This window comes from Chryseobacterium sp. Leaf201 (assembly GCF_001421435.1).
GTDB lineage: Bacteria > Bacteroidota > Bacteroidia > Flavobacteriales > Weeksellaceae > Chryseobacterium.
Map to the genome: position 1 here is coordinate 57,672 of NZ_LMKA01000057.1, position 115,343 is coordinate 173,014.

Consider the following 115,343-nt stretch of genomic DNA (forward strand, 5'->3'; position numbering starts at 1 on the left):
ACCGTATTTGCACTTACGGCTACTGTTGCCAAAATTCCGGCTAGTAAAATTATTTTTTTCATTGTAATAAATTTTAAAATTAAATTTAAGTTTTGTGTTTAAGCTTTTTGCGCAATTAGTTTCAACACCTCAAAGAAAAACAAAAAATGTGGTATAACAAATATTTTTTATCACATATTATTGAAAAATTTATTATGTTAAACAACATTAATACAGCTAGTTATAATGCTTTATAATATAATAAGTAATAAAAATAAACTGTTTATATTACAAAAAACCATGTAGGAGAATTCTCAATTCCATCTTTTGCTTTTTTTGTCAATAAATTGATCAGATTTCTTTTCAGACCATCTGTAAGAACAGAATTCCAGTGGGTTTTATTCATGTGAAAGACGCCTGTAATCTGCGGATACGGCTCACGGAGATCAGCACTCCAATCAGGACCGATTTCTATATTGAAGGAATGCTGAGTGTGGGTACAAACCCAACGGTAAACGGTGAAAAAACTAACAGTTGAAGTCTGTATCATCAATTTTGACGAAGATAGTTATGGTGAATATACTACTGTCAAGTTAAGGATTTCCTTTATGATGAAATTAAATTTGAAGGACTGGAGAAGCTGATTGAAAGACTGGATGAAAATAAAGATTAACCGAGAATTTTATTTTTTAAGATTTGATTTATTACTCAATAATCAGCTCCAGCGGATTTGCATATTTCTCGTTTTCCTCTCTTTGTTTTTCTCTCTGTCTTAACATTTCCTGTCCTTTTATAATGGTGGTTCCATAACTTGCCAATACTCCGGCTGCATTAGCCGCAGCATTTCTTACCGCTTCTTTCAGTTTCAGTTGCGTCGTTTCTATGGCTCCGGTATATCTTGTTTTCTTAATATTGATTACTTTGCCCTTTAATTGAGAGTTAGGTACGGAGTTTACCAGTTCAAAATCAAAATCTCCTTTATCATCTGTTATTTTAATGATCAATCCGGGTAATCCGCTGAATTTCAACGGACCGTAAGGAAACGGAATTTCGGGGGAATACCATGCAATCCAGTTTCTTCCTTTAAAGGTAACTTCTGCTTTTTTACAAGTAATCGTATTGATTATTTTTGCTTCATCAACAAGTTTCCAGTTCTTGATTACCGGCTCTTTATAAGTAAGTAATGCCATTCCGGCATAGTCGAAATACTCAACCTTATCATTTGACTGGATAATGGTAAAATTAAAATTTGTTTTTGGAATCCCTACTCCTTTTTTCCAGCCAAGCGTTATGCTTCCATCAGGATTATGTGTTGTTGTCCCGGAAACCGCCATCACAGAATCACTTTTTAAGGACACTGTATTAGCAAAAAAGGCACGATTATCAGAAATTTGTAACAAAAATGAATCTTCGCTCCTGTGATCAGTGCGCTTATCAAATTTAGCTTTTACAAAATATATAAATTCACCACGCAAAGAATCATGTTGGTTTGTTTGGGCAGAAGATAAGACAGTAATAAATAAGATTAATAGTTGAAGGAATTTTCCACAGAGATTCATAGACAGTATTTTCATGGTAAAATTGCACTTATAGTGCAATAATTGTCCACTATAAGTGCATAATTTAGATTACTTTTTATGCGTAATTTTGAGTAGGCCCACTGTAGGTTGGTTTAGGACAATAGTTTGCTTCAATTTTATCACGCCACTCACTCGCCTGTTGTGGAGTCCAATCCTGAGTAGTTGTAGCAGTAAAACCACAAGAAGTTTCTGCGAATCATTTTTGTGGTAATTTCCCACCATTTACTATTTTAAGTTCATTTCGTGATAATTTCTTTAAATTTTTTATTGCGTTAAAATTCTTGATTAATAATAGGTTTATGTTAAGCTATTGCGCAATTAGTTTCACACTTCAAAGAAAAACAAAAATGTGGTATGACCAATGTTTTTTATCACATATTATTGAAAAATTTATTATGTTAAACAACATTAATACAGCTAGTTATAATGCTTTACAATACAATAGTAAATAGAAATAAACTGTTTATATTACAAAAAGTTAGGTGTTAGAATTCTCAATTTCCTCTTTTGCTTTTTTGGTCAGTGAATTAAACACCAGTTCATATGACTGGTCAATGAGCTTCAGGATTAGATCCCTTTTCAGTCCATCTGTAAGGACAGAATTCCAATGGGTTTTATTCATATGAAAGGCACCTGTAATCTGCGGATACTGTTCACGGAGCTCAGCACTCCATTCAGGGTCTGTTTTTACATTGATTCCCAAAGGCTGTTTTTCAAGAGCCATCAGCAGGAACATCTTTGTCCCTACTTTCAGGACGAGGGTTTCATTGTCAAACGGAAAACTTTCCGTTACTCCTTTTTTAGCGAGGCAGTAGTCTAAAATTTCGTTGGCATCCATGAATTGATGATAAGTGATTAATGATGACTGATATTAATTTCAAATTTAGTAATTTTAAGAAACAAACATTACCACACAAACAGTATTATATGAAAGCTCTCGTCATCGGTGCTACAGGCGCTACAGGAAAAGATCTGGTTAAACAGCTACTCAACGATCATGACTTTGAACAAGTCGATATTTTTGTAAGAAAACCTGTTGATATTCAGGATCCTAAACTGAATGTGCATGTGGTAAACTTTGACCAGCCTGAAAAATGGAAACATAAAGTAAAAGGTGATGTGGCATTTTCCTGCCTGGGAACCACTCTAAAAGCTGCAGGAGGCAAAGAAGCCCAGAGAAAAGTAGATTTTGATTACCAGTATGAATTTGCAAAAGCAGCCAGAGAGAACCATGTGGATGATTATATCCTGGTTTCGTCATACGGTGCAGATCCGAAATCTAAAATCTTCTATTCTAAAATGAAAGGCGAGCTGGAAGAAGCGGTAAAGCAACTGCATTTTGAAAAAATCACGATTTTTAGGCCTGGGATGCTGGACAGAAAGGATTCTGAACGGACCGGAGAAGTATTGGGAGGAAGAATTATAAAGTTTGCCAATACATTAGGTCTTCTGGAAAGTCAGAAACCGCTCCCGACGGATGTTTTAGCAAAAGCCATGATCAATTCTTCCAAGATTAAAAGCAACGGATATTCGAGTATTGAACTGGGAAATATTTTCGGTTTTGCAGAGAAAAGTAATGATCAACACTAATTTTTTGGCTATTACCACTGATTTTATATTTATCAATAAATGTCTGCAACAAGTAGTTCTATAAAATAAGTTTAAATATACTCTAAAAAAGCAGCTCCACCCAACGTAATATTTTAATATCAAGTTGAGTGGAGCCGTTAATTTTTTTTATGGAAAATCTATTTCAGATACTTTGTTATTGCTTCATCAGTAGGCTTTGTTGTGCTTACGAAAGAATCAATCAGTTTTCCGTTTTCATCAACCAGGAATTTAGTAAAGTTCCACATGATGGTTGAATTTTTCACACCGTTCAGTTCTTTTTCGGTTAGATATTTAAAGATCGGAGCGGTATCACTTCCTTTAACAGAAACTTTTGCAGCCAAAGGAAATGTCACGCCAAAGTTTTTCTGGCAGAATGCACCGATTTCCTTATTGCTTCCCGGCTCCTGGCCTCCGAAATTGTTTGCCGGAAATCCTACCACTATCAGTTTGTCTTTGTACTCCTGAGATACTTTTTCAAGATCAGCATACTGCGGCGTGAAGCCACATTCTGAAGCTGTATTGACGATAAGGATTTTCTTTCCTTTAAAATCTGCAAAATTAATTTCCTTCCCTTCTTCCAGGGCCGGAACTTTATAATCATAGATTGATTTTCCCATTAGTTCTTTGGTTTTGGCTTTAGATGCCTCGCTTTTTTTCTGTGCACAGCTGTTAAAGAATGCAACAAAAGAAAGCAGCATGATGAATAATCTTTTCATAATATTTTTATTTAGTTTAGAATTTAAACGTATTGGAAGGAAATACTTTGTTGATGTCAATCCTATTGATCATCATCACATAATCCCCGTCCTTTTTTGTGCTGGCAGATTCAATCCTGAAAGGCATCGACAGGTTTCCCACTTTTTTATATTCCGAATAATCCAGGGTTTCATCCTTTTTTATTTCCCTTAACAGCATATAGGTTCTGGTATCGAAATAATACATGTTTTTATTGACATTCTTTGTCAGTTCAACTTTATGGCAGTAGATATTCCCGATCTTTTCTTTTCCCAGATATTTTGCTTCAAATCCTTTCTTTTCCCAATCAATAAAATCATTGTCGAAACTTTCAGGTACATATCCTGCATATTCCTGGACTTTGTTATTGGCATAGTTCATCGCATACCCTTTGGATCCGTCATAGCCTTCGATAGCGGTGTCTTTTCCGCTGATGGTAATCACTGTTTTTGTAAGATTCGGACGCTGCTGGTAGATTTTTATCGGGTATTCATCCTTAACCCCTAAAATCACTTTCCCCTGGAGTAATACTGAATTTAATAACTTCCAATTTGTTAATCCTCCAGATAATTCTATATTTTTATCGATGATTTCCTTTGCAGTCTGGGCAAAAGACCATTGGGAAAATACCAGGACGAAAACTAACAGTAATTTCTTCATTCAATTTATTTATAATTTCAAATATAAGCTTTTATTAATGTACCATGTACCTATTAACCGTTTTATCATTGTCGATTACTCGGAAAGTAATTTCCTTGCTTTCTCCAGATCTTCCGGCGTGTCGATCCCTACTCCGATAAAATTGGTTTCTATCATCTTGATTTTCATTCCGTATTCCAGGTAACGGATGCATTCTATTTTTTCTGAAATTTCCAGCGGCTTCATCTCCAGTTTTGAAAACTGAATCAATGCATGCTTTCTAAAAGCGTATACCCCGATGTGCTTAAAATAGCTTACCTCATAAGAAACTTCCCTATGAAAAGGAATCACTGATCGGCTAAAATATAGGGCAAAACCGTTGTTATCCGTAATTACTTTTACATTATTCGGGTTTTCGATTTCTTCTTTTTCCGTGAGCCTGATTTTTAATGAAGCTAAAGAAATTTCCTGATTTTCATCATTATGGAATACTTCGATCAGCTGTTTCAGCGGTTCTAATTTAAGAAACGGCTCATCTCCCTGAACATTGATCACAATATCACAGTCGATATGCTGCACAGCTTCTGCGATTCGGTCGCTTCCCGTTTCATGCTGACCCGTCATGACTGCTTTTCCGCCATTCTTTACAATTTCATTAAAAATAATCTCTGAATCTGTCGCCACAAAAACTTCATCAAATAAACCTGTCTCCAGAACATTCTTATAGGTTGTCGCGATAACGGTTTTTTCTCCAAGCATCTGCATCAACTTTGCCGGAAAACGGCTTGCTTCGTAGCGTGCGGGAATAACTGCGATGATTTTCATATGCTAAGTAGTTATGAGTTATTAATTATGAGTCTTATTATTTGGGTTGATTATTAATCTTTAATATTTCCAGAGCCTGACCTTTAAACTTTCAAATTCTTCCTTTGAAATATAAGAAGTTCCTGAGCATAAGATTTGTTTGGATAAAATGTATTCTCTTTTTCAACACTAAACTTCCTATAAAAACTGACAATATGTATTGCAAATTCAAAGCTCTTTTTCCCGACAATACTTTCACTCATAATTAATAACTTTTAACTTATCTGTTATTTTAAAGCGTTCAAAGCCTCTTCCAGTTTCGGCATCATTGCAGAAATCTCTTCAGTAGCTAAACCTCCGACAGAAGCCCTGAACCAAGGCTCCGACTTTTCTTCCCCAAAAGCGGAGAAAGGAACCAAAGCAACTCCGGCCTCATTAATTAAGTAGAATACCAGATCAGAAGAATTCTCAATCACAGAACCGTCAGGTTTTGTCTTTCCGATATACTCTAATTTAATGGTAAGGTAAAGTGCACCCATGGGTTCAATACTGTCTACAGCAAGCCCTTTTCCTTTCAGATCCTGAATTCCGGCATGGAGAACTTTTAAGCTTTCTTCCAGTTTTCCTTTGAAATCTTCTACAAAAGCATTGACATCATCCGGGTTCTGGTAATATTTTGCGGTTGCCTCCTGTTCCGGTTTAGGCGCCCATGCTCCCACGTGTGTAAGAAGGGCTTTCATTTTATCCATGATGTGGGCCGGACCGAAGCCCCAGCCAACACGCACACCCGTTGCAGCAAGGCATTTTGAAATCCCGTCGATATAAACTGTATACTCCTTCATTTCAGGGAAAAGGGAAACCGGATCCACGTGCTCAGCCCCGAAAGTAAGGTTGGAATAAATCTGGTCATACATCAGGTATAACGGTTTTTCATCTTCGCTTCTCTGTTTGTTCTCCGCTAAAACCAGTTCACAGATTTCTGACAGCTGTTCTTTGGTAAACATAGTCCCGGTCGGGTTCAACGGTGAGCAGAGTGCCAACAGAACTGCTCCGGATAAATGTGGCCTTAAATCATCAGCCGTCGGAAGGAAATTATTTTCAGGGGTTGTTTTTACTTCTACAGCATCAGCGGAAGTAAGGTATGCGTAATGGTTGTTGTTCCATGAAGGGATAGGATAAATCACTTTATCACCTTCGTCTACAATGGTTTTATAAACCGCATAGATCAAAGGCCGTGAACCGGCTGTAATTAAAATATCATTCGCTGAATACTCTAAATTCCATCTTGTTTTAAGGTCTTTTGAAACTTCTGTTCTTAAAGATAAAAGTCCATTAGCCGGCGGATAATTCGTCAGATTATTCTGATACGCTTTCTGAATCTCTTCCTTTAACTTTGCAGGAATAGGATAAATATTAGAATTCAGATCACCGATGGTAAGGTTTGCTATTTCCGCTCCTTTTGCCTTTAAATCATTTACTTCGTTACCAATTTTTACAATTTCAGAACCAATCAGGTTCGCCGCTAATTTTGAAACTTTCACTTTTACTGTTATTTATTGTTACTTTATTATTGTTATAAATTATAAGCTATGAGTTATGAGTTTTTATTCTTTATCGTAATAATTATACTTCTAATCATTTTTAAAATTTCTGTTGCCGGATTTTTCAGGCTTTCAAATTCTTCTTTTGAAATATAGTCTGTTGCAAATAAAAGTTCTAACCAATAAATTGTCTCATCACATTCTTTTTGTGAAATCGATAGTTTATGAATAAAGTCCGGCCTGCTCTGGGCATTTAAAGCTTCACGTATGTTGGCACCTACAGAAGTTCCGGAACGTAAAATCTGTTTAGACATAACAAATTCTTTCTTTTCCGAGCTGAACTTTTTGTAAAAAGAGACAATCTTTACGGCGAATTCAAAACTTTTTTTCCCAACGATGCTTTCACTCATGATTCATGACTCAAAACTTATAACTATAATTTATTTAATTTAATTTTAGGTCGCTTTTTACCTGATTAATTTTCTCTTCTAACGAGATGAGTCTGTCTTTGAAATCTGCTTCTGAAGCAATGGAATCTTTCACGGAAATATAGAACTTGATTTTAGGTTCTGTTCCGGAAGGCCTTACACAGACTTTGGTTCCGTCCTGTGTATAGTAGATGAGTACATTTGATTTCGGAATATCGTTCATCACCAGTCTTTCATTCTTTGAAACCACAAAATTGGTCTGTTCCTTGAAATCCTTTACTTCTTCTACCGGAGAGCCTGCCAACTGTTTCGGAGGGTTTTCGCGGAAGTCTTTCATCATATTCAAAATCTCTTCTGCCCCGTCTTTTCCTTTTCTTACCAGATTTACCAGTCCTTCGTAATACATTCCGGTTTCCTGATAGATCTCAATTAAATACTGATACATGGTTCTTCCGTTGGCTTTGCACCATGCTGCAATTTCGCATGCCAGTACGATGCTTCCGCATGAATCTTTATCACGTACAAAATCCCCGGTCATAAATCCGAAGCTTTCTTCACCGCCGCAGACAAATTTTTCTTTTCCTTCCGCTTCGCGGATCATTTTGCCGATCCATTTGAAACCGGTAAGTCCGGCTTTGCACTGCACGCCGAATTTCTGGGCGATATCAAAGAAAATATCAGAGGTTACAATGGTAGAACCGATGAATTCGCTACCGGTAATCCTTTCCTGCTTTCTCCATTCGTTCAGGATGTAGTAGGTAAGGATTGTATTGCACTGGTTCCCGTTCAGCAGCTGCATTTCGCCATCCAGGTTTCTTACGGCAATTCCCAGTCGGTCACCATCCGGATCTGTCCCGATTACGATATCTGCATTGGTGATTTTCGCAAGGTCCATCGCCATTTCCAATGCTGCCGGTTCTTCAGGGTTCGGAGAATCTACGGTCGGGAAATTTCCGCTTGGGATCATCTGCTCCTTTACGAGATCGATTTTTTTGAATCCTGCTTTCTGTAATGCTTTAGGAACGGTAGTATAGGTGGTTCCGTGGATGGAGGTGAATACGATATTCAGATTTTCCTTTCCCACGTTCTGATAGGTAGAATTTGCGATACAGGCATCAATGTACACATCATCCTGCTCCTCCCCGATCCATTCAATCAGGTTATCGTTTCCGATGAACTTAATTTCATCAAATTTTACCGAAAGTACTTCACTGATGATTGCTTCATCATGCGGCGGAACAATCTGGGCTCCGTCATTCCAGTATACTTTATACCCGTTATATTCCGGCGGGTTATGGGATGCGGTCAGAACAATCCCTCCGTGGCACTGTTTGTCCCTTACGGTAAATGACAGTTCCGGAGTCGGCCTGTGGTCCTTAAACAGCAGAACTTTAATTCCGTTTGCCGTTAAGACATCCGCAACCAGTTTCCCGAATTCCTTTGAATTGTTTCTGACATCATATGCAATGGCTACTTTTATTTCTTCATTGGGAAACTGCCTGATCATGTAATTGGCAAGTCCCTGGGTAGCCTGGCCTAAGGTATATTTATTTAAACGGTTGGTGCCGACACCCATTATTCCCCTCATTCCTCCGGTTCCGAACTCCAGGGCCCTGTAAAAAGAGTCTTCCAGGTCCGGCGAATTGCCTTCAATTAAAAGTTGAACCGCACTTCTTGTTTCGTCATCAAATGATTCATGCAACCAAAGTTTTGCTTTTTCTAATGTTGTCATATTTGTATTTCCTATTTTGTAATTTTATAGTTTGTAAAGTTCCAGCTTTAAGTTTGGTAATTTTTCTTTTAATGAGTTTAATTTCAGCTGCAAATCATTTAATTCAAAAATAGCATTTCCAAAAATTTCGTTGTCTATTTGAAAGCTAATTGTTGTAGATTCTTCGGAAATATCAGTTCCAGAAATTTCTTTAAAAATTATTTTTCCTTTTTCGAAAATAAAATGACCTTTTTGCTTGTTCCAAATTGTCTTTAATTCACATTTTTCTGAGACTGCATTAATTGGTGTCATTCCGACATCACAAAATTCATGTCCCACCTCTAAATGCTTTTTTTCATTACTGCAAGCTCCTATTTTTGTCATAATGCATTCAGCTTTAGTCAAATCCCAAGATTTTTCTAAAGACATTCCGGCATTATATCTTATGTTAAAAGAATTTTCTTTAGCACTAACAATAATTTCGTTGCAATTATCATCAAAATATTCATCAATGGCATGACAAAGAGATCCAAATACAAGAGAATTTAAATTGTTTTCTTTAAAACAATCTTCAAAATACAATTGAGGACGAAGCCTTACATGTTCCATTCCATCAAGACTTTGAATATCACTTTCTTTGTATTTTTTCTCTTCCATTTTAATCTAATTTTTTATTTTCAACACGCGTTTCCTTATCTATTTTAAAAGCACGGATCGGGTCGTTGTAATAAATAAATTTAGCGGTATTCTGAACATGCCCTTTCAATGAATCCAACACATTGACTTCTGCATAGTTTCCGTTTTTAGAATCAATGTTCAGGTTGTCAATTTTCCAGTAAGGAGCAATAAGACTTGCCGTGTCAGAAATTTTAATTAAAACGTCTTTGCTCTGGCCCAGAAAGTTGGCCCGGCTCCGGTTCAGCATTTCAACTTCTGCCCTTCTGGTATTCACTGAACCCATAAATGTAGCATAATTTTTCAGATTAAGCCTAAAATTATCCGTCTTAATTTCGCTTGAGATATTCATTTCCACAGAATCGGCAATGGACACCTGTTCCAGATTGTATTTTGAATAAATCGTTATATTATAAAAGTCTACGCTTTTTGTGCCGCGTTTTTCTTTGATGGAAAGTGTTTTATCACTGACATCAACATCAAGATTGTCCGCTACATTGGGATAGGTTTCTATTTCTACGAAATTTTTGTCTCCCCGGGCATAAAACACCCGGAACTTCCCTTCCAGATCAAGATTTACAAATTCCGGGACTTCCACATCTTTCCGTTCAATGGTTCCTTCCGGGGAAACTTTTCCGCAGGAAATAACCGTCATCAAAAGGAATGTGTACACTATATTTTTCATATTCAGCTTAAAATATTTTATATAAAACCGCAATTATAATAAGGCTTTCCGCTCCCATCAAAACATAAAGAATGAACACCCTCCACAGTAAACCTGCTTTCGAGTATAAATTTTTAAAAGCATTCCAATAAGTAATTGCCGGGAACAGAATAGAAAGACCGAATAAAATTTTGTCAATACCGTTAAATATCTTTGAAACGGGTTTCCACAAACCGATCAGACTTACCATATCGTCCAGCAAAAATAGGATTAAAATTCCTAAGAGGCTAACAGTTCCGATGATAAAATGCTCTGCTATATTCAATTTTATTCTCTTAAAAAGAAAATATGCATGGGCACCCAACATCGGAATAATAACAAATAAAACTGTTTTGGAATATTTTGAAAAAAAGACCCTAATTTCAGAATCAGATGACAATTCTTCTGCAGATGCAAATCTTTCATAAAAATGGAATCCTATGACATTAAAGCCAAAAAGAACCAGCAACAACGAAATAAAATTATTGTATCTGATTCTTTTTCCTGCAATATAATTCATTGCCGTTCTTCCCGGCCTGAACAAAATTTCTTTTAGGGTATGGAAAAACCGGGCTTCTACATGCCAGATAGATCCGAGAATATCATTTCTGATAAGTGACACGGGAGTTATTCTTGCTGTGTCAGATTTCTGTCCGCAATGAGAACAGAACTCACCGGAGACTGAATGACCACAGTTCAGACAACTCTTTTTATTCATTTCAGCCTATATCACTTCATCAATATTATAATTCTTGTGCTCTCTGTTGGTCCTTATGATCATTTCACCCAGGAAACCTGCAATGAAAAGCAATGTCCCCATAATCATCATTGTTAAGGCAATGAAAAACCATGGATTATCGGTAATCAGGTGTCCGTAAATTCCTCTGGCTACATCAATCAGTTTTGAAAGCCCCAGCCATAATGCGGAAAGAAATCCTACGATGAACATGATGGTTCCCACGGCACCGAAGAAATGCATTGGCCGGCCACCGAAACGGCTCACAAACCAAAGGGTTACCAGATCCAGAAAACCGCGGATAAACCGTTCTGTACCGAATTTGGATGTTCCGTAAGGTCTTGCCTGGTGTTTTACTTCTTTTTCCGTGATCCTTCTGAAGCCTGCATTGGCTGCCAGAACCGGAATATACCGGTGCATATCACCGTACACGTCGATGGTTTTTACCACCTGTTTTTTATACGCTTTTAATCCGCAGTTGAAATCATGAAGCTCAACGCCCGAAACTTTTCTTGCTGCGGCATTGAATAATTTTGAAGGAACGTTTTTCGTCATTACATTATCAAAACGCTTCTTTTTCCAGCCGGAAACAATATCGTAATTTTCAAGAACCACCATATTGTACAGTTCAGGGATTTCTTCAGGAAAATCCTGTAAATCAGCATCCATGGTAATGATTACATCGCCTTCCGTTCTTTCAAAAGCGGCATGCAGCGCCTGGGATTTCCCGTAGTTTTTAGAAAATTTAATGGCATGGATCTGAGGATGCTGCACCCTCAGATTTTCAATAATACTCCATGAAAGATCGGTACTTCCATCATCTACAAACCAGATTTCATAGGATAAACTGTTGGTCCGGCAGACGGTATCAATCCTTAAAAAAAGCTCTTCCAGAGAAGCCTCTTCATTCAATAGCGGAATAACTATGGATAAATTCATTTAATCTTAATAAAAATTATTCTTGATTTTCTGTTTCCTGATAGATCGTTCTTGTTCTGAAAAACGCCCCGAAAAACAAAGACAAAACTACGTAAAATATAAGAATTGCTGCAAAATATCCTGAAAAATGACTTACAGTAAGCATATCTTTACCTTTAACGGCTTCAGGGGTAAAACTTTGAAGTCTTTCACTGTATTTCTGGTCCAGTTCATCTATATCTTTCTGGTGTTTCAGGATTTTTCTTGCGGACGTATATTCTTTATCCAGCTCTGCTTTCTGGCGGGTTACATACTGGTAATTCAGCAGTTTTTTCGCATCGGTATCTACAAAATTCAGGTATGCAAACATGCTTAAAACTGAAAGGATGCCTCCAACAAACATCGGAACGAAGGCCCTTTTGAATGCGTCTTTAAAACCAACTACCCGATGATTGTTCCAGTATGATTTTACAGACCAGAAAGCAATACCGGCATACAATACCGGCAACACGAAAGCATTGGCTTTCAGGGAGATGTCAAAATAATTGATTCCCGAGTAAAAAGAATACACTACAAAAAAGACGGTCATTGTAGCGATAAAAAGTATAATTCCTAGTGTTAATGGACTTTTTGTCATATGTAATTTTTTAGAAAAAAGTTGAAAATTTATTCCGTTACCTTTCAGCCGTTTAGCGCTGTTACTGCATTTTTTCGACTATTTTTCTCTGATAATATTTTCAGGTTTATAAAATATTCCTATCTTTGCAACGGCAAGTCCTAAACAACCAGCTCCTGAGAATCCTCCAGGGTGGGAACGCAGCAAAGGTAATTGGTCGTAGCGGTGTGATTTAGGTAGCTTGCCATTTTTTTTGTTTTAAACTGAAGTAAGGTAATTTGAGAATTATCTTTTTTTGTTTTTATATGCTTCAGCATTTTAATTTCAGTTTCCAAATTACCTTCTCCTTTTATTTATTATTTAAAATTCGAATGTTTCGCCCAATGCCGGTAAAACAAGTTCTACATTTTTATCTGCAAAATGCTTCTGTGCTTCTTCATGGCTGATTTCGATCGCCGGAAACGTATCGAAATGACATCCGATTACTTTCGGGGTTTTCAGAAGTTCTGCTGCTGCAAAAGCCGCTTCTTTAGGTCCCATCGTATAGTGGCTGCCTACAGGAAGAATAGAAAGATCCAGATTCCCGTATAATTTCGGGAACAGCTCCATATCCGCCATTACACCTGTATCACCTGCCATATATAAGTTTTTACCTTCAGGCAACCTGAAAACATATCCTACAGGAACGCCTCCGTAGCTTCCGTCCGGGAAAGAACTCGTATGGTGAGCCGGAACCATGGCAATGCTGAGATCATCGATTTTTGCGGATCCGCCTAAGTTTACATCGTCTGTGTTCTTTGCACTTTTAAAATACCCGCAGATTTCAGGGACAGCGATAACGGTAGCTTCAGGATGAAACTGTAATACTTCCTCCACATCTGCAATATGGTCTCCATGTGCGTGCGTAAGCAAAATATAATCGATTTTCTGAGCGGTAATATCAAAGCCCGATTCCGCTTTTTTATAATTGTAAAAAGGGTCGCTTAAAATTGTTTTGTCTTTGTAGGTGAACAAAAAACAGTTTTGTCCTAAAAATTGTATTTTCATTTTAATTTATTTTGAATTAAGAAACAGTTTGAGAATGTATGACAGTCACTCCATTGAAAGAATAAATTTCATACAATGCCCAATTTGTTATAATGATTATTATTATCTGGAAAGCTATTAAAATTAATTTTGGATTTAATTTTTTAATTAAGAGTAAAATTGAAACTGAAAAATTAAGAATTACAAAAACAGTAACTATAAAAGCAGTCAGACTGATGTCTGAAATCAATTCTTTAATACTGCTAAAAGCAACTGTCAGTTCATAAAAAAACACGATTGACAATATAACTGACAAACAGGAAGTTATTTTACAGACTGAAATATTTTTCATTTTACATCAGAAACATTTAACTGAAAAAATTAAGCCCGAAAGCCGTAAGAACAGCCATTACAAAAGTCATGATGCCAACCTGCTTTAAAAACGGATCAAGCTCCCTGGGATTTTTTACAGCCATGATCTGCCTCCGCAGTTTCATTAACGGAAGGAGTAAAATCATAACAATAAAAACATAGTAATTCTGAGTCTGGAAAAATCCGTTAACCCCGAAAAACACCAGCATTAAAATCAACGGAAGCTGCAATAAGACCATTTCGTAGATCATGGCATTTTTGAAACCGATCCTCAGTGCAAGACTGTTTTTCCCTGATAAACGGTCGCTTTCAATGTCTCTCATATTATTCAGGTTCAGGACGGCCATGCTCATCATTCCGATGGCAGTTCCAGGCAGCAGCATATCCCAGCTGAATGTTTTTGTAAAGAGGAAATAACTTCCGCATACTGAAACCAGTCCGAAGAAGATAAAGACAAAAAGATCACCCAATCCCATGTACCCGTAAGGTTTTTTTCCCACCGTATACCCGATTGCCGCCAGGATGCTTGCCACTCCCAATCCGATGAAAATATAAAATTCATTCATATATTCCGGGATGAAAGCAACATACAGAAGTGCCACCGTTGCCGCGAAAGACAAGATGGACAAAAGGATTACGGCACTTTTCATCTGATTTGCCGTAATTCTTCCGGAAGCCACGGCTCTTGATTCTGCCTCTACTGCTCTTTTTGCATCGGTCCCTTTTACCCCGTCTCCGTAATCATTGGCATAGTTTGATAACACCTGATACAGCAGCGTTACTAAAAGTGCGAGAGCAAAAATCTTCCAGTCCCAGGTTCCGCCTTCACCATACAGCCTCCATTTTGCAATGAATGAACCCATGATAATCCCGCTTAACGAAAGCGGTAATGTTCTAAGCCTTGCGGCTTTTATCCAATCTGACATAATAATTTAGATATTAGAAATAAGAAACTAGAAGTTAGATTTTAAACCGCATAGTCTAATATCTAATTTCCAACCTCTAACTTCTTATTTATGAAATCCACTGATCTTTTCCGAAGTCCGGTTTTCTTTTTTCAAGGAATGCATTCCTTCCCTCCTGTGCTTCTTCGGTCATATAAGCCAGACGTGTAGCCTCACCTGCAAAAACCTGCTGTCCCACCATACCGTCATCGGTAAGGTTCATGGCGAATTTCAGCATCCTGATCGAGGTTGGGGATTTGGCCAGAATTTCCTGTGCCCATTCATAAGCGGTATCTTCCAGTTCAGCATGAGGAATTACGGCATTGACCATTCCCATTTCCAAAGCTTCCTGAGCGGAATAGTTTCTCCCTAAAAAGAAAATTTCGCGGGCTTTTTTCTGTCCCACCATTTTGGCAAGGTAAGCAGAGCCGTAACCGCCGTCAAAACTGGTAACATCGGCATCCGTCTGTTTGAAGATCGCATGTTCTTCACTCGCCAGTGTCAGATCGCAAACCACATGAAGGGAGTGGCCTCCGCCTACTGCCCATCCCGGGACTACTGCAATGACCACTTTCGGCATAAAACGGATCAGACGCTGAACTTCGAGGATATTCAGACGGTGCCTGCCGTCTTCCCCTACATATCCCTGGTGCCCTCTCGCTTTCTGGTCTCCGCCGCTGCAGAATGCCCAGCCTCCGTCTTTCGGGCTCGGCCCTTCTCCTGAAAGAAGAACGACACCTATGGAAGGATCTTCTGAAGCATCATAAAAAGCATCGTATAATTCGGAAGTTGTTTTTGGTCTGAAAGCGTTGCGAATTTCCGGTCTGTTGAACGCAATTCTCGCTACACCATTACATTTTTTGTAGGTAATGTCCTGGTATTCCCTGGCGGTTTTCCACTCGATCATTTTTGTAAAAATTTTTCTCAAAGATACGGAATTGCAGAGAATTTCAAGGTTGATTTTCGAGGATAATGTAGGAAATCAACAGTAATTTCAAGACCTGAATATTTTATTTAACAACCCTATTATTATGATCAGAAATTTACAGCCTGCTGTTTTACGAAACACCTGAAAATACCTGATTTTAAATTAGTTATATATTCGATCTTAAGTATCAATTAATGGTTATTTCTGGCCTGGTATTGTTTTTCATTTTAAAAACAGCCAACAAAAAAACCGGAACAAAAATGCTCCGGTTTGTATATTTAATCCTGGTCCCGCCGGATTATTTAGGCTGCTGTGCCTTAAGCTCTGTTTCTTTGGCTTTCATTTCATTATACTTAGCCGTATTCTTGGTGGTGTTGTAAATATCTTTTAACACCTGAACACTATTAATATCGGCAGGTACAGCCTGGTACCATTTTTCAGCATAAGGAGTCGCTTTCATGAACCTTTCCTTTCTGGCTTCAATTAACTTGGTCGCTTCATCCGGCTTCGTTTTTCTTACCGCATTGATATCGGTTACCGCTTTTTCATCGTCCCCGATTACCGTGTACACAAGGTTCTGGTAAGCATTGGAAAAATCAGGTTTAAGCTCAATGGCTTTCTGGAAAGAGGCCACGGCTTCGTTTGCCGTCTCAGGATTTTTACCCTGAAGCACACCTAAATTATACCAGTTGGTGGCATCATTAGGGTTTTTAGCCAGCTGCTCTTTTAAATTCGCCATGAATTTATCTGTATTTCCTGAAGCGTATAACGCTGTTCCCTGGTATTCTTTTAATTTAGCATTGTTCGGGAACTTTGCCAGGCCTTTTTCAATAATCGCCAAAGCTTCGTCATTTTTCTTGGCGTTTAACAATAAGGTTGACATTGTTTCATACAGGTCTGCTTCCACACTTGGAGACTGTTCTGTTTTGAAATCAGAATAATCTTTGGATGAAGATTTTTTCAACAGTTCCCAGGTAGCTTTATCATAGCTTGATACCTGTCCTGTTTTGTTTTCTTTCGCCGTATAGGTAGTTTCCACACCTGTGTAACCCGAGTTGATCAGATCTGAATAGATTTTTGTAGCCTGGTCTATGTCATTTGCCAAAGCATAATTAAGACCTGCGTAATACATATACACTTTATTATCCTGACCACTTGTTTTAAGCAAGTTGTAAACTTCCATAAACTTAGGGGCAGCAGCTGCATAGTTTTTTGCACCATACGCATCCATTGCCGCTTTGTTAGCTTCCTGTAGCTTAGCGTTTGCATCTCCCGCTTTCTGCCCGAAAGCAAAAGCTGATGCTACGATAGCCATACCTAAAATTAGCTTTTTCATAATCACTATTTTATATTAATTGTATACTATTGTTCTTCAGAACCAGAATTCTCATTTCCCTCTGCAGGGTCCTGGCCTTCTTCAGCCTGAGGTATTTCTGCATTGTTTTCAGGGGTTTCAGCCAAAGCTTCTGCTCCTTCTTCGCTTTGTTCAATCACTTCTTCCACCTCTTTGTCCATTTCTACTTTTGCAATGGCTGCAATTTCGTCATTTTTCTTAAGGTTGATCATTTTTACACCCTGTGTATTTCTTCCCATCACCCTCATTTCATCCATATTCATACGGATGGCTACGCCAGATTTGTTGATGATCATCAGTCCGTCTTCGTCCGTTACATTCTGGATGGCGATCAGGTTTCCTGTTTTTTCGGTAATGTTCAGGGTAATTACCCCTTTTCCGCCTCTGTTGGTTTCCCTATAGTCCAGCACAGCAGTTCTTTTTCCGTATCCTTTTTCAGAGATCACAAGAACCGTTTCGTTTTCAAGATCATTAACTACAATCATACCGATGGCTTCATCATTATCATCCATACTGATTCCGCGTACCCCGATAGAGCCTCTTCCCACTTCTCTTACTTTTTCTTCAGGGAAACGGATACATTTACCGTTTTTGGTCGCGATCATAATCTGGGAAGTTCCGTTGGTAAGGTAAGCCCCTAACAACTGGTCATTATCCCTGATTTCAATGGCATTTACCCCGTTGATTCTCGGCCTTGAATAAGCTTCAAGCGAAGTTTTCTTGATGGTACCGTTTTTCGTAACCATCACCACGCTCATCTGGTTGACGTATTCTGAATCTTTCAGGTTATTGGTCCTGATGTATGCTTTAATCTTATCATCCGGCTCAATATTGATCAGGTTCTGGACAGCACGTCCTTTGGATGTTTTGGAACCTTCAGGGATTTCAAATACCCTCAGCCAGTAACACCTTCCTTTTTCCGTAAAGAACAGCATATACTGGTGGTTGGTTGCGGAAACGATATACTCCAGGAAGTCTTCGTCCCTTGTGGTAGCCGCCCTGTTTCCTACGCCGCCTCTGCTCTGTATTTTATATTCTGAAAGTGAAGTTCTTTTGATATAGCCTGCGTGAGAAATGGTAAGAACCACAGATTCATTCGGGATGATGTCCTCAATTGACATTTCACCACCTGAAAAATCGATTTCCGTTCTTCTTTCGTCACCGTATTTTTCTCTTACTTCAACCAGTTCACCTTTAATAATCTCAAATCTTCTCGGCTCATTAACCAGGATATCTTCAAGATCAGCAATTTCCTTCATAATGGTGTCGTACTCATCACGGATCTTGTCAAGCTCCATCCCTGTAAGACGGGCAAGACGCATATCTAGAATAGCCTGCGCCTGGATGTCAGACAGCTCGAATTCTGTAATCAACCCTTCTTTTGCCGCCTGCGGATTCGCGCTGTGACGGATAATAGCAATGGCTTTATCCAATGAGTCCTGCGTTCCGATCACTTTCATGAAACCTTCCAGGATATGCGCTCTTTCTTTAGCTTTTCTGAGTTCGTACTCAGTTCTCCTGATAACGATTTCGTGTCTGTGCTCTACGAAATGATGGATAATGTCTTTCAGGTTCAGCTGTTCCGGTCTTCCATGTACCAAAGCAATGCTGTTGACACTGAAGGAAGTCTGAAGAGAAGTATATTTGTATAATAAGTTTAAGACAACATTAGGAATCGCATCATTTTTAAGTTCATAAACGATACGAAGACCCCGTCTGTCAGATTCGTCTCTGATTTCATAAATCCCCGGAATCTTATCATCTTTTACCAGATCAGCTGTTTTCGAGATCATTTCAGCCTTATTGACCTGATATGGAATTTCGTTGACAATAATAGCATTCCTGTTACCGATTTCTTCAAAAGCCACTTTTGCTCTTAACACGACCCTTCCTCTTCCGGTATGGAACGCATCCCTTACACCGTCATATCCATAGATAATCCCTCCGGTAGGAAAATCCGGAGCAATGATATGCTGCATCAGCTCATCAATGGTGATTTCTCTGTTATCAATGTAGGCACAGATGGCATTAACCGCTTCCGTTAAGTTGTGAGGGGCCATATTCGTGGCCATCCCTACTGCGATACCTGAAGTTCCGTTTACCAGAAGGTTCGGGATTTTTGAAGGCATTACTGTCGGTTCCTGTAAACTGTCGTCGAAGTTATTCTGAAAATCTACCGTTTCCTTGTCCAGATCCGAAAGAATCTCATCAGAGATCTTTTTCAATCTTGCTTCGGTATAACGCATTGCTGCAGGCGGGTCGCCGTCCATTGAACCAAAGTTACCCTGGCCGTCAACCTGGGGATAACGCAGGCTCCAGTCCTGGGCCATTCTTACCATGGCATCATAAACGGAAGAATCTCCATGCGGGTGGTACTTACCCAAAACGTCCCCAACAATTCTCGCGGATTTTAAATATTTCCTATTAGAAAAAACCCCTAATCCATACATACCGTAAAGTACTCTTCTATGAACAGGTTTTAAGCCATCTCTTACATCAGGTAACGCTCTTGACACGATAACTGACATCGAATAATCGATATAAGACGACTTCATTTCATCAACAATGTTGATAGGAATCAGTCTTTCTCCTTCTTTTTGCATAAACAATTTTATTATAATGATAATCAGACCCTTAGCGGTACGTCTGAAAATTATCTTTTTGTATTTTTAATTAACGGGCTAATTTACGAAAAATTTACCGATTTTTACGGTAAATTTTACGCATACAATCTTAAAAATTCATAAAATATGAGCATGTTGAGCATAACCTTCCACTGTACAAAAGAGAATCTTGCGGAATGGGAAATTTACATGAATGAAACGCTCGTTTTAATGGCGGAAAACCTGATGGATGTCAATAAATATATCCTTTCTGAAGTGCACAGTGACTATATTGATGAAGGTAAAAACTATAACCTCCTTCTCCTTTTTGACAATCAGGAAGTAAGGGAAGATTTTGTTAAAAGCGAATTGCAGAATATTTCAGAACGGATTGAAACGAAATTCGGACAGGAAGTGATGATATTCAATACTTTTCTCAATACAAGAACTTCGAGAATGTAACGGCGATAACAGGAAAACATCAGAGATCCTGTATAATTGATCCTTAAAATGCATAAAGCCCGGAATATAATCCGGGCTTTTTAATTCATCTTATCTGCCGTGGTGAGGCGGTTTCGGAGGTCTTGGAGGTGCAGGCGGACGGTGCAGGCATGAAGATACAACGGCAGCCAGAGCCAGGATCATCATTAATTTAGATACTTTTTTCATAATTCCTTTTTTTAATTCAGGGTAAAGTCATCAATACAGATGCCAACTGTATTATCCGGAGTAAAACTTATGGTATTAAAAAGAAGAAGCACCAAAAATTCAGTGCTTCTCATTATCTTTCTCATGTTATCTGTGATGCCCGTGTCCGCGCCCTCTGCCGTGATGGCCTTTGTGTTTGTGATGGCCGTGCCCCCGTTTTTCATATACGTGTATTCTTTTCGCATGCCCGGGCGGCATCCCTCTTCTTCCCGGATGTTGCTGAACAACACATGAAGTCAGCAGCAAAGCTGAAGTCACGATTCCGAATACTGTAATCAGTCCTTTCATTTTTTCACTTTTTCAAATTTCGCAGATAGAGCATCAAGGATAATGCCAGATTATTCAAAAAGCCCTGCTTCAGACTTGGACAAGGAAATAGGATTTCAAAACATTCTACATTCGGAATAAACTACACTAACGGTATTTCTTTTTGTTTTTCCTTTTAATCCTGGAATAATGGGTCTGTTTGCTTTTTTCATCCTGCGATATGACACTGATATTCCCATCCACTTCAAGAATAGACAGCTTTACATGCTCAATTCCGTCAACACCATGTTCCCTGACAGCTTCTTCAAGCTCTCCCATACTGATCTTAACTTTATTCAGTGCATGCTGATCGGCAATTCCGTCCTTCACCAGAATGACAGGGTCATCTTCCAGAAAACTTTCAAATTTCTGACTGGAAAACATCAATCTTTTAACAATAAAATTCGCAACAAAAAGAACAAGGGCAGCAATCAGCCCGCCCTGAAGGGAGGTGTCCTGGCCCACCATTGCATTCTGTACGGCATTGGAAATCAGCAAAAGCAGAACGACATCCCCGGCATTGAGCTGTGAAAGCTGGTTCTTGCCAAAAAGGCGTATGGCGATAACCATGAAAAGGTATACACAGAGCGAGCGGACAACGACATCTAAAATAGGATTCACAATACTTTTATTAGGGGATCAAATGTATTAATTTATATGGTATGCCGGAATATTAAAATTATCTTAAACTAAAAATTTGTAAATTCACAAAACAACCGTTAAATCCGATTATGAAACCATTATTCTTACTGCTGAGCATCTGGCTTATTTTTACAGCATGCAAAAAAACAGAAATCCACGCTGATCAGGATATCACCCAACGCATCAATCAGCTTTACACCACGTACGGTGCATCTGGTGAAGAACTTTATGACAAACCTATTAATGAAGACCTGTTTTCCCCTGAACTGAAAAAGATCCTCCAGGATGCAGTCAGTGTATCCAAAGCAGATATGGAAAGAATTAAAAAAAGCGAATATCCGGACGATAAGCCTATACTGCTGGAAGGTTCTGTTTTTACCAGCCAGTATGAAGGATTTACTTCATATAAGATAAAGAAAATCCGTACAGAAGATCCATCGGACAAGTCGGTAACAGTAGATGTTGAACTTGAAAATGCTGCGTTTTCGCCTAAAACGGTCTGGACGGATCAGGTAAAACTGGTGAAAACTGAAGGTAACTGGAAAGTTGACAATATCAATTTCGGTGACAATCCGGATATAAAAGACCTGAAAACAAGTTTACGGAATTTTGTTTCCGATGCTGAATAGCTGTACAATAAAGCCGCCCCGAATAAACGGAGCGGCTTCATTTTTTAAGGGCATGTACTGATCTGTACGTTGCTGCATACTGTTTTGTTCAGGCGTTCACAATACACACAGTATTGTTTGGGCTGTCCGCCGTACACCGATTTCAGATCTGCTTTGCTGAGTTTTTTTAAATTTTTCATATCGTTTTAATTGTATTGATTGTTCTCTATAAACGCAGCCTTTCAACAGTTATTATATTTCCTGGTTAAAATATTCACGATCCGGTGTTTTAAAATTAAAAGCCACACAGGATTCTGTATGGCTTTTACAATATAAAATATTATGAATTTTTAATTTATCGGTTATAAATTTCCAATGTCACCGGCATTACATAAGTATAAGCCATCATATCAGCAGTTGATGTTTTCTTGCCTGTTTTGTAATAAGAACCCCTCAATACGTTTTCAATTTCTTTGCTCACGTTTTTACAGTCTCCTTTGGAACGGATATTTACAATTTTTCCGTTGGGTGCGATTTCAAATTTTACTTCGGAATTCACAACTCCCTGTTTATAATCCCCACCGGTAAAGTCGAAATTATCAATCAGCATCTCCCTAATCTCCGTAAAGGCATCATTTTTATATAATTTAACTTCCTGGATGGTATTGGCATTTGTATCGGTTGTCTGTGCTTTAACTGTATTAAGAACGGCTATAGACCCGCATACTAAAAGTGAAGCAAAGAATATCTGAATTTTATTTTTCATAACGATTTGATTTTATAGATTGAACTTATTTTATTGTATCTCTTTATCAAAGTTATGAAATAATTCATACTAAATTAATACTCTATTAACATTTGGTTAACATTAAAATGTATAATATTGATTATCAATGATATAAATTTTATAGATGTTGAAAATTTAATATTGCAGAATTAAATTCATGCATGAAAAAGGCTGAATTAATCAAATTCAGCCAGATCTTGTTTTATAATCCTTCAATGATCCGCTTGCTTTCTAACTGCTCAATGATAAATTTTGCATCACCTTCAGTAATTTATTTATTTTCATAAAGCCAGTGGATTCTGCTCATCTGTATATGTATTGGAATCAAATTATCAACCTTATAATAGATTTTAAAAAAATAATTCTTTAATTTCAGCAATAAACAGATCAACCTCAGCCATTTCCTTTTTTGCATAGGAAAAAATAAGCGGTTTTGCAGCTGAAATCGTCTTTGAATTTTCTTTCCTGAATTCCTTATCGCATAATGTTACAATCACCAAAACAGGAAGCATAACAACTGCAAAAACAACCATTCTGGCTGACATAGAGAGGTTATGATTCATCGATGAATATATTGTTAAATAATCAATATATCTATAACTCTATTGCAGTTCCTTCTTCAAAAACTTTCCGGTCAGACTTTTCTTCGACTTTACAATTTCTTCCGGTGTGCCCTGGGCCACGATCTGTCCGCCATGTTTTCCGCCTTCGGGACCAACGTCGATAATATGGTCGGCCAGCTTGATCACATCCATATTATGTTCAATGATGATAAATGAATTTCCCAATTCCACCAGGCGGTTAATGGCATCCATCAGGATTTTAACATCTTCAAAATGCAGTCCGGTTGTCGGCTCATCCAGAATGTATAAGGTATTTCCGGTCTGTCTTTTGGCCAGTTCCGTCGCCAGCTTGATACGCTGGGCTTCTCCTCCGGAAAGCGTGGTCGACTGCTGCCCCATTGTGATGTATCCCAATCCTACATCCTGTAACGTTTTTACCCGTGCAAAAATCCTGGGAATCGGCTGGAAAAAATCTACAGCCTCATCAATCGTCATTTCCAGCACATCGGAAATTGATTTTCCTTTGTAACGGACTTCCAGGGTCTCCCTGTTGAAACGTTTCCCGTTGCACGTTTCGCAATGCACGTATACATCCGGCAAAAAGTTCATTTCAATCACTTTTAAACCGCCGCCCTGACAGGTTTCGCACCTTCCGCCTTTCACGTTGAAAGAGAATCTTCCCGGTTTGTATCCACGGATTTTGCTTTCCGGCAGCTCTGCAAAAAGATTCCGGATATCCGTAAACATTCCCGTGTAGGTGGCAGGGTTTGAACGCGGAGTCCTCCCGATCGGGGTCTGGTCTACGTCTACAATTTTATCAATATGCTCAAGGCCTTCAATTTTCTTGTATGGCAAAGGCTCCTGGACCGCTCTGTAAAAATGCTTATTGAGAATCGGATACAATGTTCCGTTGATCAATGAAGATTTACCGCTTCCGGAAATTCCTGAAACCACGACTAATTTCCCCAAAGGAACATCAAGCGTGACATTCTTAAGGTTGTTTCCGGTAGCTCCTTTCAGGATAATATGCTTTCCGTTTCCGGCACGCCTTTCCGCCGGGATTTCGATTTTCCTTTTTCCGTTGATGTACTGAGCTGTGATGGTATCTGCTTTGATCAGGTCTTTCGGTTTTCCCTGCCAAAGGATTTCACCACCGAATTTTCCGGCTCTCGGCCCGATATCCAGTACCTCATCGGCTTCCATAATCATATCCTTGTCATGCTCCACTACCAGAACGGAATTTCCGATGTCGCGAAGGTTTTTCAAGGAGTTGATCAGCCTTTCATTGTCCCTCTGGTGCAGCCCGATACTCGGTTCATCCAGGATATACAGGACATTAACGAGCTGAGATCCGATCTGTGTTGCCAGACGGATTCTCTGGGATTCCCCTCCGGACAGGGTTCTTGAACTCCGGCTCAGGCTCAGGTAATCCAGGCCGACATCCAGCAAGAACTGAAGGCGGGTTTCGATTTCTTTTAAAATCTCGTGGGCGATGATGGCATTTTTTTCCGAGAATTTACCGCGGACATCCGCCAGCCATTCCTTCAGATCAATTAAGCTCAATCCGTTAACCTCAGCAATATTTTTTCCGTCGATTTTAAAACTTAAGCTTGACGGCTGAAGACGCGTTCCTTTACATTCCGGACAGGTTTCTTCGGTGGTGAAATGCCTTTCCAGTAAAATAGCTTCATAAGATTCCCTTTCTTCAATCAATTCTTCCATGAAAGGAACCAGCCCGTCAAAACTGATCTTAATTTTCTTGGTGATGCCTGCGTACCGTAAGTCTTTATTAAATTCTTTATGGCAGCCGTTGTAGATATAATCCAGTGCTTCTTCCGGAATGTCTTTAAAAGGCGTTGTAAGTCCCAGCCCGAAAATCTCCAGGATGCTTTTAATCTGGGCAAGGATCCATTTGTTGGATTTGATATCTTCCAGAGGCAGTAAGCCTCCCTGATTGACTGACAGCTTCGGATTTTCTACAAAATGATCGGTGTTGATTTTTTTGATCATCCCAAGTCCTTTACAGCTCGGGCAGCTTCCTTTCGGTGAGTTAAACGAGAACGTATTGGGTTCCGGTAAAGCGAGGGAATGCCCGGTCTCGGCATCCATCAGGTTCTTAGAAAAATATTCAATATCCTTACCTCCCAGCTTCTGGATTCCGATAATCCCGTCTCCCATATCCATTGCTGTGCGCAGGGATTTTTCCATTCTGCTTTCAGAAGCGCTTTCACCGATGATCCAGCGGTCAATGACAATATCAATATCGTGGGTTTTATAACGGTCCAGTTTCAGGTCATACTCGATATCCTGCAGTTCACCGTCAATTCTTGCCTGTCCGTAGCCTTTTTTGGCCATCTGTACAAAAAGCTCATGGTAATGCCCTTTTCTGGAACGTACAACCGGTGCCATCAGCATGATTTTTTCACCGCTGTAATTCTGTTTGATGGTTTCCAGGATCTGGTCTTCGGTATAGCTTACCAGCTTCTTCCCTGAAGTCTGAGAATAGGCATCCGAAACCCTTGCATATAAAAGTCTCAGGAAATCATACAGCTCGGTAACGGTTCCTACCGTTGAACGCGGGTTTTTATTGGTGGTCTTCTGCTCAATGGCGATAACAGGGGAAAGCCCTTCTATTTTATCGACATCCGGACGTTCCAGCCCTCCCAGAAACTGCCGCGCATAAGCGGAAAATGTTTCGATATAACGGCGCTGCCCTTCCGCAAAGATCGTGTCAAAAGCCAGTGAGGATTTCCCGCTTCCGGAAAGCCCTGTAATCACAACCAGTTCGTTGCGCGGAATTTTAACGTTGATGTTTTTAAGGTTGTGCTCGCGTGCACCGTAAACTTCTATATATTCTGTTGATTTACTCATAATTTGGTGTGATCCTACATGAAAATCACGCAGTGCAAAATTACGGATTTTTATGGAATTTCCGGTGTTAAAAAATGTTAGAATGCTTACTTAAATACACAGGAATTTATTCTGAATGAATGATCAGTTTAGTATACTTGTATTTTGATTTTGAACAGGCCTGACTTATTCTGAAAAGAAGAAATCGTTTAAAACTCATTTGAATTAGTTTATAAATAATGCCCCACAGATTACACAGATTGTTAAGCTTTAATTTTTACTATCAGAAGTTTAAAATAATCTTTATTTATACAAGCCAGCAATATTTTTCACTGTTACCTTCTTTAAGGCTCACAAATACTTTTATTTAACCATGAAAGCAACGTTTTTGTATGACAAATTACAGACAATCTTTAAATAAATAAAAAACCGATGATATTTCACCGGTTGTGTTTATCATTTTCCGAATTTAAAAATCAGCATCTTCATTGGTGATTTTTACCCGGTATTCTATGCCGTCTATGGCTTTGGAAATAATCTGGTTCCGGAGAATATTGGCCATGTTTTCCCAGTACACCCTTCCGTAAAAAGTATAATTCTGCGGAATGATTTCCACCTCAACGGTCCGGATAAATCCTTCCTTGGGCTTGTTGCTGATCATGGTTCCCCGTTTTACACGCACTTCTTTCAGTTCATCCTTCATTATCATCCTACAGTAATTCTTCACGTCTTCAAGGGAAATAATTTTATCCCTGGTGGTCAGTGCATATTTGTAGGCCTGAATGCTGTCGGTTCCTCTCTGTTCTTCGGCTCCGCCAATCGTTTCGGTAAGAAGGACAAGGGTCTGTGATTTAAGCTGGTTAGACAATTCGGTTCCGGGACGCATGTGGTTGGCTAATTTGCAATGGGTAATCCAGAAGGAAGCATAGGTATGGTCTGTTTTTTCCACCGGCTCCATGATCACGTAATTCAGCTCCTGCTTAACGCTCCTCCTTGCATTATTTACTTTCTGAACCATTGATTTCATCTTATCTGACATTTCGCTTAAAACCCCTTTTACGTTATCCCTGTTCAGCAAGGAGAATGCTGCAATTTCATCCCTTGTCAGCTCAAGCACATTGGCAATCATATCTACCGCATTCCTGTTGGTGAAACGCTCCATACCTCCTTTTCTTACCGTATAAAGGCCTTTTTTCAGGTCATCGGTCGGCGTAAAAGGAATTTCCGTATATTTTCTCCCTTCGCCGTCCTGAACTTCGTCAACATATAAAAAATGTTCGCCTTCATCGGTTACCAAAGGAATATTGTTCCCCATAATGTCAAGGCTGTACTCTGTTTTTTTCCAGCCCCGGTTGTAAATCGGGAATGCATTCAGCACAAAAGAAAAGTTATCTAAAATTTCAGAGGAAAACTGTGGCGGAAAATCGAAGGTCAGCCACAAATAGCGTTTGCCATCAATATATTTCGTGATCTCTTCTTTATAATCTACAAAAGCCAGGTTTTGCGGAAGCTTTCCGGGTTCTGAAAACAGTCGGTCAGACAGTCCTGTAATTTCTATAAACTTATGGCGGTAAATGCTTTTCACATCTTCAATAAGCTTGGTCCGGATAGACTGTTCATGGAACATCTGTTCATATCCGTCCGGCTGGTTACCGGTAAGATAAGTCAGGCCCTCCCTTACAAATAACGGATTTCCGTTGCTCGAAACCGTAATATACGGCAGCAGTTTATAGGTAAAATCAAGGTGCTCAAACGCAGGATTGGAGCAGTAAATGCTTACATATTTGGGAAACGTTTCATTGGAATATTTCGTAACATCAATCCCGATGGTTACTTTCCTGTAATCCTCCGGCCTTCCCTGAAATCTTGCAATCGGGATTTTATTCAGCCGCTCGTCTATGCTGTAGCAGGTGTTCCCGACAAACATAATGGCAGTCTGTACTTTATTGATTTTAACATTACCTGCCGGCGTAAAGGGGATATTGATCTGTTTGTCAGATTCTGCTTTAACGGTGGAAGTCATCTGCTTTCTGAAGAAAAACTCTGTGTGTTCAAGCAGGACTTCTGATGATTCATAAGGCTGTGTGAAAGCAACGGCATGTGCGGGAACGGGATGGGTATAAATAGAAGGGGTAAGTAATTTCGCCAGTTTTTCTAAAATTCTGGCATTTACCGTCTGTATTTCGTTGTTCGCTTTAAAAACTTCAGTGCTGAAGGCATCAATCAGCAGTTTTACAAAAGGATCCAGAGACTGCGGGCTTTTCAGTCCCCACACTTTGGTCGCGTTCTGAAGCATTCTCGCTTTTACGGATTCTTTGGAATAGATATTCTGGTCTAAATTCATAATTCTGGTTACCGTTTATAATCTTTTAGTCAATCGACATCGGGCTCAAAAACAGTTCTGTGGAAAAGCTGAAACGCTCTCCCGTTGCTTCCATTTTTGCATTGATGGCTATTTTTACTTTTTTCTTGATTTCTGTATGTTCTTTGGTATCGTAGCTGTGTTCAACAATTTGCAGATGGGCATCGATCTGGGGCTGAACAATTCTCTGTTCATATTCCTGGATCTGCCTTTTTAAGCTTTTAATGAATACATTTTCCCATACCGCACTGGTGACTCCGTTATCAAATTCCAGGTTCCAGACATCATTGCCGTAGTTTTCATCATACCTGTTCTCCCCTTTTTTTGTGGTAATCAGCAGCATGATGTTGTGGGCAATGCTTTCACCCATGTCACAGGTGTCAATGCTTCCACCTTCCGTCATAAGGGTTGACGGCACAAAAGGCATTCTGTAATTCGGTGTATCCATGATTCGGCTTCTTTATGGTTTATTCTGTCATTTGCACGTATGCGAAAGAAATACCAATTTAAACATTTTTCACGAGATACAGTACAAGATGATCTTTTTTAAATTGCCCTGTAAAATCCGGGGTTTCAAACTTTGTTTGAAACCCCGGACTGAAAACTTAAATTATTTTTAAGGCTTCTAATTATTGAAGCTGTTTTTATTTTTTAATAAACTGATAAACCTTATCATCCAGTTTCAGCAGGTAGGAGCCTGCCGGAATATCCTGAACCGGAATACTTTTTTTGTTTCTGAATGGCCGGCTTTCACGGTAGATCAGCTTTCCGGAAAAATCCAGGATCTGTGCAGATTGTATATGGTCAATCTTTCCGGTAACGAAAATATGGTCATGGACAGGATTCGGGTATAGCCTGAAATCATTTCCTGATAAATTTACTTCGCCGGCAGAAAGTGTTCCCAGATTCTGGCAGTAATTGCTTGCATAAGCATCCCATTCACTGATGTTGAATGTTGCTGACGGCTGATTAACCGCCGTTTTCCTGTACAGGGAAACATTGCCCAGGACCGAAGAATTATTTACACCTACTGTTCCAAGAGCATCAACCGAAGTACCTTTATACCTCAGCTCCAGGTACTGGCTTCCCGAATAGGTCATCTGCGGAGCCGCCGTCACGAACCTGGACTGATCAATGGTGTAGCAGGAGAAATTTGAATTGGGATTCAGCACAACAAATGTTTCATTGTTCTGGACAATACCTTCCAGTTCATAAGGAGCCGGAAAATAATAATTACTTCCGCTCGGCAGCTGGATAGACAACCTGTAGTCGTTTAAATTTACAGGATGCCCTGTCTTATTGGTAATTTCCAGGGCTTTATTGTCTACCGTTCCTTCAAGGTATTTGGATATAAATAAATCCCTGGCATATACATCCGTTGCTAAAGTGGTGGCAGAAACAGTATTGCTGTCCGGAGACAGGAGATATCCGTTATCATAAGCCTTTACCGTAAAGGTATATGTTGTAGAAGACGTTAAATGATCAATAGTTATTGATGAGTTTTTTGTTGAGGCTATTAAAGTTCCATTCTGATAAATCTTATACCCGATAACATCACTGCTTGTGCCTGGTGCCCAGCTTAATGTGGTAAAATATGCACTGTTCTGGGTAACTGTAAGGTTAGACGGAGCCTGTGGCGCTGCTGTATCAGGAGTTTGTCCCCAGATGGCATTTGCCCATGACGGATTGTCAATAAACGGGTTCCTGTTTTTCTGCAGTGCGTACACCGCATTATTCCTGTCGATTTCCCTCTGCGAAACCGGGTCCTGCTGGTGCCACTGCAGAAGCATGGCCATATATGCCGGATCATAAGCCCGTTCTTCCGTTCCATCCAGCGGATTGGTATCAGAAGCGGGATTTGCATTGTTGTTAAAATTAAAAGTGCCTAGCTTTCCTTCATACCGTACGGCAAAGTACAACAGGCTTCTGGCTATATCGCCTTTAAACTCATTAATCGGTTCATAAACACGTCCTGTATACGCCGATCCCGGAATGGCACAATTCCCGATCCTTGAAGAATTGGTAAACGTATAATAAATGGTAGACCCTACGATTCCGTACGGGTAATTGCTCCTTAACTGGTTAATCCTTGCATCGGTAGGCACCACGTAAAACAGATCTGAATACATCGGGTAATTGCTGTAGAAAGTACTCTGAGGCATCATGTGTTCCCGGTTCCAGCCCAATCCTTCCGCTCCGGCACTCCCGATGATATTGGCACTCGTATATTCATAAGCATCTGCCCCCGTTGGAATTTCAGAATAGATATCCAGGAAAAAAGTGGTATTCGTGGCATCATGGTCATAATACCGGTCAAGATCCGTCTGGTTGTAATAGTTGTTCAGATCACCATAATGCCAGTTGACGTTCTTTGCGGAAATAATATCGTGAAGTTTTGATTTTAATGAATATCCCGTGAGCCCTGCAGCCCCGGAATAATATCCTGCCGGCGCCTGAGCGGCAAAACATGAGGAGATAAAAAGTATAGGAAGTAGAATTTTTTTCATGCTTTAAAATTAAAAGGCTAAAATAGTTAATTAATCAACTCGGATTTCCGAAATTTTTATTAAAAGATTATTAATTTTAAGAACATAAAAAGTTGAGTATTAAAATTTTGGACATTAAATTTTATGGCCCGAATAATTTTTTTGGGCGTTCCGTCAATTTGGTTATCTTTGGGAATTAACTATTATCTATATGAATACAGAGACTATTGACAACATTAAAATGATAGCTGAAACAGCAAGGGAATTTGCTGAAAAGAATATCAGGCCTAATATTATGGAGTGGGATGAAAGTCAGACTTTCCCTAAAGATTTATTTCATGAATTAGGAGAAATGGGTTTCATGGGAATTGTTATCCCTGAGCAATACGGAGGTTCTGGTCTTGGTTATCATGAATATGTTACGATCCTGGATGAGATCTCTCAGGTAGATCCTTCAATCGGGCTTTCTGTAGCGGCACACAATTCACTTTGTACCAACCATATTTATGAATTCGGGAATGAAGAGCAGAGAAAAAAATGGCTTCCTCAGCTGGCGTCCGGTAAAGTAATCGGAGCATGGGGGCTTACGGAGCACAATACCGGTTCTGATTCCGGAGGAATGTCTACCACTGCCGTAAAGGATGGCGACGGATGGATCATTAACGGAGCCAAAAACTTCATTACCCACGCGATCTCAGGAGATATTGCCGTAGTTATGACAAGAACCGGTGAAATCGGAGCCAAGAATAACTCAACAGCTTTTGTTTTAGAAAAAGGGATGCCAGGTTTTTCTTCCGGTAAAAAAGAAAATAAACTGGGAATGAGGGCTTCGGAAACTGCAGAACTGATTTTTGACAATGTACGAGTTCCGGATGCTTACCGTTTAGGAGAAGTGGGAGAAGGTTTCAAACAGGCAATGAAAATCCTTGATGGCGGCCGGATCTCTATCGCAGCTTTAAGTCTGGGAACGGCAAGAGGTGCCTATAAAGCAGCTCTGAAATATGCTAAAGAAAGACACCAGTTCGGTAAATCCATTTCAGAATTCCAGGCTGTGAACTTCATGCTTGCGGATATGGCAACGGAAATTGATGCTTCTGAATTGCTGATTCAGAGAGCGGCTACCCTGAAAAACGCCAAGCAGAAGATGACAAGAGAAGGTGCCATGGCTAAGCTGTATGCTTCAGAAGCCTGTGTAAGAATCTCAAACAATGCAGTTCAGATCTTCGGCGGATATGGATATACCAAAGATTTCCCTGCTGAGAAATTCTACAGGGATTCTAAACTCTGCACCATCGGAGAAGGTACTTCCGAAATTCAGAGACTGGTTATCGGAAGAGATATTACAAAATAATATTTCAGAAAGAAAAAATTAGACTTATACCGTCAATAAGTAAATAGCATCCGTATTCTGCGGGTGCTATTTATTTTTATGAGAAAATAGAGAAATACTGACATACCATGATTCGCATAGCTTTTTATTCTAAAACTCTAAAAATTTCTTAAAAAATTTTGTTTTCCATAAATAATTTTTCATTAGATTTGATAATTCACAATCTAAAGAGAATTTATATGAAAAAACAATTATCAGTGCTTGGGATGCTTTTTCTATCGGGCATTTCTTTCGCGCAGACTGACCGCCTGTGGTCTGCAGATTCAAAAAGAACATCTTCAGAAATCTTTGAAAATAAAAAAAACATCATCAATCCTAAAATTTACAGCCTGGATTTTAACGGCTTAAAAGCTGTTCTTTCAAAAGCTCCAAAAAGATTGGCCGCAGGAGAAAAATCAGAGATTATCATTTCTTTTCCGAATGCTGAAGGAAGAATGGAAAACTTCAAAGTAAGGGAGAATTCCAATTTCGAGCCTCAGCTGGCTTCAAAATATCCGGATATCAAATCTTACATCGGAGAAGGTTTCGGAGATTCAAATTCTACCGTATACTTCAGCATTTCCCCGCTCGGGTTATCATCCATGGAAATTTACGGTGACAAATCTGCCGTTTTTATCGAGCCTTATTCAAAAGATCTTTCCACATATGTGGTTTATAAAAAATCAGACAAAAAAGATGACTTAAGCACCTTTGAATGTACTGTGATCGACGTTGCCCAAAAAGGCGTTTCAAACACTGCCGGCCTGGCTGCAAGACCGAATGCAGATGATGCAAGACTGAGAACATTCAGGCTGGCATTGTCTTCTACGGGAGAATACACTTCCTATTTCGGAGGGACCAAAGCAAATGCGCTGGCGGCTATGAACAATACCATGACCCGTGTAAACGGTGTTTTTGAAAAAGATTTTGCCGCAAGGATGGTTCTGATCGCTAACAATGATGCGGTAATTTATACCAATTCATCCACTGACCCTTATTCTCCTGCTGCCCAGATGAACAACTGGAACTCGCAGCTTCAGTCTACCCTGACTTCGGTTATCGGTGAAGCCAATTATGATGTCGGCCACCTATTTGGAGCTTCCGGCGGCGGCGGAAATGCAGGCTGTATCGGCTGTGTGTGTACCAACGGTTCCAAAGGAAGCGGGTATACTTCACCTTCAGACGGCATCCCTTCTGGAGATAATTTCGATATCGATTACGTAGCGCATGAACTGGGGCATCAGTTTGGAGGCAACCATACATTTTCAAATACCAATGAAGGAACGGGTGTGAATATGGAACCGGGATCCGGATCCACCATTATGGGCTATGCAGGAATCACAAGCCAGGATGTACAGCCGCATTCGGACGCGTTCTTCCATGCTATCAGTATTCAGCAGATTACCAATAATATCAAAGCAAAAACCTGCCCGGTAAGCACCAGCACAGGAAATTCCATTCCTACAGCCAATGCCGGTTCAGATTATACCATCCCGAAAGGAACACCTTTCATGTTAACAGGAACCGGAACGGATGCCAACGGCGATGCATTGACTTATATCTGGGAACAGATTGACAATGCTTCATCTTCACAGACGGGAGCAAGTTCCGCAGCGAGTGCCACGAAAGCTTCCGGGCCTACGTTCAGATCCTGGACGCCAACGGCTTCTCCTGTACGTTATTTCCCGAGAATGGCTTCCGTTTTAGCAGGCGCCACCACAACGGCAGGCTCTGAAATTACAGTGGAAGCGTTATCCAATGTAGCCAGAAACTACAATTTCAGATTTACTGTCAGAGATAACCGCGCCGGAGGTTCCGGAAACAATTCCGACGATGCTGTAATTACGGTAAACGGAACCGCCGGGCCTTTCAGTGTGAGTTCACAGAATTCGGCAGCTACATTTTCCGGAGGGACATCCCAAACCGTAACCTGGAATGTGGCAGGCACCACTGCCAACGGTGTTAATGCAGCCAACGTAGATATCCTTTGGTCTGCCAATTCAGGAACAACCTGGACAACACTCCTGGCAGGAACGCCAAATGACGGTTCCCAGGCAGTAACCATCCCGAATGTATCCACGACTACAGGAAGGATTATGGTAAAAGGTTCCAACCATATCTTTTTTGATGTCAACAATGCCAATATTACAGTAAATGCAGGTTCCGGAGCTGTAGATGTTACAGCACCTACCGCTCCTGCCCTTTCAGCTTCCGGGACAACTTCCACCAGCACAAACCTTTCCTGGTCCGGTGCAACGGATGCCGTTGGGGTTACGGGATATGAGGTCTATCAGGGCTCATCTCTGATCGGTTCTACTGCTTCAACTTCCTATACGGTAACAAGCTTAAGCCCGTCCACGACTTACAGCTTCACGGTCAGGGCCAAAGATGCAGCAGGAAATGTTTCAGCGTCCAGCAATACCGTGAGTGTAACCACTTCTGCAGGAAGTACGGTTTCTTACTGTGCTGCTTCAGCAACCAATACAGCCGACGAAAGAATCGGGAATGTAAAATTCGGAACGATTAACAATACCTCTACGGGAACGGCAGGATATGAAAACTTCACTTCTGTTTCTACAAACGTTACAAGAGGAAGCGCTTATGCCATTTCTGTAACTCCGGTATGGACATCAACGGTTTACAACGAAGCGTATGCGGTTTATATTGATTATAACGGAGACGGGGATTTTACCGACAGCGGAGAACTGGCCTGGTCAAAAACAGGGTCTACAACAAGCCCTGCCACCGGATCTGTTACCATTCCGTCAACGGCAACTGTGGGAACGACAAGAATGAGGGTGATGATGCAGTATAACTCAGTTCCTTCATCATCATGCGGTTCTTATACCTACGGACAGGTGGAAGACTATACTCTAAATATTGTTTCATCAGGAAGAGGCGAAATCTCTGTTCAGGATCTATTGACCGATGTTAAGCTGTATCCGAATCCGGCAAAAGATATTTTACATATTTCAAATACGACGAATGAAGATTACAGAATCTTCGATATGGGTGGAAAACTAATTAACTCAGGAAAACTTGAAAGAGGATCGGCGAATGTAAGCAACCTTATCAAAGGTGCTTATATGATCCAGATCGGAGAAATCTCCAAAAGATTCATCAAAAACTAATCACCCGCTCAATTAACCACTGAGAAAAGGCTGTCCGGAAACGGGCAGTCTTTTTTTAATATGAGTAAGCATTAACTGCAATTTAATATCATTGAAATAAATTCTCCTTCATCACAATGACAAAACACATGAAAAACTCAAGTCCTAATCCCTAATATCTGATTCCTTATTTTTATATTTGCCTTAAATAATAAATATTCATGGATAAAATTGACAGTCTGAACCAGGTAGCAGAATTCCACACCACTTTTAAAGCGCCCATTTTGGAAACGCCGCAGATTCCGTCCCCGGAAAGATGCAGCCTCAGAGTTGAGCTTTTACAGGAAGAATTAAATGAACTGAAACAGGCCATCGAAGATCAGGATATCGTAGAAATTGCCGATGCTTTATGTGATCTGCAGTATGTATTAAGCGGTGCGGTACTGGAATTCGGGCTTGGCAGTAAATTTGCAGAACTGTTCAGCGAAGTTCAGCGTTCCAATATGTCCAAAGCCTGCGACAATGAAGAACAGGCTCAGGAAACGGTTGAATTTTACAAAGCAAAGGAAGTGGACTCTTTTTATGAAAAATCAGGGGAAAAATACAATGTATACCGGAAGACAGACCATAAAGTCCTGAAAAACAAATACTACTCTCCTGCCGATTTAAAGACCATCATTGAAAAATAATATGAAAAAAACACTTACAAATATTGCCGTTGTTTCATGCCTGGCTTTTACGGCTCAGCAGGCCAGCGCACAGAAAGTAGTGGTAAACCGTGAAGTTGAAACCACCAACGACGGTAAAATGCTTCTCGGAACCCAGTTAAAGGAGCAGCTTTTAAAAGCACCTTATGCAGACTGGTATGTGAAAGAGCACGACGAGTATGCCGTAGACCAGAAAGCAATCAGTGAACTGAAAAAAGGAAAAATAAATTCTTACAATATCACGGTTTTCATGGGGACATGGTGCGAAGACAGTCACAGGGATGTTCCGAGGTTGATGAAAATCCTGGAAGAAGTAAATTATCCCGACAGTAAAATCACCATCATCGCGGTCAACCGTAAAAAAGAATCTCCTTCAGGGGAAGAAAGCATCTACAACATCCAGAAAGTCCCGACAGTTATCGTTGAAAAATACGGCAAAGAAATCGGGAGGATTGTAGAAATGCCTACCACAGGATACATTGAAAGAGATCTTGTGGAAATTCTGAAAAAGGATGATAAATCGGTGATTAAGGAAATTTTTAACAAATAAGGTTTGAGAAATATTAAGATCATACTTTCGTTTCTGGCCGGAATTGCTTTGATGGCCATTCTTTTCTTCAGCTTCAGATCATGTTTTAACATCAGCAAGAAGACGGAAAACTCAGATTATTATATTCTGACCAACCAGATTTCCAAGATGAATAAAATGGTGGTCCTTGAACAGAATGTTTCTTCCATGCAGAAAACCAAAATGGGCTATGAACTTTTTGGCAGGGAAATGAGCAGCAACAGCATTATTACGTACACGAAAACCAATGCACAGGTTTCCTATGATCTTAATAAAATGAAAATTGAGGTAGATTCGGTGAACAGAAAATTAATCATTACAGAACTCCCTGATGCTGAGGTGAGAATTACGCCGAGTGTTGAAATTCAGTCGCTGGACGATTCTTTCTTCAACAGGATTTCGGAAAAAGATATTAAGAATGTTACCGCCAAAGCGAAAACCACGGCCATCAAATCAATCGATCAGAATAAACTGAGGAATGAAGGACGCAAGCAGCTGATGGAAAACCTTAACACCATTTTTGTCCTGGCAAAGGCTTTAAAATACAGCATTGAAGATAGAACCGGGAAAGTGGGTGTTCTGCCGCTCTAGAGAGGTAATTTTTAATTCTTAAATGATCAATTCATAAGAACAGAAAATAAAACCTAAAAAAGACGGATCATATATAACCAAGGCAATTCACGGTTTGGCAAACCCTTTGAATAAGTAACTGTACATAAAAATAAAGCAATGGATTCAAAGGACAATACATCAAAAACAGAGTCGGCCAACAGTGCAGAAACCAAGAAGCAGAATGAGGATTTTCAGAATATCCCGGCTTCATCCCAAAAGACCAATCCTTCAGACGTAGATAAAAAGGACGTGAAAAAGTCTTCTGAAAACAACCCTTCGGGAAAAACAGATAATATAAAAGAATAGTTTCTAAATCAGCTTTTATAACTGAACCGCAAAAATGACCGGTAATTACAATCCGGCATTTTTGCGGTTTTATTTTGTGCTGAAATTATTCAGTATACTGCACCTTTTCTTTTATGCAATGCCATTCGTTTTCTCCTTATTCGTAAATAACAATTACGTTATATAAGCACATATCTGTGCATTTTTTCCTGTTTGGCAAATAATGGGTACTCAATATGGTGTGCTTTAGCATTAATTCTCATCTATATTAGGTATTGTTACCATATTTTGTTTAAAATTTCGTATTTTTGCCTCTTATAAATTTCTCAGTAAACAATGATAAAAATTACACTTCCAGACAACAGCGTCAAAGAATTCGAAGCAGAGGTAACTCCGCTAGATGTGGCAAAATCTATAAGCGAGGGATTGGCTAGAAATACCATTTCCGCAATTGTAAATGACAGACAGGTAGAAATTACCACGCCTATCACCACGGATTCTACGGTACAGCTGCTGACCTGGAATGATGATCTTGGTAAGAAAGCTTTCTGGCATTCTTCTGCCCACCTTCTGGCGCAGGCAATCCTTGAGTTTTATCCTGATGCCAAACTTACCATAGGCCCTGCCATCGAAAGCGGGTTTTACTATGATGTAGATTTCGGTGACGAAAGCCTATCTGAAAAAGATTTTGAGAAAATTGAGAAAAAAGTGTTGGAAAATGCTAAAAAAGGATCAACCTTCTCGCTGTACCCTGTTTCTAAAGAAGAGGCATTAAAGACGTACGCAGACAATCCTTATAAAGTAGAATTGATTTCCAATCTTAATGATGGTGAGATCACTTTTGTAACGCACGATAATTTTACAGACCTCTGCCGTGGCGGACATATTCCGAACACAGGCATTGTAAAAGCGGTTAAAATTTTAAACGCAGCCGGAGCATACTGGAGAGGAAATGAAAAAAATCCTCAGCTGACCAGAGTCTACGGAATTTCTTTCCCGAAACAGAAAGAATTAACCGAATATCTGGAGAGGCTGGAAGAAGCAAAGAGAAGAGACCACAGGAAACTGGGGAAAGAACTCGGAATTTTTGCTTTTTCTGAAAAAGTAGGCGCGGGATTACCGCTTTGGTTACCGAAAGGGACTTCCTTAAGAAAAAAACTGGAAGATTTCCTTTCTGCAGCGCAGAAAAAAGGAGGTTATGAATTTGTGATGACTCCGCATATCGGCGCAAAGGAATTATATGTTACTTCCGGACACTGGGATAAATACGGAGCAGACAGCTTCCAGCCGATTAAAACGCCGAACGAAGGAGAAGAATTCCTGCTGAAGCCGATGAACTGCCCGCACCACTGTGAGATCTATAAAACGTCACAATGGAGCTACAGGGATCTGCCGAAAAGGTATGCAGAGTTCGGGACGGTTTACCGATATGAGCAGAGCGGAGAGCTTCACGGGTTGACAAGAGTGCGTGGCTTTACCCAGGATGATGCCCATATTTTCTGTACTCCTGACCAGTTGTTGGGAGAATTTGAAGCGGTAATCGATCTTGTATTGTACGTTTTCAAATCTTTAGGTTTTGAAGATTTTATGACTCAGGTTTCATTAAGGGATTCTGAAAACAGGGAAAAATATATCGGTTCTGATGAGAACTGGGAAAAGGCGGAAAATGCAATCATTACGGCAGCAGCAAACAAAGGTCTGAGAACGGTTGTTGAATATGGCGAAGCGGCATTCTACGGGCCTAAGCTGGACTTTATGGTAAAAGATGCTTTAGGCAGAAAATGGCAGCTCGGGACCATCCAGGTAGACTATAACTTACCGGAAAGGTTTGATCTCCATTACATCGGAAATGACAATGAAAAGCACAGGCCGGTTATGATTCACAGGGCACCATTCGGTTCCATGGAACGTTTTATCGCCATCCTGCTTGAAAATACGGCAGGGGATTTCCCGTTATGGTTGAGCCCTGATCAGTTTATTCTTCTTCCGATCAGTGAAAAATATGTAGATTATGCTAAAAAAGTTTCACAATTTTTAGAAAATCACGATATTAGCGGCCAGATTGATGAAAGAAACGAGAAGACCGGGAAAAAGATCCGTGATGCAGAATTAAATAAAATACCATTTATGCTGGTTATCGGTGAAAATGAAGAGAAAGATGGCACAATTTCTGTACGAAGACGTGGTGAAGGTGACTTAGGGGTCATGAGTATGGAAGATTTCGTTTCTTATTTCAAGAAAGAATCAGCGTTATAGAAATAAATTTAAAAACTGAATGATTGAAGATTTGTGAAATACAATTAAATTATTCAATTTTTAAATAGTAAATAAATTAGTACTAACCAATAAAATATAATACAATAGCACAAAGATTTAACAACAGGGGCCCACAAAGACGTCCTGTACAGGAGGACTTACACTTGATCAACGATAAAATTCGTGTGAGAGAGCTTCGTTTGGTGGGCGATAACGTAGAGCCGGGAATTTATCCGATTGAAAAAGCAAAACAGATTGCTGCAGAACAGGAATTGGATTTAGTAGTAATTTCCGATAAGGCTGAACCGTTTATTGCAAGAATATTAGAATATAAAAAATTCTTATATGAGCAAAAGAAAAAACAGAAGGAACTGAAAGCAAAACAGATCAAAGTAGTAGTGAAAGAGATCCGTTTCGGACCTCAGACCGACGAACATGATTATGAATTTAAAAGAAAACATGCTGAAAAGTTTCTGGAAGAAGGTTCAAAATTAAAGACTTACGTTTTTTTTAAGGGACGTTCAATTATCTTTAAAGACCAGGGGGAAATCCTGCTTTTAAAACTGGCTCAGGAACTTGAGCACGTTGGAAAAGTAGACCAGCTTCCTAAGCTTGAAGGAAAAAGAATGATCATGATGATGAGTCCTAAAAAACCAGCTAAATAATCAACAGCAGATCGTTGTGATCTGAAACCATCATACTACTAACCTCAAAGAAATTTGAGGTTTTTTTTGTTTAAACATCTTTAGAGATATCAGTTTAGAAAATTGAAATATTTAACTTATTTAAAAACATTTGAGTTATTTATGCTTCTGCTGAATCCAATGGTTAAAGTTCACTTCAGACAAAAAAAAGATTTTCAAATCTGAGTGGATAAATTTTCCGGTTAATTTCAAGCAGGCTCTACAATAAGAATTATCATATTTTACTTCTTGAGTAGTCCGGATATTTAATTTAAACAATTTGTAATTAAATCTAAAAATCAACAAACACTATTTAAATAAGATTTTCCTTTTGCTATCCCACTTTCTATTTCATAACGTAATAATAAAATTCTATTGTATAAATCTCACTTTTTTTTAGTAATTTTGCAGACTATTATTCCTGACCGAGATCAGGAGCCAAAACAGATATTGATAACAAAACAATAAAAAAGCAGAACAATGCCAAAATTAAAAACGAAATCAGGTGCTAAAAAGCGTTTTGCTCTTACCGGAAGCGGAAAGATCAAAAGAAAAAATGCTTACAAAAGCCACATCTTGACTAAGAAAGAAACGAAACAAAAGAGAAATCTTACGACGACTTCTTACGTAGCTAAAGTGGACGAAAAAAGCGTTCAACGTCAATTAGCCATCAAGTAAGTAGTTTTTATAAATCTATATTCGGTTTATAAGAATTCAAAATTCAACAATTTAACCCTGAAATGGAGCAGCCAAGTGCAATGAAACAGTTTGCCGCACATTTCAAAAAAACAATTTAAATTATGCCTAGATCAGTAAATGCCGTAGCTTCCAGAGCTCGCAGAAAAAAAATCATTAAACAAGCCAAAGGTTTTTTCGGTAGAAGAAAGAATGTTTGGACTGTAGCTAAGAATGCCGTGGAAAAAGCAATGCAATATGCTTACCGCGGTAGAAAAGAGAAAAAGAGAAATTTCAGAGCCCTTTGGATCATGCGTATCAACGCCGGAGCCAGAGAGCACGGAATGTCTTACTCTCAGTTTATGGGAGCTCTTAAAAAGAACAACGTAGAGCTTAACAGAAAAGTTTTAGCAGATTTAGCAATGAATCATCCTGAAGCTTTCAAAGCAGTTGTAGATCAAGTAAAATAATGTAGAATTTTTTGTTATCAATATAAGTCCTGAGTTTTTTGCTCAGGATTTTTTTATTATTTACATTTGTTTAATATTAAATGCATAATTTTCTCTAAGGTGAAAAAAATAACTACCCTTCTGCTTATTTCATTGGCAGCCTATAGCTTAGAGGCTCAGACGCTTATCCAGGCCTATAAAAACAGAGCAGACCAGGTCTCACAGACAAATGTTACTACCCTTTTACAGGAATTTCAAACCCTTGGCGTAAAAACTACGGGCTCAGCAGCAAATACCAATACGCTGAACTGGCTTAAAGCCAAATACCAGTCTTACGGATACACTACAAGCCAGATTACGGAAGATCCGTTTACCTTCGGGAATAATATAAATTCAAAAAATTTAATCATCACCAAAACAGGGACTACGTATCCTAATATCTATGTTATCATCTGCGGCCATTATGACACCATCATGGGACCCGGTGTAAGTGATAACGGAAGCGGAACTTCTATTATTCTGGAAGCAGCAAGAATCTTAAGGAACATCCCGACTGAATATTCCGTTAAGTTCATCCATTTTTCCGGTGAGGAGCAGGGTTTGCAGGGAAGCGCGCATTATGCGGATAATGTGGTGTTCCAGAATAATGTACGCCAGCTGAATATTAAACTGGTATTCAATATTGACCAGGTAGGAGGAAAAATCACCAATAACAACAACGCGATTAAATGTGAAAGTGACCAGGACGGCCTTGCCGGCAATAATGCGCAGTCTCTGGCAATTACGCAGCAGCTGGCCAATTGTACAGCATTGTATTCTCCGTTACAGACGGTTATGTCCAATACCTATTCATCAGATTATGTTCCTTTTGAGCAGAACGGAGACATCATCACCGGCTTTTATGAGAATACCAGGAGCTTTAATGAACATACGGTAAATGATACTTTTGCCAATGTAGACCCAACGTATGTATTTAATGTCGGGAAAGCAGCGGTAGGCGCATTACAGCATTTCGCGGTGGCATCTACAAGTCTTTTAGGAACGAGTGAAGCTCCGGTACATGCACTGGAGTCGGTAAAAGTTTATCCTAATCCGGCAAAAGATGTCCTGAATATTGAATTACCGGAAAGTATTAAAAAATTCAGGGTAGAAATTACAGACCTGAGCGGGCGTTTACTGATCACTAAGGAAAATGAAACGAAGATTAATGTTTCAGACTTAACCGGCGGCGCTTATCTGTGTACCGTTAAAACCGGTGATACAACAGCCGTACGGAAAATAATTATCGAAAAATAATCGGTTCTCTGTATTTCGAATATTAGATTATCTTTAAAAATATAAAAAGCCAATGGTAAACGAACCATTGGCTTTTTCCGTTCTGTAATTTACTGTGTACGTGACATCAGCACTTCTTCAATATCATTCATGCTCATGTCTTTAGCTTTCAGGAGAATTAAATAATGATACATCAGATCGGCGGCTTCATTTTTAAAAAGGTTTTCATCGTCATCTTTTGCTTCAATCACCAGTTCCACTGCTTCCTCTCCCACTTTCTGGGCTACTTTGTTGATGCCTCTCTGGAATAATGAATATGTATAGGAACCTTCCGTTTTCTCATCAATCCTGCGGCTGATTTTTGCTTCCAGTTCATAGAGAAATCCCTTGGCTTCTTTATCTCCGAAACAGCTGAAGTTTCCTGTGTGACACACTGTTTTTCCGGGAACAGCCTTTATCAATAGAGTATCCTGGTCACAGTCAACCGCCATGCTTTTTACAGCAAGGAAATTCCCGGATTCTTCACCTTTTGTCCATAACCTGTTTTTAGAACGGCTGAAAAAGGTCACGATCTTTTCCTTTTCTGTTTTCTCATAAGCCTCTTTATTCATGTATCCCAGCATGAGGACCTGCAGGGTACGGTCATCCTGTACAATAACCGGGACCAGTCCGTTGCTTTTATCAAAATTTATATTCATCGTACGGCTATATTTTTAGATTTTAATTCATTTTTTAAATTCCGGATTCCGATTTCCCCAAAATGGAAAATACTGGCTGCCAGCGCGCCGGTTGCTTTCGTCTCCATGAAGACATCATCAAAATCTTCAGTTTTTCCGGCACCGCCTGAAGCAATAACAGGAATACCGATGCTTTCAGAGACCAGTTTGGTAATCCTCAGGTCAAAGCCGTTTTTCATTCCGTCTCCGTCCATCGATGTCAGAAGAATTTCCCCGGCTCCAAGGGCTTCCGCTTCTTTTGCCCAATCTACGGTTTTTAAACCCGTGATTTCCCTTCCGCCTCTGATGTGCACCCAATCTGAACCGTTGATCAGTTTTGTATCAATTGCCACAACAATACACTGGCTTCCGAATTCTTTCGCCAAATCAGAAATCAGTCCCGGGTTTTTAACGGCTGATGAATTGATGCTGATTTTGTCGGCCCCTGCATCCAGCAGGTTCCGGACGTCTTCAACATTTGAAATGCCGCCGCCAACCGTAAAAGGAATACTCAGTTCCCGGGCAATATTTTTCACCAGTTCGGCAAACGTTTTACGTTCTTCAATGGTTGCGGTAATATCAAGGAAAACCAGTTCATCGGCTCCGTCATTTTCATACTTTTTTGCCAGCTCAACGGGATCTCCGGCATTCCGAAGTCCTTCAAACTGAACGCCTTTCACCGTTGTGCCGTCTTTGATGTCCAGACAGGGTATGATTCTTTTTTTTAACATCTTTATTTGTTGTAATTAATGGGTATGGTTTATTTATCATCAACGGCTTTTGCCCGATTTAATCAGGAATCAATAAATTCCCGGAGTTCAGCCAGACTTATTTTTCCTTCGTAGATTGCTTTCCCGATAATGGTACCGGAACAACCTATTTCTTTCATCCGGTATACGTCCTGCATTTTTGAAATCCCGCCGCTGGCTACCAGCTGAACAGAAGTTCGCGATAAAATATCCTGATACAACTCTTCCGATGGTCCCTGTAGCATGCCGTCTTTGGCAATATCGGTACAGATCACGCTCTGTATTCCTTTCTGCTGATACTGAAGAATGAAATCAATAACATCTATATCACTTTCCTCCAGCCAGCCCGAAGTTTTTATTTTTCTGTCTTTGCAGTCGGCTCCCAGGATAATCTTTTCTTTACCGAATGTTGAAATCAGGTTAAAACAGAATTCCGGATCCTGAACGGCAATGCTTCCAATGGTAATCTGTTCTGCCCCTGCATTAAAAGCAGTTTCAATATCGCCCAAAGTCTTCAGTCCGCCGCCGAAATCTATTTTTAAAGATGTTTTCCGGGCAATTGCTTCCAGTATTTTGTGGTTAACAATATGTCTGGATTTTGCCCCGTCGAGATCAACGAGATGAAGGAACTGAATTCCGGAAGCTTCAAATTCTTTGGCTACTTCTACCGGGTTTTCATTGTAGACCTTCATGGTATCATAATCGCCTTCTGAAAGCCGCACACATTTCCCGTCGATAATATCAATGGCTGGAATAATTTTCATCATTTAATGTTTAAAAAGTTATGTAATAAACGGCTTCCGGCACTTCCGGATTTTTCAGGGTGAAACTGCATAGCATAAAAATTATCTTTCTGCAGAGATGCACTGAAAGGCAGGATATAATCACAGACTGAAGTTGTATATTGGGATAATTCACAATAAAAGCTGTGGACAAAATACACATCGTTTTCCTCTTTACCGTCAGAAAAAAGGTTTGATTTAAAATCTGAAAGTGTATTCCAGCCCATATGCGGAACGATATTTTCAGCAGGAAATTTTTTAACCTGAATATCAAAAATTCCCATCCCAATCGTATTGCCTTCTTCATTACCGGCACACATCAGCTGCATTCCCAGGCAAATTCCCAATACCGGCTGCTGTAATGAAGGAATTAACAGATCCAGGCCTTTTTCTTTCAGCATCCTCATGGTAGACGAAGCTTCACCCACACCCGGGAAAATCACCTTGTCTGCATTCTTGATTACTTCGGGATCATCAGTAATTATTGATTTTGTATTCAGCCTGTCCAGCGCATTCTGTACGGAATTTACATTTCCGCCGTTGTATTTTATAATGGCAACCATATTATTTATAAGCTTCCTTTTGTTGAGGGGATATTAAAATTCTGTCCGGTCTGCTGTACCGCTGCTTTTATCGATTTTGCGAATGCTTTAAAAACCGATTCTATTTTATGGTGCTCGTTTTCACCGTCTGCTTTGATATTGATATTACACCGGCCCGAATCCGTAAAAGATTTAAAGAAATGGTAAAACATTTCAGTAGGGACATCCCCTATTTTCTCACGCCTGAAATCTGCCTCCCAGACCAGCCACGGGCGGCCTCCGAAATCAATAGCCACCTGCGCCAGACAGTCATCCATAGGCAGCAGAAAACCATATCTTTCAATTCCTTTTTTCTTTCCCAGTGCTTCCAGGACGGCCTGTCCCAATACAATCCCGGTATCTTCAATGGTGTGGTGTTCATCCACCTGCAGATCTCCTTTTACGATGATCTTCAGATCTAAATTGCCGTGTTTGGCAATCTGTTCCAGCATATGGTCAAAAAAATGAAGCCCTGTTGAGATGTCAGACCGGCCGTTTCCATCCAGGTTGATTTCAATTTCAATATCTGTTTCATTGGTTTTTCTTGATACTTTTGCTTTCCGCGGAACCTTTTTCAGGTAAGAATAGATTTCGTTCCAGCTTTCGGTAGCCAACGCCGCATCCTCATTCTGAACGGCACCGATAAAAATGGCTTTTGATTTTAGGTTTTCCGCCAGCCGGATATCGGTCAGCCTGTCCCCGATCACAAAAGAATTTTCAAGGTCATAATCACCGTAAATATATTTCCCCAGCATGCCGGTCTGTGGTTTGCGGGTCGGCATATTTTCATGCTCAAAACTTCTGTCGATTAAAATATCACTGAACACAATCCCTTCATTTTCAAAAGCCTTAAGCATTTTTTCATGAGGCCTGATAAAATCTTCGTAAGGAAAGCTTTCCGTTCCCAAACCGTCCTGATTGGTGATCATGACCAATTCATAATCAAGTTCACTGGCAATTTTTGAGAGGTTCTGGAAGACACCCGGATAGAACTCCAACTTGTCCAGGGAATCCACCTGGAAATCATTTTCAGGTTCGATGATCAGGGTTCCGTCACGATCTATAAACAATACTTTTTTCATAATTCAATATTTTGTAAAGCGGCAATCAGTTTCTTATTTTCTTCTCTGGTTCCTATATTCATCCTGATACAGTTGGGAATCTGGGGACTTCTCTTACTGGTTAAAATTTCCTTTTCCAGCAACTGCTCATAGGCTTTCTCAACATTTTCAAATTCAATTAAAAAGAAATTAGCATCGCTCTGATATATTTTTTTTATACAGCTGATGTTTTCAAACTGCTCTTTCAGCCAGGATTTTTCAAGGAGAATATTTTCTATGTTCTGCATTAACGGTTCGAGGCTGTCAATTGATTTCAGGACCAGGTCCAGGCTTAACGAATTGATATTATAAGGCGCTTTTACCGTATTGATAAGTTTAATAATTTCTTCCGAGGCATAAGCCATACCTACCCTTGCGCCTGCCATTCCCCAGGCTTTTGAGAAGGTCTGAAGAATAATCAGATTCGGGTATTTATCCAACAGTTCTAAGCATGACTTCCTGCCGGAAAATTCGATATACGCTTCATCCACCACAACAATCCCGTTGAAATTTTCAATATAGAATTCCAGGTCTTCAATGCTGTTCCCGGTAGGATTGTTCGGTGAACACAGAAAGAAAATCTTTGGCTGATCATCTTTTATCAGGTTTAAAAAATCATCTTTTACAATATCAAAATCTGCATTTAAATCCATTTTTACGACTTTGTTTTCATTGATCGAGGCATAAAAATCATACATGGCAAAAGAAGGATTCATTCTTAAGACTGCATCTTTTTTGGGTTCGCAGAAAATTTTGATGATCAGGTCTATCAGTTCATCGCTCCCGTTTCCGAGGGCAATATTATTGGCTGAAACATTCTTTATGACAGAAAGTTTCTGCTTCAGTTTCTTCTGTGTGGAATCCGGATAACGGTTCATGTTTCCAAACGGGCTTTCATTGGCATCCATAAAAACAGGACTGTCAAATTCATTCTGATCCCTGAAACTGATGTACGGCTGAAGTTCCAGAATATTTTTTCGCACGAAGCGGTTGATGTTAAATTCTTTCATTTTGTTGTTTTAATCTTATGGATACGGCATTTTTGTGAGCGAAAAGCCCTTCTGCATCGGCCATGATTTCTATGGTTTTTCCTAAATTTTCCAATCCTTCTGCAGACAGGTGTTGAAAAGTGATCTTCTTTATAAAGCTGTCCAGGGAAACACCGCTGTAATTCCTGGCAAAGCCGTTCGTAGGAAGAGTATGATTGGTTCCGCTCGCATAATCTCCGGCACTTTCGCAGGAATAGTTCCCGAGGAAAACCGAACCGGCATTTTTAATTTCCGGAATGTATTTTTCAAAATCCTCTATCGCTAAAATCAAATGTTCGGGAGCATAGAGATTGCTGAGTTCCAACGCTTCTTCAATGGATTCCATCAAAATAAAATGACTGCTTTTTAGAGATTCTCGCGCCATTTCATTTCTCGGAAGCTGCTCAAGCTGTTTTTCTGTTTCTTCAACCGTCCGGTTAAGAACGGTTTCATCGGTTGTAATAAAGATGACCTGGCTGTCGCTTCCGTGCTCTGCCTGGGAAAGCAGGTCTGCTGCACAAAATTCCGGAACGGCAGATTCATCGGCAATTACCAGAACTTCACTGGGACCGGCGGGCATATCGATGGCAACCTTATAATTCTGCGCATACTCTTTTGCAGCCACCACATACTGGTTTCCGGGCCCGAAAATTTTATAAACATCCGGAACACTTTCAGTCCCAAACGTCATGGCAGCAATCGCCTGCGCCCCACCTGTTTTGAATATATTCCGGACTCCACAAAGCTGTGCCGCGTAAAGGATGGCAGGATTGATGTTCCCATTTTTATCAGGAGGCGTACATAAAACAATTTCTCTGCAGCCTGCCAACTGTGCAGGAACCGCCAGCATCAATACGGTAGAAAATAAAGGCGCCGTTCCTCCGGGAATATAAATCCCCACTTTTTCAATCGCCCGGTTTTCCCTCCAGCATGTGACACCTGCCATGGTTTCAATTTCTTGGATTTCAGGATTCTGGGAAGCATGGAATTTGGTAACATTCTCTTTAGCCTGCTGAATTGCAATTTTCAATTCTTCCGGCAGAGCATTCTCAGCACGTTTTATTTCTTCTTCAGATACTCGGATCCTCTCAACATCAGCCTGGTCAAATTTTTTATTGAACCTGATTAATGCCTGATCACCGTTTCGGCGTACTTCTGCAAAGATTTCTGATACAGTTTCCGTAAGTCCTGTCCTTTCCAAAACCGGCCTTTTAACGATTTCCGGCCATGCATTTTTCTGTGGGTATTTTGAAATATTCATCTTATATCACCATTTTATCAATCGGAATTATTAAAATATCCTGGGCACCTCTGTCTTTGAGTTCATCAATAACTTCCCAGAACCGGTCTTCGTCAATCACGGAATGGATGCTGCTCCACCCTTCCTGAGCCAGGGGAATAACCGTCGGGCTTTTAAGGACCGGAAGGGCTTCAGAGATTATTTTAATTTTATCATTCGGGACATTCATCAGAATATATTTTGAATTTTTCGCTTTTAAAACGGCTTTAATCCTGAATAGTAATTTCCCGAGAATAGCTTCTTTTTCATCATTCAGGCTGAAGGTTTTTGCCAGAACCGCCTCGGATGTCAGAAGAGTAACCGTTTCCCTGAGCCCGTTTTTAAATAAAGTGCTTCCTGAGCTTACAATATCACATATCCCATCGGCAAGACCGATATTCGGGGCAATTTCCACTGACCCTGAAATAACATGGATCTCTGCTGAAATATTATTCTTCTGAAGAAAGTTTTTAAGGGTATTCGGATAGGAAGTGGCAATTCTTTTACCCTGGAAATAACTGAGCTGGTCTGTTTCCACCTCTTTTGGAACGGCTAATGAGACCCTGCATTTTGAGAATCCGAGCTTCTGGACAATCTCAATATTCTTTTCTTTTTCCGCCAGGAGGTTTTCGCCTACAATGGCAATGTCTACAACCCCGTCTTCCAGATACTGCGGGATATCCGAGTTTCTCAGGTACATAATTTCCAGAGGAAAGTTGTCTACGGAAACTTTGAGCTGGTCTTTTCCGTTATTGATGAAGATTCCGCAGTCTTTAAGGAGCTGAAGGGATTCTTCGTAAAGCCTTCCGCTTTTCTGTATGGCAATTTTTAATTTACTCATTGGTTTTTTATTGAGCCTGAGTAAATAAAACTGGTTGGATGGTAAGAATTTCCCGGGATAAATTCAGAAACAAAAAACCGCCTGTTTACTCAGACGGTTTTTAATTATTTTGATTTCTAACGTAAAGTATCGATCAATCAATTCCGTCTAGCAGAGATGATGATGATAATGATGTACTGTTAAAAAATTCGGTTTCATTGTTGAAATGTGTATTGCAAATGTAGGACTTATTTTGAAACATCCAAGTGTTTTATGAAATAATTTTTCTGTAGAGCTCCATCAGCCGGCCTGCAATGGGCTCATCATTAAACTTCTGAACAAAATCAAAACCCTTGTCAGCACGGCGCTGTCTTTCAGATTCACTCTTCCAGAGAAACTGTATTTTGGCTGAAATATCTGCTGCATTTCCGGGATTAATGTACACAGAATCCGGTCCGCCCGCTTCAGGAAGACAGCTGGTATTGCTGGTTACGACAACTGTTTTTGAGAACAGCGCTTCAATTACCGGAATTCCGAAACCTTCAAAAAAGCTCGGGTATACAAAAATATCTGCTGATTTATAGAGTACTGCCAGCTCATCCATAGAAACATTTTCTAAAAAATGGATCTGTTTTTCCATCTTGCTTTTCTGAATGAACTGCTGGATTTTCCTGAAATACTTTGTTTTCCTGCCGACCACCACCAGAGGAATTGCTGTATCTTTTACGGCCTTAACAATGTTTAAAAGGTTTTTACGTTCTTCAATAGTCCCTACGTTTAAGATAAAACGATCGGGAAGATTAAATTTTTTTCTGGTCTGAAGGATAAATTCTTCAGGCTGCTCTTCTTTAAAAGCCTGATGACACCCCTGGTAAATCACTTCAATTTTGTTTTCCGGGACGTTAAGAAACTGAATGATGTCCTTTTTTGTCTGTTCGGAAATCGCTATGATCTTATCTGCTGAATCAGCTGCTTTTTTAAATTTCCACAGGTGGATTTTACGGTCGAAAAAAGAATAATACTGCGGATATCTCATAAAAATGAGATCGTGAATGGTCACCATTTTTTTAATCGGGGCATGATCCCATTTCAAAGGCAGTTCACCGGATAACCCATGAAAAATATCTGCATTCTGTTTCTGGGCATCCTTCCCCATTTTCAGCTGCCTCGCCATCATTCCCCCCGAGGTTTCAGCAAACCGTACATCTGGGTTTTCCAAGATATCCTTTCCTCTCTCCGACTGGTTTTTATTAAGTAAAATGTATTCGTTTTCAGGAAAATATTTTGCCAGAATCCTGACCAGATCCCTGGAATAGTTGCCTAATCCCGATGTGTTGTGGAAAAATCTTTTGGCATCGTAAGCGATCTTCATAGTTCAATCTGTTTTTGAAATTCCTGAAAGGTACCGAAGGTATAGTTTTTACTTTTAAGCCAGGAAATAAATGCATCAAAACTTTCCACCATGTCTTTTCCAGAATTTTTTACGGTAAAACCGGGTAATTTAAATGCTTCATCTTTAATTTCTGCAAATTCCCAGGGATGGAAATAGATATTTAAATACCGGTCTTTCTTTAACGTGTCTGACGCCAGTTTCTTATAAAAAGACAGAGGGAAATTATGAAAGCTCAGCCAGAATAAAGGGATCCTGAAATTGGGAGACACCGAAGCCGGAATCTGGGTCACCTTCCCTTCTTTAAAATAGGTCCTTGAAACTTTAAGATTGTTATATCTTCCGGGTAGAAATGTCGGGTTGATGGATGAATTATAGGCATAACCGGCATCTTCCACCGCATTTTTACTCACCGGCATCATTCTCGGCATCCTGAGACCGGTTACTTTTGCAGAAAATAATTCTTCCAGCCTTTCTTTGGATTCTTTCAGGTGCTTTTCTTCAAAATCTGAATGGAACCAGGTGTGGGAAGCTAGTTCGTGGCCATCATCCAACAGCCTTTTGATAAGGTATTTACTGTTTTCAGCAAAAACTACAGTTGAAAAAAAAGTAGCTTTTACCTGGTGCTTTTTAAGGAGACCCAGGATTCTTTCCAATCCGGTCTGTGAGACGGAAATCTGTTTTTCAAACGGAATTTCCCCTTTGTATTCCAATGGCATATCAAATTCCTCAATGTCAAAACTCAATAAAACCATGGTTAAAAATTTTTATTTTTGATGATATAGTTCGGTCTTTCTTTTACCTGCTTAAAGATTTTCCCTAAATAAATTCCTATGATGCCTAAAATGATCAGCTGCAGCCCTCCGAAGAAAACAATGGTCATAATCAGTGATGCCCAGCCTGAAATCTCCGTTTCTGTAATAAATGAATGGATCACATAAATGCCGTACCCCACTACAGAAAGCCCTGAAAACAGGAAGCCCAGATACGCTGCGATATAAAGCGGTTTTACACTGAATGCCGTAATGCCGGTAAAAGCAAACGTAATCATTTTTTTAATGTTATAGCTGCTTTGCCCTGACAGTCTTTCATTGGCGGTAAATTCTATTCCGGCCTGCTTAAAGCCCATCCAGCTTGTCAATCCTCTTAAAAACAGATCATCTTCATTGAAGCTTCTCATCACTTCCACAGCATTGGCATCCATCAGCCTGAAATCTGAGCCGCCGCCTTTGGTAAGATTGACATCGGATAATTTCGACAGTATTTTGTAAAAAAAGTCTGAGGTCCTCCTTTTAAACAGAGAAATTTCTTTCGGGTATTTCCTTACGGTGAATACAATATCATTGCCTTCCTCCCATTTTTTAATCAGTTCCGGGATCAGTTCCGGTGGATGCTGAAGGTCGCCGTCCATTGAGATCACCGCATTTCCGTGGGCATGGTCCATTCCGGCTTTTACAGCAGGCTGATGTCCAAAGTTCCTTGAAAACTCAATGAATTTTACTTCATCATATTTCCGGGACAGCTCCTCCAGTTTTTGCTGGGTCTGATCCCTGCTTCCGTCATTTACAAAAATAATTTCAAAATCATAATCGCTCAGTCCGGAAAAAACCTGACTGATTTTTTCATAAACCAAAGCCACATTTCCTTCTTCATTGTGGGCAGGAATGACGATTGAAATCTTTTTCATAGGATTATTTGAGGCTGTAGTTTTTTTCGAAATCTTTGGTTAAAAGTTCATAGATTACCCTCAGCCAGATGACAATGCAAGGTACAGCTTTTAGAGAATATTTAATGATATAATTCTTTTTTACAAACTTCGGGAACAGGTCTGAAGTTGAAAAACAGGTGAAAATAATAACGAAAACCAGCAGACCGATAATGAAAGGCGTTCTTTCTTTCTGCAGGAAAAACCAGATCAATACGCCTGTAACGGCAATGATGTAGGTAGGCGATTCTGAGCTTGAACTGAACAATACCAGAAAAAGTAACGTCGAGGCCAGGATCATTAATTGGAATGCATAATTTTTATACTGCTGGATCCTGATATAAGGCAAAGCGAAAAGCGGTAACCCGAATGCCAAAAATATGATATTCGAAATAGAAGCATCCCCTAAAATCCTTCTGAAAAAACCCATCAGTGAAATATCCTGCATATTGCCCAGGGTCTGGTTTGCACTGTTCTTTTCAATAATCGACTGGTACCAGTCCGAATAGCACTGTATCACAAACTGCGGACTTGAATAGAGCATAGGCAGTACAAAAAACACTCCTGCAATGATCAGTCCTGACACGATAAATTTTGTTTTGTTCTTAATGAAAAAGAACTGGGAAAGCCCTACAATCCCATATATTTTCACAAAAACACCTACTAAAATAGCGGTAACGGATTTTGTTTCCTTTCTTTCGTAAATGTAGATTGCGGACAGCAGAAGAAGTCCCGTCAATGCAATATTAAACTGGAGGCTCAACGCTGCCGTAATGTATTCCTGAAGGCAGAATAAAGCAAAGAGTGCTTTTTTAGCATCGGAAAAGGGAAGCTTGTGAATGGCATAAATGAAAATAAAAGTATTGGCCGCGTTCCACAGGGTAATCCCCAGCCAGTCGGGCATCAAAGCAAACGGTGCAATCAGTATACTGAAGAAGACACCGTAGTGGTTCATATCAAAAAACCGGTCCGGATATTCACTGAATAAATTGCTCTGATGGTACGTATTCAGAAATACGTTTTTAAAAATCAGGTAATTGTTGATTGCATAGCTGCCTCTGAAATATTTGGAAAGTGCCGTAGCCACGGCTATAATAAGATAAACCCCAAATATATATTTAGGGTTTAGCAGTATTTTAAGAAATTTATCTTTCAAAATGGTGAAGTATTGGTTTACAATGGCGTTTTAAACAGCTACATTATTATCTCTCAGCGCATCATTTAAAGAAGTTTTTTTATCGGTAGATTCTTTTCTCTGACCGATGATCAGTGCACACGGCACCTGGTATTCCCCGGCCGGATACTGTCTCGTATAGCTTCCCGGAATTACCACGGAACGGGCAGGAACCCTTCCTTTGATTTCTATCGGTTCAGGACCGGTAACATCAATAATTTTCGTTGAAGCTGTCAGTACGACATTCGCGCCCAGAACGGCTTCTTTTTCTACATGAACCCCTTCTACCACGATACATCTTGAACCGATAAAGCAGTCATCTTCAATAATAACCGGAGCAGCCTGAAGCGGTTCTAAAACACCACCGATTCCTACACCACCGCTCAGGTGGACATTTTTACCGATCTGTGCACAGCTTCCTACGGTTGCCCACGTATCTACCATTGTTCCTGAATCTACATAAGCCCCGATATTTACGTAAGAAGGCATTAAAATAACGCCTGATGCTACAAAAGAACCTTCTCTTGCAATGGCATGGGGAACTACCCTTACTCCTTTTTCTGCATAGTTTCTCTTCAAAGGAATTTTATCATGAAATTCAAACGGGCCTACTTCAATCGTTTCCATCTTCTGAATCGGGAAATACATTACAACTGCTTTTTTCACCCATTCATTCACCTGCCATCCGTTTTCTGTAGGTTCGGCTACGCGAAGGGTTCCTGAATCCAGCAGAGAAACCACTTCTCTGATGGCTGTTTGGCTGTCTTCATTCTGCAAAAGGTCTCTGTTGTCCCAAATATTCTCAATGGTTTGTTGTAACGACATATGTATAGTTTAAATTTATTCGCGCCAAAGATACAAAAAAGTTCAGGAAAATATTTTGAAAGTATCTGTATTAAGGAGCTTAAATATCCGTTTAACCTGAGTATAAAATAAATTACCGGTTGACAATTATGGTTTCAGGTTTTCGATATAATCTTCGTATCCGCTTTTTTCCAAAACTTTTTTAGGGGTTAAGCTATAGATGTCTTTCCAGGAATTGCTTCCGTGTTTCTCCACATATTTAGAAATGATCCTGAAACCCAACCAATAATTCAGGGATTTCGGAGCATCCGGGAACAGTTTTAGGTGTTCATTTCTTAATAATGGATTATTTCCTGAAGTATCTGAAAAATAAGGTTTCACTTTTAAAAAGATTTCTTTCTCATTTTTCATATACCAGTCCCAATCCGCTTTAGTCATGTTTTCAACAGCTTCATGTTCAGGTATTTTCTTATCAAAAAACACATAGGTAAAATAACAGGCAAAGCCTTCGTCTATGGTCTGGCTCAAAGCCGAATCTTTATTGGGATCATTATTCCTGAATTTTTCATACACCAAATGATTCAACTCATGCGGCAATCCTTTTTCTAAAGTATAATTGATATTTACCGATGTATTATTCAATTCCAGGGCAAACTGTTCTGCATTGCATCCTCCGAAACCGATTCCTGTAATGGGTGTAAAAAGAAGACTTATTTTAGCACTGGGCTGATAAAGAACCAACCGGTTGAATTTTGCCAGGTTTCTTCGAATCAGCCTGTTGATATTAATATCGGTAATGCTTTTTGTTTTTTCTATAAATTGTAATTTATCTTTATCGAAAAGTGTTCTGTTCCATTGCACAAGGCCTTCTGCATTGTTGAAACGGCCTGCATTTTCATCTCCAAAAATAACTCCGTAGCAGCTGTCCCACAATTTCCTGTGTGGTAAATAAACATTTTTCCTGATCATGGCAGAATCGAAAACCTCATTCTTATGGGCTAAAACCTGGTATTTGAACAGGTTGACAACAGTGATATTCTGAATTTTAATACTGTCGGAAATTTTTTCTATCCTGCTATATTCAAAATCTGTTTTCTTCGTGGGTGCTACTGAACAGGAACTCAACAAAACAAGACCTGTTATTACAATAATTTTTTTCATTATTTCTTTTTGAGCCGGAGATATACTATACTGATGCGGATATAAGCTACCTGATAATCCGGCAGTATACCAGGTTAACATCCTTATTTGAATATGACAATTCTGGAAGATGTTCTGTTACATGGATAATACAAAATTATCACAGCTCTGAAATAAGCATTATTACAATACACCGTTCTTATTTCTTATATAAACGAGCTGTTGAAATTACAGTATTCTCTGTGCGTGCAGATAGGCTTTATTCCAGTATACTTCATTTAAAGACGATATGATTACCCCTTTTGTTGTTGAGGCATGGATGAATTTTACCTCGCCGTTGTTTCCGATATCATGAACGATACCGACATGGGATACGCGGCTTCCGCCTGCTGTTGAAAAAAACAAAAGGTCGCCGGGCTTCACTTCCCTGATGTCAATTTTCTTTCCTGCTTCTGCCTGGTCTGATGATCTTCTGGGAAGCTGGTAGTCATTTTCTTCAAAAACTTTCAGTGCAAAACCTGAACAGTCGAAACCGGAAGAGGTATTGCCCCCGAACTTATAGGGAGCGCCCAGGTATTTTTCAGCATCTTTTAAAATTTCGCTGATTGATTTCGGAACACTGCCGTTAAAACCGGAATCAAGTTTACGGAGGTTTTCAGTCTTTGGTACAGACGGTGAGATGCGCGGATTTCTTTTTACCGCAACATTTTTTGAGCTTCCGCACGAAACAGAAATGGTGGAAGCAATGAGCAAAGCATAAATGGCTGTTCGTTTTAGATTTCCATAATTCAGGCTGTTCTTCATATTTCTTTTATTTTCTGCTCTAAGGTGCCTACAAATATAAATAAATTATGCTTTTACCGTACTTAATTTATGGCAGGAATTAAACCAAAAAAGCTATTCCGGAGAATAGCTTTATATAATGTAATGGATAAGATTTTATTTGGATGTCTTTTCACCTTTCCAGGTTCCTGATCTTGTAGGTGTAGGAACTGAATTGGTCCAGCTGCCGGTGGCTTTTTTATCTTCTCTGGTAAGGGTCCCTCTGAACTCTCCGTCCTGAGGCATGCCTACTGTTGCCGTTAATTCTCCCGATTCACTAAGCTGTCCGGAAATGGAATAATTCTCAGTACTCTGGTCTGAGTGCATGGTTCCCGTTACTTTTCCGTCTGTGGCTACGACGATGTTCCAGTTGCCTTTTTCGGTGCCTTCATAAGTTCCGGCCCAGGTTCCGATAAAATCATAAATGGTGTCTTCATCTTTACCACAACCAATAAATAAAAAAGCAGTCAGTAAAAGTAAAAATATTTTCTTCATAGTTTATAAGTAGTTTTAACACTTAATGGTTTGCCCGGATTGATGATGTCAGCAAGACCGGTACGCTTCAAATACATATTTTTGAATGGTGACAAATATAGAATTTTTATTTGACTTAAATACTTTTTAGCCCTTTAAAAATAGTATTCTTTGATAAAAATTAAGCTATGTTTGAAATTACTGCACTTTTTTAACGCATATTATCCGTTATTGGGTACTGATCCGCAAATAGTATTGTTCTTTTAACAAAAAAGAATTTGGAAGCCGGACAAAAAAATATTCCTGACAAAAAATGCCAGGAATATTTGGAGTTCCTTATTATGTATTTTTAATAGTTAATTTTTTATTCTCAATTACTGTGCCACAATTATATTACGATGTAATAATTTTTGAAGAATAATTCTGTTACCTATCTTGTATCCATAAAACAATAAAAGCCCTTCGAGTGAAGAGCTTTAAATAGGATGTGGAGAATACGGGATTCGAACCCGTGACCTTTTGACTGCCAGTCAAACGCGCTAGCCAACTGCGCCAATCCCCCGTCATGCTTCTGTTCTGAAGCGGTACAAAAGTAAGTATTTAAAATAGATCTGCAAATACTTTTGTAAATTTATTGTTAAATATTTTAGTGTTTTCTGTGCAATATATCCGCAACCTCAAATTAGTAATTAATTATCAGGTATTTATACCCTCGTAAAATTTCAAATTTCCGGCCAATAAAAAACGCATGTCAGAAATAACATGCGTTTTTATCATATATTTTCAGGACGAAATTATTTCCATCCGCCTCCAAGTGCCTGATAAAGCTCTACGCCGGCACTCATTTTATTATATTGTGCATTGGCGATATTCAGTTCTGCATTTAAGGAATTTACACTGGCATTCAATACTTCAAGATAATTAGCCATCCCGTAATTAACCAGCTCCTGAGAATATTCAACAGAATTCTTATAGGCATTTAATTCTTTCTGCTTTAATTCAATAAAAGAATCCTGCACGGAGAATACCCTGATGGCATCCGATACTTCTTTCCCGGCATTCAGGACTGCTTTCCTGAAGTTCAGATAAGCCGTTTCCTGGTTGGCAAGGCTTACATCGTAATTGGTTCTGATTGCCCTCCTGTTCAAGATCGGCTGTGCCAGACCTCCCACAACATTTGCAAACAGGGAATTCACACTGAATAAATGATCAATGTCCACCGACTGTACCCCACCGCTTCCGGTAAGTCTTAGGGTCGGGTAAAACTGTGCTTTTGCCGCATTGGTCAGTTCAAACGTATTGATCAGTTCATACTCTGCCCTCATCACATCCGGACGGTTGGCAAGCAACTGCGCCGGGTATCCCAGTTTCACATCAATAGGAAGCTGCTGCCCCTCCAGTGTGGATCTTTCAATGGAACGTGAAGGTTCACCCATCAGCATGCTCATCGTATTTTCCAGAAGCTGGATCTGTGTATCAATATCAATCAGCAACGATTTAGCATTGAATACCAAGGCTTCACTCTGCTGAACGGCAACTTCAGTCAACGTTCCGGCTATCTTCAATGCTCTTGTCGTTTCCAGATTCCTTTCGCGCAGTGCAATGGTTTCCGTAATAATCCTTTTCTGGGCATCATAAGTCAGCAGTTGGTAATAAGAGGAAGCAATAGAAGCAACCAGGTCACTCTTTACTGCTTTATGGGCGGCAACCGTGCTTAGGTAAGCTGCCAGCTGTGCCCGTTCCTGTGATTTCAGCCTGCCCCAGATATCGGCTTCCCATGCGATATTGGCGGTAATATCATACTGGTTGACATACCTTCTTGCCCCGATAATCTGCCCGAACTGCGTGTTGATGGACTGTGTCTGGAAGGTATAATTAGGGCCCACTGTTAAGGTAGGCTGGTAAGCTGCTTTGCTCTGTTTTAGATAAGCCTCTGCCGAAGCAATGCTCTGCAGGGCAATTCTTATATCCAGGTTATTATCCAGAGCTTTGGAGATATGGCCCTGAAGTATCGGATCCGTAAAAATCTGTTTCCATGAAACATTTGCGATATTGGTGCTGTCCGAAGGAAGCATATCGGTACGGTACAGTTTCTCATCCACCACCTGATCCGGCCTCTGGTATTCTTTTCTTATCGAACAGGATGATACCGCTGCAAGAATAGTTACTGAGAAAGTGATTCCTTTTATAATATTTAAAATACTTTTCATTGTAGTAAATAGAAGTTATAAAATCCGGAAACCAGAAGCCGTTAAATACCAACTGCTGATTTCCTGATCATTAATTTATTCTGCTAAATTGATATCTTTTTGCTTGATCGGTTTTATTTTTTCCTGCAAAGTCTGGAAAACCACATACAGTACCGGGATTACAAATACCCCTAAAATAGTACCTATCAGTAATCCTATTGAAGCACCGGTCGCAATCGACCTGTTACCTACAGCACCAATCCCGCTTGCCAAAACTAATGGAAGCAAACCGAAGATAAAGGCTAATGAGGTCATCAGGATCGGTCTTAACCTTGCTTTCGCCGCGTTGATCGCAGACTCCACAATGGTTTCACCGTGATGTCTTCTCTGAACCGCAAATTCGATGATCAGAATCGCATTTTTAGCCAGCAACCCCACCAACATAATCAGGGCAATCTGGAAATAAATGTTGTTTTCAAGACCCATGATTTTCTGTCCGAAATAAGCTCCCATTACCCCAAGCGGAAGTGAAATGACCACCACCAGCGGTAAAATATAACTCTCGTACTGCGCAGAAAGAATGAAGTAAACAAATACCAGACTCAAAGCAAAGATCAGTAAGGTCTGAGATCCGGAATTTAATTCTTCTCTTGTAAGACCCGTAAATTCAACATCATAATTCTGGTCAAGCGTTTCCTTAGCAACATCCTGCACTGCAGTAATGGCATCCCCGGAACTGAAACCGGCTTTGTTTGCTCCGGTAATCTTCACGGAAGTAAACAGGTTATAACGGCCTACCGACTGAGGTCCGTAAGTTTTGGTCAGCGTCACAAACTGTGAAATCGGCGACATCTCCCCGGAACTGGTTTTAATATAATACTGGTTAAGATTATTAGCATCTACCCTGTCTTCAGGAAGTGCCTGGATCATGACCCTGAACTGTTTTCCGTATTTGGTAAAGTCTGCTCCGTAAATCCCACCGATATATCCCTGCATTGTCGATAAGATATCATTCACCGAAACACCTTTCTGTTTTGCCAAAGGAACATTAATCTCCATCATGTACTGAGGATATTTTGTATTGAATGAGGTCTGGGCAAATTCAATTTCAGGTCTCTGCATTAAGTTTCCGATAAATTCGTTCGTTTTTGCATCTAATTGAGCAAAATCGCCTCCTGATTTATCCAGAAGTACCATTTCAAAACCGGCACTGTTACCGAATCCCGGCACACTCGGCGGCTGGAAGAATACTACTTTTGCATCCGGCACTTTTCCTGCCAGTCCGAATAACCGCTTGGAAATTTCTTCTGAGGATAATCCGTCGCCTTTCCTGTCGTCAAAAGGTTTTAATTTAATAAAGGCAAGACCGTTGTTACTTCCGTTTCCGGACAGTAGTCCTCTACCTGTAGAAATCGTCACATTCTGGATTCCCGGAATCTGCATGGCATTTTTCTGCAGTGTTTTAAGGACATTGTAGGTTCTTTCCATTGATGCTCCCGGCGGAAGCTGTACATCGGTAAAGATAATCCCCCTGTCTTCTGTAGGTACAAAACCTTTCTTCATGCTGCCGTTTGCCCAATAAATAATTCCTCCGGTAATGACAAGAATAACCAGAGTTACCCACTTGTGCTTAATCAGGAAATTAAATCCTCTTCCGTAACGCTCTGTGGCTGTTTTAAAGCCGATATTAAATTTATAAAAGAATTTCTGAATGAAATTTTTATTTTTATAATCATGGTGGTGATCTTCGTGTGGCTTTAAGAATAATGAACATAAAACCGGACTCAGTGTCAATGCATTAACCGCCGAAATAATGATCGCAATAATCAGTGTGATCCCGAACTGCTGATAGAATACACCGGTAGGCCCTGTAATAAAGGTAACCGGAATAAATACCGCTGCCATTACCAGCGTAATTGAGATAATAGCTCCGGTGATTTCATTCATCGCTTCAATGGTTGCTTTTTTGGCATCGGATATCCCGTGCTCCATTTTGGCATGGACCGCCTCGACGACGACAATGGCATCATCCACCACGATACCGATGGCCAGTACCAAAGCGAAAAGCGTTAAAAGGTTTAATGAATATCCGAAAAGATTCAGGAAGAAGAATGTTCCTACAATAGATACCGGAACCGCAATGGCCGGAATTAAGGTAGACCTGAAATCCTGTAAGAAGATATATACTACGATAAATACCAGGATAAATGCTTCAATTAAAGTATGGATTACTTTTTCAATGGATGCATCCAGAAATTCATTGGTATCAAAGTTAAAGGTATATTTTACGCCTTCAGGATAGGTACTTTCATTATCTTTCAGCTGTTTTTTAATGTTCTCGATAATTTCCTGGGCATTGGATCCCGGCGTCTGGAAAACCCCCATACTGATGGACGGGTTATCGCCGTTTTCACCGATTCCGCTGTATGATAAACCTCCCAGTTCTACTTTTGCAACATCTTTCAGCATTAAATTCTGTCCGTCCGGAAGAGATTTGATGATGATATCATCATACTGTTCCTTTTCACTGAATTTCCCTACATATTTAATGATGTATTCAAAAGAGCTTCCGCTGTTCTGTCCTAAAGATCCCGCAGCAGCTTCTCTACTCTGGTCATTGATTGCCGTGGTAACTTCAGTGGGTGTAATGCCATAGGCTGCCAGTTTAGCAGGATCGAGCCAGATTCTCATGGAATAGTTTTTCCCGCCGAACACGTTGGCTTCCCCTACTCCGTTGATCCTCTGAAGATCCGGAATAACGTTGATGTTCAAAAAGTTCTGAAGATAAACGTCATCTATATTCTTATTTTCTGAATAAAAAGAAAGGTACATCAGGGCACTTGTCTGCTGTTTCTGCGTAACCACTCCGGAACGGGTAACTTCACTTGGAAGCAGGGGGCTTGCCCTGGCCACACGGTTCTGAACGTTTACGGCAGCAATATCTGCATCTACTCCCTGTTTAAAGAATACCTGGATCTGGGCTGAACCGTCATTCCCGGCTGTTGAAGTAATATAATCCATCCCTTCAACCCCATTGATCTGTTCTTCAAGAGGTACCACAACACTCTTCATTACCGTTTCGGCATTGGCCCCGGTATAATTTGCCCTTACACTTACCGTTGCCGGTGCAATGTCAGGATACTGTGTAACCGGCAGCGAGATCAATCCTAAAACCCCGAGAATCACAATCAGAATGGAGATTACGGTGGATAAAACCGGCCGGTTGATAAAATTTTTAATCATTTTAGAATTTCGGTTTTATAGATTGAACAAGACTATCCATTTTTACGGGCTTCGGCTTCACGGCAGTCCCCGGCTTTAAAGCTCCGATACCTGCTGCTACAATTGTTTCGCCTTTATTCACACCGGATTTAATAAGCGCCAGATTGTCGATCCTGTCGATAACATTGATAACAACATTTCTTGCCGTGTCACCTTTATCCACTTTATAAACATACACGATACCCTGCTGCTCGTATGTAGCACTTTCCGGAACTACCAGTACATTGTCATACGCTTTCGGCAGTCTGATGGTTCCGCTGTTCCCGTTGCTTAACAGTTTCTGGGCATTGGTAAAGCTTACCCTGAACTGGATGGTTCCCGTTGTAGGATCAATCTGTCCTGTAATGGCTTCAATTCTCCCTTTTTCAGGATAAAGGCTCCCGTTGGCCAGCTGAAGTTCAACCATCGGAAGGTTTTTAATTTTTTCCGGCATGGTAGCGCCTTTGGATTTTTCAAGGAAGTCAAAATATTCTTTTTCGTTCATTGAAAAGTAAGCATACACACCTGATGTATCAGAAATGGTTGTTAATGCCGACTGGTCAGTTGGCCCTACCAAACTCCCCACTTTTAACGGAAGTTTTCCGATTACACCGGAAATAGGGGCACGGATGATAGAATATTCGATATTGGCTTCTACGCCTTTATAATTGGCCACGGCCTGGCTTTTTGCTGCTCTCGCCTGCTGTAACTGAGCCTGGGCTTGGGCAAGATTTGCCTGGGCCGTCTGCAGCTGTACATTGCTGATGATATTTTTCTGAACCAGCGGCTTCAATTTATTTACTTCTACATTGGCAGCACTTACGGCAGCCTGAGCTGCTGCAATATTAGATTCCGCCGCACCTACACCTGCCCTTGAAGCAGCTGCGTTCTGGCTTAAAATATTGGTCTCAAGACGGAATAAAGGCTGACCTTTGGTAACATACTGCCCTTCATCTACCAGCACCTGGGTAATATATCCCTGGATTTTAGCCCGTACATCATTGTTTACCCTTCCTTCTATGCTGGCAGGAAATGTCTGGTAACCGACTATATTTTTGGTCTCCACATTTACTACAGGGTATGGCTTAGGGCCTTCCTGCTTGGGAGCTTCTTTTTTGCAGGCAGTTAAGGAAAGTGCCGCAACAGAAAGTATAAATAGCTTATTATTCATATTATAGTTTATTAAGAGATTCCTGAATATTAATTATGTTTTTATTTAAAAGCGCTTTATAAGCTTCCATCTTTTCGTCATTACCTTCATCATCATTTTTCTTTTTAAAATGATCTAAGTCATCCAGTAGTTTTAATTCGTCTTTCATTTTTTGGACAATTTTTTCAAATCTTAATTTCTTATATCCGTCATTGATGAAGAAATATCTTTTCCGCTCATCCATTTTATTGTGGTCTACAATAAGTTCCGCATTCAGCAGTAAGGTAATGCTGGTAGATACCGAACTTTTGCTTGCACAAAAAACCTCGACAAACTCGTCAAAAGTTATGCCTACCTTATCATAATCAAACAACAGGTATGCATAGATTTTTGAAGCCAGCGGAGGTATGCTGAAAACAGCACCGTAAAACTTAACGGCTTCCTGGAAAATTTTTTCATCAATTTCTATACGCTTGTTCATGGTATATAAATTTTGATGCAAAAATATAAATTAGTTCAGAACTAAACGAACAAACTTAATAGAGTTTGTAAATGAGTCATGTTTTAAAAATTCGATGGCTGTTTTTAGCCTCTTCAATTCAGTATTGGAAACCTTATAAAAACTTTTAAGCGTATTTTTCAAATCAGTTTTTAAATTGAGCAGGTTTAGATAAATGCTTGTAAAATCCAATCATCTACACTAATTTTATGAAATAATTTAAACAGACTCTTAAAACGGACTTAAATAATAATTTTTTCAAAAGCTTTTCTCATTCCGCCTGCCAGAAAAACTTCCCCGCAATAGCTGTAGCCTTTGCTTTCCAGAATTTTGAGCATTGCCGTATTGTCAAAATTGGTATCCACCTTTATGCTCTGGATTCCCTGAGACCTGGTGAAATCTTCTATCAGGTCAAATAATTTCTTTACCAAGCCCTGTCCTGCGAATTTCCTGTCTACGGCAACGCGGTGCACGACAACAAATTCCCCATTGCTCAGCCAGGCACCTTCAATGGTACTGTAGGCAGGCTCATCATTGAGGATAAGGGCTGTGTAAACTGCAATTTCGCCATCCACGGTCATAACGTAGCCAAAACCTTTTTCAATATCGCTTTCCACGGTTCCCAGGTTAGGATAGCCCTGCTGCCACTGGGTGCTTCCGTCCTGTTTCCTTCTTTCAATAGCCTGCTGTATGATGTCCCAGATTGCATCACGGTCTTCAGTTTCTGCTTTTCTTAATCTGATTTCTGAATTCATGCTGTAAAATTTAGTCGTAAGATGATACTCCGCTATACGGTTTTAACCTTAAAATATATATGATTTTAATTCTGTTAAAACCTAAACTAAAAAAACCGAAAACTAATTAACATTAGTTTTCGGTTCGAAGTAGTAAAATTTAAAATTATGAAATTGTTTATTTATTTTCGCTCTGCTGAAGGTAAGCATCGATAACTTCAAATGCTTTTTTTTCATCCTCCAGATCTACCATTACCTTTAACGATGTAGCCGTTGGTGTAGTGGTAAAAGTAAGATAATTGTTTTCAACTTCATTGGTGATTTGCGCGTCATCCAGTTTGGATTTTATCAATTGGATTTCTGACGGTTTGTCGCTTTCAAAAACTGATACTCTTGTACTTCTTTCCATGTTCTATCTCGTTTAAGTATCTAAATTTATAACATTTTTTTGAAAATTACAAGTCTGAAGTTTAAATTTTGTTAATATTATGTTCGATTTTATCCAGTGCAAGACGGATTTCTTCTTTGGAAACATTAAGGTGCGGTCTGAAACGGAGCGACTGTTCACCGCAGGCAAGAATGATCATCCCGTCACGCCAAAGCTCCTCTCTCAGCAGGTTTCTCTGGTCAGGCGTAGGCAGATCAATGGCGCACATCAACCCTCTTCCTCTGGCATTCGTCAGCTTGCCCGGATATTTCTGTTCCAATGTTCGTAGGCCTTCCAGTAAGTAATCTCCCACTACCCGTGCATTTTCTACGAGGTTTTCTTTTTCGATAACTTCCATCACCAACTGGAACCGGAGCATATCTATGAAATTACCTCCGAATGTAGAGTTGATCCTTGAGCTCTCCCTGAATACATTATCCGGTACTTCGTCAAACTTTTCCTTATTGGCCAGGATTCCGCATACCTGTGTTTTTTTACCGAAGGAAATGATATCCGGTTTCGCTGTAAAATGCTCGAAAGCCCACATTTTTCCGGTCATTGCAATGCCGGTCTGCACTTCATCATAAATGAGAAGGATTTCATGCTCGTCACAGATATTTCTCAGACCCATTAAAAATTCATCCCTGAAATGGTTGTCGCCTCCTTCTGCCTGAATCGGCTCGATGATGATGCAGGCCACTTTGTTGGGATTCATCAGGATGGCTTCTTCAATGTTCAGCAAAGCGAGCCTTTCATTTTTTATGGTTTCTTCTAAATTTTCCTCTGTAATCGGGAAGGTTAATTTCGGGTTCAGGATTCTCGGCCAGTTGAACATCGGGAAATACTGGTATTTTCTCGGGTCAGATGTATTGGTTAAACTTAATGTATAACCGCTTCTCCCGTGGAATGCCTGCCTGAAATGGATACAGATCCCGGCCTCAATATCAAGATCCTTTTCAAAATTCTTTCTTGTTTTCCAGTCGAAACATGCTTTCATGGCATTTTCTACAGCTAAAGATCCGCCTTCGATGAAGAATGCATACTGAAGCTCTTCAGGGATGGCCACCCGCTCGAATACTTCCAGGAAATGGGCATATTCTTCTGAATAAACGTCTGCCAGTGTGGGCTTATTGACCGCCATTTTCCCCAGCCATTCTGATTTTTCCATCAGGTAAGGATGGTTATAGCCGATAGAAGCTGATGCGAACATGGAAAACATATCCAAATATTCTCTGTTGGTCAGTTTATCGTAGAGCCATGATCCGTGGGATTTTTCGATGTCCATTACGAAATCAAAACCATCCGCCAGAACGTGCCTGCCTATTGTTTCTTTAACTTTATTTGCCTGTATATCTATTATAGTCTGTTCCATTTTTGCTTTGAATTGAAATTTATTAAAAGACTGAAACTGAAAATCAGAGAGTTCTGACTCGTTAAAGATCCAGTCTTTTAATTTTTAAATAATTAAAAATACTTTATAAGTCAAACTTAATCCCCTGTGCCAAAGGCAGACTAGCGGTATAATTTATGGTATTGGTCTGGCGTCTCATATAGTATTTCCAGACGTCTGAACCTGATTCCCTACCGCCTCCGGTTTCTTTTTCGCCGCCGAAAGCCCCTCCGATTTCCGCACCGGAAGTCCCGATATTGACGTTCGCAATTCCGCAGTCTGAACCTGCATGGGAAAGGAACAGTTCTGCCTCTCTCAGGTTCTGTGTCATGATGGCTGAGGACAATCCCTGAGGAACATCATTCTGGATAGAGATCGCTTCGTCTAACGTACCGTATTTAATTAAATATAAAATCGGTGCAAAAGTTTCATGCTGAACGATTTCGTAAGAATTCTGAACTTCGGCGATACACGGTTTTACATAACAGCCAGATTCGTATCCTTTTCCGTTCAGCACTTCACCTTCAACCACGAAGTTTCCACCCTCCTCTTTACATTTCCTGATAGATTCCTCATACTGTGTAACCGCAGCAGTGTCGATAAGCGGTCCTACATGGTTTTTTTCATCCAGCGGGTTCCCGATTTTCAGTTGTCCGTAGGCTTTTACCAGTCTGTTTTTTACTTCTTCATATACTTCTTCATGAATGATCAGCCTTCTTGTTGAGGTACATCTCTGCCCGGCAGTTCCTACGGCTCCGAAAACCGCTCCGATGATCGACATATCAATGTCTGCATCTTTAGAGATAATGATGGCGTTGTTTCCTCCCAGTTCAAGGATTGATTTCCCGAATCTTTCGGCAACTTTTGATGATACCATTCTTCCTACTCTTGTAGAACCGGTAAATGAAACCAGGGAAACCCTTTTGTCATCCACTAATTTCTGTCCGATTTCATGGTCTGCCACCAGGACACTTGAAATTCCCTCTCCAATGCCATTTTCCTTTAACACCTCATTCATAATATTCTGGCAGGCAAGTGCACACAGCGGTGTCTTTTCAGACGGCTTCCAGATGGTCACATTTCCGCAGATCCATGCCAAAGCGGTATTCCATGCCCAAACAGCCACCGGAAAGTTGAATGCCGTAATTATTCCTACAACTCCAAGCGGATGGTACTGCTCATACATCCTGTGGCCCGGCCTTTCAGAATGCATGGTATACCCGTGAAGCTGCCTTGATACCCCGACAGCAAAATCGCAGATATCAATCATTTCCTGAACCTCGCCCAGGCCTTCCTGCAGGGATTTGCCCATTTCATAGGAAACAAGCTTACCCAGATCATCTTTATATGTTCTTAATTTCTGGCCTAACTGCCTTACGATTTCCCCTCTTTTGGGAGCCGGAATGAGCCTGAACTCTTTAAAAGCTTTTTCGGCAGCTTCAATTACCTTGTCGTAATCAGATGCCCCGGAAGTTTTTATCTTAGCAATCAGATTGCCGTCTACCGGAGAATAACTCTCTATTGTTTTGCCTGATGCAAAGTATTTCCCGCCTGATGAAGTCCCCTTATTTTCTTCTTTAATCCCCAGATTTCTGAGTGTTTTTTCGATTCCAAAATCTTTTACTTTTTTAGACATAAAAATTCTACTTTTCGTTTTCCCTAAAGTTAAAAATATTAAGCGAACTGCAAAATTTTAATTTTAGAGTCTTTTTTATTTGGACTAATTATAAACATGCTTATCTTTGTAAGGTAATCATTTGAATTTCAGAAATGGAAAATAATAACACGATACAGGAGCCGGCGGAAGAAAAGAAACCCTCTAAATGGAAAAGCCTGGTAAAGAAATTCGGTATAGGAGGCATTATATTTTTTACGGTGAAAGGGATTATTACTTCAACGCTGATCTATTTTCTCGGAAAAAATTTCTGGACGGTTATCAGCAATTACTTTTCGACGATGTTTGAGTAATCCAACTAATCATATCAACTAAAAAGCAGGGAAATTTCCCTGCTTTTGTTTTTGTATTCAATGAAGAATGGAATGAGTATCCATTATTATTTCATGTATTCACTATTGCTTTTCAATCTCTAAGATATCAGGCATAAAAAATCCCGGAAACTGCTTTCCGGGATTCATTATAATATATTTTAAGATTATTTTTTATTCAGAGTCCTGAACTTGAAATAAGATGCTGCTGATAGAGCCAGCATTGTTCCTACTCCGATATATACCCAAGCCGGAACAGGGACAGGATCTCCTGCTGCGTATGAATGAAGACCGCTCAGGTAATAGTTTACCCCGAAATAGGTCATTACCATAGAACAGAAAGCAAACATGGTCGCTACGTGGAATGCCCACCTGCTTCTCAATCCCGGAACCAGTCTCATGTGCAGTACAAAAGCATACACCATGATGGAAATGAAAGCCCAGGTTTCTTTAGGGTCCCAGCTCCAGTATCTTCCCCAGGACTCGTTGGCCCAGATTCCGCCTAAGAAATTTCCTACCGTCAAGGCAAACAACCCGATGGTTAAGGACATTTCGGAAACGATAACCAATTCCTTCAGTGTCGTATCATGATGGATTTTATAGTCTTCTTTATTGGAAATAATATAGAATACCAGACTGATCACAGCAATAATCATTGACAAGGCAAAGAAGCCGTAACTGGAGGTGATAATGGCCACATGGACAATCAGCCAGTATGATTTCAATACCGGAACCAGCGGCGTAATCTGCGGATCCAGTGCGGATCCTCCGTGTGCAAACCCCATCATGATAACGGCTACCATAAATCCGGCGGCAGGAATCAGTGCATTGGAATTTCTGTACAGGATCAATCCGGCCGTAATACCTACCCATGAGATAAAGATAATGGCTTCGTACCCGTTGCTCCACGGTGCATGCCCGGAAATATACCATCTGGCAACCAATCCTAAGAAATGGCAGAAATATCCTACTGCTCCTACAGCAACAATCCCTTTTATGATTTTATTTAAATTTTTACCGGGTTTAAACAATTCCACAAAACCTAAAATCAGCAATAGTCCTCCTATCAGTGTATAGAAGATCAGTAATTTGAAGTTGATGTTTACTTTATTCATGAACACCTCCAGGTTTACTTTAGATTCGGCAGGAACTACTGCCTTTCCCCATTTCTGCTGGTATTCTGAAAGCCTGGCAAGTTCTGCATCTGCCTTGCTCCAGTTCCTGCTCTGCTGTGCCTGTAAAACTTCTGCAAAATAAGGCCCCATCACTTTTTGGGATTCAACATCCGGTTCCATTTTCTGGTCCAGCCAGGAATGCCATGTGTGATTGGCATCGTTTTTCACCGGGACAATCCTCATAAACTGGCCGCTGAAAAATTCGTTGAAGATCTGCACCCTTTCGTTAACCGAAATCACTTCCTTGTCATAATTGGTCTGTTCGGCCGGTTTTTTACGGAATGCAGTGTTGTAATCATGTTCAAGGATATAGGATAAATTCCCATTGGCATCAGCCGGGAAAAGGTTCATCAGTGAAGTATAACCTTCATCATCGGCCTTTGTTTTATTTTTTAATTCATCACCGCCTTTTGTCCCCACTTTAATCATCGGAACCATCGTCCAGCTCGGCGTATCCGTGTTTACGGAAAGGAACCATTGATTGGCGGTTAGAGATTTTCCGTCCGTGCCCTTAAATTCGTCTTTTTTGTATAATTTTCTTAAAACATCAAGTGCTTCGGTATTGATCGGAACAATTCTCCCTTCGAAGTTCTGAACCAGAAGATAACCGAATTTATCTGCATGTTCTTTGTCTATTTTATTTCTTGCAATAATTTCATCGGCAGAGATCATTTTCATTTTGCTCAGCGGTGCAGCCAGTGAATTCTGCTGTGCTTTCTGCTGAACCCCTGCCTCAGGTGCCGGAGCATGATTGTGGGTGTCACCTTCCTTATGGATATGCTCCGTGCTTCCGTCAGTTGTTCCGTGTGTTTCAATCTTCTGAGCGCTTAACCCTAAGCTTAAGAATAACAGGATGATTGTTGCCGTACGTTTTTTATTCACGTCCTTCAGCATTTTATTCAGCTTCCAGAAGTGGGTTCCTTTCCAGAAGAAAATCGTGAACAGGCCTCCGAACAATAAGGCATACCCGATATATGAAATCAGGGTTCCCCAGAAATCGTGGTTAACGGAAAGTACGGTACCCATCCTGTCCGGATCAAAGCTGGACTGGAAGAAACGGTATCCTTTATGGTTTAAAACGTGGTTCATATAAATTTTAAAAGGCGTCTGCTTGCCTTCATCAATAATTTTAATGTGGCTTTCATAAGCACTCGGGGATGAACTTCCCGGATAGGTTTCCATCACAAAATCATCCAGTTTAAGTGCGAAAGGGGTATTGTAGATTTTCGGTCCGAAGCCGATCATAATGTTCAGCCCGTCCATTGCAATCTGCTTGTAGGCATTAGGGTTCCCTTTTTCCACGGACAGATCAACCAGCTGTTTTGTTTTCGGGCCCTGAACTTCAACCGTCAGTACATCCGGAAGGTTCTGGTCTTTCTTGCGATCTCCCTCAAAGGCCAGCAGTTTCCCTTTCTTTAATCCTTCAGGAACCACCAGTTTCAGTTCGTTGATGGTATATAAGCTTCTCAGTGCCAAAGGCTGGAATTCGTTTTTCGCCGTATTTCCTGTAGCCTGGGTAGCCATCGTCATATAGGTTGCATCCACCGGAGTCTTGATCATCAGCTTCCCGCCGTCATTCCTGAATTCCACAGCACCTTCGATCGCTCTGTTGAATGTAACCAAAGTCCCGTTGATGGATTTTGTTTCACCTGGCTTGATATAGATGTTCTGTCTTCCGGTATTTCCTGTAGACACCAGATGAAGGTATTCTGCACCGTTCGGGTCCGCCATTAAACTGTCTTTCTTTCTCTGTACATAGTCCTGGGCAACTACTTTTACGTGTTTTCCGTGGAAATCGTAAGTAGCCTCCAAATCTTTGTGCAGCGGAGACATCAGATACGGGATATCCTGGTAATCCAGGGCATCGCCTTTTTCTTCAATCTTGATCTTCAGGAAATGTTTGTCGGTCACAATCTCGTTTGACGTTTCCCCTTCCCTGATGTGCATGGTCCCTTCAAAACTGATATACCGGGTTACCGCGCCACCAATAAAAATCAAAACAAACGCAAGGTGAAATACCAGAACCGGCCATTTTTCCCTTCTCCACAGCCTGTATCTTGCAATATTGCCGATGAAGTTGAGAATGAGCAGGAACATGATAAGTTCGAACCATTTCGCTTCGTAAATTAATGCTTTTGCTGTTGGAGTTCCGTAGTCGTTTTCTAAGAACGTTGCATATGCCATCGCAAATGCGTACACCAATAACAACACAGCCATTGTTCTGGTCGAGATAAGAATATCCTGGAGCTTCTTCATGATATATATACTTGATGGGCAAAAATAAGGATGATAAACTACAAAGACGTTAAAAAAAGCTGTTTTTTATCATTTTAGGCACACCGGACGTTATTTTTAAACGTTCTTAATAAGCATGAGAATGATTGAGAAAAACTCAATCCAGCATCCCTCATGTAGAAAAAATTCTACGATAAAAAGCGGTAACGGTAAAGAGGATCCTGAATATACACCCTCGGTACTTGTTTTGCCTGTAAAAAACAACAATACGCTGTATTGATCCTTGTCATGAGAATCGTCAACTTGTTATTTACTCTGTTTTTTAAAACAAAAAAGATTCCTTTACTATAGAAAAAACGTTAAATTTGCTCACATTGATATTATGGACAAGAATACACCAAAACAACAGCAGGAATCGCCTGAAAAGGGCAAATTTTTATCAAAACCAAGAGTCTTTTTCGGACTTACCTGTATCCTTTTTTCTGTAGTGCTTACCTTTTCATTTGTTTCTTATCTGATGAACTGGCAGGCAGATCAGAGCCAGGCAGGAACGATGCTGGATAAGAGCATCCAGTCCTCCAACCTTTTCGGGAAACTGGGCGACTGGCTCGGAAATATTTTTATTTTCGAAAGCATCGGTGTGGCTTCATTTATCATTGCGTTTTTATTCCTTGTTTTCGGGACGTTAATCCTGAAAAAGAGAATGTTCAAACCGTGGAAAACCGTGGGACACTCCCTGTTTTTTATCTGCTGGCTTCCGATCCTGTTCGGGGCAATAACAAAAGGCCAGGGTGTACTGAGCGGTGTATACGGTTACCAGATTATGGATTCCCTAGATGCAATTATCGGATCTGCAGGCCTCTGGATGGTTCTGGCATCAAGCATTGCCCTGTATTTCATCCTGGAGTTTAATCTCCGCCCGAGCTCCATTAAATCAAAACTGAATGATATCAATGAAAATACCATCGGAAGGGTAAAATCTATGATGCCGAGCTCTGATGAAAATTTTGAAGCGGATGAAGAGCTGATTGAAGAAGCCGGCATTGCTGAAGAAATTTTACCTAAAGTTAAGGTTACTGAAAAAGTAAAAACTAAAACTATTGCGCCTGAGCCTGTAGCTGTAACCGTTCCGAAAGGATTTCCTGAAGTCCCGGTTTCTGCGGATCTGGATACCATCATAACCCCAAACCAGACTTCTTTTGAGGAAGAAAAAAATGATTTTTCACAGCCGCTGAATGTCAACCTGAACCTCAGTTCAAAACCTGCTATGCCCACTTCCAGTCCGGAAGAAGCTTTTGACATGAGGCCTTCTGCTCCGCCGGTAGCACCTGTATCTGCAGCTGCACCTGAGGAAGAGATTAAATTCAATGTAGAAGTGGCTAAGGTGGTTGATATCCTGGATGATTCCGACAGAAAATCAAATGAACTGGTACAGAAACACGGGCTGTATGACCACAAACTGGATCTTGCCAATTTCCAGATGCCTACGGTTGACCTGTTACAGGATTACGGAAATGAAGAAATTTCCATCAACAAAGAAGAATTAGAGGAAAATAAAAATAAAATTGTCGGATTACTGAAAAACTTCAATGTAGGTATTGCTGAAATCAAGGCAACGATAGGGCCTACCGTAACGTTATATGAAATTGTTCCGGAAGCAGGAATCCGTGTATCGGCCATTAAAAAGCTTCAGGATGATATTGCGCTGAACCTTTCCGCTTTAGGAATCAGGATTATTGCACCGATGCCGGGGAAAGGAACGATCGGAATTGAAGTTCCGAGAAAGAACCCTACTATGGTTTCTATGCGTTCGGTGATTGCCTCACATAAATTCCAGAATACGGAGATGGACCTTCCGGTGGTTTTCGGAAAAACGATTTCCAATGAAATTTTCATGGCAGACCTTTCAAAAATGCCGCACTTATTGATGGCGGGAGCCACGGGCCAGGGTAAATCCGTAGGGATCAATGCCATTCTTACTTCCCTGCTCTATAAAAAGCATCCGAGTGAACTGAAATTCGTGATGGTGGATCCTAAGAAAGTGGAGCTTTCATTATATTCAAAAATTGAAAGGCATTATCTGGCAAAATTACCGGATTCTGATGATGCCATTATTACGGATACCAATAAAGTAATCAATACGCTGAACTCTCTGTGTGTAGAGATGGATATGAGGTATGACCTTCTTAAAAATGCGTTCTGTAAAAATTTAAAGGAATACAATAAAAAATTCGCGGAAAGAAAATTAAACCCGGAAAACGGGCACCGCTATCTGCCGTATATTGTTCTGGTAGTGGATGAATTTGCAGATCTGATCATGACCGCCGGAAAAGAGGTAGAAATGCCGATTGCCAGGCTGGCGCAGTTAGCCAGAGCCGTAGGGATACACCTGATTGTAGCTACCCAAAGACCGTCAGTAAATGTTATCACGGGGATGATCAAGGCCAATTTCCCTGCAAGGGCGGCGTTCAGGGTAATTTCCAGTGTAGACTCCAGAACAATCCTGGATTCTCCGGGTGCAGATCAGCTGATCGGTAAAGGAGACATGCTGTATTTCAACGGAAATGAAATTTTAAGGCTTCAGTGTGCCTTTGTAGATACGCCTGAGGTGGAAAGGCTGGCAGAATTTATCGGGGAACAGAAAGGCTATTCTTCCGCATTTATTCTTCCGGAATATGTTTCTGAAGATACTACCAGTACGGTAGGTGCTTTTGACCCCAATGAAAAGGATGCTCTGTTTGAAGAGGCAGCAAGAATCATCGTGTCTACGCAGCAGGGTTCTACATCCATGCTTCAGAGACAGCTGAAACTGGGATACAACAGGGCCGGAAGGATTATGGACCAGCTGGAAGCCATCGGGATCGTAGGCGGTTTCAACGGCGCGAAAGCAAGGGAAGTACTCATTAGCGACCTTCATTCTTTGGAACAGTTTTTGGAAGACATGCGCAGTTAACGGAAATCTACAGTCAGTTTAACTTTTACCATTTAAGCAAGTCTAAAGATTAAAGAATTAAATAAAAATGAAAAACATTATTTCAAAAGTTATTGTAAGCAGTCTGGTAGTAGGTGCCATAGGTTTTACCAACGCCCAGAAAATTGATGCAAAAGCAAAAAAGATATTAGACGATATTACGGCGAACTATAAATCTAAAAAGAATACGTATTTTAAATTCTCTTTCGGAACCGGGACCAATGGCCAGGTATCCAAAACAGAGCCGGGAATCTATTATGCATCCGGCGATAAGTACAAGCTGAAAATCATGGAAATCGAACAGATTTTCGACGGGAATAAAATCTATAACATCAATACCGAAGATACGGAAGTTACGGTAGCAAGGCCGAACGGCAGCAGTTCTATGTTCTCCCCTATCAATTATCTGTCATCTTACAGAAATGATTACAACGTTACCTACAACGGTAAGAAAAACATAGGCGGCGTAAATGCAGATTTCATTAAACTGACTCCGGTAAAATCAAACGGGATTAAATATGTATATCTTTACGTGGATTCTGCTAAGAAACAGATGGTAAAACTTGAACAGTACGGTAACAATAACGATGTTGCAGTGATTGCCATTAAGGATTACAAGGAAAACCAGAACCTGGATTCTGGAATGTTTGTTTTTGATAAAGGTAAATACAAGAATTATCTGGTTACGGAACTTTAAAATGAATTATTAAAATCTTTAAATCCCGAAAATTTGCCTTTATGAAAGACATTTAAGGGTTTTAAAGAAATCCGACTTCATTTAATTATAAAATTTCATAAAATATAAGAGCTGCAAAGGAAACTTTGTGGCTTTTTGATTAATTTTGGCGAATGTTTAAAATATTAGACCGGTATATTATAAAAACTTTCTTCGGACCGTTTATTTTTATATTCAGCGTACTGTTTTTCATATTTATTGTCAATATTGTATGGGTTCAGTTAGGCCAGTTTATGGGGAAAGGATTAAGCTCATGGCAGATCCTTAAACTGCTTTTTTACCTTGGCGTGAGTGTAATCAGTATGGTGTTGCCGCTTACCATTCTCCTCGCAAGTATTATGGCATTTGGTGAATTCGGGGAACGGTATGAGCTTGCCGCTATGAAAGCAGCCGGAATTTCTCTGACACGTGTTATGCTTCCCCTGTTGGGAGTAACCGCCGCCATGGCAGTCATGCTTTACTTTTTCTCCAATAATATCATCCCGGATTTCCAGCGGAAGGCAAAGAATATGCTCTTCAATATTGCCCAGACCAAGCCTGCACTGAATTTTACTCCCGGACAGTTTATCGACCAGATTCCCGGATATATGGTGAAATTTGATAAGATTATCGGGGAGAACGGAGAAAATATTGAAGGGGTTTTTATTCATAAAAAAGCAACCAGTTATGAAAATCAACGTTCTATTGTAGCTGAAAAAGGAAGATTTGTTCCGGCCGCCAATAAAAATTACCTTAAGCTGGTGCTCTATAACGGTTATGTTTATGAAGATAACTTTGCCGGGAAAAGTGAGAATGTCCGTTTAAAACAGCCGGATCAGGCCATTAAGTTTGATTCCCTGATTTCGCATTTTGACGTAAGTGAAATCATTAACAGAGCCATTGAAGAAGAAAAGATCACGGATGATTACCGTTTCCAGACCTTCAACCAGCTGAACACAACCATTGACAAAACCAAAAAGGACAACAATAAATTCTTTACCAATGTTAACAATGATGTCCTGAGCCAGACGAATTCCGTCATCGGTTATATGGATAGCAAACAGAACAGATCAAAGGTAAAACCCAAGCAGATCCTAAAACTGGATACCTTGAAAAAGGAGAAAAAACTGGAAATCATCAGAAATGCGTACAGCAGGCTGGATAACCTGAAAAGCACACTGGATTCCAAAAACAAGGAAATTGATCCGGGAGTAAAATATTATGGCAAAGTGGTTATTTACCAGCAGCGGATTGTTACCTATTCATTTACCTGTATTATTTTCTTCCTGATCGGTGCCAGTCTGGGTTCCATCATCAGGAAAGGAGGAATGGGGCTTCCCGTAATTATTGCCATTGTTATTTTCATCATTTTCTATATCATCAACGTGGGGACGGAAAATATGTCGTGGTCCGGAAAAATAAACCCTTACCTGGGTGCCTGGATACCGAATATTGTACTCTTCCCGTTCGGACTCTGGATGACCTATAAAGCACTGACGGATTCCCAGTTATTTGATGCTGAAAAATACAAGGCATTATTCAAGCCGGTTACAAAATTATTTGTTAAAGACACAGAGCATAAAAGGTATCAGTAACAGATATTCAGAATAAAGTTGAGATCCGGAAATTTCCGGGTCTTTTTTTATAGTATGTTAAAATTTCTTTTTATGTGAATATAAAAATTACCTTTGCCGGAATCTAAATACCAACCCTATGAAAAAACTATTACTTATTGGATTGTTCAGCATGGCTTCACTGAATGCATATGCCCAGGATGAAAACACGGAATATGAAATGAGAGTCGGAGAAAAGCCAGGCTATATTATTGATAAAGGCGGAAAGAAAATTGAAGGCATCGTAAGACTTGCAGGCAGTGAAATGAGCCCGTGGACCAACCAGAAGAAAGTAAAATTCATCGCTGCTTCTGATATTGACAGTTCTAAAAAAAGACAGAAATTCAAAACACTGGATACGGATGACCTGAAAGGATATATGGCCATTGATAACAATACGGAAAGACGTTTTGAGGCGGTTAAATATACCAACACCAAAGAAGGCTTCAATACAGCCAACGGTGGATTGAGCGGTGGACTGAAAGCTTTTAACAACCTTACGAAAAGTACACAGTTTGCAGAAGTCGTGGCCGACGGGAAAATCAAGGTATACCGTTTATACGGTTTCCCTACTACTTTTTCAGCAGGCGGACAGATTGACGCCGCGGAAAAAGAAAATAAGAGAATGAGGGAAAACCCTTCTTACATTTATTCCAAAAAAGGAGGAAAAGCGGAAGAACTTACGCTGGCTAAAACCAAGATGATTGTAGCAGACTGCCCTGTAGTAAAAGGGAAAATTGCAGCCGGGGAATACGGTTCGCTGAAAACCGATACCAAGCAAAGGTCAGGTTTAGGAAAATTCATTAAGAATGAAGTGGACAAAGCCATGTCTGATAACCTTTCTATCGTGAATGAAGTGATCTACGATTATAATGAGAATTGTAAATAATCCATCTTCAAAAATATACAGAAAAGCAGTCTCAGCTATTGGGGCTGCTTTTTTTTATCCTGTTTTCTTTGCACGTTTTTTGATAGGTACAAGTAACCAAACCGACTGTTTTTTATGAAAACCGCACTTCTTACCTTAAGCCTGGTCTTGATCATTTCATGCAAAAAGGAAACCCGCCCGGATCCTCAGAAAACTGAGACCTCAAACGACAGCATGTCCGTTAAAAGTAATCCGGATGCTGTATCGGATGACTCTATAAAATCTGTAGAAGACATTAAGAAAGAATATGCTTTATTGAGCAGTCTTCTGGCTTCAAAAAAACTGGATTCCAGCAGCTTTACTTATTTCTGTAACGAGAGAGAAGGCGAAGTGGTTTTGTATAAGCAGAATGGTAAAATCAGGATGGTGAAGGATTTCTATTCGGAGCACAGCCATTTTTCTTCATCCACACAGTATTTTATTAAAGATGACCAGGTCTTTTTCATTTTCCAGGATGAAACTTTATGGAATTTTGACGGCGGAACTCCTGAAAAGCCGGAAACGAAAGATGACATTACAGAAAAACGGATGTATATCCTCAACAACAAACCAGTGCAATGCCTGGAGAAAACCTATTCCGTGCGGTCCAAAGGAAATAACCAGGATCCGGGTAAGATTGCCAGCCGCGAGACCAAATGTGATATTTCAGGACTGATGAAAAATTACCAGTCGATCATCAGAACTAAAGATAAAAAAGGCGAGATGGGCTGCCTGTAAAAACAAAACCGGCTCCTAAAAAGGAGCCGGTTTTTTATATTCATAAACTGAACATTATACTTTCATAATTTCAGCTTCTTTTGTCTTAAGATGGTCATCACAGGCTTTCACATATTTATCCGTAAGCGCCTGGATATCTGCTTCCACTCCTTTGATAAGGTCCTCAGAAACACCTTCCAGCCTTTTCAGTTCTTTAATACCGTTCTGTCTTGCGTTTCTTACTACGATTTTAGTATCTTCAGTTTCACCTTTAGCCTGTTTTGCAAGTTCCCTTCTGCGTTCTTCCGTTAAAGGCGGAACGTTAAGAATAATATTGATTCCGTTATTGGAAGGCGCAAAACCTAAATTTGAATTGATGATGGCTTTTTCAATATCATTGATTGCTTTAGAATCCCAAGGTTGAATAGAAATCGTCATGGCATCCGGAACAGATACGTTGGCAACCTGGTTGATGGGAGTCAGTGATCCGTAATATTCCACCATAACATCCTGAACCATGTTCGTAGATGCACGTCCGGCCCTGATTCTCTGAAATGCATGATCCAGGTGCTTAACAGCTGCTTCCATGTCGTGTTTTACAGACTCTACTATAAGATCTAATTCTTCCATTATATAATAAAAATTTGATAAATTACACATTTTATGATAATTGATGATAAGTAATAATGACAGGTAATTTTGAATTTGTGAAATTGCAATCTTAATCAGACCTGATTCCCGAATCCTGTTACCCTGATCACTAAATTACAAATCAACTAAAGTACCAATATTTTCCCCGTCTATAATTTTTTCTAAATTACCGATTTTGTTCATATCAAAAACAATGATCGGAAGTTTGTTTTCGTGGCTCAGCGTAAATGCCGTCATATCCATTACCTTAAGGTTTTTAGCATAGACTTCATCGAAAGAAAGCGAATTGTATTTTACAGCATCTGCATTTGTTTCAGGATCACTGTCATAGATTCCGTCTACTCTTGTCCCTTTCAGGATAACATCCGCATCAATTTCAATAGCTCTTAACGTAGCAGCGGTATCCGTTGTAAAATAAGGGTTGCCGGTTCCGGCCCCGAAAATCACTACCCTGCCCTTTTCAAGATGTCTTACCGCTCTTCTTTTAATAAAAGGCTCGGCCACCTTATCCATTTCAATAGCAGACTGAAGCCTTGTTCTGATGCCTGCATCTTCCAGCGCTCCCTGCAATGCCATTCCGTTGATCACCGTAGCCAGCATCCCCATATAGTCGCCCTGCACACGGTCCATACCTTTTGCAGCACCCGCAACACCACGGAAAATATTTCCTCCTCCAATTACAATAGCGACTTCACAGCCTTTATCCACTGCTTTTTTAATCTCATTTGCGTATTCCTGCAGCCTTTCATTGTCAATACCGTACTGTCTGTTCCCCATTAAGGCTTCACCACTAAGTTTGAGAAGGATTCTTTTATATTTCATTTTAAATTTTAAATAACTTTTTATCTGTGTCAGTTCCCTGTAGAATTTGACTCTGCAAATATAATCATTAATAATATTGATTTTTGCATATCGATTATAAATTTTAAGAGCGGCCTATTTCCATATTTAAAGTTCATGATTCCGGCCTGCTTTATCGGTAACGGCAGAATTTACAGTGTTGACAGGAACACATTTTATCATTTCCCTGTTTTACATAAAAAGCATCAGGCTAACCCGTGACGCATTAAGCTTAAATGTAATTAAATATCTGATTAACTGTATTTTAAAATTACTCTTAGATTAAAAGTAAATTCTTTTGCGATAATTCACAGAAACTTTCTGAATTAAAATAAAGCATCTGTTTAAAAGGAATACAATATTTAATAACAAATAATGTACGAAATATTTTGAAAAGTACGAAAAAGGATTATTTTTGCATTACTAATAAACTGAGTTGAAGAAAATTGTCATTTTTTCATTATTTCTGTCAGGAATTGTTTCTTACGCACAAACAGGAACAAATGTTTTTCCGTTTTTAAATCTTCCTGTATCTGCCAGACAGGCTGCTTTAGGCGGCGATGCCATTTCCGTAAGAGATCATGATGTATCCTTTGCCATTGCAAACCCCTCTTTGTTAAATAAAGATTCTGATAACCAGCTTTCTTTAAACGCCAGTGCCTATCTTGCAGATTCCAAATACGGAACCATTGCTTATGCCAAGGACTTTGACAACGGCCACATGGCAACCGTCAATGCGAGGTATATGAACTACGGAGACATCCCCAGGACCGATGAAAGCGGTTTCGAAAACGGAACCTTCAGTGCTTCCGATGTAGCCGTCGGAGCCGGATATGCCTATCAGTTTGAAGAAGACTGGACTATAGGCGGAGGACTGAATTTTATTACTTCAAAAATCGACAGTTATACATCTTCGGCGATCTCAGGAAATGCAGGGATCACTTACCACAACAGGAAAAATAAAGAAACCGCTTCCCTGGTATTCAGGAATTTCGGGTATCAGTTCAAATCCTTTAACGGGACAAGGGAAAACCTTCCGTTCCGCATTGATATAGGCTATACAAGGACATTAAAAGCCATTCCGCTGGCCATTACCATTACAGCTCATGATTTACAGGAGTTTGATATTTCGTCTCCTTATAATGTAAACGGCCAGGAAGTAAATGCAGGCAGGAAAATTGCCGACCACTTTTCCCTGGGTGCAGAACTGTTCCCGGAAAAAGGATTCAATATCAGGCTGGGCTATAATGTAAAGAGAGGAAATGAGCTTGCAGTGGCAGACCAGAGAAACTTCTCGGGTATTTCTGCCGGATTCGGAATTAAGATTTCAAGGTTCCGTGTAGATTATGCCCATGTGCGGTATCACAATTCATCCAACGCCAACCAGATCGGGGTTTCAATAGACCTTACCAGCCGCGCCGGTGAATAAATAATTACAGATTACTTTAATCCAGATCAGAAAAAATTTATCAAAAATAAAAAGGGCCTTAAGAAATTTCTTAAGGTTTCCTGATTTTTAAGAAAAATTCTTGAAATTTGCAGTATGAAAAAACCTGTTATAGCAATAGACGGCTACTCTTCCACCGGGAAAAGCTCAATATCTAAAATCATTGCCGAAAAACTTGGGCTTATTCATCTGGATACAGGCGCCCTGTACAGAGGCGTTACCTGGTTTGCGCTTCAGAACTGTCTTGATGAAAAAGGCAAGATTGACCTTAATAAGTTATTTTCATCATTCGGCGAGATTGATCTTGAGTTCAGGAATAACCAAGGTGAACTGGTGCTTTTTCTTAATCAGATTGATATTTCAAAAGCCATCAGGACAAATGAAGTTTCAGAAAATGTAAGTTTTATTGCCAAGCAAAAAGAGGTAAGGGATTTCCTGCTTCTGTTTCAGCGCAATCTGGCAGAAGATGGCGGCATTATTATGGACGGCCGGGATATAGGCACAGTGGTACTGCCTGATGCCGATTATAAGTTTTTTATGACAGCCAGTATAGAAGAGCGGACAAAAAGGCGGTATCAGGAACTCATCCGCCTCGGTATTGAAGCTGATGAAAAACAGGTGATGGACAACCTTATCATCCGCGATAAAATTGACAGTGAACGAGAAATAGCCCCGCTTAAACAGGCTGACGATGCGATTGTTATTGACAATACCGATCTTACCAAACGGGAAACCATCGACGCTATTTTGTCTTACATCAATAAGATTTAACAATTTTTATAGGACAGCAACCCCTTTTGGTATGTTAATTGTACATTTCATCACAAGTAAAAGCTAGTATTATTAACTATTAAAAAAACAAAAAATGTCTAAGAAAAACAATACAGCAGGTGTTTTGGCAGGTCTTCTTGCAGGAGCCGCAGCAGGTGTTATTTTAGGAATGCTTTATGCTCCGGAAGAAGGTAAAGAAACAAGAAAAAAAATTAAAGACAAGGCAGGTGATCTTAAGGATCAGGCTAAAAATAAGTATGGAGAAGTATCTGAGAAAGTAAAAGACCAGTACGGTAACATTTCTTCAACTTTTAAAGAAACGGCCAACAATGTAGCTCATACGGTAAAAGACGGATATGACAAATACAAAGATCAGATTGTTTCTAAAACTGCAGATGTAGTTAAAAACGTAGAATCTGAACTGAATGACTTAAAATAATAATTTATTCAGATAAATTATCCAAAAGGAACTTTATAAACAAAAGTTCCTTTTTTTATAACTTTAAAGAAAAACAATGATTGAAACTTTAAAAGAATATGCGTCCAAAAGGATCGATCTCCTGAAAATAGAAGCCACCGAAAAATCTTCGCTTTCAGCCGGAATGATTACCTATTTCGTTCTTATGCTGGTTGCGTTTAGTTTTTTCATTATCCTTTTCAATTTCGGAGTTGCCTTCCTTATTGGTGAGGCATTGGGAAACTATTCTTACGGCTTCCTGATTGTAGCAGCTTTTTATATGCTGATCATGATCATTATTATGGTATGTAAAAAGAGAGTTGTCAACTTTGTGGCAGACAAGGTTATTAAATTTTTAAATCATTAAACTATGGGCAGAAAGTATGATAGCTTAGAAGAATTAAGAAGGAAGAAAAAACTGTTGAAAGACGAAATCAACGGGCTGGAAGATCTTCTTACATTCAAGAATACAAAAGAAAGCCTGAGTGCATTTACCAACGGTTTAACAGATCAGTATCTGCAGGAAAAAGTGGATGAAGACGGCGATGAAAAAGTAGTTCTGAGAAAAGATGTGATTGCAAAACAGATTTCATCTGAAATTAAAGATGCACTGATCAGCAAAAAAGCCGCAATGAGCATCGCCAATACAGCGATTAAAAGTGATGCTTTTGATACCCTCATCAAACTTGGAGTAACTGCCATCGTAGGAAACTATGCCAGGAAAAGCCTGAAAAGCGCCAACTGGAAAAAGAAAATTCTGGGAACGGCAATGATCTACCTCGCCCCTATCGCACTGAGGTTTCTGCGTAAAAAACTGGAAACATACCAGAAAAATAAAAGTGTTTCAAGCATGGAACAATTAATCTGAAAATCAAACTTAGATTTTAGAAGTTGATAAAATGATATCTGATTTTTAAACTGACTTCTAAAATCTAATGTCTTTTATTCAGAAAACAGCTGACCCAGAATAATTCCTGCAGCCATCGAAACATTGAGACTTTCCGTAGACCGGGATTTCCCGAATCTTGGGATCATGACACATTTCGCTATGTGTTTTTCTGTTTCCGCACGCATTCCGTTGCCTTCATTTCCTAAGATCAGATTCATTTTCCCGGGCTTTTTGAAAGTATAAATATTCTCCCCTTCCATATCGGTACCGATGTTGATATTTTCCGTCCCGGTTAAATACCCGGTTAAATCCGTATATACAATGTTCACCCTGGTAAAAGATCCCATACTGGCCATGATTACTTTCGGATTATAAAAATCTACGGTATCTTCACTGCAGATGATCTGCTCAATCCCGAACCAGTCTGCCAGCCGGATGATTGTGCCCAGATTCCCCGGATCCTGAATGCCATCCAGTACAAGCTGCATATTCCTGTCTTCATATTGTACCGCTTCAGAAAGGTAACAGACCGCTACGGAATCTTTGGGGTTCTGAAGGAAACTGATTTTTTTAAGTTCATTTTCAGAGATATGAATAACAGGTGCATTTGCGCGGTCCAGTTTTTGCGGATCGGTAGAAAATATTTCTTTAATTTTAAAGTCAGAATTAAAAAGTTCGCTGATGATTTTGTTGCCTTCAACCAAAAACAAATTGTATTTTTGCCTGAACTTCTTTTTATCTAAAGACTGTAAAACTTTTATTGTATGAGCTGTAAGCATTATAAGAATTCTCCTCAAAAGTATTATAAAATTATATCATTTGCAACATTTGTAGGGCTCCTTTATGCTTGTAGTACCACCAAAAAAGTTCCTGCAGGCGAATTCCTGCTTACTGAGAACAGTTTTGAATTTGAAGATAAAAAAGCTTTTTTTGACGGTGAGCTAAAAGGTTACGTACAGCAGAAACCCAATAAAAGGCAGTTTCTCTTTATGCCGTTAAGCTTATGGCTGTACAATGCTGCTAACCCGAAATACGATACGATTCTCAATGAATACATGACCTATCCTAACGAACTGAGGAATCAGAAGCTGAGGGATTCTCTTTTTGTTAAATACAACATGAAAAGCAGTGTCGGGAAAAGCCTTTTCTTTGACAGATTATATCATAGCTGGGGCTCTCCTCCCGTAATTCTGGACCAGACAAAAACAGATAAAAGCGCACAGTCTATTGAAAAAAGATTAACCTACCGTGGCTATTGGGATGCTGAAGTGAAATTTAAGCATGACCTGGATTCTGCATCCAAAAAAGCTGCCGTTACCTATTTTATCACACATAAAGATCCTACATATATTAAGGAGTATTATTATAATATACCGGATCCGTCTTTAAAAAATGTGTATCAGCAGAAAATCCATGAGAGCCTGGTAAAGCAGGGTGAAGTTCTGGATCAGACCATTCTGGAAAAAGAAGTGACCAGGATCAACGACCTGATGAGGGAATACGGGTATTATAAATTCAATAATCTCGGTGATGAAATTTATTTTGTTGCAGACTCGCTTAAAAGCAGGAAGCAGGTTCCCGTAACCCTGGAAATCCATAAAGATTCCCTGGATTCCCCATATAAAATAGCGACCATCGGCAACATTGATGTGGCCATTGTGGATGAAAACAAAGACTATCCGAAGAATACAAGAATGGACAGCCTGCGGGGAATCAGGTTCCATAAAGTGAATAATCAATACGACACAAGGGCAATATGGAGGGCTATAACAGTGGGCCACAAACAGGTGTATGACCAGAAAAAATTTGATCTCACCAAAAGAAACCTCCTGTCGATGAATAATTTCAGCATCCTGAAATCCAGGGATTCTTTGAGGCATGGCGGCGGCACTTCTCCTAACGACAGCATTATTGATGTAATGTATGTCCTGAAGCCACTGCCTAAATATGTCCTGAAACTGGGAACGGATATCAATTACTCCCAGCTTTTAAATCTTGGGGTCTCTCCTTCTGTAGATTTGACTACCAGAAATATTTTCGGAGGTGCGGAAAACCTTTCAACCAGCCTAGCCGGGACATTCGGGTCGATCAGGAGCACAAAGGATATCGACAAAAGGGTGTTGGCGTACGAAATATCTGCCCAGGCCTCGCTGAATTTCCCAAGGCTGCTTCTCCCTTTTGACTATTATAAATTACTGCCTAAAAGATACAGTCCTACATCATCTATCGTACTGGGAGCTTCGGTGCAGAATAACATAGGGCTCGGAAGGGTCAATTTCAATACAGGGCTTAATTATCTGGCCACTGTAAATGATAAGGTTTCCCACAGGCTTACCTTATTCAATACCCAACTGAGCTTAACGAAGAATAAGGATGCCTACTATGATTATTTTGTAAACGACAAAGCAGTTCAGGAAGAGATTTTTAACGATTATTTTATATCTAATCCTTCAGTTCAGCAACATTTCAATTCCGGGCAGCTGACCATTGACGAGGTTTCCAGGCTGATTACTTTAGACATGAATTATGCCTCCAGCCTCGATCAGGCCGGTGCCGACCGTTTTATTGCGTTTGTAGGGACTTTGGTTAACAAAGACCGGCAGACCCAGGATGTTTTGATTTCTTCTTTCATCTACAATTTTGTGTATAATGAAATCGGGAATAAAAATTATCCGAATTCCTTTTATTTTAACGGAAAGGTGGAGCTGGCAGGAAATATATTCAGCATCTTCAATCAGAAAACGAATGAAGGGGGAATCATTTCAAGTCCGGAAAAAACCATTTTCGGTGTTCCGTATGCTCAGTTTGTAAAATTTGATTTTGACGTAAGAAAATATTTTAAATTCAACAACAATACTTTGGTGCTCCGCCAGTTCCTCGGACTGGGGATCCCTTACGGAAATTCTTCCAGCATGCCGGTAATCCGCTCTTATTTTAACGGTGGTTCCAATGACATCAGGGCATGGGTGGCTTTCGGAGGTTTAGGGCCCGGAGATTCCCAGATTGATGAAAGAGTACGTGCCTATCAGACAGAGAATATGAAGCTGACGACGAATATTGAATTCAGGGTACCTTTCAGTGATATGTATGAAGGAGCGATCTTTACAGACATCGGGAATACATGGAGCTTAAAAAACGATAATGCAGGATCCGGAAACGAATTTAAATTCAACAGGTTTATAAGACAGATGGGAGTCGGCAGCGGATTCGGGTTGAGGGTGAATGTTGCGTATATTACATTAAGGGTAGATCTTGCGTATAAAATGTATGACCCGAACAAGCCTGAAGGCGACCGGTGGAGACTGAAAAATTTCCAGCCGTTCAAGCCTACTTTAAATATTGCATTCGGGTATCCATTCTAAAAAATCCTGAAAGTCTTACAGATAATATTAATCCGGTGAAATACCGAAAGCAAGATAAACGACCGCTACCGTTCTTGCGAGAATTTCTCTGAACTGGTTCCGGTAGTAGCTCTCCGGTTTGCTGACATCCTGGGCATCAAATCCTAAGGCATTCATATTGTTATTCCTGGCGAAAAGCAGTGCTCTCAGGTTATGGAATCCCTGGGAGACGATAATAACATTATCTTTTTTGTACACATCTTTGCAGCGCAGAATACTGTGGTAAGTATTGAATCCTTTAGGGTCTTCAGTAATGATGTCTTCCGGCACTCCTTCCTGATAGATCAGGTAATTTTTCATGGCTGCCGGCTCATTGTATCCCCTGCTTTTTTCACCGCTTACAATAATCTTTCTGATCCGTCCGTGGTGGTATAATAAAGCTGCAGCATCCATCCTTTTGGTAAAGTAAGGATTTGACTGCCCGGATCTCATCTTTGGTGATGTCCCCAGCACCAGAGCAACTTCCCTGGGCGGGATTTTGGAAATCTTAGTGTAGGTTCTTCCGTCTGTAAGGGCAAATACCCATGCATTGGCAAGGCATATCAACAGAACGCCTATTTCTATTGATATACATATCAGATTAAATATGTTTTTTATGATTCTCAACTGAGATCAAAGTTAAGCTTTATTTTCCTGCTTTTTGCTATAGACATGCAGGCAAGGACATGACCTTTCTCTTCTTCTTTTTCCGTTAGATATTCATTTTCGAGCAGTTCCACTTCACCTTCTTCAAGAATGCACTCACAGCTTCCGCAGATACCCGACTTGCAGGAATACGGAACATTAAATTTCTGTACCAGCAACTGCTGAAGGATCCTGTCTTTATTCGTAGGAAGTTCGGTCTTATACTGCTTACCCAGCATGGTGAATTCCACTTCAACATTTTCAATCAGGGGAAATTCTTTTTCTACAGGATAAATATCATCATTGTATTCTTCAAAAAGCTCAAAATGGATGTTTTTCTTCGGAATCCCGTGATGATAGCAGGCATTGGCCAGCGTCTTGATCATCTCTCCTTTACCGCAGATCAGCACTTCATCCACAGCATCCCAGATGGTAGATTCTTCGTCCGTATCATCCAGGTGGAGAATCTGGTTGATGATCAGGCTTAACCTTTTCGCATCCAGCCTTCCGTAAAAAAGGCCATTCGGCTGTTTCTCCTGAGAATAAAAATAGAAAATCTGGAGCCGGTCTCCGCAGGTTCGGGCAAGGTTATCCAGCTGTTCCCTGTACATTAAATCTTCAGAAGTCTTATTTCCGTAAAATAAAAACATCCTTGTCCGGGGCTCATTGTGGAGAATATTTTTGAAATGGCTCAGAATCGGGGTAATGCCTATTCCGGCAGCAAATCCTACAATCGTACGGAATTCGCTGGGTTTGGATACCAGTGTAAACCTTCCGGCAGGCTCACTCACTTCTATTTCATCACCAACATGGTAATTTCCGAATAAATGCGAAGCCGCTCCCCCGGCAGAATTCATCTTAATCCCCAATGCTATTTTTTCCTCATAAGGAGCTGAGGTCATTGAGTAATCATTAATGATTTCTTCACCCTGGGACTGAAATTTTATACTGACAAACTGACCGGCATCAAACCGGAAATTCTCCTTCAGGTGCTCAGGAATCTCAAATTCCAGTGCGAAAGTATTTTTGGTCAGTTCTTCCTTTTTCGTTATTTTTAGCCAATGAAACCGTGTGAGTTTCCCTTTATAGATTTGTTGTTCCATACTTCAATTCAAAAATATAAAAAATAATTATGAAAAAGATAATTTTATCCACGCTTGTTCTTTTTGCTTTGGCAGGCTGCAAAAAAGAAGGCGAGAAAAATAATGATGCTGTGGCCGCAACAGATTCTGCTTCTGTCTCAGAAACACCTTCTTCAGCTGCTTCATTGAAAGTGCTTACTCCGGACAACATTTCAAAGATATTGAATAACAAAAACGATACCTTATATGTAACGAATTTTTTCGCTACGTGGTGTGGCCCGTGTGTAAAGGAAATCCCGCATTTTAAAAATAAAATTGAAGAATTGAAAGGGAAGCCTGTAAAAATTACCTTTGTAAGCTTAGACCAGAAAGATATCTGGTACACGGAAGTTCCCCGTTTTACAGCAGAGCATGGAATCCAGCATTACACAGTACTGTTAGACGGTCAGCTGATGGATGCCAATTTTTATAAAACTAATTTCAAGCAGTGGGACGGCGGTGCCATACCCTTCACATTTATGAGAAAAGGCGATAAAACAGATGAAACCCTGGGAATGATCAGTGAGGATATGCTTACTTCAAAAATCAATTCCTTTTTAAAATAAAAAGCGCATCTGCATTTCTGATAATGTCAAAAAAATTTAAAATCCTGTGTTTACTTTTATTGATTGCGATCTTATCAGCTACAGTCATTAATCTGAACACAGGCTTTTTAAGTCTGAACCTTAACGATTTCTTGGGGGAAGCAGCCAACAGCCAGATTGCAGAAATCCGGGTAAACCGTGTACTGGTAATGCTTTTGGCAGGAATCTCCATTCCTACTTCCGGCTTTCTCATGCAGGAATATTTTCAGAACCCTTTAGCCGGTCCGGATATTCTGGGAATTACTTCCATTGCAAGTCTTTCGGTCGCTTTTTATATTTTCTTTTCGTACAATATTGATCTTCCGGAATTTCTTCAGAACAGCTTCCTGAGCCTGTCATCAATTGCCGGCAGCTTCGTCCTTATGCTGTTGCTGCTGTCCATGTCCAAAAGATTTACAGATAAATCACACCTGATTATTTTTGGTTTTTTAATTTCAGCTTTTGCCGGCGCAATCGTTTCTCTGCTGCAGTTTTACGCGGAAAACCAAAGCCTTAAAAATTATGTATTGTGGTCTTTCGGAGCAAATAATATGGTTTCGAGAAGCCAGATTTATGTGTTGACTTTATTAGTTTTGATCGGGTCATTCATGAGTTTTAAAAGCATAAAACCTTTGATCGGAAATTCTTTAGGCACTGCTTATGCGCAAAGTTTAGGTGTTAATTTAGACCATTTAAAGCTCTTTATTATCATTGCCTCTTCTCTCCTATCGGCTTCTGTTACGGCTTTTCTCGGTCCTGTTTTATTTATCGGGATTATTGTCCCGCATTTCTGCAGGCTGATTTACAATCCGGCAAAGCTCTGGCAACAGTGGGGACTGAATATGCTGCTGGGCATGCTGATGATGATGCTGTTCTCTATTATTGCTGAAAAAACGCAGATCCCTTTAAATGTAATAAGTTCCCTATTCGGGATTCCTGTTATTCTTACGATGCTGTTGAAACAGAATAAAGTGTGAGATGATAAACATAATCAGTTTAAGAAAAATAATTTAATAAGGAAAAATATGACTTCTCTGAATCTTTAAAGACTATAATTGAATACGATGTACCTACAAATCAAACAAGCGGATATAGGCTATGACAAACCCCTGATTTCAAATGCAGATGCAAATCTGAATTTAGGGGACGTATGCCTGTTAATCGGGAACAATGGTGTAGGGAAAACCACTTTAATTAAGTCTGTGCTGCATCAGACGCCTTTACTGAGCGGGGAAATTTCAATCAACCATAAAAATATAAAACATCTTTCCGTAAAAGAAATTGCAGAGCATATTGCCATTGTTTTTTCAAAATCGGTCATTCCGCAGAATCATACGGTTGAAGATCTTATTTCATTGGGAAAATACATCTACTATCCCTATTATTTTGAGCTTAAAAAAGAGGACAAAAAAGAAGTTTCGAAGATTATCAGGGAACTGAATCTGGATCAATACAAACATACCCTTTTAAGAAACCTTTCAGACGGAAATCTCCAGAAAGCATTTATCGGAAGGGCTTTGACCCAGAACTCTCCTATCATTATCCTGGACGAACCCACAACCCATCTGGATGAAAAAAATAAAATCATCATTCTTAAAACACTCCGGAAACTGGCAAAGCAGCAGAATAAACTAATTCTTTTTTCTTCTCACGACTGGCGGCTGGCCAAGGAATTCGCAGACAAGATTTGGTATGTAAAAGATCAAAAACTTTATTCAGGGATGGTGGAAGATATCCTGCTTCAGCACGAAGAACTGGTTAACCCGTCCTTGTTCGAAGTCAATAAAAACTTTGTCCCTCCACATATCGCCGCCCCTGATTTTTATAAAGAAATGCTGTATTCGATACTTCAGAAAAATTTTCAAAAAGACCTTTCTCCTTTGCATTTTGAACTTCAGGATAAGATTTGGGTTATTTCTCATGATTCTTCAGAGCATCAATGCGAATCTTTTGAAGAAATTGTTAATTTCATAAGAACCATTTATTAACAGGCGTTTTTATTTGCTTAATTCACATACTATGCATGCATAGTATTATGCTAATCATACAATTTAACCTACTCATTATCAATTTATTAACAAATTTTAACGTTAATAAATACTATGCATGCATAATATTTGCTACATTTGAATAACACCTTTTCAATAATAACAATGGATAACAAAGATAAAATAGAAAATGTAGATTTAATCTTAAAACAGACGTGGCTGGCTGTTTCTAAAATGTATACTGATCTTGCCCAGGAACATGATTCTACAGCCGTTCAGGCTCTTACTCTTCTTAAAATAGATCCTAAAGAAGGTACAAGAAGTACAAATCTGGGGCCTAAAATGGCTATCGAGCCCACTTCCCTGACAAGAATTATCAAACTTCTTGAAGACAACGGCTATATCTATAAAGAAAAAACCACTACTGATAAACGGGAAGTAATTATCAAGCTTACGGATAAGGGATTGAATTCCAGAAATATGTCCAAGGAAGTTGTGGTGAACTTCAATAAGAGGATTATGGAGAAAATTGCTCCGGAAAAACTTGAAACGTTTAAAGAGGTCATGACTGAGATTATGAAGATCGCAGTAGATCTTAATAACAAAAAATAGAACATCATTTTTCAAATGTCGACAGGACAGGTAATGAATCCTTATTAATAAGACATACCATTTGGAACGGCAGATGCATAAACCAGAATAAATAATAAATATAAAAATAATGAAAAGAAGAATCAAACACGTTACCGTTCTTGGTTCAGGAATTATGGGAAGCGGTATTGCAGCACACTTTGCCAATATTGGCGTTGAAGTTTCGCTGCTGGATATCGTTCCGTTTGAATTGTCTGAAGCAGAACAGAAAAAAGGTTTGACCAAAGAAGACAAAGCCGTTCGCAACAGAATTGCTTCGGAAAACTTTGAAAAACTGAAGAAGGCAAGTCCGGCACTGCTCTATTCCCCGAAATTCGCGGAGAGGATCAAGGTTGGAAATTTTGATGACGATTTACAGAAAATAAAGAATACGGACTGGATTATTGAAGTGGTGGTTGAAAAACTGGACATCAAAAAATCAGTATACGAAAAAATTGAACAGTTCAGAAAACCGGGAACCCTGATTTCTTCAAATACTTCAGGAATCCCCATCCATCTTTTAACAGAAGGAAGAAGTGATGATTTCAAGCATTATTTTGCCGGAACACATTTCTTTAACCCGGTAAGGTACCTTCCTTTGTTGGAAATTATCCCTACTCAGGATACTGCACCGGAAGTGATTGATTTTTACATGCATTACGGTGCAAAGTTCTTAGGAAAAACAACCGTTTTAGCAAAAGATACCCCGGCATTTATTGCCAACAGAATCGGCGTGTTCTCTATGATGGACCTTCTTCACAATGTTCAGAAGTTGGGACTTAATGTTTCCGATGTTGATAAATTAACCGGTCCGGTAATCGGACGCCCAAAATCGGCGACATTCAGAACAGCTGATGTGGTAGGGCTTGATACTTTGGTGATGGTGGCAAACGGTGTCAGCCAGAGCGGTTTTGAAGCTAATGATTTTAATAATGTTTTTTCCCTTCCTGATTACATCCAGAAAATGGTTGATAACAAATGGTTAGGTTCAAAAACACAGCAGGGATTCTATAAAAAGGTAAAAAATACCGACGGAAAATCAGAAATCCACGGACTGAACCTTGATACGCTGGAATATGAGCTTCAGGGAAAATCTTCATTCCCAACCTTGGAATTAACCAAAGCTATCGACAAACCGATTGACCGTTTTAAAGTCCTGATCGGCGGAAAAGATAAAGCCGGAGAGCTATACAGAAAGTCTTTAGGAGCCTTATTCGCTTACGTTTCCCATAAAGTTCCGGAAATTTCTGACGAAGTTTATAAAATCGATGACGCGATGAGAGCCGGTTTTGGCTGGGAAAACGGACCTTTTGAAATCTGGGATGCCGTTGGAATAAACAAAGGTATTGAACTGGCTAAAGATGCAGGATACGAAGTTTCCGACTGGGTTAATAACATTGAAACCTTTTATAAAGTCAATGAAGAAGGACAGAGTATTTACGTTGATAAAAATTCAGGGGAATACAGCAAAATTCCGGGACAGGACTCTTTCATCATCTTAGATAATATCAGAAAAAACAAAACACTCTGGAGCAATTCCGGTGCTGCCATTGAAGATCTGGGCGACGGAATCATCAACTTTGAAATCCGTTCTAAAATGAACTCGCTGGGAGGCGAAGTGCTGGACGGATTAAACCGGGCGATTGATCTTGCTGAAAAAGAATATGACGGACTGGTAATCGGGAATCAGGGTACTAATTTCTCCGTAGGTGCAAACCTGGCCATGATTTTAATGATGGCTATCGAACAGGATTGGGATGATTTGAATATGGCGATTGCTTATTTCCAAAAATCGATGATGAGAGTTCGTTATTCTTCAATTCCTGTAGTCGTAGCTCCTCACGGAATGACGCTGGGCGGCGGCTGCGAAATGACCATGCACGCCGACCGGGTGGTTGCCGCAGCAGAAACCTATATCGGATTGGTGGAAACCGGAGTCGGAGTAATTCCCGGCGGCGGCGGAACCAAAGAGCTGACGCTGAGAACTTCAAGGGAATTCCACAGTGATGATGTTAAAAACAACAGGCTCCGTGAAGCATTCATGAATATAGCAATGGGTAAAGTGGCAACATCCGCCTATGAAGCCTACGATATGGGCATCCTTGAAAAAGGAAAAGACATTGTTGCAGTTGACAAGCGAACCCAGATCATGACGGCAAAAATGCTGGCCAAAAGCCTCGCGGAACACGGCTACACCCAACCCATCGAACAGAAAGTAAAAGTTCTGGGTAAAGACGCACTGGGTATGTTCTATGTAGGAACCGACCAGATGTTAACCGGGAAATATATTTCTGAACACGACAAAAAAATTGCAGATAAACTGGCCAACGTTATGGTCGGAGGAAACCTTTCCGAACCTACCATTGTCACTGAACAGTATTTACTGAACCTAGAAAGAGAAACGTTCCTACAGCTTTGCGGGGAAAGAAAAACGCTGGAAAGGATTCAGTATATGTTACAGAATGGGAAACCGCTGAGGAATTAAAGGAAGCTCCGTAGGAGCGAACTGTTAATAGCTGAAGATAATTATAATTTTTGCAGAGCCTCGTAAAGGCGACCTGTTATTTTTATGGCCAATACATATACAAAAATTTATATTCAAATTGTTTTCGCCGTTAAAGGCAGGCAAAATCTGATTTCAAAAGAAAACAGGGAAGAATTACATAAATTTATTACAGGTATCGTTTCCCATAGAAACCAAAAATTATATGCAGTATTTGCGATGCCTGACCACGTTCACATTCTAGTAAGTATGAGCCCGGCAATTTCGATTTCAGATTTAGTAAGAGATATTAAAGCAGGTTCATCCAAATTCATCAATGAAAAGAGATGGATAAATGGAAAATTCAACTGGCAGGAAGGTTATGGAGCATTTTCTTATTCTAAAAGCAGTGTTGATTCAGTTGTCAATTATATTTTAAACCAAGAACAGCATCATAAAAAGAAATCATTTAAAAATGAATATCTGGACCTTTTAGAAAAATTTGAAATTGAATATAGTCAGGAATATTTATTTGAATGGATTGAAGATGGACAGGTCGCTCCTACGGAGCTTCATATATCGCAAAACAAAGAACTATGAACAGTTTACCTCTACGAGGCAAAAAACGCTCAAAATAAATTAATTAAATAAAAAATGAAAACAGCATATATAGTAAAGGGTTTCAGAACGGCCGTTGGAAAAGCGCCAAAAGGAAGTTTAAGATTTACAAGACCCGACGTTATGGCAGCTACCGTAATTGAAAAATTAATGGCGGAGCTCCCGCAATTGGATAAAAACAGGATTGACGACCTTATTGTAGGAAACGCAATGCCTGAAGCTGAACAGGGGCTGAATGTAGCCCGGTTAATTTCCCTGATGGGATTGAATACCGACAAAGTTCCCGGCGTTACCGTAAACCGGTACTGTGCATCAGGAAGTGAAGCGATAGCCATTGCTTCTGCAAAAATCCAGGCCGGAATGGCCGACTGCATTATTGCAGGCGGTACGGAATCCATGTCCTATATTCCGATGGGCGGTTACAAGCCGGTTCCTGAAACGGCTGTTGCCAAAACAAATCCTGATTATTATTGGGGAATGGGTTATACGGCAGAAGAAGTTGCCAATCAGTACAGAATTACCCGGGAAGAACAGGACCAGTTTGCTTTTGAATCCCACCGAAAAGCGTTAAAAGCCAATCAGGAAGGAAGGTTTGCAGATCAGATTGTCCCGATTCCCGTAGAATATAACTTTCTGGACGAAAACCAGAAAATGCAGACTAAAAAGTTTGATTTTTCAGTGGATGAAGGTCCGAGAGCCGATACCTCTTTTGAAGGCTTAGCCAAATTAAAGCCGGTATTTGCAAACGGAGGAAGCGTAACGGCAGGAAACTCTTCTCAGATGAGCGACGGAGCCGCTTTCGTTATGGTCATGAGCGAAGAAATGGTAAAAGAATTAGGGCTTGAACCTGAAGCAAGACTGTTAGCCTATGCCGCAGCCGGACTGGAGCCGAGAATTATGGGGATGGGACCACTCTATGCCATTCCAAAGGCACTGAAACAGGCCGGTTTGGAACTAAAAGATATTGAGCTTATCGAAATGAATGAAGCATTTGCCTCTCAGTCTGTAGCCATCGTCAAAGAACTGAATATCAACCAGGAAATCCTTAATGTCAACGGCGGAGCCATTGCTTTAGGCCATCCGCTGGGATGTACCGGCACCAAATTAACCGTTCAGCTGCTTGACGAAATGAGAAAACGCGGCAACAAATACGGTATGGTAACCATGTGTGTCGGAACCGGACAGGGCGCAGCGAGCATTTTTGAACTTTTATAGATAACAGATTGTTAGATAATAGAGGGATAGATGATAGATGATAGATGATAGACCTATAGATAATAGATTTAAAGATGAGTAGTTTCAAAAGGCACAATTTTAAAAGACTTAAAATCTGGCAGATGGCATTAGACTTATCAAAAATCACTTTGGATCTGACTGATACTTTTCCTGCTTATGAAAAATATGGTTTGAAAAGCCAGATGGACAGATGTGCAATTTCTATTCCTTCAAATATCGCTGAAGGTTCAAGCAGAACCAATAAATCTTTCAGTCACTTTTTAGATATTTCTTTAGGTTCTTCATTTGAACTGCAAACACAGATATTGCTGGCAAACCACAGAAAATATTTATCGGATGAAAGAAGTGAAATTTTTGAAATCAAAATAGAAGAATTTCAAAAGGCAACAATGGTATTTCAAAATACATTGAACCTGTAAACTATCTATTCGTCTATGATCTATTATCTATCTGTCTATTATCCATCTGTCTAAGATTTATATATAAAATATCTTCACAATAATTAAAAAAATAAAACAATGAACAACATACTAAAAGGAGGAGAATTCCTGATCAAGGAAATTCCTGCAAATGACATCTTCACGTTAGAAGAACTTTCAGAAGAGCAGAAAATGCTTCGTGATTCCGCAAAAGAATTTATTGACCGGGAAGTGATCCCTCATAACGTGAGGTTTGAGAAGAAAGATTATGCCTTAACAGAAGAAAAAATGCGTAAGCTGGGCGAAATGGGCCTTCTTGGTGTAGCGGTTCCTGAGGAATACGGCGGCCTGGGAATGGGCTTTGTAAATACCATGCTGGCCTGCGATTACTGCTCCGGGGCAAACGGCTCTCTGGCAACTGCCTACGGTGCCCACACCGGAATCGGTACCCTTCCAATCCTGTTATACGGAACGGAAGAGCAAAAGCAGAAATACCTTCCGGATCTGGCCACAGGTACAAAATTCGGAGCGTACTGTTTAACGGAGCCGGATGCCGGTTCTGATGCCAATTCAGGAAAAACGAGAGCCAAGCTTTCCGAAGACGGAAAACACTATGTCATCAATGGACAGAAAATGTGGATTTCAAATGCCGGTTTTGCAGAGATTTTCATCGTATTCGCAAAAATTGAAGATGATAAAAACATCACAGGGTTTATTGTGGAGAAAGAAGGTACCGAAGGATTAAGCTTCGGTGAGGAAGAACACAAGCTGGGAATCCGTTCATCTTCTACAAGACAGGTATTCTTTACAGATATGAAAGTGCCCGTTGAAAACCTTTTGGGAGAGAGAAACAACGGTTTTAAAATCGCTCTGAATGCTTTAAACGTAGGTAGGATCAAACTGGCAGCTGCTAACTTAGACGGACAGAGAAGAATTTTAAACCATTCCATCCAATATTCCAACGAGAGAAAGCAGTTTGGCGTATCTATCTCAACATTCGGGGCCATCAGAAAAAAACTGGCGGAAATGGCAACCGGGATTTTCGTTTCCGAAGCAGGTTCATACCGGGCTGCAAAAAATGTGGAAGATAAAATCAATGAACTGGTTGAAGGCGGAATGAACCACCAGCAGGCTGAACTAAAAGGTGTGGAAGAATTTGCTGTAGAAGCTTCCATACTGAAAGTGTTTGTTTCAGATTTAACACAGCATACTGCCGATGAAGGCATCCAGGTATACGGCGGGATGGGATTCTCTGAAGAAACTCCGATGGAAGCAGCCTGGAGGGATTCGAGAATCGGAAGGATCTATGAAGGAACCAATGAAATCAACCGTCTTTTATCAGTAGGAATGCTGATTAAGCGAGCGATGAAAGGCGAGCTGGATCTGTTGTCACCGGCAATGGCGATCTCCAAGGAATTAATGGGAATCCCGTCATTTGAAGTGCCTGATTATTCTGAATTCATGAGCGAAGAAAAAGCAATTATTGCCAACCTTAAAAAGGTATTTTTGATGGTTTCGGGAGCTGCGCTTCAGAAGTTCATGATGGATATTGAAAAACAGCAGCATCTATTATTGAATGCGTCTGAGATTCTTAACCAGATCTATATGGCGGAATCTGCAGTGTTAAGAGCTGAAAAACACTTCTCCGCAGACTCTGTAGAAGCATCAATGGCTCAGCTTAACCTCTATAAAGCCGTTGAAAAAATCATCACTTCAGCGAAAGAAGGCATTGTCTCTTTTGCCGAAGGCGACGAACAGAGAATGATGCTTTCCGGATTAAGAAGGTTTACAAAATATACCAATACGCCGAATGTAGTGGCACTGACAGAAAAAATAGCTGCCCATTATATCAGTAAAGGAGCATATTAGTCTTATCTATAAATTTGATTTCCAAAACGTCTCAGTTATTTGAGGCGTTTTTTATTTAAATATTAATTTTCTATCAGGAAATAAGAATAAAAATCCAAAAATGTCTCACAAAATTAAACACAGATCTTAAACAGTTTTAAAAATTATTTTTATTTTTATCCAAAATTAGCACCTATGAAAATTGTATTTTTTGCATTCCTTTTTATTTCAGTTTCCCTTTCAGCACAGGAAAAAAAGAAAAGACAGTTAATAATACCTGAAACGGATACGGTAAGGATGAACAAAACGGATCCAAACAAAAATAACATCAATCCGGCAGACCCACAGAAGGGCCTTTATAAAATGCCCAATGCAAAGCCTGACCATGATTCTGTATATTCCGGCATGAGAGATAAAAGAAAAGACACCACAGACTATAAAATCCTGAACGGGATGGCTCCTGAACCCAAAAACAATTCCAAACGGAAATAAATCAGTCTCAAACCGATTTTATGACTGAACATAGGGCCTGTACAGACATTTATTAAAAATAACTATAAAATATAGCCTCCGGATTTGAGGCATTTTTTATTTTTGCACTTTACTTATATAATGACAAAAGAAGAACTGCTCCACAGAGCTATTAAAATTGCTGATAAAGCGCATAAAGGCCAAACCGATAAATATCATGCTCCTTACATAGCTCACGTCATGCGCGTCATGGAATACGGCAAAACCATGGATGAAAAAATCGTGGGCGTTCTGCATGACGTTGTGGAAGACCACCCGGCGGAATTCAGCCTGGATTATTTAAGAGATGAAGGATTTCCTGAATACATTATTTTTGCGATCAGCTGCCTGACAAAGTTTGATCCCGAAGAGGAATACGACGATTTCGTAAAAAGAACCGAACGTTCTCCCCTTGCGGTAGCCGTAAAATTAAATGATCTCCGTGACAACATGGATTTGAGAAGGGTAAACCGCGAATTAACCCAGAAAGACATCAAAAGATTCAATAAATACCTGAAAGCTTACCATTACCTGACAGACAAATATTAAAAAACACATGACTAATAACCTCCCTCCTATTTCAGCAGCTTACAGATCTAAGCTCATATCTGCAATTACCTCAATTTCAGTATTCTTCCTTGTCTATTTTATCTTAATCCTTATCTCTCTGTTGCTTATTTTCCTGTTGGGTTACGGAGCCCTGCAGATTGTCAGGCTTCATTCCAACTATTTCACCATTGCCATTGCACTGGGATTGGTAAGTGTCGGGCTCGTCGTATTTTATTATCTGATTAAATTTATCTTCAAAAAAAGCAATTACAGCAATAAACATTTAATTGAGGTTAAACGCAAAAACCAGCCGGAGTTTTTTTCGATGATCGATGAAATGGTAAAAGAAACAGCAGTAAAACAACCCGGAAAAGTATTTCTTTCTTCAGAGGTAAATGCGAGCGTAAGCTACAGCTCTGCTTTCTGGAGTATGTTTTTCCCTGTCAGGAAAAATATAACCATCGGAATGGGATTGATCAACACCACTACGGTTGGCGAACTTAAAACCGTTCTGGCTCATGAGTTCGGGCATTTTTCCCAGAGAAGCATGAAAATCGGCGGATATGTAAACCAGGCTGAAAAAATTATTTTTGATACGGTTTACAACAACCGGGATTTTGAAAATTCTTTGAAATACGGTTCCGGGCATTGGATCTATCAGCTTTCAGCATGGATTTCAATAGCCTTTATTAATGCATTCCAATACATCCTGAAAATTTTCTCAGACTTTTTATTTAAAAACAATGCATCTTTAAGAAGAGAAATGGAGTTTCATGCGGATTCCGTTGCAACCTATGTTACCAACCCGAAAGAACAGGTTTCTGCATTGCTGAGATTAAGCTTAAGCGATACTGCATTCAACAGCTCAGTGATCTTCTATGCAGAAAGCAAACAGGCATACCTCCCGGAAAATCTTTTTGAGAACCAGACTGCAATGATGAAAATTTTGAGCGAGCGGAATAATTACCCTTATGAGAATAATTTACCTAAAGTAGACCCAGAAGATCTGACACGCTATAATAAATCAAAAATTGAAATTGATGACCCGTGGTCATTCCACCCTGAAAACGACAGGAGAATTGAGATGATCCTGAAAAACAAGACTAAAAACATCCCGGAAAACAATGAACTGGCAAAAAATATCATCCGCGGTTTTGATGAAGTGTGTAAAGCTTTGACGAAAAAGCATTTAACAATGTGTGAAATTGAAAGCACCGGTGAAATAATAAGCGGTAATGAAAAATTTGTACAGCTGTACAATGAAACATATCCTTATAAAAAGATCAGCTCAGCATTTAACGGATACTATGAACACCATAATCCTGTATTGGAAAACATTGAAGATCTTACCGGTACACCTGCCAGCACAGAAACCTATGACTTTTTTAATGATGAAAACCTGTCGCTGGTATATGAAAAGGCAGGAGTCCGGAATGACCTTTATACATTGGAATATCTTGCGGCCAATTCCAGAACGGTTAAAACTTTTAAATGTAACGGCAGGCTTTATAAAACGAATGAAGCCCGGATTTTAATCCCGAGATTTACAAAAAACCTTGAAGAACTGAATTCCAGACTCGCTGAAAATGATAAAAAGATCTTTACATATTATTACCGTAAGGCAGATGCGAATGATAAGGAAACTTTAGTAGCCAAGTATAAGAAATTTGCCCTGCTCGACCATGAGTTTGATGTATTCCAGAATTCTATCAGTAACTTCATTCCGCATCTGCAGTTTATATCCGTTACTTTGCCTGTGGAGGAAATCAGGAAACACAGAGCAGTACTGCTGAGGAATGAAAAGCCGTTCAAGGAGATATTGAGGAAATTCATTGAAGAATCCGGCTATCAGGAACTTATCACGCCGGAAGACCAGCAGGTTATTAAAGAATTTATCCGTTCAGAATACATTTATTTTAACAATGACCGGTATATTCAGCCGGAAATTGATGCGGTAATCAATCTCGTGAATAAGTACCAGGAAATCCTCAACACAACCTATACGGATTATAAAGAGGAACTTCTTGATTTTCAGACAAGACTGGATCAGGCTTCCTGATTGATTAATTTTTATTAATCCGCTCCCGGGAAATGGTAGGTTCTTGCAGGAGGATTGGTATCGTCGATATTGATGTTGATGGCAAGGTATATGAAGTGGACGTTTTTATTTCCTTTCGCTTCAAATTCCCTTTGCCAGAGGTATCCTCCCAGGATCCCGAAGTGCTCGTCAATCTGGTATCCGAAACCTCCGTAGACCCTGTTTCTTGCAAAAGCCGGTTTTATAGGGCTCACAATAAAAATTTCGTCATAGGCATTTGCGAATAAAGTGCCGGGTTCAATTTTCTTGGCATTCAAGGGAACCGAAATATTCAACCGGTAGCGGTACCGCATCCTCTCGGAGTTTTTATCCGTCTGCGGCTCGTAAAACCATGACTTTTCAGCACGGAACCGGTTTTCAAACTTTACAATTCCTTTTTTAAAGTCGATCACATCCTGTAACCAGACCCTGAACTCCTCTTTGTTAATGGCGTGTTCTTTATAGGTCGCATATCTTCCCAACCCGATAAAAGGCTTGTGATTCTTGGTGAGATTATAACCCAGCCCTCCCTTTATTTCATAATAATCAGGATAGCTGTAATCTTCAATGCTTCGCATCTGGCCTTCGGCGTACAGGAAAAATTTCGGGTGAAACTTATACGTTAATGTCAGGGCATTGAAGTTGGAAATATGTTCCTGCGCTCTGACAAACGTAAGGCTTAAAAATAAACCAAGACTTAAGAAAAGTTTCATCTTAAAAAAATTTCTGCAAATTTAAATCAATTAACAATTTCGTAATATTAACTTTAATTCATCCTGTATTAACATTTACTTAATATTGATTGTATAAGAAAGCCCGATATGGAACCACCGCTGCGGCATCGCCACGCCAAAGGTTTCCGTATATGAAGTATTTGTTACATTATTGATCAGAACATACACCGAAAAGTCTTTTTGAACAAAACTTAATTTTTCATCCAGTAAATTATAACTTCCGTTATTCATCCGTTCATTATACCGGTAAACAAGTTCATTGGTGAAATTTTTCAGGAATCTTGTTTCTAATTTCGCAATAAACTGATGCTTCAGGTTATCCAGAAGATACCTTGCAGAAAATTCTCCTGTAGAATTCAGCTTATTATCAAGATAAGTATATCCCACAGAATAATTTAACCATTGCCTCCATCGGTGATTAAGTTCAATTTCCACTCCTTTACTGCTCGTATTACCAATATTTTGGGCATACCAGACAGGATCGTTCAGTGACATTTTGGTCCAGTCTATGGAATTGTGGGAATCCCTCATGAATCCGCTTACTTTCGCTAAAATATTTCCCGTCTGATACTGATACCCGATTTCTGCAGAAACCGCGCTTTCAGGAATCAGATCAGGATTTCCCTGCTCCGTTTTGCTTACATAATAAAGATCGGTAAACGTAGGTACCCTTGAAACCCTTGAAATATTTCCGTAGATCTTATTGTTCTGGTTAAAATTGTAGCCTACATCCAGTCCCGGATAGAAGAAATTTCCTTCTTTAGAATAATTTGCCCATGAAAATCCCGGACTGATATTTAGTTTTTTATCCAGCAGCGAAAAATGATGCTCAAAGAAAACCTGGGAAACAAACCGGTTTCTTTGTCCCAGATTATTACTCGCCAGAAATTCTTTCCTCAGTTCCACGCCAACTCCTGTGGTTCCAAATCCCCACTGGTAGCTTGAATTTACCTCGCCTCCTACATTATTCCCGATGTGCATATTCCGGTAGATTTCAGGCTTTGCCCTGTTGAACAGATACATATCCTGCCCTCTCCGCCAGTATACATTGGAATGGATTTTCAGGTTTTTAAAGGTTTGCTGATGGGCCATGCTCACTACTGATGCCTGCGTTTCCTCATACTGTTCAGTTGCTTTCGGGGAAGAGTAAAACCCATTGGCCCCGAACTTTTTCTCAGAAAAACCGGCCTGCAACCTGATGTCCCCGTCTTTTATGGCTAATTTGCTTTGATAAAATATATTCCTGATCTCATAATCGGTATTGTACATATACCCCTGTGACGAATTGGAATTTGCCGTAAGCGCGTTGGAAAATTTCTCATTTCCGATCTGCGCATTCATTCCGAAACCGAACGTTTCATAATCTCCGGCTTCAGCACTTATCTTTACCCTTTTCCCGATATGGGTTTTCGTAATCACATTAATGACCCCGGCATAGGCATTCTGTCCGAACCGTCTTGCACCCGGGCCTTTAATGACTTCTATTCTTTCCACATCTTCAAGATCAATCGGTAAGTTCAGAGAATTATGGCCCGTCTGGGAATCACTCATCCTGATCCCGTTTAAAAGGAGAAGCACCTGCTCTGACGAGCTGCCGCGGAAAGCAATATCACTCTGTACACCGTTTGCCCCACGTCTTCTGATATCCATCCCGGAGACCTGCTGCAGGATTTCATCAATGCTTTTTGCAGGAGAATTTTCTATTTCTTCCCTGGTAATAACACTGATGTTTTGGTTGGCCATTTTATAGGGGATGGAAATTATTTTTCCCTGAATTTCAATTTGGTCTATATCCGTGGACTTTTCCTGGGCGTTTGCAAAATACAAGGCTCCAAGTAAGAAAATGCTTCCTGCTTTTTTAATCATTTTTATCAGAATTATCTCAGTGAGTTCGTAAGCCCAAAAGTAATGGAGTTTGAGAATACTTACAAATGATAGATGTCATATAAAAAAAGATGCAGTTTCAGCTGCATCTTTCCGGAAGGATTTATCTTTTTTTCATTAAATGTGTAACCAGATCTCTGAATAATTTTCGCATTCTGTATTACTTATTTATGAATACAATTTTAAATAATTATCAAATATAAAGCAACAGTATTTGCTTAAAAAAAAGTTAAAAATTAAAATTTAACATGACCGATCCATTATCTTCAGTCAATCCCGGCTCTTTGCTGATAATTGTTCAAATTTCACGGTCTTTGAAAGCCTGTATTTGCGGATTTATTAATTCATCAAAGTAACGCAAAACATTTTTAGTGTTTACCGCAGCTGTTTTCCCTGAGCCGGGCCCGTCAAATCCAAATATTATTGATTTTTACAGGTGGTTAAGCCGGAATGAAATGTCATCAATCTTTCGTATCGAATAAATTTTCAGCCTGTAACTGAACGATTAAATATGAAAATATCAATGGAACCGATTTGCATGATTTGTGTTTAATTAAAGATCAGAATCCATCAAAAAGTCGTAATTTTGTTAGTCTTAATTTTACTATGGCTCATACAACAGATATAGATATTAAAAAGCAGATTTTTGTTAAGAATGCACATCTCAACAATCTGAAACACATCGACGTCCTTATCCCGAAAAATAAACTGATCGTCATTACAGGAGTTTCCGGAAGCGGAAAATCTTCACTGGCATTTGATACCATTTATGCGGAAGGACAAAGAAGATACGTGGAAAGTCTCAGCTCCTATGCCCGCCAGTTTTTAGGGAAACTTGAAAAACCTAAAGTGGATGACATCAAAGGCCTGGCTCCGTCCATCGCCATCCAGCAGAAGGTGATTTCTTCAAACCCGAGATCAACGGTAGGCACATCCACGGAGATTTATGATTATATGAAACTTCTTTTCGCAAGGATTGGGAAAACATTTTCACCGGTTTCCGGGGAAGAAGTAAAAAAAGACTCGGTTTCCGATGTAATAGATTTCATCAAATCATCAGAAAAAGATGTTTCGTTCCTATTGACGGCACCCTTGACTTATGATGCAGAAAATTTCACGGAAAATCTGAATGTTTTAAAACTGGCCGGTTTTACAAGACTGGAAATCAGCGGAAACGTTGCCGGGATTGAAGACCTTGAAAGCTTTGGTTTTACTCCTGAAAAAGGAATGGAAATCAATCTGGTGATCGACCGTTTCTCTTACGAAGAAGATGAAAGCTTCCTGCAGCGTCTGGCAGACTCCATCCAGATGGCTTTTTATGAAGGACGGGGTTACTGTTCACTGAAAAACATGGATACCGGGAAAGCAAAAGAATTTTCAAATAAATTTGAGCTGGACGGGATGGAATTCCTTGAGCCCAATGTCCACTTTTTCAGTTTCAACAATCCGTACGGTGCCTGCCCAACCTGTGAAGGTTATGGGAAAGTAATCGGGATTGATGAAGACCTGGTGGTTCCCAATAAAACCCTGTCTGTTTTCGAAGATGCAGTAGCTTCCTGGAGAGGGGAAAGCATGAGTGAATGGAAAAAAGATTTCATTAAAAAAGCAAAAGACTTCCCGATCCACAAGCCTTACCATCAGCTCACCAAAGAACAGAAAAAATACCTCTGGAAAGGCGACGGAAAAAGTACGTTCCCTTCAATTGACAATTTCTTCAGAATGCTTGAAGAAAACTTATATAAGATCCAGTACCGGGTCATGCTTTCGCGTTACCGCGGAAAAACCCTCTGCCCTACCTGTGAAGGCCTTAGGCTTCGTGAAGAAACCGGCTGGGTAAAAATCGACGGACACAATATCCAGTCCATGATCGAGCTTCCTATGGATGAGCTTTTCCCTTTAATTAAAGAATTGAAATTATCCGAACACGATCAGGAAGTAGCAAAAAGGCTGTTATATGAAATCACTACCCGCCTGGAATTTTTACTGAAGGTAGGTTTAGGCTATTTAACGATCAACAGAACGTCTAATACGCTTTCCGGAGGGGAAAGCCAGAGGATCAACCTCGCTACCAGCCTCGGAAGTTCGCTGGTAGGTTCTATTTATATTCTGGATGAACCTTCCATCGGACTGCATTCAAGGGATACGGAAAATTTAATTGAGGTATTGAAAAACCTGCGGGATCTTGGGAATACGGTAATTGTGGTAGAGCATGATGAGGATGTAATGAAAGCCGCTGACTATATTATCGACATCGGCCCGGAAGCCGGATATTTAGGCGGTGAACTGGTATTCGCCGGGGATTATAAACAGCTGAAAGATGCAGACACGCTGACATCAAAATACCTGACCGGAAGACTGGAAATTGAAGTTCCTGCCAAACGGAGAAAGGCAAAAGAATGGATCCATATCAAAGGGGCCCGTCAGAATAACCTTAAAAATATTGATGTGGATGTCCCTCTGGAAAACCTGGTGGTGATTTCAGGGGTTTCAGGAAGCGGTAAATCTACTCTGATGAAAGAGATCCTGACCAATGATATCCAGATCCAGCTGGGTATGGGCGGAAAAAAAGGCGACTACGATTCTGTTGATTTCCCTAAAAAACTCATCAAAAATATTGAGTTGATAGACCAGAACCCTATCGGGAAATCTTCACGTTCCAATCCTGTAACCTATCTTAAGGCATACGACGATATCAGAGACCTGTTTGCCAAGCAGAAGGTGGCAAAAATGATGGGCTACAAGCCGAAACACTTCTCTTTCAATGTAGACGGCGGAAGGTGTGACGAATGTAAAGGTGAAGGCGTCATCAATGTATCCATGCAGTTTATGGCAGATATTGAGCTGGAATGCGAAGTCTGTAAAGGAACCCGTTTCAAAAATGAGATCCTGGAGGTTCGGTATGATGAAAAAAACATTTCGGATATCCTTCATATGACGGTTGATAATGCACTGGATTTCTTCAGAGATAATCATGAGGAAAAGATTGTGACCAAGCTGAGGCCTCTGCAGGATGTCGGCTTAGGATATCTTCAGTTAGGACAGAGCTCTTCTACCCTTTCCGGCGGCGAGGCACAGCGTGTGAAACTAGCATCGTTCCTGGTAAAAGGCGTAACGACGGATAAAACATTGTTTATCTTTGATGAACCTTCCACAGGGCTGCATTTCCATGACATCCAGAAATTGCTGAAGTCTTTACAGGCTCTTATTGATCTGGGGCATTCGGTTATTGTTATTGAGCACCAGCCGGACATTATCAAGTCCGCAGACTATATTATAGACATCGGGCCGGAAGCAGGAAAACACGGCGGCGAAGTGGTGTTCACGGGAACCCCGGAAGACTTGGCTAAGAATAAAAAATCCCATACAGCGAAGTATATAAAAGAAAAGCTGGAGAATTAAATACAGAGAGAGTCGGATAAACGGCTCTCTTTTTTATTTATCTGAGTTTAACTGCATTAATTTTTCAAATTATTTTATTTCTGAAATTTGATGATTGTGTTTGAAAATACTCATTTTGAGCCTTAAAATAAATGCTGTAGAAATATAAAATATTGAACTTTTATCATCGGGCATTTAAGAAATCCACTAAAAACTTATTAACAATTCTTTGTGGATAACTTGTGAGTTTTAATATTCAATTCATTGAAAGCAAGAAATTTATTCCTACATTTACTTTGTAATAAATCTGGAAATGAATTCAAATTTTGCTTTTTTCATTTTTGAAATTGCATTTAAATTTATAAAAATTTAAGCACAGCGCTGTCGGCTGTGCTTTTTTATTGTTGTCTAATTAAAAAAATGAGATGTCTTTATCTACTGAATCCGTTCCTAAAGAACGGGTTCTTTTATTTTTAAATTTTAAAATTATTTATTATCTTTGGCCTTTAAGGTCTCATAGTTCAACGGATAGAATAGAAGTTTCCTAAACTTTAGATCCAAGTTCGATTCTTGGTGAGATCACCAGCAAGTTACGATAAACAGACAGGAATTACCTGTCTGTTTTTTTATGGCCTCCTGTCTGATCCCTGATTAAAATATAATGACAGGCCACAAAAAAACCGGAGACTTAAAATCTCCGGTTAAAAAAAATTGCTAAATATGATGAAATTAATCTATGATTTGAGCGTCCAGACCGAACCGTTTTTGGTGGTCAGCTTTTCAAGTGTTCCTTTCTCGGAAAGCTCGTTTAAAACTTTTTCACTTTCCATTCTCGGGGTTCCTGATAATTCTGAAAATTCCTTTGCGGTAAGGGAATGATATTTACCGAACAGGGTTTCCCAGTTTTTGGAGTATTCTGTTTTCTTTGTGTCTGCATTTACTTTCAGGATCGCTGTTTCGTAAAATGCATACGGCTTTGATCCGTACACCATTTCCCTGCTTCCTTCTTCGTTGGTGAAAAACATGGTAGGAAAACCACGCACACCCATTGATCTTGCCATATTCAAGTCTTCCTGGAAAAGTTCTTTTGCTCTCCCTTCGAAATCTGTTTTCAGCTGATCGGTATCAAGTCCGGTTTTCTTTGCAGCAGCAGCAATATGCTCCCATTTTGCGATGTTCTTTTTCTTCAAGAAAACCATTTCACGAAGTTCCCTCATGAAATCAACGGCCTTGGTTTTATCCTGAAGCTGTGCCGCTTTAAAGGCAATCGACGGCGGATAAGAGGAATCCAGAGGATCCTGAAGCCATACATCCCCGTCAATCGGCATATCGTAATATCTGCTTGCGTCATCCCAGTGGTGTGCCACATCAGACGGCTTGCTGATGCCTCCGCTGTTATAGCTCCAGTCCGGAAGAAGCCCGCCCATTCTGTATTCTATCTCTACGCTGTTTCCGTATTCCAGTTTAAGCTTCCTCAGCTGCGGTTCAATGCCCCAGCATGAAGAGCAGATTGGATCTGTAAAATAAATAACTTTTACAGGCTTATTATTAGCCTGAACATGGATGTTTCCGATCTCCGCTTTTTCTCCCGGCATTTCACAGATCCCTGTAGCAGGATCACACAGCAGTGGGTTTGATGTTTTATTTTCCATTTTTTTACTTTTATTGTTTTGTCCGTTGCAACTGCCTAAAGTTGCCGTAAGGAAAAAGAATGTCAGTATTCTGTAATTTATCATTTCAGGTGATAATCTTATTGACAAAACTAATATTTAATAATGACACTTCCACAGCAGATTTCCTTTTGGAAACCAGTTTCCTCTATGAAACTACCCCGATAATTTTTTATACCTTTACCGTCATCATCTCTATAATCTGAATTATGAAAAAAGAACCGCAGCTGAATACCACACTGGTGTGCAAACACAGGATGAACGCGATAAAAGATGCCATGGAAATTTTATCCGGAAAATGGAAATTCCATATTCTCGGAACCTTGCTGCAGGGAGGAAGAATGCGTTTTATGGATCTGCTCAGGGAGATTGACGGTATTGCCGCTAAAATGCTTTCAAAGGAACTGCAGGATATGGAAATCAACCATCTCATTACCCGTACTGTTCTGGATACCAAACCGGTAACTGTAGAATATGAGGTTACGGAATACGGCAGGACCATAGAACCGATTATTGATGAAATTGCCAACTGGGGCATTGAATACAGGAAATCCCTTTATCAGAATTAATAAAACCGGCAATATAAAATTACCGGTTGAAAAAACAAAAATTGATATGGATATTATTGATCTGTGTTTTTGTTATTGCAAATTTATGTTTATTTAGAATTAATAAAAATAATAAACTTGTGACATTCGTCAGCTTTTTAATATTTGCTGTGAACAATCCTATCCTCTTTCTGATTTAATTTATCGCATCCTTGTCAGCTGATCCAGTTTTTTCAGCAGTGCAGGAATCCTGAAATCCCCGTACATCTGTTCTACTTCTGCTTTGATTTCATCTGCATCAGCCCCTTTTACCGTAAGGAACAGCGGCGTTTCGCTTTCTCCCCGAAAGATCATTTTCCGCTGCAGGTCAGGAGTACTGAACTCATTTTTAGCAATTCCGATAACCGGGAATTTCTGTTCCAATGCTTCATAGAGATAACCTCCCAACCCCATTTTTCCTTCATTGCCTAAGGTTACATAGCCGTCTACAATAATGATATCACCTTCATAAAGCTTAATCTGTTTTAAAAGACTGAGAATACACGGGAGCTCCCTTTTGTAAAATGCCCCGCTTTCATAGTCGGAAGTAACTTCCGTTTTCTCCATGAAAATTTGGGTTTCTTTCTCAGAAGTCCATTCTTCAAAAGCAATGCACACAGTATGGGCATAATCGTCAAAATAATAGGTATCAAAAGCGTAAATCATGGCCTGTTTATCGTTAATTTATTACTGTTTAATTATTTGTTACTGAAAAATTCCCCGAAATGCCATAAAATCCCGCTGGGGTCATGCACAAAACATTCTTTCCCCCAAGGCATGGTTTTAACAGGCGTCAGCCGGACTTTCTCATATTTCTCCGGAAGTCCGAGGCCTGTGAGGTAGTTCCAGAACGCATCCGCATCATCCACTTCGATAAAAAGCATCGTATTGTCGACCCAGTCTTTTACGTAAGCATCCTGAAGATAGAAACCTGTTCCATTCCGTTGGAACAAAGACAGGTTACTTTCGAGAACGGTCTCTTCAAAGCCGAGATCTGAATAAAACTCCCTGCTGATTTTAAAGTTTTCAGAACCTACAAAAGGCCGGATTGATTTTATATTCTGTATCATTGTGTACGGTTTTTCCAGTTTTCAAAAGTCATTTCAAATTTTATTTCTTCCTTTCCGTGGGTTCCGGTTTCATGCCAGCCGGATTTCCTGTAAAATGTTTCAGCCCTCGTATTCGGGGAAGTTCCAAGCCAGACCTTTTCTTTTGTCTAATCAAAATACCAATCCAGCATTACATCATGAAGCTTTCGCCCGATGCCCTGCTTTTCAAAGTCAGGATGTACAAACAAAGCCCAGATATTGTTTTCTTTAAGGTCAACAATTGAGAAACCTACAATCTGGCTGCCGCTTTCACAGACCCAGCCCTTTCCTCTGGCAAACAAAAATTCTTCACAATCTTTATCTGTGACCAGATTAGGATCAGATAATGTATTTTCTGTCACGGCATTTCTTACGACCTGAATCTGGGGAATATCTTATATTTCTGCTTCACAGATTTTCATTTGACTAAAATTGATTAGAGGAAACAGCTTTTCTGCCTGCCGTTATTTTCTGTCAACAACAATTCTGGCAGGCCTGTTGGCAATTTCCCATGCAGTGGCAAAAACAAGCTGGGTTCTTTTTTTCAGCAGTTCATAATCGATTTTCTCAACATCATCCGTTGGCTTATGGTAATCTTCATGAATCCCGTCAAAGAAAAATGCTACAGGAACATTGTTTTTTGCAAAATTATAATGGTCTGATCTGTAATACAGTCTTTGGGTATCATTGGGATCGTCATATTTATAGTTCAGTTCCAGATTATTGGTATTCCTGTTGGCGGCTTCATTAATAACCTTCAATTCAGAACTCAACATCTCAGACCCGATTACATAAACATATTGCTTGCCTCTGTTTTCAGGATCATCGCGCCCGATCATGTCAATATTTAAATCAACTACCGTATTGGCCAAAGGAAAAACCGGATTGTCCGTATAATATTCAGACCCAAATAATCCGTGTTCCTCTCCTGTTACATGCAGGAACAGGATGGATCTCTTCGGGCCTTTTCCTGCTTTCTTGGCACTCTGGAAGGCTTTGGCAATTTCCATTACGCCTACAGTTCCGCTTCCGTCGTCATCTGCACCGTTATATACTACGCCATTTTTAGTACCCACATGGTCATAATGTGCAGAAACCACCACAATTTCTTCAGGTTTTTCAGAACCTTCGATAAATGCCAGGATATTTTCTGAATCAGGAAGGTTTCCACCGCCTCTTTTTTTCATGAAATCTGCTGGCACCTTCTGATAGTAGGAACCCAGCGCTTTCGGATATGAAATACCGAGGGCTTTATAATAGTTGATCATGTACTCCCCCGCTTTCTTCTGTCCCGGGCTTCCGGTATCCCGGCCTTCCATTTCATCAGAAGCAATAACATATAAGTTTTTCTTAAGGTCAGCTGCCGTAATTTCCTTATAGGCAGAAAGAAAGGCTTTATCGCCTTTCACAACCGATGAAGTGGCCGATGCAGCCGCACCACCAGGATTTTTAGCCGTTCCGCAGCTTACCAGTACCGCTGCTAAAAACAGGGGGATGAATAGTTTTCTCATTATAGAATAATTTGTTTAAAATTAACAAAATTTATTTAATCTGTAATGATAGGCTAATTTCTTATATTTGAGATACAAACAATAACCCATGGAGAAAGTTTACGGATTTACCCATTACTCATTTTTTACGGAGATGTCTGAACTTGCCTCCAGGCACAACAGCTTTGATCTCTCATTGGGCCTTGCAGATTTTGATATTGACCCGCGCTTAAAAGACTTTTTAAAGGAAGCGGCAGATCAGGATACCCATAATTATGAACCGCTGGCAGGAAACCCTTTACTGATTCATAATGTCATCAGTTTCAATCTGAAAAGAAAAAACGGCATCAAACTGAAGGAAAACGAAGTAACCATTACACCATGTGCTACCTTTACTTTATATACCGCGCTTAAGTGTATTTTAAACCCGGGAGATGAAGTAATTGTTATTCAGCCTTCATATTATACTTACAGCCCTTCAATTGTCCTTAATAACGGCATTCCGGTCTATTATGATCTTGATGCTGATTTCAGCATAAACCCTGGAAAGCTCCAGCACTGCATTTCTGACAGGACAAAAGCCATCATCATCAATTCACCGCAGAATCCTACAGGAAAGATGTGGACTGAACATGACTGGAATGTTTTATACGGATTGATAAAAAACCGGGAAATTTACCTGATTTCAGAGGAAATCTACGATACCTACTGTTATGACGGAACGGAACATTACAGTTCGTTCCTGCATCCTGAACTCAGGAAAAGGACATTCTGTATTTTTTCATTTGGCAAGATGTTCCATTCTACAGGCTGGAAAGTAAGTTATCTGTTAGCTGACCCGGATCTTACGGCAAAATTCCGGTGCCATCAGCAGTATATTTCCTACAGTGCCAATGCGCCCTGCCAGTATGCCATTGCAAGATACCTTGACGTTTTTGACCCGTCTGAAAACCGGATTCTGATGCAGAAAAAGCGGGACCTGTTTAATGAACTGATTAGAGATACTCCTTTGGTTGTAGAGCGTAAAACTGAAGGCGCTGTTTTTCAGGTTGTCAATTTCAGGAATGTGTCAAAAACCATGACCGATGTAGAATTCTCGAAGTGGCTTACCATTGAGAAAAAAGTATCCTGTCTACCCTTGTCTGCTTTTTATGATTCAAAACAGAACTCTGATTATATCCGGTTCAGCTTTGCCAAAAAAGATGAACTGATCATTGATGCCTTGGAGCATCTGAGGAAAAATTTATAGTTGATTTAAGAAAAAACTTTTAATTAGTTTCCAAAATGATGATCTTCATATCAGTTCATCGTTTTGCAAAATGACTTTATGATGTGTGAAACTATTGTTTTATAAATGACAAAGCACCGCTGATGCAGTGCTTTGTCTGTTATTTCAATTGGACTTAGAGTGCCAGAACCCTGACATCAATCCTTCTGTTTTTTGCCATACATTCATCTGTATCGTTGGCTTCACAAACCGGATGCTGTGCTCCGTATCCTTCTGCTTCTAACCGGTCTCCGGCAACACCCAGCTCCAGTAGTTTCAACCTCGCTGTCTGGGCCCTTAGATTGGAAAGTGTCCTGTTGCTTTCTTCATTTCCTGTATTGTCAGTATAGCCTCCCAGTTTTATTT

At 39.9% G+C, this 115,343-nt stretch carries 109 protein-coding genes, 2 tRNA genes and 1 other RNA gene (2 of these 112 cut by a window edge); 43 read left to right on the forward strand and 69 right to left on the reverse strand.

Going from position 1 to position 115,343, the window contains the following annotated elements; all coding sequences use genetic code 11:
• The 5 genes from ASE55_RS05930 to ASE55_RS05940 form a co-directional block, all read right to left on the reverse strand.
• Positions 1–62, reverse strand: the 5' portion of a protein-coding gene (locus ASE55_RS05930) for a hypothetical protein (protein WP_056216582.1). It extends 235 nt beyond the left edge of the window; only the first 62 of its 297 coding nucleotides appear in the window; its start codon is at positions 60–62; its stop codon lies off the left edge, out of view.
• 200 nt (positions 63–262) lie between these two features.
• Positions 263–529, reverse strand: a complete 267-nt coding sequence (locus tag ASE55_RS19840) for an MmcQ/YjbR family DNA-binding protein (protein WP_082474359.1) — start codon at positions 527–529, stop codon at positions 263–265.
• Between the two features lie 154 nt (positions 530–683).
• Positions 684–1,553 carry a GLPGLI family protein gene (locus tag ASE55_RS05935; protein WP_317041550.1) on the reverse strand — a complete coding sequence of 290 codons (870 nt, stop codon included), beginning with the start codon at positions 1,551–1,553 and terminating at the stop codon, positions 684–686.
• 202 nt (positions 1,554–1,755) lie between these two features.
• Complete coding sequence (locus tag ASE55_RS20905) at positions 1,756–1,860, reverse strand: bacteriocin-like protein (protein ID WP_410493005.1); 105 nt, start codon at positions 1,858–1,860, stop codon at positions 1,756–1,758.
• A 177-nt stretch (positions 1,861–2,037) separates the two neighbouring features.
• A complete protein-coding gene (locus ASE55_RS05940; protein ID WP_056216585.1) occupies positions 2,038–2,397 on the reverse strand; it encodes an MmcQ/YjbR family DNA-binding protein in 360 nt (119 codons plus the stop codon).
• 89 nt (positions 2,398–2,486) lie between these two features.
• On the opposite strand from ASE55_RS05940, the gene ASE55_RS05945 reads away from it, so the two are divergent.
• Positions 2,487–3,149 carry an NAD(P)H-binding protein gene (locus ASE55_RS05945; protein WP_056216587.1) on the forward strand — a complete coding sequence of 221 codons (663 nt, stop codon included), beginning with the start codon at positions 2,487–2,489 and terminating at the stop codon, positions 3,147–3,149.
• A 158-nt stretch (positions 3,150–3,307) separates the two neighbouring features.
• Here ASE55_RS05945 and ASE55_RS05950 read toward each other — a convergent pair whose 3' ends face one another.
• The 11 genes from ASE55_RS05950 to ASE55_RS06000 all read right to left on the reverse strand — a co-directional run bounded on the left by ASE55_RS05950 (position 3,308) and on the right by ASE55_RS06000 (position 12,697).
• Positions 3,308–3,886, reverse strand: coding sequence for a glutathione peroxidase (locus tag ASE55_RS05950; RefSeq protein ID WP_056216588.1), 579 nt, complete (start codon positions 3,884–3,886; stop codon positions 3,308–3,310).
• 16 nt (positions 3,887–3,902) lie between these two features.
• Positions 3,903–4,565, reverse strand: coding sequence for a hypothetical protein (locus ASE55_RS05955; protein WP_056216590.1), 663 nt, complete (start codon positions 4,563–4,565; stop codon positions 3,903–3,905).
• A 75-nt stretch (positions 4,566–4,640) separates the two neighbouring features.
• The gene (gene kdsB, locus ASE55_RS05960) at positions 4,641–5,369 is read right to left on the reverse strand and encodes a 3-deoxy-manno-octulosonate cytidylyltransferase (protein WP_056216592.1); all 729 of its coding nucleotides are present in this window, start codon (positions 5,367–5,369) and stop codon (positions 4,641–4,643) included.
• Between the two features lie 266 nt (positions 5,370–5,635).
• A complete protein-coding gene (locus ASE55_RS05965) occupies positions 5,636–6,889 on the reverse strand; it encodes a pyridoxal phosphate-dependent aminotransferase (RefSeq protein WP_056216594.1) in 1,254 nt (417 codons plus the stop codon).
• A 53-nt stretch (positions 6,890–6,942) separates the two neighbouring features.
• The gene (locus ASE55_RS05970; protein ID WP_056216596.1) at positions 6,943–7,299 is read right to left on the reverse strand and encodes a four helix bundle protein; all 357 of its coding nucleotides are present in this window, start codon (positions 7,297–7,299) and stop codon (positions 6,943–6,945) included.
• Between the two features lie 34 nt (positions 7,300–7,333).
• Positions 7,334–9,049, reverse strand: a complete 1,716-nt coding sequence (locus tag ASE55_RS05975) for a phospho-sugar mutase (RefSeq protein WP_056216598.1) — start codon at positions 9,047–9,049, stop codon at positions 7,334–7,336.
• A 24-nt stretch (positions 9,050–9,073) separates the two neighbouring features.
• Positions 9,074–9,685 carry a hypothetical protein gene (locus ASE55_RS05980; RefSeq protein WP_056216600.1) on the reverse strand — a complete coding sequence of 204 codons (612 nt, stop codon included), beginning with the start codon at positions 9,683–9,685 and terminating at the stop codon, positions 9,074–9,076.
• A gap of 1 nt (position 9,686) precedes the next feature.
• Positions 9,687–10,388: a GIN domain-containing protein gene (locus ASE55_RS05985; protein ID WP_056216875.1), complete on the reverse strand. Its 702-nt coding sequence runs from the start codon at positions 10,386–10,388 to the stop codon at positions 9,687–9,689.
• A gap of 7 nt (positions 10,389–10,395) precedes the next feature.
• Entirely contained in the window at positions 10,396–11,028 is a 633-nt protein-coding gene (locus ASE55_RS05990; protein ID WP_056216602.1) for a DUF3667 domain-containing protein, read from the reverse strand.
• 102 nt (positions 11,029–11,130) lie between these two features.
• Positions 11,131–12,081, reverse strand: a complete 951-nt coding sequence (locus tag ASE55_RS05995) for a glycosyltransferase family 2 protein (protein ID WP_056216604.1) — start codon at positions 12,079–12,081, stop codon at positions 11,131–11,133.
• Positions 12,082–12,097: 16 nt separating this feature from the next.
• On the reverse strand, positions 12,098–12,697 hold the full coding sequence (locus tag ASE55_RS06000) for a DUF4199 domain-containing protein (protein WP_056216606.1): 600 nt from the start codon (positions 12,695–12,697) through the stop codon (positions 12,098–12,100).
• A gap of 131 nt (positions 12,698–12,828) precedes the next feature.
• On the opposite strand from ASE55_RS06000, the gene ffs reads away from it, so the two are divergent.
• Positions 12,829–12,926, forward strand: an RNA gene (ffs, locus tag ASE55_RS19845) — signal recognition particle sRNA small type.
• 110 nt (positions 12,927–13,036) lie between these two features.
• On the opposite strand, the gene ASE55_RS06005 is transcribed toward ffs, so the two are convergent.
• From ASE55_RS06005 to gyrA, 5 genes are all read right to left on the reverse strand, one after another.
• Complete coding sequence (locus tag ASE55_RS06005; protein WP_056216608.1) at positions 13,037–13,723, reverse strand: metal-dependent hydrolase; 687 nt, start codon at positions 13,721–13,723, stop codon at positions 13,037–13,039.
• 347 nt (positions 13,724–14,070) lie between these two features.
• Complete coding sequence (gene menA, locus ASE55_RS06010; RefSeq protein ID WP_056216609.1) at positions 14,071–15,000, reverse strand: 1,4-dihydroxy-2-naphthoate octaprenyltransferase; 930 nt, start codon at positions 14,998–15,000, stop codon at positions 14,071–14,073.
• A gap of 88 nt (positions 15,001–15,088) precedes the next feature.
• Positions 15,089–15,925 carry a 1,4-dihydroxy-2-naphthoyl-CoA synthase gene (locus ASE55_RS06015; RefSeq protein WP_056216611.1) on the reverse strand — a complete coding sequence of 279 codons (837 nt, stop codon included), beginning with the start codon at positions 15,923–15,925 and terminating at the stop codon, positions 15,089–15,091.
• Positions 15,926–16,244: 319 nt separating this feature from the next.
• Entirely contained in the window at positions 16,245–17,282 is a 1,038-nt protein-coding gene (locus ASE55_RS06020) for a tetratricopeptide repeat protein (protein WP_056216613.1), read from the reverse strand.
• A 26-nt stretch (positions 17,283–17,308) separates the two neighbouring features.
• Entirely contained in the window at positions 17,309–19,903 is a 2,595-nt protein-coding gene (gene gyrA / locus ASE55_RS06025) for a DNA gyrase subunit A (RefSeq protein WP_056216615.1), read from the reverse strand.
• Positions 19,904–20,056: 153 nt separating this feature from the next.
• Between gyrA and ASE55_RS06030 the strand changes: the two genes are divergently transcribed.
• Complete coding sequence (locus ASE55_RS06030) at positions 20,057–20,365, forward strand: DUF4286 family protein (protein ID WP_238585004.1); 309 nt, start codon at positions 20,057–20,059, stop codon at positions 20,363–20,365.
• A 333-nt stretch (positions 20,366–20,698) separates the two neighbouring features.
• Here the strand turns inward: ASE55_RS06030 and ASE55_RS20055 are convergent, their stop codons facing one another.
• The gene (locus ASE55_RS20055) at positions 20,699–20,899 is read right to left on the reverse strand and encodes a hypothetical protein (protein ID WP_128414508.1); all 201 of its coding nucleotides are present in this window, start codon (positions 20,897–20,899) and stop codon (positions 20,699–20,701) included.
• Between the two features lie 126 nt (positions 20,900–21,025).
• Positions 21,026–21,538: a DUF421 domain-containing protein gene (locus ASE55_RS06040; protein WP_082474361.1), complete on the reverse strand. Its 513-nt coding sequence runs from the start codon at positions 21,536–21,538 to the stop codon at positions 21,026–21,028.
• Positions 21,539–21,648: 110 nt separating this feature from the next.
• On the opposite strand from ASE55_RS06040, the gene ASE55_RS06045 reads away from it, so the two are divergent.
• The gene (locus tag ASE55_RS06045) at positions 21,649–22,188 is read left to right on the forward strand and encodes a DUF3828 domain-containing protein (RefSeq protein WP_056216623.1); all 540 of its coding nucleotides are present in this window, start codon (positions 21,649–21,651) and stop codon (positions 22,186–22,188) included.
• Between the two features lie 44 nt (positions 22,189–22,232).
• On the opposite strand, the gene ASE55_RS06050 is transcribed toward ASE55_RS06045, so the two are convergent.
• The 7 genes from ASE55_RS06050 to ASE55_RS06080 form a co-directional block, all read right to left on the reverse strand.
• Complete coding sequence (locus tag ASE55_RS06050) at positions 22,233–22,367, reverse strand: bacteriocin-like protein (RefSeq protein WP_056216624.1); 135 nt, start codon at positions 22,365–22,367, stop codon at positions 22,233–22,235.
• A 155-nt stretch (positions 22,368–22,522) separates the two neighbouring features.
• A complete protein-coding gene (locus tag ASE55_RS06055; RefSeq protein WP_056216626.1) occupies positions 22,523–22,933 on the reverse strand; it encodes a hypothetical protein in 411 nt (136 codons plus the stop codon).
• Positions 22,934–23,304: 371 nt separating this feature from the next.
• Positions 23,305–23,517, reverse strand: coding sequence for a hypothetical protein (locus tag ASE55_RS06060; protein ID WP_128414509.1), 213 nt, complete (start codon positions 23,515–23,517; stop codon positions 23,305–23,307).
• Positions 23,518–23,556: 39 nt separating this feature from the next.
• A complete protein-coding gene (uvrA, locus tag ASE55_RS06065; protein WP_056216629.1) occupies positions 23,557–26,388 on the reverse strand; it encodes an excinuclease ABC subunit UvrA in 2,832 nt (943 codons plus the stop codon).
• Between the two features lie 448 nt (positions 26,389–26,836).
• Complete coding sequence (locus ASE55_RS06070) at positions 26,837–28,711, reverse strand: type VI secretion system baseplate subunit TssF (RefSeq protein ID WP_056216631.1); 1,875 nt, start codon at positions 28,709–28,711, stop codon at positions 26,837–26,839.
• Between the two features lie 25 nt (positions 28,712–28,736).
• Positions 28,737–29,177 carry a GPW/gp25 family protein gene (locus ASE55_RS06075; protein ID WP_056216633.1) on the reverse strand — a complete coding sequence of 147 codons (441 nt, stop codon included), beginning with the start codon at positions 29,175–29,177 and terminating at the stop codon, positions 28,737–28,739.
• 196 nt (positions 29,178–29,373) lie between these two features.
• Complete coding sequence (locus ASE55_RS06080; protein WP_056216635.1) at positions 29,374–31,236, reverse strand: endonuclease; 1,863 nt, start codon at positions 31,234–31,236, stop codon at positions 29,374–29,376.
• A 190-nt stretch (positions 31,237–31,426) separates the two neighbouring features.
• Between ASE55_RS06080 and ASE55_RS06085 the strand changes: the two genes are divergently transcribed.
• The 11 genes from ASE55_RS06085 to ASE55_RS06135 all read left to right on the forward strand — a co-directional run bounded on the left by ASE55_RS06085 (position 31,427) and on the right by ASE55_RS06135 (position 43,225).
• Positions 31,427–32,566 carry an acyl-CoA dehydrogenase family protein gene (locus ASE55_RS06085; protein ID WP_056216637.1) on the forward strand — a complete coding sequence of 380 codons (1,140 nt, stop codon included), beginning with the start codon at positions 31,427–31,429 and terminating at the stop codon, positions 32,564–32,566.
• A gap of 218 nt (positions 32,567–32,784) precedes the next feature.
• Positions 32,785–35,715, forward strand: a complete 2,931-nt coding sequence (locus tag ASE55_RS06090) for a reprolysin-like metallopeptidase (RefSeq protein WP_056216639.1) — start codon at positions 32,785–32,787, stop codon at positions 35,713–35,715.
• Positions 35,716–35,915: 200 nt separating this feature from the next.
• Complete coding sequence (locus tag ASE55_RS06095; RefSeq protein WP_056216641.1) at positions 35,916–36,383, forward strand: nucleoside triphosphate pyrophosphohydrolase family protein; 468 nt, start codon at positions 35,916–35,918, stop codon at positions 36,381–36,383.
• A gap of 1 nt (position 36,384) precedes the next feature.
• Positions 36,385–36,951, forward strand: coding sequence for a TlpA family protein disulfide reductase (locus tag ASE55_RS06100; protein ID WP_056216642.1), 567 nt, complete (start codon positions 36,385–36,387; stop codon positions 36,949–36,951).
• A 3-nt stretch (positions 36,952–36,954) separates the two neighbouring features.
• A complete protein-coding gene (locus ASE55_RS06105) occupies positions 36,955–37,560 on the forward strand; it encodes a DUF4230 domain-containing protein (protein ID WP_056216644.1) in 606 nt (201 codons plus the stop codon).
• 138 nt (positions 37,561–37,698) lie between these two features.
• Complete coding sequence (locus ASE55_RS06110) at positions 37,699–37,887, forward strand: hypothetical protein (protein WP_056216645.1); 189 nt, start codon at positions 37,699–37,701, stop codon at positions 37,885–37,887.
• A 315-nt stretch (positions 37,888–38,202) separates the two neighbouring features.
• Positions 38,203–40,122, forward strand: coding sequence for a threonine--tRNA ligase (gene thrS, locus ASE55_RS06115; protein WP_056216647.1), 1,920 nt, complete (start codon positions 38,203–38,205; stop codon positions 40,120–40,122).
• 164 nt (positions 40,123–40,286) lie between these two features.
• Positions 40,287–40,787, forward strand: coding sequence for a translation initiation factor IF-3 (gene infC, locus ASE55_RS06120; RefSeq protein ID WP_185116279.1), 501 nt, complete (start codon positions 40,287–40,289; stop codon positions 40,785–40,787).
• Positions 40,788–41,285: 498 nt separating this feature from the next.
• Entirely contained in the window at positions 41,286–41,483 is a 198-nt protein-coding gene (rpmI, locus tag ASE55_RS06125; RefSeq protein ID WP_002979658.1) for a 50S ribosomal protein L35, read from the forward strand.
• Between the two features lie 122 nt (positions 41,484–41,605).
• Positions 41,606–41,950, forward strand: a complete 345-nt coding sequence (rplT, locus tag ASE55_RS06130) for a 50S ribosomal protein L20 (RefSeq protein ID WP_027385359.1) — start codon at positions 41,606–41,608, stop codon at positions 41,948–41,950.
• Between the two features lie 99 nt (positions 41,951–42,049).
• Positions 42,050–43,225 (forward strand): M28 family peptidase, encoded by a 1,176-nt coding sequence (locus ASE55_RS06135; RefSeq protein WP_056216649.1) that lies wholly within the window; start codon positions 42,050–42,052, stop codon positions 43,223–43,225.
• Positions 43,226–43,314: 89 nt separating this feature from the next.
• On the opposite strand, the gene hisIE is transcribed toward ASE55_RS06135, so the two are convergent.
• The 25 genes from hisIE to ASE55_RS06260 all read right to left on the reverse strand — a co-directional run bounded on the left by hisIE (position 43,315) and on the right by ASE55_RS06260 (position 69,054).
• The gene (hisIE, locus tag ASE55_RS06140; RefSeq protein ID WP_056216651.1) at positions 43,315–43,902 is read right to left on the reverse strand and encodes a bifunctional phosphoribosyl-AMP cyclohydrolase/phosphoribosyl-ATP diphosphatase HisIE; all 588 of its coding nucleotides are present in this window, start codon (positions 43,900–43,902) and stop codon (positions 43,315–43,317) included.
• On the reverse strand, positions 43,899–44,651 hold the full coding sequence (gene hisF / locus ASE55_RS06145) for an imidazole glycerol phosphate synthase subunit HisF (RefSeq protein ID WP_056216653.1): 753 nt from the start codon (positions 44,649–44,651) through the stop codon (positions 43,899–43,901). Before hisF ends, hisIE begins: the two co-directional genes overlap by 4 nt.
• A gap of 62 nt (positions 44,652–44,713) precedes the next feature.
• On the reverse strand, positions 44,714–45,433 hold the full coding sequence (hisA, locus tag ASE55_RS06150; protein ID WP_056216656.1) for a 1-(5-phosphoribosyl)-5-[(5-phosphoribosylamino)methylideneamino]imidazole-4-carboxamide isomerase: 720 nt from the start codon (positions 45,431–45,433) through the stop codon (positions 44,714–44,716).
• Positions 45,433–46,014, reverse strand: a complete 582-nt coding sequence (hisH, locus tag ASE55_RS06155) for an imidazole glycerol phosphate synthase subunit HisH (RefSeq protein WP_056216657.1) — start codon at positions 46,012–46,014, stop codon at positions 45,433–45,435. The genes hisA and hisH overlap by 1 nt, the downstream gene beginning before the upstream one ends.
• 5 nt (positions 46,015–46,019) lie before the next feature.
• A complete protein-coding gene (hisB, locus tag ASE55_RS06160) occupies positions 46,020–47,114 on the reverse strand; it encodes a bifunctional histidinol-phosphatase/imidazoleglycerol-phosphate dehydratase HisB (protein WP_056216660.1) in 1,095 nt (364 codons plus the stop codon).
• A complete protein-coding gene (gene hisC / locus ASE55_RS06165; protein WP_056216662.1) occupies positions 47,111–48,142 on the reverse strand; it encodes a histidinol-phosphate transaminase in 1,032 nt (343 codons plus the stop codon). The genes hisB and hisC overlap by 4 nt, the downstream gene beginning before the upstream one ends.
• Entirely contained in the window at positions 48,129–49,421 is a 1,293-nt protein-coding gene (hisD, locus tag ASE55_RS06170; RefSeq protein WP_056216664.1) for a histidinol dehydrogenase, read from the reverse strand. Before hisD ends, hisC begins: the two co-directional genes overlap by 14 nt.
• A gap of 1 nt (position 49,422) precedes the next feature.
• Positions 49,423–50,280 carry an ATP phosphoribosyltransferase gene (hisG, locus tag ASE55_RS06175; RefSeq protein ID WP_056216665.1) on the reverse strand — a complete coding sequence of 286 codons (858 nt, stop codon included), beginning with the start codon at positions 50,278–50,280 and terminating at the stop codon, positions 49,423–49,425.
• 250 nt (positions 50,281–50,530) lie between these two features.
• On the reverse strand, positions 50,531–51,631 hold the full coding sequence (locus tag ASE55_RS06180) for a glycosyltransferase family 4 protein (RefSeq protein ID WP_056216667.1): 1,101 nt from the start codon (positions 51,629–51,631) through the stop codon (positions 50,531–50,533).
• On the reverse strand, positions 51,628–52,404 hold the full coding sequence (locus ASE55_RS06185; protein ID WP_056216669.1) for a polysaccharide deacetylase family protein: 777 nt from the start codon (positions 52,402–52,404) through the stop codon (positions 51,628–51,630). The genes ASE55_RS06180 and ASE55_RS06185 overlap by 4 nt, the downstream gene beginning before the upstream one ends.
• Positions 52,405–52,406: 2 nt before the next feature.
• Positions 52,407–53,336 (reverse strand): glycosyltransferase family 2 protein, encoded by a 930-nt coding sequence (locus ASE55_RS06190; RefSeq protein WP_056216671.1) that lies wholly within the window; start codon positions 53,334–53,336, stop codon positions 52,407–52,409.
• A 4-nt stretch (positions 53,337–53,340) separates the two neighbouring features.
• Positions 53,341–54,510: a glycosyltransferase family 87 protein gene (locus ASE55_RS06195; protein WP_056216673.1), complete on the reverse strand. Its 1,170-nt coding sequence runs from the start codon at positions 54,508–54,510 to the stop codon at positions 53,341–53,343.
• 30 nt (positions 54,511–54,540) lie between these two features.
• Complete coding sequence (locus tag ASE55_RS06200; RefSeq protein ID WP_056216675.1) at positions 54,541–55,353, reverse strand: 2,3,4,5-tetrahydropyridine-2,6-dicarboxylate N-succinyltransferase; 813 nt, start codon at positions 55,351–55,353, stop codon at positions 54,541–54,543.
• Positions 55,354–55,479: 126 nt separating this feature from the next.
• Complete coding sequence (locus ASE55_RS06205) at positions 55,480–56,493, reverse strand: DUF2268 domain-containing putative Zn-dependent protease (protein WP_056216677.1); 1,014 nt, start codon at positions 56,491–56,493, stop codon at positions 55,480–55,482.
• A 207-nt stretch (positions 56,494–56,700) separates the two neighbouring features.
• A complete protein-coding gene (locus ASE55_RS06210; protein WP_056216679.1) occupies positions 56,701–57,276 on the reverse strand; it encodes a C40 family peptidase in 576 nt (191 codons plus the stop codon).
• Positions 57,277–57,411: 135 nt separating this feature from the next.
• Complete coding sequence (locus ASE55_RS06215) at positions 57,412–57,789, reverse strand: hypothetical protein (protein WP_056216681.1); 378 nt, start codon at positions 57,787–57,789, stop codon at positions 57,412–57,414.
• A gap of 467 nt (positions 57,790–58,256) precedes the next feature.
• Positions 58,257–58,330 (reverse strand) — tRNA-Ala (locus tag ASE55_RS06220).
• Positions 58,331–58,562: 232 nt separating this feature from the next.
• Positions 58,563–59,978 (reverse strand): efflux transporter outer membrane subunit, encoded by a 1,416-nt coding sequence (locus ASE55_RS06225; RefSeq protein ID WP_056216683.1) that lies wholly within the window; start codon positions 59,976–59,978, stop codon positions 58,563–58,565.
• Between the two features lie 75 nt (positions 59,979–60,053).
• Positions 60,054–63,200, reverse strand: a complete 3,147-nt coding sequence (locus ASE55_RS06230) for an efflux RND transporter permease subunit (RefSeq protein ID WP_056216685.1) — start codon at positions 63,198–63,200, stop codon at positions 60,054–60,056.
• A gap of 1 nt (position 63,201) precedes the next feature.
• Positions 63,202–64,389 carry an efflux RND transporter periplasmic adaptor subunit gene (locus ASE55_RS06235; protein WP_056216687.1) on the reverse strand — a complete coding sequence of 396 codons (1,188 nt, stop codon included), beginning with the start codon at positions 64,387–64,389 and terminating at the stop codon, positions 63,202–63,204.
• 1 nt (position 64,390) lies between these two features.
• Positions 64,391–64,849, reverse strand: a complete 459-nt coding sequence (locus tag ASE55_RS06240; RefSeq protein WP_056216689.1) for a hypothetical protein — start codon at positions 64,847–64,849, stop codon at positions 64,391–64,393.
• 260 nt (positions 64,850–65,109) lie between these two features.
• Positions 65,110–65,622, reverse strand: a complete 513-nt coding sequence (locus tag ASE55_RS06245) for a GNAT family N-acetyltransferase (RefSeq protein WP_056216691.1) — start codon at positions 65,620–65,622, stop codon at positions 65,110–65,112.
• A gap of 157 nt (positions 65,623–65,779) precedes the next feature.
• The gene (locus tag ASE55_RS06250; protein ID WP_056216692.1) at positions 65,780–66,010 is read right to left on the reverse strand and encodes a DUF2007 domain-containing protein; all 231 of its coding nucleotides are present in this window, start codon (positions 66,008–66,010) and stop codon (positions 65,780–65,782) included.
• Between the two features lie 61 nt (positions 66,011–66,071).
• Positions 66,072–67,400, reverse strand: a complete 1,329-nt coding sequence (gene lat / locus ASE55_RS06255) for an L-lysine 6-transaminase (protein ID WP_056216694.1) — start codon at positions 67,398–67,400, stop codon at positions 66,072–66,074.
• A gap of 103 nt (positions 67,401–67,503) precedes the next feature.
• Positions 67,504–69,054 (reverse strand): aldehyde dehydrogenase family protein, encoded by a 1,551-nt coding sequence (locus tag ASE55_RS06260; RefSeq protein WP_056216696.1) that lies wholly within the window; start codon positions 69,052–69,054, stop codon positions 67,504–67,506.
• A 134-nt stretch (positions 69,055–69,188) separates the two neighbouring features.
• Here ASE55_RS06260 and ASE55_RS06265 point away from each other — a divergent pair, with 134 nt between their 5' ends.
• Positions 69,189–69,386, forward strand: a complete 198-nt coding sequence (locus ASE55_RS06265) for a hypothetical protein (protein ID WP_056216699.1) — start codon at positions 69,189–69,191, stop codon at positions 69,384–69,386.
• Positions 69,387–69,571: 185 nt separating this feature from the next.
• On the opposite strand, the gene ccsA is transcribed toward ASE55_RS06265, so the two are convergent.
• Positions 69,572–72,835, reverse strand: a complete 3,264-nt coding sequence (gene ccsA, locus ASE55_RS06270) for a cytochrome c biogenesis protein CcsA (RefSeq protein ID WP_056216701.1) — start codon at positions 72,833–72,835, stop codon at positions 69,572–69,574.
• A gap of 361 nt (positions 72,836–73,196) precedes the next feature.
• On the opposite strand from ccsA, the gene ASE55_RS06275 reads away from it, so the two are divergent.
• From ASE55_RS06275 to ASE55_RS06295, 5 genes are all read left to right on the forward strand, one after another.
• Positions 73,197–75,767 carry an FtsK/SpoIIIE family DNA translocase gene (locus ASE55_RS06275; protein ID WP_056216703.1) on the forward strand — a complete coding sequence of 857 codons (2,571 nt, stop codon included), beginning with the start codon at positions 73,197–73,199 and terminating at the stop codon, positions 75,765–75,767.
• Between the two features lie 67 nt (positions 75,768–75,834).
• Entirely contained in the window at positions 75,835–76,482 is a 648-nt protein-coding gene (locus ASE55_RS06280; protein ID WP_056216706.1) for a LolA family protein, read from the forward strand.
• 152 nt (positions 76,483–76,634) lie between these two features.
• Positions 76,635–78,095, forward strand: coding sequence for an LptF/LptG family permease (locus ASE55_RS06285; RefSeq protein ID WP_056216709.1), 1,461 nt, complete (start codon positions 76,635–76,637; stop codon positions 78,093–78,095).
• Positions 78,096–78,213: 118 nt separating this feature from the next.
• Positions 78,214–79,002, forward strand: a complete 789-nt coding sequence (locus ASE55_RS06290) for a hypothetical protein (RefSeq protein ID WP_056216711.1) — start codon at positions 78,214–78,216, stop codon at positions 79,000–79,002.
• A gap of 114 nt (positions 79,003–79,116) precedes the next feature.
• Positions 79,117–79,758 carry a hypothetical protein gene (locus ASE55_RS06295; RefSeq protein WP_056216712.1) on the forward strand — a complete coding sequence of 214 codons (642 nt, stop codon included), beginning with the start codon at positions 79,117–79,119 and terminating at the stop codon, positions 79,756–79,758.
• Positions 79,759–79,812: 54 nt separating this feature from the next.
• Here the strand turns inward: ASE55_RS06295 and frr are convergent, their stop codons facing one another.
• The gene (gene frr, locus ASE55_RS06300; protein WP_056216714.1) at positions 79,813–80,367 is read right to left on the reverse strand and encodes a ribosome recycling factor; all 555 of its coding nucleotides are present in this window, start codon (positions 80,365–80,367) and stop codon (positions 79,813–79,815) included.
• A 135-nt stretch (positions 80,368–80,502) separates the two neighbouring features.
• Positions 80,503–81,210 carry a UMP kinase gene (gene pyrH / locus ASE55_RS06305; protein WP_056216716.1) on the reverse strand — a complete coding sequence of 236 codons (708 nt, stop codon included), beginning with the start codon at positions 81,208–81,210 and terminating at the stop codon, positions 80,503–80,505.
• Positions 81,211–81,664: 454 nt separating this feature from the next.
• Between pyrH and porQ the strand changes: the two genes are divergently transcribed.
• The 5 genes from porQ to ASE55_RS06330 all read left to right on the forward strand — a co-directional run bounded on the left by porQ (position 81,665) and on the right by ASE55_RS06330 (position 84,771).
• Positions 81,665–82,657 carry a type IX secretion system protein PorQ gene (gene porQ, locus ASE55_RS06310; protein ID WP_056216718.1) on the forward strand — a complete coding sequence of 331 codons (993 nt, stop codon included), beginning with the start codon at positions 81,665–81,667 and terminating at the stop codon, positions 82,655–82,657.
• A gap of 114 nt (positions 82,658–82,771) precedes the next feature.
• Positions 82,772–83,446 carry a (d)CMP kinase gene (gene cmk, locus ASE55_RS06315; RefSeq protein ID WP_056216720.1) on the forward strand — a complete coding sequence of 225 codons (675 nt, stop codon included), beginning with the start codon at positions 82,772–82,774 and terminating at the stop codon, positions 83,444–83,446.
• Between the two features lie 94 nt (positions 83,447–83,540).
• Positions 83,541–83,885, forward strand: coding sequence for a YtxH domain-containing protein (locus tag ASE55_RS06320; protein ID WP_056216722.1), 345 nt, complete (start codon positions 83,541–83,543; stop codon positions 83,883–83,885).
• A gap of 76 nt (positions 83,886–83,961) precedes the next feature.
• Positions 83,962–84,270, forward strand: coding sequence for a phage holin family protein (locus ASE55_RS06325; RefSeq protein WP_056216724.1), 309 nt, complete (start codon positions 83,962–83,964; stop codon positions 84,268–84,270).
• A 3-nt stretch (positions 84,271–84,273) separates the two neighbouring features.
• Complete coding sequence (locus tag ASE55_RS06330; protein ID WP_056216726.1) at positions 84,274–84,771, forward strand: hypothetical protein; 498 nt, start codon at positions 84,274–84,276, stop codon at positions 84,769–84,771.
• A gap of 74 nt (positions 84,772–84,845) precedes the next feature.
• On the opposite strand, the gene ASE55_RS06335 is transcribed toward ASE55_RS06330, so the two are convergent.
• Entirely contained in the window at positions 84,846–85,571 is a 726-nt protein-coding gene (locus tag ASE55_RS06335) for a TrmH family RNA methyltransferase (protein WP_056216728.1), read from the reverse strand.
• Between ASE55_RS06335 and ASE55_RS06340 the strand changes: the two genes are divergently transcribed.
• Positions 85,557–88,154, forward strand: coding sequence for a BamA/TamA family outer membrane protein (locus tag ASE55_RS06340; protein ID WP_056216730.1), 2,598 nt, complete (start codon positions 85,557–85,559; stop codon positions 88,152–88,154). The two genes, ASE55_RS06335 and ASE55_RS06340, sit on opposite strands and share 15 nt — an antisense overlap.
• A gap of 27 nt (positions 88,155–88,181) precedes the next feature.
• Here the strand turns inward: ASE55_RS06340 and ASE55_RS06345 are convergent, their stop codons facing one another.
• Together ASE55_RS06345 and ASE55_RS06350 are read right to left on the reverse strand one after the other, a co-directional pair.
• Positions 88,182–88,799 (reverse strand): vancomycin high temperature exclusion protein, encoded by a 618-nt coding sequence (locus tag ASE55_RS06345; protein WP_056216732.1) that lies wholly within the window; start codon positions 88,797–88,799, stop codon positions 88,182–88,184.
• Positions 88,796–89,920: a ferredoxin--NADP reductase gene (locus ASE55_RS06350; RefSeq protein ID WP_056216734.1), complete on the reverse strand. Its 1,125-nt coding sequence runs from the start codon at positions 89,918–89,920 to the stop codon at positions 88,796–88,798. Before ASE55_RS06350 ends, ASE55_RS06345 begins: the two co-directional genes overlap by 4 nt.
• Before the next feature lie 29 nt (positions 89,921–89,949).
• Here ASE55_RS06350 and ASE55_RS06355 point away from each other — a divergent pair, with 29 nt between their 5' ends.
• The 12 genes from ASE55_RS06355 (at position 89,950) to ASE55_RS06410 (ending at position 102,861) form a co-directional block, all read left to right on the forward strand.
• Positions 89,950–90,504, forward strand: coding sequence for a redoxin domain-containing protein (locus tag ASE55_RS06355; RefSeq protein WP_056216736.1), 555 nt, complete (start codon positions 89,950–89,952; stop codon positions 90,502–90,504).
• Positions 90,505–90,527: 23 nt separating this feature from the next.
• On the forward strand, positions 90,528–91,499 hold the full coding sequence (locus ASE55_RS06360) for an iron ABC transporter permease (protein ID WP_056216738.1): 972 nt from the start codon (positions 90,528–90,530) through the stop codon (positions 91,497–91,499).
• A gap of 87 nt (positions 91,500–91,586) precedes the next feature.
• A complete protein-coding gene (locus tag ASE55_RS06365; protein ID WP_056216741.1) occupies positions 91,587–92,510 on the forward strand; it encodes an ABC transporter ATP-binding protein in 924 nt (307 codons plus the stop codon).
• Between the two features lie 165 nt (positions 92,511–92,675).
• Positions 92,676–93,122, forward strand: a complete 447-nt coding sequence (locus ASE55_RS06370) for a MarR family winged helix-turn-helix transcriptional regulator (RefSeq protein ID WP_056216744.1) — start codon at positions 92,676–92,678, stop codon at positions 93,120–93,122.
• Positions 93,123–93,231: 109 nt separating this feature from the next.
• A complete protein-coding gene (locus tag ASE55_RS06375) occupies positions 93,232–95,625 on the forward strand; it encodes a 3-hydroxyacyl-CoA dehydrogenase/enoyl-CoA hydratase family protein (protein ID WP_056216747.1) in 2,394 nt (797 codons plus the stop codon).
• Between the two features lie 84 nt (positions 95,626–95,709).
• Positions 95,710–96,222, forward strand: coding sequence for an IS200/IS605 family transposase (gene tnpA / locus ASE55_RS06380; RefSeq protein WP_056216751.1), 513 nt, complete (start codon positions 95,710–95,712; stop codon positions 96,220–96,222).
• Positions 96,223–96,276: 54 nt separating this feature from the next.
• Entirely contained in the window at positions 96,277–97,455 is a 1,179-nt protein-coding gene (locus ASE55_RS06385) for an acetyl-CoA C-acyltransferase (protein ID WP_056216755.1), read from the forward strand.
• A 74-nt stretch (positions 97,456–97,529) separates the two neighbouring features.
• Positions 97,530–97,895, forward strand: coding sequence for a four helix bundle protein (locus ASE55_RS06390; protein WP_056216759.1), 366 nt, complete (start codon positions 97,530–97,532; stop codon positions 97,893–97,895).
• Positions 97,896–97,994: 99 nt separating this feature from the next.
• Positions 97,995–99,764, forward strand: coding sequence for an acyl-CoA dehydrogenase family protein (locus tag ASE55_RS06395; protein WP_056216761.1), 1,770 nt, complete (start codon positions 97,995–97,997; stop codon positions 99,762–99,764).
• A gap of 174 nt (positions 99,765–99,938) precedes the next feature.
• The gene (locus ASE55_RS06400; protein ID WP_056216764.1) at positions 99,939–100,235 is read left to right on the forward strand and encodes a hypothetical protein; all 297 of its coding nucleotides are present in this window, start codon (positions 99,939–99,941) and stop codon (positions 100,233–100,235) included.
• Between the two features lie 120 nt (positions 100,236–100,355).
• Positions 100,356–100,802 carry a phosphohydrolase gene (locus tag ASE55_RS06405; RefSeq protein ID WP_056216768.1) on the forward strand — a complete coding sequence of 149 codons (447 nt, stop codon included), beginning with the start codon at positions 100,356–100,358 and terminating at the stop codon, positions 100,800–100,802.
• Between the two features lie 7 nt (positions 100,803–100,809).
• On the forward strand, positions 100,810–102,861 hold the full coding sequence (locus ASE55_RS06410) for a M48 family metallopeptidase (protein WP_056216771.1): 2,052 nt from the start codon (positions 100,810–100,812) through the stop codon (positions 102,859–102,861).
• A 14-nt stretch (positions 102,862–102,875) separates the two neighbouring features.
• Here the strand turns inward: ASE55_RS06410 and ASE55_RS06415 are convergent, their stop codons facing one another.
• Entirely contained in the window at positions 102,876–103,592 is a 717-nt protein-coding gene (locus tag ASE55_RS06415) for a DUF2490 domain-containing protein (protein WP_056216773.1), read from the reverse strand.
• 75 nt (positions 103,593–103,667) lie between these two features.
• The gene (locus tag ASE55_RS06420) at positions 103,668–105,479 is read right to left on the reverse strand and encodes a TonB-dependent receptor plug domain-containing protein (RefSeq protein ID WP_056216776.1); all 1,812 of its coding nucleotides are present in this window, start codon (positions 105,477–105,479) and stop codon (positions 103,668–103,670) included.
• A 624-nt stretch (positions 105,480–106,103) separates the two neighbouring features.
• Here ASE55_RS06420 and uvrA (ASE55_RS06425) point away from each other — a divergent pair.
• Positions 106,104–108,896 (forward strand): excinuclease ABC subunit UvrA, encoded by a 2,793-nt coding sequence (gene uvrA / locus ASE55_RS06425; protein WP_056216779.1) that lies wholly within the window; start codon positions 106,104–106,106, stop codon positions 108,894–108,896.
• Between the two features lie 489 nt (positions 108,897–109,385).
• Positions 109,386–109,460, forward strand: a tRNA-Arg gene (locus tag ASE55_RS06430).
• 149 nt (positions 109,461–109,609) lie between these two features.
• Here ASE55_RS06430 and ASE55_RS06435 read toward each other — a convergent pair.
• Positions 109,610–110,527, reverse strand: a complete 918-nt coding sequence (locus tag ASE55_RS06435; protein ID WP_056216881.1) for a ClpXP adapter SpxH family protein — start codon at positions 110,525–110,527, stop codon at positions 109,610–109,612.
• Between the two features lie 227 nt (positions 110,528–110,754).
• On the opposite strand from ASE55_RS06435, the gene ASE55_RS06440 reads away from it, so the two are divergent.
• Positions 110,755–111,114, forward strand: a complete 360-nt coding sequence (locus ASE55_RS06440; protein WP_056216781.1) for a winged helix-turn-helix transcriptional regulator — start codon at positions 110,755–110,757, stop codon at positions 111,112–111,114.
• 180 nt (positions 111,115–111,294) lie between these two features.
• Here the strand turns inward: ASE55_RS06440 and ASE55_RS06445 are convergent, their stop codons facing one another.
• The 4 genes from ASE55_RS06445 to ASE55_RS06460 all read right to left on the reverse strand — a co-directional run bounded on the left by ASE55_RS06445 (position 111,295) and on the right by ASE55_RS06460 (position 113,731).
• Positions 111,295–111,798 carry an endonuclease V gene (locus ASE55_RS06445; RefSeq protein WP_056216784.1) on the reverse strand — a complete coding sequence of 168 codons (504 nt, stop codon included), beginning with the start codon at positions 111,796–111,798 and terminating at the stop codon, positions 111,295–111,297.
• Positions 111,799–111,830: 32 nt separating this feature from the next.
• The gene (locus tag ASE55_RS06450) at positions 111,831–112,202 is read right to left on the reverse strand and encodes a glyoxalase (protein ID WP_056216787.1); all 372 of its coding nucleotides are present in this window, start codon (positions 112,200–112,202) and stop codon (positions 111,831–111,833) included.
• A 146-nt stretch (positions 112,203–112,348) separates the two neighbouring features.
• Positions 112,349–112,582, reverse strand: a complete 234-nt coding sequence (locus tag ASE55_RS20625) for a GNAT family N-acetyltransferase (RefSeq protein WP_238585005.1) — start codon at positions 112,580–112,582, stop codon at positions 112,349–112,351.
• A gap of 102 nt (positions 112,583–112,684) precedes the next feature.
• Positions 112,685–113,731, reverse strand: coding sequence for a M28 family metallopeptidase (locus ASE55_RS06460; protein WP_056216790.1), 1,047 nt, complete (start codon positions 113,729–113,731; stop codon positions 112,685–112,687).
• An 88-nt stretch (positions 113,732–113,819) separates the two neighbouring features.
• Between ASE55_RS06460 and ASE55_RS06465 the strand changes: the two genes are divergently transcribed.
• Positions 113,820–114,959, forward strand: a complete 1,140-nt coding sequence (locus ASE55_RS06465; RefSeq protein ID WP_056216793.1) for an aminotransferase class I/II-fold pyridoxal phosphate-dependent enzyme — start codon at positions 113,820–113,822, stop codon at positions 114,957–114,959.
• A gap of 154 nt (positions 114,960–115,113) precedes the next feature.
• Here the strand turns inward: ASE55_RS06465 and ASE55_RS06470 are convergent, their stop codons facing one another.
• Positions 115,114–115,343 carry the 3' end of a sodium-translocating pyrophosphatase gene (locus ASE55_RS06470; protein WP_056216796.1) on the reverse strand. Its footprint extends 2,497 nt past the window's final position, so the window shows 230 of its 2,727 coding nt (coding positions 2,498–2,727); the start codon falls outside the window, past its right edge; the stop codon is at positions 115,114–115,116.

Coding starts and splice junctions, on each gene's coding strand:
- ASE55_RS06230 (WP_056216685.1), bottom strand. CDS start 63,200: ATGATTAAAAATTTTATCAACCGGCCGGTTTTATCCACCGTAATCTCC.
- ASE55_RS06340 (WP_056216730.1), top strand. CDS start 85,557: ATGAGCTGTAAGCATTATAAGAATTCTCCTCAAAAGTATTATAAAATT.
- hisC (WP_056216662.1), bottom strand. CDS start 48,142: ATGAAAGAATTTAACATCAACCGCTTCGTGCGAAAAAATATTCTGGAA.
- ASE55_RS06365 (WP_056216741.1), top strand. CDS start 91,587: ATGTACCTACAAATCAAACAAGCGGATATAGGCTATGACAAACCCCTG.
- uvrA (WP_056216629.1), bottom strand. CDS start 26,388: ATGAGTAAATCAACAGAATATATAGAAGTTTACGGTGCACGCGAGCAC.
- ASE55_RS06450 (WP_056216787.1), bottom strand. CDS start 112,202: ATGATACAGAATATAAAATCAATCCGGCCTTTTGTAGGTTCTGAAAAC.
- ASE55_RS06330 (WP_056216726.1), top strand. CDS start 84,274: ATGGGCAGAAAGTATGATAGCTTAGAAGAATTAAGAAGGAAGAAAAAA.
- ASE55_RS05955 (WP_056216590.1), bottom strand. CDS start 4,565: ATGAAGAAATTACTGTTAGTTTTCGTCCTGGTATTTTCCCAATGGTCT.
- ASE55_RS06100 (WP_056216642.1), top strand. CDS start 36,385: ATGAAAAAAACACTTACAAATATTGCCGTTGTTTCATGCCTGGCTTTT.
- ASE55_RS06090 (WP_056216639.1), top strand. CDS start 32,785: ATGAAAAAACAATTATCAGTGCTTGGGATGCTTTTTCTATCGGGCATT.
- ASE55_RS06360 (WP_056216738.1), top strand. CDS start 90,528: ATGTCAAAAAAATTTAAAATCCTGTGTTTACTTTTATTGATTGCGATC.
- ASE55_RS06440 (WP_056216781.1), top strand. CDS start 110,755: ATGAAAAAAGAACCGCAGCTGAATACCACACTGGTGTGCAAACACAGG.
- ASE55_RS06005 (WP_056216608.1), bottom strand. CDS start 13,723: ATGAAAATACAATTTTTAGGACAAAACTGTTTTTTGTTCACCTACAAA.
- ASE55_RS06215 (WP_056216681.1), bottom strand. CDS start 57,789: ATGAAGAAAATATTTTTACTTTTACTGACTGCTTTTTTATTTATTGGT.
- ASE55_RS06320 (WP_056216722.1), top strand. CDS start 83,541: ATGTCTAAGAAAAACAATACAGCAGGTGTTTTGGCAGGTCTTCTTGCA.
- gyrA (WP_056216615.1), bottom strand. CDS start 19,903: ATGCAAAAAGAAGGAGAAAGACTGATTCCTATCAACATTGTTGATGAA.
- ASE55_RS06325 (WP_056216724.1), top strand. CDS start 83,962: ATGATTGAAACTTTAAAAGAATATGCGTCCAAAAGGATCGATCTCCTG.
- hisF (WP_056216653.1), bottom strand. CDS start 44,651: ATGTTAAAAAAAAGAATCATACCCTGTCTGGACATCAAAGACGGCACA.
- ASE55_RS06435 (WP_056216881.1), bottom strand. CDS start 110,527: ATGGAAAATAAAACATCAAACCCACTGCTGTGTGATCCTGCTACAGGG.
- ASE55_RS06080 (WP_056216635.1), bottom strand. CDS start 31,236: ATGAAAAAAATTCTACTTCCTATACTTTTTATCTCCTCATGTTTTGCC.
- ASE55_RS06445 (WP_056216784.1), bottom strand. CDS start 111,798: ATGATTTACGCTTTTGATACCTATTATTTTGACGATTATGCCCATACT.
- ASE55_RS05970 (WP_056216596.1), bottom strand. CDS start 7,299: ATGAGTGAAAGCATCGTTGGGAAAAAAAGTTTTGAATTCGCCGTAAAG.
- ASE55_RS06180 (WP_056216667.1), bottom strand. CDS start 51,631: ATGAAGATCGCTTACGATGCCAAAAGATTTTTCCACAACACATCGGGA.
- ASE55_RS06075 (WP_056216633.1), bottom strand. CDS start 29,177: ATGGATACACCGAATTACAGAATGCCTTTTGTGCCGTCAACCCTTATG.
- thrS (WP_056216647.1), top strand. CDS start 38,203: ATGATAAAAATTACACTTCCAGACAACAGCGTCAAAGAATTCGAAGCA.
- hisB (WP_056216660.1), bottom strand. CDS start 47,114: ATGAAAAAAGTATTGTTTATAGATCGTGACGGAACCCTGATCATCGAA.
- ASE55_RS06295 (WP_056216712.1), top strand. CDS start 79,117: ATGAAAACCGCACTTCTTACCTTAAGCCTGGTCTTGATCATTTCATGC.
- ASE55_RS06020 (WP_056216613.1), bottom strand. CDS start 17,282: ATGAAAAAGCTAATTTTAGGTATGGCTATCGTAGCATCAGCTTTTGCT.
- ASE55_RS06385 (WP_056216755.1), top strand. CDS start 96,277: ATGAAAACAGCATATATAGTAAAGGGTTTCAGAACGGCCGTTGGAAAA.
- ASE55_RS06070 (WP_056216631.1), bottom strand. CDS start 28,711: ATGAATTTAGACCAGAATATCTATTCCAAAGAATCCGTAAAAGCGAGA.
- ASE55_RS06405 (WP_056216768.1), top strand. CDS start 100,356: ATGACAAAAGAAGAACTGCTCCACAGAGCTATTAAAATTGCTGATAAA.
- ASE55_RS06110 (WP_056216645.1), top strand. CDS start 37,699: ATGGATTCAAAGGACAATACATCAAAAACAGAGTCGGCCAACAGTGCA.
- ASE55_RS06395 (WP_056216761.1), top strand. CDS start 97,995: ATGAACAACATACTAAAAGGAGGAGAATTCCTGATCAAGGAAATTCCT.
- ASE55_RS06225 (WP_056216683.1), bottom strand. CDS start 59,978: ATGAAAAGTATTTTAAATATTATAAAAGGAATCACTTTCTCAGTAACT.
- ASE55_RS06335 (WP_056216728.1), bottom strand. CDS start 85,571: ATGCTTACAGCTCATACAATAAAAGTTTTACAGTCTTTAGATAAAAAG.
- ASE55_RS06355 (WP_056216736.1), top strand. CDS start 89,950: ATGAAAAAGATAATTTTATCCACGCTTGTTCTTTTTGCTTTGGCAGGC.
- ASE55_RS06000 (WP_056216606.1), bottom strand. CDS start 12,697: ATGACAAAAAGTCCATTAACACTAGGAATTATACTTTTTATCGCTACA.
- ASE55_RS05950 (WP_056216588.1), bottom strand. CDS start 3,886: ATGAAAAGATTATTCATCATGCTGCTTTCTTTTGTTGCATTCTTTAAC.
- ASE55_RS06465 (WP_056216793.1), top strand. CDS start 113,820: ATGGAGAAAGTTTACGGATTTACCCATTACTCATTTTTTACGGAGATG.
- ASE55_RS05985 (WP_056216875.1), bottom strand. CDS start 10,388: ATGAAAAATATAGTGTACACATTCCTTTTGATGACGGTTATTTCCTGC.
- ASE55_RS06415 (WP_056216773.1), bottom strand. CDS start 103,592: ATGAAACTTTTCTTAAGTCTTGGTTTATTTTTAAGCCTTACGTTTGTC.
- ASE55_RS06015 (WP_056216611.1), bottom strand. CDS start 15,925: ATGATCGAGTGGAAAACCGCCAGGGAATACCAGGACATTACCTACAAA.
- ASE55_RS06420 (WP_056216776.1), bottom strand. CDS start 105,479: ATGATTAAAAAAGCAGGAAGCATTTTCTTACTTGGAGCCTTGTATTTT.
- ASE55_RS05945 (WP_056216587.1), top strand. CDS start 2,487: ATGAAAGCTCTCGTCATCGGTGCTACAGGCGCTACAGGAAAAGATCTG.
- ASE55_RS05940 (WP_056216585.1), bottom strand. CDS start 2,397: ATGGATGCCAACGAAATTTTAGACTACTGCCTCGCTAAAAAAGGAGTA.
- rpmI (WP_002979658.1), top strand. CDS start 41,286: ATGCCAAAATTAAAAACGAAATCAGGTGCTAAAAAGCGTTTTGCTCTT.
- ASE55_RS06200 (WP_056216675.1), bottom strand. CDS start 55,353: ATGTCGTTACAACAAACCATTGAGAATATTTGGGACAACAGAGACCTT.
- tnpA (WP_056216751.1), top strand. CDS start 95,710: ATGGCCAATACATATACAAAAATTTATATTCAAATTGTTTTCGCCGTT.
- ASE55_RS06235 (WP_056216687.1), bottom strand. CDS start 64,389: ATGAATAATAAGCTATTTATACTTTCTGTTGCGGCACTTTCCTTAACT.
- hisG (WP_056216665.1), bottom strand. CDS start 50,280: ATGAGTAAATTAAAAATTGCCATACAGAAAAGCGGAAGGCTTTACGAA.
- ASE55_RS06265 (WP_056216699.1), top strand. CDS start 69,189: ATGGAAAATAATAACACGATACAGGAGCCGGCGGAAGAAAAGAAACCC.
- ASE55_RS06375 (WP_056216747.1), top strand. CDS start 93,232: ATGAAAAGAAGAATCAAACACGTTACCGTTCTTGGTTCAGGAATTATG.
- lat (WP_056216694.1), bottom strand. CDS start 67,400: ATGGAACAGACTATAATAGATATACAGGCAAATAAAGTTAAAGAAACA.
- ASE55_RS05935 (WP_317041550.1), bottom strand. CDS start 1,553: ATGAAAATACTGTCTATGAATCTCTGTGGAAAATTCCTTCAACTATTA.
- ASE55_RS06275 (WP_056216703.1), top strand. CDS start 73,197: ATGGACAAGAATACACCAAAACAACAGCAGGAATCGCCTGAAAAGGGC.
- ASE55_RS06095 (WP_056216641.1), top strand. CDS start 35,916: ATGGATAAAATTGACAGTCTGAACCAGGTAGCAGAATTCCACACCACT.
- ASE55_RS06185 (WP_056216669.1), bottom strand. CDS start 52,404: ATGGTTTTATTGAGTTTTGACATTGAGGAATTTGATATGCCATTGGAA.
- ASE55_RS06260 (WP_056216696.1), bottom strand. CDS start 69,054: ATGTCTAAAAAAGTAAAAGATTTTGGAATCGAAAAAACACTCAGAAAT.
- ASE55_RS06245 (WP_056216691.1), bottom strand. CDS start 65,622: ATGAATTCAGAAATCAGATTAAGAAAAGCAGAAACTGAAGACCGTGAT.
- ASE55_RS20055 (WP_128414508.1), bottom strand. CDS start 20,899: ATGAAAGGACTGATTACAGTATTCGGAATCGTGACTTCAGCTTTGCTG.
- ASE55_RS06060 (WP_128414509.1), bottom strand. CDS start 23,517: ATGAATCATAACCTCTCTATGTCAGCCAGAATGGTTGTTTTTGCAGTT.
- ASE55_RS06350 (WP_056216734.1), bottom strand. CDS start 89,920: ATGGAACAACAAATCTATAAAGGGAAACTCACACGGTTTCATTGGCTA.
- rplT (WP_027385359.1), top strand. CDS start 41,606: ATGCCTAGATCAGTAAATGCCGTAGCTTCCAGAGCTCGCAGAAAAAAA.
- ASE55_RS06210 (WP_056216679.1), bottom strand. CDS start 57,276: ATGAAGAACAGCCTGAATTATGGAAATCTAAAACGAACAGCCATTTAT.
- ASE55_RS06400 (WP_056216764.1), top strand. CDS start 99,939: ATGAAAATTGTATTTTTTGCATTCCTTTTTATTTCAGTTTCCCTTTCA.
- ASE55_RS05975 (WP_056216598.1), bottom strand. CDS start 9,049: ATGACAACATTAGAAAAAGCAAAACTTTGGTTGCATGAATCATTTGAT.
- ASE55_RS06250 (WP_056216692.1), bottom strand. CDS start 66,010: ATGGAAAGAAGTACAAGAGTATCAGTTTTTGAAAGCGACAAACCGTCA.
- uvrA (WP_056216779.1), top strand. CDS start 106,104: ATGGCTCATACAACAGATATAGATATTAAAAAGCAGATTTTTGTTAAG.
- ASE55_RS06085 (WP_056216637.1), top strand. CDS start 31,427: ATGAATACAGAGACTATTGACAACATTAAAATGATAGCTGAAACAGCA.
- ASE55_RS06290 (WP_056216711.1), top strand. CDS start 78,214: ATGAAAAAACTATTACTTATTGGATTGTTCAGCATGGCTTCACTGAAT.
- frr (WP_056216714.1), bottom strand. CDS start 80,367: ATGGAAGAATTAGATCTTATAGTAGAGTCTGTAAAACACGACATGGAA.
- ASE55_RS06050 (WP_056216624.1), bottom strand. CDS start 22,367: ATGAAAAATTTAAAAAAACTCAGCAAAGCAGATCTGAAATCGGTGTAC.
- ASE55_RS06190 (WP_056216671.1), bottom strand. CDS start 53,336: ATGAAAAAGATTTCAATCGTCATTCCTGCCCACAATGAAGAAGGAAAT.
- ASE55_RS19840 (WP_082474359.1), bottom strand. CDS start 529: ATGATACAGACTTCAACTGTTAGTTTTTTCACCGTTTACCGTTGGGTT.
- ASE55_RS06460 (WP_056216790.1), bottom strand. CDS start 113,731: ATGAGAAAACTATTCATCCCCCTGTTTTTAGCAGCGGTACTGGTAAGC.
- ASE55_RS06240 (WP_056216689.1), bottom strand. CDS start 64,849: ATGAACAAGCGTATAGAAATTGATGAAAAAATTTTCCAGGAAGCCGTT.
- ASE55_RS06410 (WP_056216771.1), top strand. CDS start 100,810: ATGACTAATAACCTCCCTCCTATTTCAGCAGCTTACAGATCTAAGCTC.
- hisA (WP_056216656.1), bottom strand. CDS start 45,433: ATGAAAATTATTCCAGCCATTGATATTATCGACGGGAAATGTGTGCGG.
- ASE55_RS06045 (WP_056216623.1), top strand. CDS start 21,649: ATGAAACCATTATTCTTACTGCTGAGCATCTGGCTTATTTTTACAGCA.
- ASE55_RS06205 (WP_056216677.1), bottom strand. CDS start 56,493: ATGAAAAAAATTATTGTAATAACAGGTCTTGTTTTGTTGAGTTCCTGT.
- ASE55_RS06285 (WP_056216709.1), top strand. CDS start 76,635: ATGTTTAAAATATTAGACCGGTATATTATAAAAACTTTCTTCGGACCG.
- hisH (WP_056216657.1), bottom strand. CDS start 46,014: ATGGTTGCCATTATAAAATACAACGGCGGAAATGTAAATTCCGTACAG.
- kdsB (WP_056216592.1), bottom strand. CDS start 5,369: ATGAAAATCATCGCAGTTATTCCCGCACGCTACGAAGCAAGCCGTTTT.
- ccsA (WP_056216701.1), bottom strand. CDS start 72,835: ATGAAGAAGCTCCAGGATATTCTTATCTCGACCAGAACAATGGCTGTG.
- ASE55_RS06370 (WP_056216744.1), top strand. CDS start 92,676: ATGGATAACAAAGATAAAATAGAAAATGTAGATTTAATCTTAAAACAG.
- ASE55_RS06390 (WP_056216759.1), top strand. CDS start 97,530: ATGAGTAGTTTCAAAAGGCACAATTTTAAAAGACTTAAAATCTGGCAG.
- pyrH (WP_056216716.1), bottom strand. CDS start 81,210: ATGAAATATAAAAGAATCCTTCTCAAACTTAGTGGTGAAGCCTTAATG.
- ASE55_RS06055 (WP_056216626.1), bottom strand. CDS start 22,933: ATGAAAAATAAAATTCAGATATTCTTTGCTTCACTTTTAGTATGCGGG.
- ASE55_RS06030 (WP_238585004.1), top strand. CDS start 20,057: ATGTTGAGCATAACCTTCCACTGTACAAAAGAGAATCTTGCGGAATGG.
- hisIE (WP_056216651.1), bottom strand. CDS start 43,902: ATGAATATAAATTTTGATAAAAGCAACGGACTGGTCCCGGTTATTGTA.
- menA (WP_056216609.1), bottom strand. CDS start 15,000: ATGTCAGATTGGATAAAAGCCGCAAGGCTTAGAACATTACCGCTTTCG.
- hisD (WP_056216664.1), bottom strand. CDS start 49,421: ATGAATATTTCAAAATACCCACAGAAAAATGCATGGCCGGAAATCGTT.
- ASE55_RS06280 (WP_056216706.1), top strand. CDS start 75,835: ATGAAAAACATTATTTCAAAAGTTATTGTAAGCAGTCTGGTAGTAGGT.
- ASE55_RS05995 (WP_056216604.1), bottom strand. CDS start 12,081: ATGAATTTATCCATAGTTATTCCGCTATTGAATGAAGAGGCTTCTCTG.
- ASE55_RS05980 (WP_056216600.1), bottom strand. CDS start 9,685: ATGGAAGAGAAAAAATACAAAGAAAGTGATATTCAAAGTCTTGATGGA.
- cmk (WP_056216720.1), top strand. CDS start 82,772: ATGAAAAAACCTGTTATAGCAATAGACGGCTACTCTTCCACCGGGAAA.